Raw genomic sequence first — 115343 nt, 5'->3', positions numbered from 1 at the left:
GATGGGGGTGCCCTCGAAGCGGTCGAGGAACCCGTCGGGGTAGCCGGCCTGGGAGACGAGGTGGAGGCGCTTGTCGCGGACGGCGTAGATGGCGAGCTCCTGGCCGCCGAAGGCCGGGAGGATCTGCTCGGAGACGGCCCGGCAGACGTCGGCGACGCTGGCCGCCTCGGTGAGGGCGCTGGCGAGCTGGAGCAGGTGGTAGGTGTCGCCGAGGCCGGGACGGACGCCGCGCGGTGGTGCCGGGGGCGCGCCGGCCGTGCCGGGCGGGGCCTCGGCGGCAACGACCCGGCCGGTGACGCCGTGCGCGTCCGGGTAGAGGGAGAAGGCCAGCCAGCCGCCCGGCGGGCGGGTGGCGAGGAATGCGGTGGGCTGCTGGGAGAGCATCGCGGCCCGGTAGCGGTTCTCGTAGAAGGGGTCGGCGAGCCAGGGCATGGCTTCCCAGGGGAGGCGGCCGATCAGTTCCTCGCGCACCGCGCCGAGCAGTGGTTCGACGCCGCGGTTGGCGTAGGTGATGCGGCCGTCGGGGTCGAGCGAGAAGACGCCCTCGCGCAGCCGCTCGACGGCCGCCGCGGCGGCGCTGAGGGTGCGGGTGTCCAGGACGGCGCCGACGAGGTGGGTGCCGTACTCGTCGATGGCCTTCGGCACGCGCGCCCACAGCTCCACGGGGTACGGGCGGCCGTCGCGGCCGAGCACGCGCACCCGGGCGGCCAGCACCTCGCCGTGTTCGAGGGCGAGCTTGGCGGCGGCCCGGAACTCGGGCAGGTCGCCGGGGGCGATCCGGGCGGTGAGCGAGGTGACGCGGCCGTCGAACTCGCCGGGCGCGAAGCCGAAGATCTCCCGGAACTGCTCGTCGGCGGCGAGCGCGCCGGTGACGGTGTTCCAGTCGAACAGGCCCACCCGGGTGGTCGGCACGGACGGCGCGGGCAGCTCCACCACCGGGCTGTCCCCGTTCGGCTCGACGGCCCGCCCGGCCGCCTCCAGCCCGGCGAGCCCGGCCGCCAGGCGCTCGGCGACCGACCGCAGCCGGTGCGGCGCGCCCGGCGGCACCCCGTCGTCGGAGGCCGCCCACAGCACGCTGAGCACGCCGAACCGGTCCTCGCCCGCCGTCACCGGCACGCACGCGGAGGCGAAGTCGTACGGCATGCCGACCGCGAGCTGCGGGAAGCGCCGCATGGTGTCCTCGCTGTCGGCGAGGGTGATCGTCCGCCCGGTGCGGAAGCTGACCGCCACCGGCAGCGGCCCGGCCGCCGCGACCCGCCGGAACGGGCTCATGATCGACAGCGGCACCCCGGCGATCGTGCACAGCACCAGCGACCGCCGGTCCCGCGAGCGCAGGTGCACCATCGCCCCGTACGCCCCCGTCCCGCCGAGCACCGCCCGGACGGCGTCCGCCAGCAGGGCGTCCCGTTCGTGCGCCGCCCCGGCGGCGGCATCGGGCTCGCGGGGACGGTGCGGCCCGTTCGGACCGCCGGGCTCACCCTGGCGCATGCTCTTTTGCTACGCCGGGCCCCGAACGCTGTCAAGGCGAGCCCCATCCGGACCACCGGCCCCGCGCGCCCCGCCCGTCACTGCCGGTGGCCACCGATCTGCGGGGGCCGTTGCCGTCCCGGGTCTCTCTGTTACGCCTCCGGGACACATATATACGAACCGGTTCTCCGGATCGGGGCGTCCTCTGGGCTGATCGGGCGCACGACCGGGTGGCGTCCGCGGAACATAGGGGTGGACCATGCGGGTTGGCAAGGGAGTGGCGGTCGCGGCGACGGTGCTGGCGCTGGGGCTCGGGGCGGCGGCGTGCAACGACGACGCGGCGTCGACGGCCGCGGCGCCGACAGCGGCGGCAACGGCCGCGGCGACGGGAGGTGCCACCACCCCGGCGCCGTCCAAGAGCACCCCCGCTCCCGCGTCCCCCGGCAAGGCCTCCACCCGCTGCCACACCGCCGACCTCAAGGCCGACGTCCAACTGCAGCCGAACTTCCCCGGGTCCGCGATGGTGCTCCTCACCAACAAGGGCTCCCGCACCTGCACGGTGAACGGCTACCTCGGCTACGGCGGCCTCGGCGCGGACAACAGCCCGATCGTGACCGGCAGTTCGCGCGTCGCCCACCCCGGGGCGCCGGTCGAGGCCGACCTCAAACCGGGCGCCACGGCCTTCTCCGGCCTCACGTGGGCGTCCTGCGACAAGGCCGACCCGAAGTGCAAGGTCCTGGCCGGCATCACCGTCACCCCTCCGGACGAGACCACCCAGCTCACCGCGAACGTCATCGGCACCGACGGCAAGCCGGTCACCCAACTGACCGTCTCCGCCGCCGGTTTCACGGTCGGCTCGCTCCAACCCTCCAACCAGGGCGTGGTCTTCGCCTCCTGATGCGAGGCGGACGGACCGGGCACACCTACCCGACGCACTGGCCGGAGGTGCACCCGCCCACCAGCTCAAGGGTGTACGTGATGACCGTCTGCCCCTCCGAACAGCTGCTGCCGTAGCAGTAGTCGAGCTGGTGCCGGCCTTCGCCCTCCTGGAGGGGATCGACGGTCCGGGTGCCCACGGCCACCCGGTCGTCGCCGGAGACGTAGTCGTAGTCCCACAGGTCCGCCTTGACGACGAACACCTTGCCGGTGGCACCGTTCGTCGGGAACAGCTTCTCGTCCCACATCTTCCACCGGTTCGCCGAGGCGATGTCGAGGGGACCGTTGGGCACCCAGACCGCGTCCGAACGGGACCGGCTCCACAGGTACTGGTCGTCGAAGACCACGTCCCCGTAGAGCTCGCCGCCGCCGGAGTCGCCGCCGTTGCGGACGTCGATGCCGTTGATCGTCATCCGCCAGACCTCGGTGCCGCAGCCGTCCGCGGCGGTGGCGGAGCCGGCGGGCGTCAGCGCCAGCCCCAGGGCCAGGGCGCCCGCCGCGAGGACGGAACGTGAAGTGGGCACGGGCACTCCTCGGGTTCAGCCGAACTGGAAGCGGACCGGGAGGTGGTCCGACTGGCCGGCGCTGCGCCGCGCGTCGGTGAAGACCGCGCGGAGGACCAGCCGGGTCAGGAGGGCGGCGGCGACCACCGCGTAGTCGATCACCGCGTTGCTCTGGGGACGGGTGACCTCGCTCGGCGCGACCTCGCTCGTCCGGGAACCGGCGGTGGCCCAGCCGTTCGGGATCCGGTTCCAGTCCCCGGCGGCGACCCACGGGTACGGCCCGGCCCCCGCGACGGCGCACTCGACGGCCTGCACGATGCGCGGGCCGTCCCAGCCGCCGCGTCCGCCGCCGCCCGTCTGCGGCTGGGCCGAGGCGTGCACGGTGAACACCCAGGCGTCGATGCCCTGGGGCAGGATGCCGAGCGCGGGCCGGACGGAGGCGTTCGCGGGGTCCTGGGCGACGAGGACGTCCCGGGCGCGGCGCGCCTCCGGCACGACCAGCGCCATGTTGACGCGACCGCCGTTGGGGTCGGTCTCCGTCCAGTAGATGAAGTAGTCGCGGCCCCGGCTGCTACTGCCGACGCGCCAGCGGAACTCCCGCACGGTGTACCCGTTCCGGTTCCACGTGCGCTCCGGCGTGGTCCCGGCGGCCGGGGGCCGGCCGGCCTCCTGGAGGGCGACGACGTCGGAGTTCTGGGCCAGCGGCGCCACGTCCTGGGTCCACTTGCACTCCCCGCCGGCCGTCGAGCCCTGCATGTTCCAGGTCTCCACCGTGAAGGGCGGCAGCGCCCTGGTGGAGCGGACGACGGACCGGGACGACGAGGCGGCGGGAAGCGGTTCGGTGCGCGCCTGCGCGAAGGCCGCCCCGGCCGGCCCTGCGGCGACCGTCACGCACACGCTCACGACGAGGGCCCAGCGACGGGCAAGGGGGAACGCCATCGACTCCGCGGCCCTCTCCGGGAGCCGACGCTCCCACGGGGTCGACCGTAGAACGGACGGCGGGAGCGGACACCCGGGGAGGGCCACAGGTGTGACACCGGGCCGCGGCCTCGGAGCGGGCCGGACGGTGAGCCCCAGTCCCTGGGCGGGCCGGACGGTGAGCCTCAGTCACCTGCGTGACCGACGGCCGCCGAGCGGAGGGCGTTCAGTCGCCGCCCCGGCGGAGGAGGCCGCTACCGCTCGATCTCCCGCTTGAGGATCTTGCCGGTCGGCCCCTTCGGCAGGGCCTCGACGATCCGCACCTCGCGCGGGTACTTGTAGGGCGCGACGCGCTCCTTGACGAAGGCGCGCAGCTCGTCCGGTTCGGCGGCGGACCCCGGCTTGAGGGCGACCACGGCGGCGACCTCCTCGCCGAGGACCGGGTGCGGGACGCCGATCACGGCCGCCTCGGCGACGGCCGGGTGCTCGTAGAGGACCTCCTCGACCTCCCGCGGGTAGACGTTGAAGCCGGCGCGGATGATCAGGTCCTTCATGCGGTCCACGATCCGGAAGTGGCCGTCGGGGTCCCTGACGCCCACGTCGCCGGTGCGCAGCCAGCCGTCCGGGATCGCGGCGGCGGTGGCCTCGGGGTTCCGCCAGTACCCCTTCATCAGGTTGTGCCCGCGGATGGCGACCTCCCCCGGTTGCCCGTCGGGCAGCTCACGGCCGTGCTCGTCGACGATCCGCAGCTCGACGCCCTCGATCGGAGTGCCGACGGTGCCGGGCCTGCGGGGCCGGTCGGGGTGGTTGAAGCAGGCGACGGGGGAGGTCTCGGACAGCCCGTAGCCCTCCAGGACGGTGCAGGCGAAGGTCTCCTCGAACGCGCGCAGGACCTCGACCGGCAGGGCCGCGCCGCCCGAGATGCAGACCCGCAGCGACTCGGCACGCGTGCGGTCGTCGGCGGCCGCGCCGGAGGCGGCGGCGAGCAGTGCGCTGTACATGGTGGGCACGCCGAGGAACGCGGTGACGCCGTCCCGCTCGATGATCTCCAGTGCCCTTGCGGCGTCGAAGCGCGGCAGCAGGGTCGTGCAGGCGCCGGCGGCGACGGCGCAGTCCAGTCCGACCACCTGGCCGAAGGCGTGGAACAGCGGCAGACCGCCGAAGACCACGTCGCGTTCGGTCAGTTGGAGGATGGTGCCGCAGGTGACCTCGACGTTGCGGGCGATTCCGTGGTGCGTGAGCTCGGCGCCCTTGGGCCGGCCGGTGGTCCCGGAGGTGTAGAGGATCACGGCGGTGTCGGACGGCTCGCGCTCGACCAACTCCAGCTCCGAGTCTTCGAGTCGACCGCCGCCGGGGAGCCCGTCCGCGCCGACCGTCAGGGCCGTCACCCCGGCCGCCCGCGCGCCGATCAGCGCTTGGTCGGCGCCGTCCCGCCAGGCCAGCAGCAGGACGGCATCCGCGTCGGCGAGGTGGTACTCGACCTCGCGCGCCCGCAGCAGCGGGTTGAGCGGCACGACGACCGCGCCGGCCCACAGGATCCCGAAGTACAGCACGGCGAAGACCGGGACGTTGGGCACCAGCAGGCCGACCCGGTCCCCGGGCCGCACGCCGGCGCGGCGCAGGAGGGCGGCCGTCCGGGCCGCGGCGTCCGCGAGTCCGCCGTAGTCGAGGACGGCGTCGTCGAGCCGCACGGCCGGGCGGCGGGGGAAGCGGGCGGCCGAATCGGCGAGGATCGCGGCGAGGTTGGCCCCGGGACGGCTCACGTGCGGCTCCTTCGAAGCCCTCGGCAGGCGGCCGCGCCGCTGTCCGAGGCGCGCTTCGAGCTACCGTGGCCGCCCCGCCACCCGTTGTCAACAGATCGTCCCGGCCCCGTCACCCACGGGAACGACGGACGCCCGGACCGCGCGAGCGGTCCGGGCGCCGGTGGCCGACGGGGCCGGCCGAGTGCCGATCAGTCGATCAGTCGGTCAGGAGCGGCATCAACGCGGCTTCTTGAAGCCGAGCGTCGTCGCGTCCTTCTTGGTGTAGATGGTGCCGTCCGTGTCCTTGCCGAAGTCGCCGACCTGGGCGGCCATGGGCGGGGTGTAACGCCGGGGCAGCTGCTGGTTCTTGGTCACGGTGCTCTCCAATGCGTCGAGAACGAGGCCTGGAACGGCCTCGCTCCATTGGGCCGCCGCCGCGCCATGGTGTCCACACGGATGATCCGTCTCCGGCCATTGCGAGTCGACCACGAATCGATCCCGGGTTCGAAAAGGTGAACTGTAAACAAAATCCCGGCCGATCCACTCGGCTTGAGTCCTGTGCATGACAGGCAGTCGATATGACCGGAGGGGCCCGAGTGAAGCGTGATACTCCCCTTTTCTTCACATCATCACGCCGGAACCACCCCAGGATCGTTGTCATGGAAATGGCGCAAACGAAGGGGAGGCCGACTCGGCCCGGTTGTGCGGCAATTCCGACTGGTGCACCGTTCTCAGGCGAAGCACCGGCGGGGCGTGTTTCCGCCGCGATACCTGGGGGTGAGGCAGGTGCAGTCGCTCAACGACCACCTCGTGGTCTTTCCGGATTCCCCGGGCGGTGCCTGGGCGTACCGTCAGATCGGCGGCGAAGCACCTCGACTGGTGGCCCACGCCTCCGGCCGACCGTGGCTCGCCGGCTCCTGGGCCCCGGAGGACCTGGTGGTGGCCACCGCGGGCCCCGTCAGCGTGGCCGTGTTCGGGCCGAGCCCGGTCACACCCGACCGGCTCCAGGCGCTGCTCCCGTCCGTGCGCGACCTGCCGGACCTCGACGCGCTGGCCCGCGCCCTGCCCGGCAACACCCACGTGGTGGCCTCCGTCCACGGGCGCGTGCGGTTCCAGGGCACCGTCACCGGCACCCGCAGCGTGTTCACCGCCGGCCTCGACGGCGTGCCGGTCGCCTGCGACCGGGCCGACGTGCTGGCCGAACTCACCGGCGCGGAACCGGACGAGGACCTGCTCGCGACGACCGTGACGTACGGCATGCTCTTCTCCCCGCTGAGCGAGCGCAGTTGGTGGCGCGGCGTGGAGCAGGTGGCCCCGGACTGCTGCCTCGTCATCCCCGGCGAGGGCCCGGCCCAGCCGGTGCGCTGGTGGCAGCCGCCGGAGCCGGACCTCCCGCTCGCCCGGGGCGCCACCGTGGTGCGCGACAAGCTGCGCGAAGCCGTGGCCCTGCGGCTGCCCGGCCGGGGCAGGCTCTCCGCCGATCTGTCGGGCGGCATGGACTCCACCTCCCTGTGCTTCCTCGCCGCCGAGCACGCGCCCGAACTCCTCACCTTCTGCTGGACCGGCGGCAGCGCGATCAACGACGACCCCCTGTACGCCGGCCGGGCCGCAGAGCTGCTCACACGCGCCGAGCACCTGACCGTCCCGGACACCGACGCCCCGCCGGTGTTCTCCCCTCCCTACTGGGCGACCGACACGGAGGCCCCGCGGGCCACCAGCCGGGGGATGAACGCGATCCGCTACGGCATCCGGCACCTGGTCGACCACGGCGCCACCCGGCACCTGGCCGGCCACGGCGCGGACGAGCTGTTCACCGGAGGCGCCGCCTACCTGCACACGCTCGCCCGCCGGCACCCGGTGACGGCCTGGCGTCAGCTGCGCGCCCACCAGGCCCTGAACCGCTGGCCGTTGCTGCCCAGCCTCGCCGGGCTGGTGCGCGGCGGAGACCTCGGCGGGTGGTGGCGGCAGAGCGCCGACGACCTCGCCCGCACCTCGCCGCTCCCCCGGACCCCGTCCCTCGGCTGGGGCGAGCGGATCCCGGCCACCCCGTGGGCGACCGGCGACGCGGTGCGGGCCACCCAGGCCGTCTTCCGCCGCGTGGCGGACCAGGCCTCCCCGCTCGCGCAGGACCGGGGCCAGCACGAAGCCCTCACCGCCCTGCGCAGCGCCGGTCCCGTGCTCCGGCTGATCCACCGCGAATACGCCGCCGAAGGGCTCGCGCTGGAACTGCCCTACCTGGACGACCGGGTGGTCGAGGCCGTGCTGTCGATCGTCCCCCACGAGCGCTACAGCCCCTGGCGGTTCAAGCCGGTGCTGGCCACCGCGATGCAGGGGCTCGTGCCCGACCTGATCCTCGACCGGACGACCAAGGGCGACTGCGAGGAGCCCGTCGACCGCGCCCTGCAGGACCACGTCCCCGACCTGCTCGACCTGTTCGCGGACTCGCGCCTGGCGCGCCGCGGCCTGGTCGACGTCGACCGGCTGCGCACCACGCTCGTCACGCCGCCACGCACCGCCGACGTCTGGTCCGCCCAACTGGAGGCGACGATCGGCGCCGAACTGTGGCTGCGGGAGATCGAGTCCCGCCCCGCCGTCAAGCCGGCCCTCGCCGGCCTCCGTGCCACCGAACGTGAGGAAACCCCGTGACCAGTCCGCCCTGCGCACTCCAGCCCCGCACCCGGCTGCCCCTGCACCGGCGGCTGCTCCCGCTCGCCGCCGTCGCCGTCGCCCGCCCGCTGGCCGGACTGCAGCCCCGGTACCTGCGCCCGGTCCTCACGGCGCTGAGCACCGGCGCCCGTCCCGGCACCGCCGCCCAGGCGTCCGCGGCCCGCGCCGCGGTCGTCGCCGTCAGCCTGCGCTGCGCCGTCCACAACTGCCTGCAACGGTCGATCGCCACGGCCGTGCTCTGCCGGTTCGGCGGCGCCTGGCCCACCTGGCAGGCCGGCGTGCGCACCACGCCGTTCGCCGCCCACGCCTGGGTCGAGGCGGAGGGCCGGGTCATCGACGAGCCCTACCCCGACGGCTACTTCCGGCCGCTGGTCACCGTCGCCCCCAAACAGCGGTCGCAGCCCTCCCAGCCTTCGCCGCCCTCGCAGCCTTCGCCGCCCTCGCCGCCCGCACGCACTGCGTGACCACCCCGCGCACCCCCGTCCGGAGGGACCCATGACGCTCCGCCTGACCACCCACACCGTGTCCACCGACACGCACGACGGCGCCGTGCTGCTGAACGAGCGCACCGGGCACTACTGGCAGCTCAACCAGACCGGCGCGTACGCCCTGCAACGCCTGCTGAACGGCCACACCGTGGACCAGGTCGCCGACGAGTTCGTGGCCCACTTCGGCATCGCACCGGCCGAGGCGCGGCAGGACCTCACCGCGATGACCGAACGGCTCCGCTCCTCCGGGCTGGTGGAGGCCGCCTGACCCCCTCGGGCCGCCACCTCGAATGGAGCCGCACACACGATGCTTCGCCAGCTGTGGACCCTGACCCGGGGCCAGCGCCGCGCCCTCGGCGCCGCCCTGCTCCTCACCCTGACCGCCGCCGCCGTGGGCGTCGGGCAGCCCCTGGCGGCCAAGGGCGTGGTCGACGCGCTCACCGCGCACCGGCCGCTCCTGCTGCCCGTCACCGTCCTCGTCGTGCTGCTGCTCGCCCAGGCACTCATCGGCGCCGTCGCGACCTTCCTCCTGGAACGCACCGGCGAGCGGTTCGTCCTCGGCATGCGGACGGGAATGGTCTCGCACCTGCTGCGGGTCCGCATGGCGGCCTTCGACCGCCTGCGCGTCGGCGACCTCATGGCGCGCGCCTCGACCGACGTGGTCGTCCTGCGCGAGGCGCTGACGCACGTCTCCGTGCAGATCGCCACCAACCTGTGCGTCGCGCTGGGCAGCGTCGCGGCGATGTTCGTGCTGGACCCGGTGCTGATGCTGCTCATCCTCGGCGTGCTGCTCGCGTGCGGCCTGGTGATCAACCGGCTGTCGGCGGAGATCGGCCGCTCCTCGACGCAGGTGCAGACCGCCGTCGGCGCGATCTCGGCCGGGCTGGAGCGGGCCCTGTCCGCCCTGCGGACCGTCCGGGCCAACCGCGCCGAACGACGGGAGATCGACCGCCTCGGCACCCTCGCCCACGAGGCCTACCACGCGGCGGTGCGCGGCGCCCGGCTCACGGCCGTCATCGCCCCCACCGCCCAACTGGCCATCAACGCCGCCTTCGTCCTGGTCCTGCTGCTCGGTGCGGCCCGCGTCGACCAGGGGGCCCTCTCGCTCGGCGCCCTCGTGGCCATGCTGCTGTACGCGACCCAGCTCACCGGGCCCGTCACGGAACTGATGGAGGGCGTGGCCTCGGTGCACCGCGCCAAGGGCTCCGCCGAACGCGTCCAGGAGGTCTACGAACTCCCCACCGAGGACGCCACCGGATCGCGCTCCGTCTCCCAACAGCCGACCACCGCACCGTCGTTGGAGATCAGCGACCTGCGCTTCGGCTACGACCCCGACGCACCCGTCCTCCGGGGGCTCTCCCTCACCGTCCCCCGGAACGCGCTCGTCGCCCTCGTCGGTCCGTCCGGAGCCGGCAAGTCCACCACCTTCGCGCTGATCAACCGCTTCTACGATCCGTGGAGCGGCGACATCCGCCTCGACGGCCACCCGGCGGACGAACTCGGCCTCCACGAGTGGCGCTCACGGATCGGCTGGGTCGAACAGGACTGCCCGGTCCTGCACGGCACCCTGCGCGACAACCTCCGCTACGCCGCCCCGGACGCCACCGACCACAGGCTGTGGGAGGTCCTCGACCTCGTCAACCTCGCCGCCAAGGTGCGCGCCCTGCCCGCCGGACTCGACACCGAGGCCGGCGAACACGGCGCCCGCCTCTCCAGCGGCGAACGCCAGCGCATCGCCATCGCCCGAGCCGTCCTGGCCCGCCCGGCCCTCCTCCTCCTGGACGAGCCCACCGCCCACCTCGACCCCGCCAACGAGGCCGCCCTGACCGTCAACCTGCACGACCTCCGCAAGGAGTGCGCCCTCCTCGTCATCGCCCACCGCATGTCCACGATCGAGTCGGCCGACACCGTCGTCATGCTCTCCAACGGCACCACCACCGCCACCGGCCCCTACCCCGACCTCCTCCGCACCCACCCCGGCTTCCAACGCCTCTGCGGCCTCTGACCCCCGCGGATCACAGCGCAGATCACAGCGAGGACAGGTCGATCTCCACCGGGTACGGCGCCGTCGCCTTGACCAGGCCGGTGAAGACCTCACCCGCCCGGTAGCACCGGCTCGCCGGGTCGAGGACGTACGTGTGGACGATCGGGACGACGCCCACGGCCTGCTCGATCCGCCAGTAGAACGGGATGCCGGCCGTGGCGTACTGGTCCAGCTTGACCACCCGGTCGGTGGTCTCCGAGCCCGGCGACACGACCTCGGCGAGCAGCAGCACGTCCGCCGGTCTGGTCGGCGACTCGTCGATCGTCTCCGCTCGGTAGACCACGACGTCCGGACGGCGGTTGTTGAGCGGCACGTCCTGGAGGCGGACGTCGAAGTCCGTGTCGGCGTTCCACTCGCTCCCCCCGGCCGCGTCCAGCGCGTTCGCCAGCAGCCGGGCCAGGCGGTTGTGCCGCCTGGAGGCGACGGGGCGAACGAGGACCGTGCCGTCGACGATCTCGATGCCCGCGCACTTGGCCGCGCACCAGGAGTCGTACTGCTCGCTGGTGACCCGCGGGCCCGCTTCCCTCATGCGCCACAGCCTAGGCTTCCGGCCCTCGGAACCGGACGGTTCGAGGGCTGTTCGATATCCTCCCGGTGATCGGCAGCGCGATGGCTGCCCCAGGGGGAATGGGTGGCCAGGATGCGGTCGTCGTCGTCCGAGCGCGAGGTTCCGGGGGCGGCGTGGCAGTGGGACGGGGAGGACGGCGGCGACGCGGGCGGGGCGCTCGGGGACGTCGTCGGCGGGGGCGGCGACGGGCCGCGGATGAGCCGGCGCGGGCTGCTGGTCGGGGCCGGGGTGCTGGCCGCCGGCGGGGCCGTGTGGGCGTTCGGCCGCTCCCGGGAGGAGCGGCCGGCCCCGCGACCGGCACCGCCGGCCCCCGTCGCCGTCTCGGGGCCGACGCCGGTGTGGACGTACCGCGGGCCCGAGGCCATGACGCCCGAGCGGCTCACCACCCGGCCGAACCGGCCGCTGTACGTCACCAGCGCCGGCCTCCAACTGCTCGACCCGGCGACCGGCTCGCCGACCCGGCTGCTGCGCCTCGCGCCCCCGGAGCGGCAGTTCGGCGACGATGCGACCGCCGCCCGCGTGGTGATCAGCGGCGACCGCGTGTTCACCACCTCCCAGGGCCACATCGACGGCCGCCACCTCGCCGACCCCGCCGCCGACCTCACCGTCGCCTTGCCGGAGGCCGTCACCGACGACGTCGTCCTCGCCGGCTGCGACGGCACCGCCCTCTACGGGACGGCCTACGCCCTGCCCACCCGGAACGACAAGGTCCCGGCGCAGAAGGCGTTCGCGGTGCGCATCACGGACAGCACGCTGCTGTGGTCCTCCCCCGCCGACCTCGGCGAGCGGCTGCTCGCCCCCTCGACCGGCCCTACCGGCCCCACCGGCACCATCGCCTCCGTCCGCACCCGCGAGGGCCGCACCGAGCTGGTCGTCCGGGATGCCGCGACCGGCCGGCAGCGCTGGACGGCTCCCGGCAACGAGAACCTCCGCTGGTGCGCGATCGGACAGCGCGCCGTCCACGTCCCCGACGGCACCGGCGGCCTGCGTGCCCTCGACCTCGCCACCGGCGCCGAACTCTGGACGCTGCCGCCCGCCCGGGGCGAGAACTGGCGGGCGATGCCCCCGCTGACCGCGGGCGCCGCGGTCTTCCTCCCGCGCGACAACGGCGTGGTCACCGCGCACACCGAGGCCGGCCCGGACGCGCTCTGGTCGCTCCGGCTGCCGTTCCTGCTGGATGCCCGCAGTCATCCGATGCTGGTCAACGACGTCCTCTACGTCCCCGGCCCGGCCGGCGGCGGCGTGTGCGCGGTCGACGCCGCGACGGGCCGCCTGCTCTGGACCTTCCGGGACTCCGGCCCCGGCAAGGACGTCTGGTCACTCGCCGCCGACGGCAACTGCCTGTACGCGGGCCACGACGACGTCCTGCACGCCCTCCCGCTGGCCACGGTCTAGGAGGCCCCGGTGCGGGTGCGCCCGATCTCCCCCGACCTGCTCGCCGAGCACCTCGCCGAGCGGATCACCGCGCTGCCCGGCGCCGGGCAGCGGTGGCTGCGGGTCGCCGTCGACGGCGCGCCCGCCGCCCGCCCCGGGCGCCTCGCCGACGCCCTGGTCGAGCCGCTGCGGCTGCGCGGCCGCCCCGCCCTGCGGGTGGCGGCGGACGGCTTCCTGCGCCCGGCGTCGATCCGCCTGGAGTACGGCAAGCGGGACGCCGACGCCTTCCACGACCTCTGGCTCGACGACGGCGCGCTGGCGCGCGAGGTGCTCGACCCGCTGGAGCCGGGCGGCACCGGCCGCGTCCTGCCGTCCCTGTGGGATCCGGTGACGGACCGCGCCACCCGTGCCCCGTACAGCCAACTGCCGCCCGGCGGCGTGCTGTTGCTCGACGGCGCGCTGCTGCTCGGCCGCTGGCTGCCGCTGGAGCTGACCGTCCACCTCGCCCTCACCCCGGCCGCGCTCGCCCGCCGCACGCCCGAGGACGAACGGTGGACGCTGCCCGCCTTCGCCCGCTACGAGGCGGAGACCGTCCCGTCCGAGGCCGCCGACGTCGTCGTCCGCGTCGACGACCCGCGCCACCCGGCCCTGGTCGAACGCGACTGAGCCCCCGGCGGGACCTCAGTGCCACCCGGCCCTGGTCGAACGCGACTGATCCCCCCCGGGGTGGCCTCAGCGCCGCCCCGCCGTGCGCGGCCCGGCGCTGCGGACCTCCGGCGCGGGCCCGCGCTGGCAGTACGGGCACCAGTACGCCACCCGGTCCTGCGGCGGAGTGCCCTGGCGGGCGGTCAGGACGAGGGTGCCGCAGCGGGGGCAGGGGCGGCCCGCCCGGCCGTAGACCCAGTGCTGGTGGCCGCGCCGGGTGTCGCCGGTGGTGACGTGGCCGGGGCGCAGCTTGTTGGCGTCGAGGAGTTCGCGGGCCCGCCCGACGAGCCGGCCGGGGTCGCGCAGTTCGCCGACCGGGGTCCAGGGGGTGACGCCGGCGAGGTAGCTGAGCTCGTTGGCGTAGACGTTGCCGATGCCGGCGAGGTTGCGCTGGTCGAGGAGGGCCTCGGCGAGCGGGCGGGCGGGGTGGGCGAGCAGGCGGCGGAGGGCCTCGACCGGGTCCCAGTCGGCGCCGAGGAGGTCGGGGCCGAGGTGGCCGACGGCGCGTTCCTCGTCGGCGGTGCGCAGCAGTTCGACGACGGGCAGCCGGTAGCCGACGGCGGTGCCGCGTTCGGTGGCGAGGACGGCCCGGATCTGCCAGGCGGGGCCGCCGGCCCAGCGCTCGCCGGGGCGGTAGGTCTCCCAGCGGCCGTCCATGCGCAGGTGGGTGTGGAGGGTGAGGCCGCCTTCGAGGCGGGTGAGGAGGTGCTTGCCGCGCGGGGAGACCTCCAGGACCCAGCGGCCGGCGAGCGCGGCGGTGGCGTGGGCGGGGACGCGCAGGTCGGCGGCGGTGAGCTGCACGCCGGCGAGCGTGTCGCGCAGCCGGGCCGCCGCGCGGTAGACGGAGTCACCTTCTGGCATGACTCCATCCTGCCCCGCGCGGCGGCCCGGTGCGGCACTCGCGTCACTCGCCGGGGACGGCCACCTGTCCCTCGCGGACGACGACGATCGGGCAGGGCGCGTGCTCGGTGAGGTGGCGGCTGACGGAGCCGAGCAGCACGCCCGAGAAGCCGCCGAGGCCGCGGCTGCCGACGACGAGGAGCGCGGCGCCGTGGGCCGCCTGGAGCAGTGCGCCGGCGGCGTTGCCCGGCATGACGCTCTGGTTGACCGGGACGCCGGGGGCGTCCCCGGCCACCTTGGCGACGGATTCGGCGAGGGTCCGCCCGGCGAGGTCCTCGGGGTTGAACCCGTCGGGCGCTCCCGCGCCGCCCCAGCCGTAGAACGCGGGGTACTCCCAGGCGGTGATCGCGTGGACGCTGCCGCCGACGGCCCGCGCGTAGTCGAGGGCCCACTGCAGGGCCTGCTCGGAGGCGGGCGATCCGTCCACGCCGACGACGGTCCGGGGCATGGTGGTCATGGCACTGCTCCTTTCGGGTGAGTCGATCCGTTGTTCATCTCCGGTACGCGGTCCACGAGTTGGCCATCCGCTGGACCTGGCCCGGGGTGAACTGGGTCATGCAGGAGTCGTAGCTGTAGTCCATGAAGTTGTGGATCGGGTCGAGGACCGTCGTGGAGCAGGTGTGCCGCCCCTCGGGGCAGCCGTAGCCGGGGCTGCGCTCGGGCGGGGTGTCGTCGACGTAGTCGCCGGGGGGCAGGCAGCCGCCCTGGAAGGTGTGGAAGAGGCCGAGCCAGTGGCCGGTCTCGTGGGTGGCGGTGTTGCCCTCGTTGTAGTCGGTGGCGGAGCCGCCGGGCAGGGAGGCGTCGAGCACGACGACGCCGTCGTCGGCCGGGTCGGAGCGGTAGGCGTCGGGGAAGGTCGCCCAGCCGAGCAGGGACTGGCCGAGGTTGGCGGTGTAAAGGTTGAGGGTGCCGGCGCCGCCCTTGCGCAGCTGCTTCTTCATGTCGCGCTCGGCGCGGGAGCCGGGCGTCATGCCCGTGTACCAGCCGGCCTTGTCGGTGTAGTCGGTGCCGGCGAGCGCGAACTGGAAGCCGGTCGGGGTGTTGCCGTCGCCCTGGCCGCCGTAGGTGGCGTTGAGGTGGTCGATCTGGGCGGCGACGGTGGCGTCGGAGAGGCGGCCGGCGTCGCCGGAGTGGATCACGTGGACGTAGACCGGGATCGTCGTCGCGGTGTCGCCGAAGGCGTGCGCGTTGACGTGTCCGGAGAGGCGCGAGCGGAGGTCGTCGTCCATGGCCCGGGCCCGGGCGGGGGTGACGGAGTTCGGGTCCTGCCCGCTCTCGCCCGTGGCGGGTCGGCGGGCGGCGGCGTCCGTACCGTCGCACACGGCGGCGGGGGCGGCGGCGGCCACCGGGACGGCGTGCCGGGCGGGGGCCCCGAGCTGGCCGAGGCCGGCCGCCGCGACGAGCGCGGCGGCGCAGGGGAACAGGCGGAGGGCACGCGAGCGCACCCGGGAGGAACGGCGCATCTGCGCTCCTGGCGGGGTGGATTGACGGGGCGTCGGCTGCGACGGCCGGTGCGGCCGCGCGCGGACTCGCCGAGACTACGACGCCACGAAGTCGATCTCCCGCAGGGCGCGCGCGGCGGCCCGGTCGAGTACCACGGCCGACGCACACCCGGCCGGCGGCTCCCCCGAGCCGGCGAGGGCGCCGTACAGGCGGCGGGCGGCGGCCCGGTGCCGTGCGAAGGCGTAGCGGGAGACGGTCCGCCCGCGGAGCCGCTGGCCGTCGAGCGCGCTGTCGGCGTCGGCGTCGAGGAGCAGCAGGTGCACGCGTCGCCCCTGCCGTCCGGCGGCGGTGGTCAGCCAGGACCGCACCCAGGGCAGTGCGCCGCAGTCGTGCACCGCGAGCGGCCCGCCGTCGAGCACGGCCCGGCGCAGCCGCCGGTAGTGGGCGAGCCGGACGAGCGGGCGGTACGCGGCGTACGGGACGAAGGCGGGCAGGCGGGCCGCGTACTCCTCGCGGACCTGCTGGGAGTCGACCAGCGCGGCGCGGATGCTGTGCCGCATGAGGGTGCTCTTGCCGCTGCCCGGCAGGCCGGAGACGACCAGGAGGTCGCCCGCCGGGTAGTGCAGCGCCGCCGGGGCGGGGGCGCAGCGCAGGTCGTGCAGCCCGTGCGGGCGCAGCGTCCCGGGGGCGCGCCGAGGCGGCGGCACCGGGGGCGCCGCCGCCTCCACCGTTCGCGTCCTGGTCACCTGGCCTCCCCTTGCCGTTCCTCCCCCTGGAGCATCGCGTATGACCAAGACGGAGTAAAGAGGCGTGGTCAAGCCGGGTGCCGGGCGGACGGTCAGCCCAGCTGCGGGGCGACGGCGCCCGCGATGAGCTCCAGGTGGTCGAGGTCGTGCAGGTCGAGTATCTGGAGGTAGATCCGCTGCGTGCCGACGGCGGCGTACCGGCCGATCTTCTCCGCGACCTCCGCCGGGGTGCCGGCCAGGCCGTTCTCCTTCAGCTCGCCGACCTCCCGGCCGATGGCGGCGGCCCGCCGGGCCACCTCGGCGTCGTCGCGGCCGACGCAGGCGACCAGCGCCGCCGAGTACACGAGGTCGTCGGCCCCGCGGCCCGCCTGCTCGACGGCGGTGCGGACCCGGCCGAACTGCGCCGCGGTGTCCTCGACCGAGGCGAACGGCAGGTTGAACTCGTCCGCGAAGCGCGCGGCCAGCGCCGGGGTGCGCTTCGGGCCGTGGCCGCCGACCAGCACCGGGACGCGCTCCTGCGCGGGCTTGGGCAGCGCGGGCGAGTCGGTGAGCGTGTAGTACTCGCCGGCGAAGTCGAAGGTGTCGCCGGGCTTGGTGTTCCACAGCCCGGTGATGATCGCCAGCTGCTCCTCCAGCCGCCCGAACTTCTCCTTCGGGAACGGGATGCCGTAGGCGCGGTGCTCGGCCTCGTACCAGCCGGCGCCGAGGCCGAACTCGACCCGGCCGCCGCTCATCGCGTCGACCTGGGCGACCTGGATCGCGGTGACGCCGGGCAGCCGGAAGGTGGCGGCGGTCATCAGCGTGCCCAGGCGGATGGTGCGGGTGTCGCGGGCGAGGCCGGCCAGGGTGATCCAGGCGTCGGTGGGGCCGGGCAGGCCGTCCACCCCGCCCATCCTCAGGTAGTGGTCGGAGCGGAAGAAGGCGCTGAACGCGCCCAGGTCCTCGGCGGTGCGGGCGACCGTCAGCAGCGTCTCGTAGCTCGCGCCCTGCTGGGGCTCGGTGAAGATGCGAAGATCCATGCCGGCCATTCTGGTACGGACGGCCGGCCGGTCACGCGACAGAACCGGCCAATGCACAGGGTGTTCCCTTGGGCGCCCCAAGGTGGCCAAGGTCTCAGCACGGAACCGTCACGAGCCGCCGTGCCCGGCCGCCGGTTCCCCTACCGTGGACGGATGTTCGCCACCTCCGACGAGTCCTTCGGCCGCTCCCCCGACGAGCCGGCCGGCTGCCCGCTGCCGGGCATCGTCGCGGCCTTCACGCCGCGGCTGGCCGAGTTCGCGTTCGAGCCCGGCTTCGTCGCGTCGGTCGACCAGCACGCCGCCGAGCTGCGCGAGCTCCTGTACGCCCAGGGGCCGGAGCTGCTGCCCCGGCCCCTGGACCGCGAGGAACTGGCGGACTACGCGCTCGGCTTCCTCGACGCGCTCGCCGAGATCGGCTGGCGGGAGCCGGTCGGCTACGACTTCGCCGTCGGGCGGCTCACCGCGATCTGCTGGCTGGTGCGCGAGCAGGGGCTCCTGCCGGCCTGACGACGGCTCCTGCCGGCCTCACGACAGCTCCCGCCCGGCTACAGCTCCCGCCCGGGGTCGATGCCCGGGTCGATGCCGGGGCCGCGCGGCCCGGTCTCGGTGGCCGGGCGCACCGGCTGGTTGGCCAGCGCGTCCGAGCGGCCGGCCTGGTAGGCGCTGCCGCGCAGCTTGGCGCTCTCCCGCTCGGCGCCGTCCAGCCAGTGCTCCCAGCGCTGGCGCATCGGCATGATCAGGCCGCCGCCGACGCCCACCACCAGCACACCGGTGATCGTCGCGAGGGCCGCGATCAGCACCGGGCCGGTGATCGCGGTGGCAATACCGGCCTGGCCGAGCGCGGCGATCACGCCGAGCCCGACGATGAACGCCCAGGCGATCGTGGAGACCGTCCGGCCGTACGCGGCGCCGGAGAGCGCGTTGCCCACGATGTCGCGCACCGCGTTGGCGATGGCCATCGCGACGACGACGATCACGACCGCGACGATGCCCTTGGGCAGCCACGCGACGATGCTGTGGATCATCACGCTGATCGGGTTGGGGCCGAAGACCCCGAACGCGAGCTGCAGGGCCATCAGCAGGACCGCGTAGTAGACGATCTTGCAGACGATGCCCGTCATGTCGTAGCTGGAGCCGCTCAGGTAGCGGGCCATCCCGGCCCGCTCGGCGATCCGCTCGGACCCGAGCCGGCGCAGCACGCGGTCGAGCAGCTTGGCGATGGCCTTCGCCACGAACCAGCCGATGACCAGGATCGCCAGGAAGGCGATGAACTGCGGGATGACCTTCGCGATCTTGGACCAGGCCTGGGTGAACCCGGAACCGAAGTCCACGGAGAGGGCGAGCTGCTGAACCACGGAGTCCTCCACTCGGGGACGCGGCGCCACGAGCGGCGCGGAGCGGCCCCTTTTCGTTCCGGATCCCCCACCCTTCGTGGATAGCAGCGCCCGGCCCGGCCCGCGCGCCCCCGCCCGTGCGGCTTGATCCCCCCGGGTGAACCGGGCCCGCGCAGGACGCACCGGCGACCGGACGCGTGATCGCGCGTACAGTTGGCGGTCCACGGACGAAGGGCGCGGGGGCTGGGGAGGATACGCGAGTGAGCGGGACGATCAGGACGAGCGCTGGGGACGACACCACCGACCGGGCGACCTCCCCCAGCGGACCACGGCCCACCGGACCACAGCCCGACGGGCACCGGGCCCTGCACTGGCGCGTCCGGCCCCAGCGGCCCGGCGCCGCCGTCCTCGTGCTCCACGGCGGCGAGGAACGCAACCTCGCCCGGCCCGGCCGCCTCAACCTGCCGCTGCTGCGCATGCACGGCTTCCTCCGCGCGCTGCGCCGCGGCACCGCCGGGGCCGAGATCGCCATCGGCACCGTCCGCTACCGCCACCGCGGCTGGAACGACGAGCGCGCCGACGCCGCCCGGGACGCCCTCGCCGCCCTCGACGAGCTCCGCGAGGAGCTCGGCGGCGTACCGACCGTCCTGGTCGGGCACTCGATGGGCGGCCGGGCGGCGCTGCGCGCGGGCGGCCACCCGAACGTCACCGGGATCGTCGCGCTCGCCCCCTGGTGCCCGGCCGGGGAGCCCTGCGAGCACCTGGCCGGGCGCGACGTGCTGATGCTCCACGGGGACCGCGACACCGTCACCCCGCCCGCCGACACCCACGCCTTCGCCGCCCGCGGCCGCGCCGCCGGCGCCCGCGTCTGCGGCTACACCGTCACCGGCAGCGGCCACGCCATGCTCCAGCGCGTCCCCGACTGGCACCGCGCGGCCACCCACCTCGCCACCGCGATGCTCGGCCTGCGCGACCTGCCCGCCGAGACCGTCTCCGCGCTCGCCCTGCCGCCCGGCTCCCGCGAGGCGCTCACCCTCCCGCTGCCGCGCCAGCCCCGGCGCGCCTGAGAGGGCGCTCGGCGCTTCAGCGGCACTTCATCGGCACTTCAGCGGAACGGACGCACCGGATTCGCCGCGCCCACGGGGCCGTGCTGTGGTTGGCCACATGCGCACTTCACCACTCCGCCGCGCGGCCCTGACCGTCGCGACCGCCGTCCTCCTCATCACCGCCACCGCCGCCTCCGCCTCGGCCGCCCGCCGTGACGTCACCGCCGAACAGTGCCACGAGGCCGGCGGCCACGTGGAGGGCGTCGGCTACTGCACCGGCGCCGAGGGCGTGGACCAGTGGGGGGCGGACATCGACGGCCAGGGGATCAACTCCCAGCCGAACCTCTACGACCGGTAAAGCCCCCCACCCCACGGGGTCCCCCCGCACCGATCGCCGCTACGCTCTGTGCGCGCCGCGCCGCAGGGCCGGCGGAAACGATCACAGCACGGGGGGATCCACCAGATGCGCTACCTGGTCCGCGACCGCATGTTCGCCTTCCACGAGGAGGCCTGGATCGAGACCGAGCACCGGGAGAAGCTCTACCGCGTCAACCGGAAGTTCCTCCGGCTGCGGCGGACCTTCGCCCTGGTCGACACCCGCGGCGAGCACGTCGCGAGCATCGTCCGCAAGGCCTTCACGATCCACCACACCCTCCTCATCAAGCAGGACGGCGCGGTGACGGCCAAGATCAGCAAGAAGATGTTCGCCCTCTTCGGCGACCGCTTCAAGGTGCGCCTCGCCGACGGCAGGCGCCTGCGGATAGCGGGCAACCTGTGGGACCGCGAGTTCGACATCCAGCACGAGGGCACCACCCTCGCGCACATCTCCCGCCGCTGGTTCACGATCCGCGACGCCTACGCCGTCGACGTCCTCTACCCGCAGGACGCGCTCCTCCTGCTCATCCTCGCGGTGTGCGTGGACCACGTCCTCCAGGACGCCAAGGGCGATCAGCTCACCAACCTCTGACCGCCCCGGCGCCGGCCCTCTAGGAGCCCTTGGGGTTGGTGCGGATGACGTTGCCCTTGGGGTCGGTCTCCAGGTAGCCGCTGCCGTAGTCGTCGCCGAGGTAGACCAGGAGGGCCGGGGCCTGGTTCATGAGATCGGGCTCGACGACCACGTAACGCGACGTGGGCTGGGGGACGTTGATGCTGTCCTGGGCCTTCTTCAGGAGGCCGGGGAGCAGGTCCCAGTTGAACTGGCCGAGATCGAAGAGCTTGTCGGTGAAGATGATCTCGCCGCTCCCGGCGAGGGTCTGCTTGGCGAACTTGCCGTCGCGGTACACGACGCGGTCGTAGCCCTTGGGCTGGCCGGCGACGGGGACCCTGGCGATCGCGTACTCGGGGTAGATGTCCAAGTCCCAGACCTTGCCGTCCGGCGCGAACGGCTTCAGTGCCTCGACCACCTTCCGGGCGCCGTCGGGGGTGAGGAGGTCCACCTTCGCGGCGGGCGTCTCGGGGGCGACGGACGGCAGCGCGAGCCCGGAGGGCAGGGCGACGGCGGGCGTCGAGCCGGCGCCCCCGGAGACCGTCGTGCCGGCCGTGACCGTGGTCGAGGGCGCGGCGGAGCCGCCGTCCTTGTGCAGGTACCAGTTCAGGCCGCCGTAGCCGATCCCGAGGACGACGACGGCCGCCACGGCGAAGGGCGCGAGGCTGCGCCGCGTCGGAGCCGTGACCGGGGTGGGAGCCGTGACCGGGCCCGACGGGACGGCGTCCATCGGCGGCATCGGCGGCGGCCCGGGCCGCAGGTTCGTCGTCTGCACCGTCATCGGCGGGGGCGCCGGGAATTCGTGCTCGGCCGCCGCGAGCATGCGGTCGAACTGCTCGGCGTCCGGGCGCACCGCCGGGTCCTTGGCGAGCACGGCGGACAGCAGCGGCCCGAGCGGGCCGGCCCGGTGCGGGGGCGGGAGCGGCTCGTCCAGGACGGCGGCGAGGGTCGCGAGGGTGCTCGCGCGGCGCAGCGGGTGGTAGCCCTCCAGCGAGACGTACAGCATCATGCCGAGCGACCACAGGTCGGAGGAGGGGTTGCCCTCCTGGCCGCGGAGGCGTTCGGGTGCGATGTACTCGGGCGAGCCGATGAGCGCGCCGGTCGCGGTGAGGGCGGTGGCGTCCTGCATCGCGGCGATGCCGAAGTCGGCGAGCACCGGGGTGCCGTCGGGGCGCAGCAGGACGTTGCCGGGCTTGACGTCGCGGTGCTGGATGCCGACGGCGTGGGCGGCGCGCAGCGCGGACAGCACGCCGCGGCCGATCCGGGCGGCCTCGGCGACGCCGAGCGGGCCCTGGCCGAGCCGGTCGGCGAGGCTGCCGCCGGAGACGAGCTCCATGACGAGCCAGGGGTGCGGGTGTTCGGGGGTGTCGACGATGTGGTGGATGACCACGACGTTGGGGTGCTGGAGGCGCGCGAGCGACCGCGCCTCGCGCAGGACGCGCTCGCGCAGCTCGCGCGCGGCGGCCGGATCGGCGGCGGCCACGGCCGGGTCCGGCGGCCGGACCTCCTTGAGGACGACCTCGCGTTCCAGGGCGGTGTCGCGGGCGCGCCAGACCAGGCCCATGCCGCCACCGCCGAGCTGCTGGAGCAGTTCGAACCGGCCGTCGATGAGGCGTCTTTCCGCCCCCGGTGCATTCATGGGCGTCATCGTAGGGGGCGGCGGGGACACCTCGTGCACGAGGTGGGGACGACTCGTGGCATGACCGGCACAAGCCGGGGAAATGAGGTGGAGGACCATCAGGGACCGGTCCGTACCCTCACCATGTCGGGATCACCATGAGAAGACTCGCGATACGTCTGCTGTCGCTCGCAACGACCCTGTACGCACTGGCCGTTGGCCCTCCCCCGGCCGCTTCGGCCACCGCGGTGCGGGCGCCGGTGGCGCTCACCGGGGCCCAGCTGTCGGCCTCCTGGACGGGGCCGCTGAGCACCCGGGGGCGGTACGTCGTCGACGCCGGCGGGAACCGGTTCAAGCTGATGTCGGGAAACTGGTCCGGGGCACAGGGCACTTGGGAGGGCAGTGGGGACCCGAACGACCCTGCGGACAACCAGGCCGGGCAGGTCTCGCACGACATTCCGCTCGGCCTCGACCGGGCGCCCCTGGCGGACATCCTGGCGGGCTTCCACGGCCTCGGGCTGAACAGCGTGCGGCTGCCGTTCGCGGACGCGATGATCCACGACGGCACGGCCGTCCCGGACGCCGCCGTCGCGGCCAACCCGCAGCTGCGCGGGAGCACGCCCCTCCAGGTGTACGACGCCGTGGTGGCCGCCCTCACGGCGGACGGGTTCGCCGTCGTCCTGAACAACCACACGACCACGTACCGGTTCTGCTGCGGACTGGACGGCAACGAGCGCTGGAACAGCGGCCAGTCGACCCGGCAGTGGGAGGACGACTGGCTGTTCATGGCGAACCGCTACCGCGACAACAAGCGCGTCGTCGGCGCGGACCTGCGCAACGAGGTGCGGCGGGACACCTGGGACGACCCCAACTGGGGCATGGGCGACGCCCACGACGAGTACGCCGCCTTCGAGGAGGCCGGCAACCGGATCCTCCAGGCCGACCCGGACCTGCTGATCATCATGGAGGGCATCAACTGGCAGGGCATCCCGCTCGCGGGCCTGCCGCACAGCCGGCCGATGCTCACACCGGTCGCCACCCTCTCCAACACCCTCGTCGACTCCGGCAAGCTGGTCTACTCGGCGCACTTCTACGCCTACACCGGCCCGGCCAACACCGGCGCGGGCAGCGGTCCCGGCGCCACGAGCGACCCGCGCTACCAGGACTTCACGCCCGAGCAGCTCGCCGCGGCCGTGGACGACGAGGCACTCTTCGTCACCCGGACCGGGCAGCACTTCACCGCGCCGGTCTGGATCAGCGAGTTCGGCGCGGGCGGGCGCGGCTCGACCGACGCCAAGGAGCACGCCTGGTTCGACACCTTCACCGCGCTCCTCGCCGCCCGCGACGCCGACTTCGCCGTGTGGCCGCTCGTCGGCTGGCACAACAATGGTGTACCGCAGGACAGTTGGGCACTCCTGCACTACGACGCGGCCGGACGGCGGCTGGGCATCGAGGACCCGGGCGACTGGCGCGCCGACGACTGGAACCGGCTGGTCACCGCCCCCTCGTACACCGGGCAGGTGCCGGACGCGCCGCACTGGAACATGCTCGACCTCGACCACGCCGACCAGAACGTCTCCCGGCACATGCTCGCCCTGCCGGACTGGAGCAACGGCAACCGCAAGGGCGACTGCCCGGACGGACAGCGGCTGATCGGCCTCGGCCGCGGCTCGGGCCGCGGGCTCTGCACGGACGCCGGGCAGCCGGGCACCGGCGCTGGCGAGTGGGTGGGGGTGACCGACGAACGCTACGTCACGGGCGGCGACTGGGCCTCGGGCTACAACAAACTCCAGTGCCCGGACGGGGACTTCGCCGTCGGCTACAGCGTCCGCAACAACGCGATGGCGGCCCTGCTGTGCGCACCGGCCACCGGCCCGCTGCCGACCACCGGACGCGTCCTGTGGTTCGACCACGGCGACAACCGGCCGCCGGCGTCGACCGGTTCGGACTCCGCCGCCGGCGACTGGGCCCCGGGCTCCTACAAGGGCCAGTGCGCCGCCGGCGAGTACGTCGCGGGCGTCGCCATGACCTGGCGCCGGCTGGAGTACGGCGTGCCGGACGCGCTGCTCTGCCACCCGCTGGGCTGAGCCGCTCCCCGGGCCGCCCTCGTGCGGAGGGCGGCCCGACCTCCCTTTCGGGTCGCGGACTTGGTTGATCACCCAGTTCCGGGGCGTTCGCCCTGTGCCGGGCACCAGTAGTCCCTACGATCGGGCCGTTGCTTCAATCGGTCCGCCCTCGTGCCACCCGACCCTGGAGGAACCCTCATGGCTTCACGCCCGATCTTCCGCCGCACCAAGGACGTTGCCCCGACCCGCCGCCTCACCTCCGCCGGATCGGCGCTGGTCGTCGGCGCGCTGCTCGTCCTCGCGGCGCCGGGCACGGCCGCCGCCAACAGCGTCGCCGTCACCGTGAAGACGCCCGGCGCCACCAGCGGGCCCACCACGATCGACTCGTCCATCTCGACCAGCGCCCACTGCACCAGCGGCCTCGTCTCCAGCGGCGGGATCGACCAGACCAACGGGACCGGCGCCGGGTCGAACGGCAACCACGTCCTCGGCACCGAGCCCAGCTCCGACGGCAGCACCGAGTACACCGGCACCACCGGCGTCGTCGGCACCGACGTGACGTACTGGATCGCCAAGGGCGGCAGCGGCGGCCAGGTCAACGCCGGCTTCTCCACCACCCCGTACGCGCTGTGCCTGACCAGCACGCTCATCAACCACACCCAGGTGGTGATGAACAAGGCCAACACGCCCACCAGCGCGGCCACCGTCGGCCTGGTGACGGCGAGTTGCCCGTCCGGCACGGCCCTGCTGGGCGGCGGCGCGCTCGTCACCCCGAACAACACCGGCAACCTGAAGGCGATCGCGAGCTTCCCGACCTTCAACGACGCCGCCCACGACTACGGCCAGAAGGCCGCCGCCGACGGGGACACCAACCCCAACGCGTGGAGCGCCGTCGGCTGGGACAACAGCACCAACACCGGCAACGAGACGTACGCGTACGCCATCTGCAGCGGCAGCGGGATCAACGTCAGCGGCGTCACCGTCAAGGTCCGCTTCACCGAGGCGACCGGCCCCAACACCGGCGGCACCGGCCAGAACACCACCGCCACCTGCGGCAGCGGCGACGGCAACCTGATCTCCGGCGGCGCGGCCGTCAGCGGCGGCTCCGTCACCACCACCGACTTCACCGGCCCCGGCTCGGCCGGCGACCACCTCAACGGCAGCTACCCGAGCGACTCCAGCGGCAACCCGGTCTCCGACGGCACCACCACGGCCGCGTCCTGGACGGCGTTCACGCACACCGGCGGCACGGGCTCGACGACCACCCACTCCGACGTCTGGGCCCTGTGCGCCAACGACGGCGTCTGAACCCCCTGAAGCACCTGAACCACCTGAACCACCTGAACCACCGGAAGGCACTGACAATGAGACCCTCTCTTCTGGCCAAGGCGGCCGTCCCCGGCGCCCTGCTCGCCCTCGTCGCGCCGAACGTCGCGCACGCCGACTCCGCGAGCGTCACCGTGGCCAACCCCGGTGCCACCATCGGCCCGGCGACGCCCTTCACCGGCGTCTCGGCCCACGCCGACTGCGAGGACGGCCTCGTCTCCGGCGGCGGGATCACCCAGACCACCGGCGACGACCGGGCCGGCAACGGCAACCACGTGATGGGCATCGCGCCCGGCGCGGACGACCTGAGCGAGTTCACCGGCACGCCCGGGGTGGTCGGCCAGGACGTCACCCACTGGCTCGCCTTCGGCGGCAGCGGCAGCAACTACAGCCCGGCGTTCTCCAGCACGCCGTACGCGATGTGCCTGGACAGCAACCGGATCCGGCACACCCAGGTCGTCATGAACAAGGTCGCCGGGCCCTCGCTCTCGCAGGACTCCCGCCTCGTCACCGCCACCTGCCCGACCGGCACCCGCCTGATCGGCGGCGGCGCCCGCACCACCCCCGCGAGCGTCGGCAGCCTCAAGCCGATCGCGAGCTTCCCCACCTTCGCGGACGCCGCCCACGACTTCGGCAAGAAGGCGGCGGCCGACGGGGAGACCAACCCGGACTCGTGGACGGCCGTCGGCGGCATCGGCGGCGGACGCGACAGCGGCAACACCACGTTCGCGTACGCGATCTGCACCGGGGACCACGTCAAGGTCAAGAACCTGACGACGAAGGTCGGCTTCACCGAGGTGGCCGGCCCGACCGTGGCGGGCACCTCCGGCACGGCGACGGTCGGCTGTTCCGACGACGCCGACGAGCGCCACAGCCACTGGAGCCTCGTGAGCGGGGGCGCCGCGGCCAGCGGCGGCCACGTGACGACGACCGACTTCTCGAAGGCCGGCTCCGGCGGCACCCACCTCGTCGGCAGCTACCCGAGCGACGCCGACGCCACCCCGGCCGAGGACGGCACGGACGACCCCGACCACTGGTCGGCCACCGTCCACGTCGGGGGCTCCCCCTCGCCGAACACCTACACCGACGCCTGGGCCCTCTGCCTGAGCACCCACCCGGTTCACGGGGACTGAGGCTCCATCTGCGCATCGTCACCGCTCCGGCACTCGCCGGAGCGGTGACGGCGTTATACCCGCCCGATTCCGTGCGAAGAGCGCAGGCCCTGCGTGGTTCGTAGACATAGGAAGAACATGGCGCGGCCCGCAGCCATGCAAACCAAGCAGCGCGAACTGTCGCCTCGGGTGCCTGCAGTGCCACGGCCCTACAGTTCAGAACTCCCTTCGATGTTGGGCGGGCGGCGACGGAATACTGCTGGACCTGTCGATGACAGTTAGCTCTTGAGGATGAGCCGGAGCCACGGCTGCCCACCCTGCTGCAAACAGGAGGATCATTCCGGCGATGCCGGTGACTACAGTACCGATCTCGTAGTATCGGAACGGCCTCTGCGGTGCGTCATTCTCTGGATCTTCGACCTGACCCCGATCGCATTTGCGAATAAACCACTCCACGGAGAGTCGGGCACTACCCATGAGGACAGCCGCCACGATCACTGCGGCAACAAACGCCGCTCGAAGCCACTGCGTGCTCTCCGCGAACGAGTCCCGGGCCACTTCGCCGAAGAGAATCAGGCCCGCGAGAGCACCTCCAAAAAAGATGATTAGCTCGACCAGCCTCTTGCACTCTTGCAGGCCCTTCGCACCAGATCTTCTCTCTACCGTGTCACCGCCCGCCGAATCTTGCTTCGACCCTGCCCGCACAACATCCGCCGTGGCCACAGGCTCGGCGAGCAATCGGCGATCCGCCTCACAGGCGTCGGCCGGCACCCGCGGATCCTGCAGATCATCGTCCTCTTGCACCTGCCCGGCGGAGTCTTGACCGAGCACCGGCGGCTCCGCCGCCCGATCCTGCGGTTGGGCGATGCTCTCGTCCGCTGCTGCCGCTGAAGCCACACCTCGCAACTGCGGCCTTCGTACTCCCGGGCGAGGTCGATGGAGATGCACACGCACCCGAAGTTGAGGCAACCGATGTACTGGCCTTCGTGGATTCACGGGACGGCCACTCAGTAGTGCCAGGCACTATTAAGGAATTCCTTGAAGAAAGTCAGGCTATCTGCAACTTCCTCCCGCTCCAAGGAAGCTCCCTTGTGAAAGATGAACCGACACGCAGTGGCCACAACGACGTTGGCGATGAAGAGATCCACTGCCCGATCCGGGGGTGGCCCCTGCGGAAAGTCATCGCGAACCAGGCCCGCCGCCACCTCGACCACCGACACGATCCTCTCGGACGGTGCGGAGAGACCGTACTCATCAAGAAGGGAGAGCCCGCGACGGTAACCGCTGGCCACAGCCGGCCACTCAGCGAAGATATCGGATCCACTGAATCCATTCGGCATCTTCCACCCTCTCAGCCGCGCCAATCCACGCCCATTCAAGGGGGATAGTAATCTCAATCCCCCCTCTCGCGTAATACGACACACTCGTCAATATAATTCTGACAATATGCCATCCGCGAGCGCCTATCTGCCGACAACTGCAAGTCAGCTCCGAAGAAAGCAATCTGAGCCATCGCTGCGCCAGCCCACCCCGCCCCTCGGCTCCGCGGTCGCCACCCAAGCAGGCCCTCGACGAGGCCTGCAGCTCCGACGCCGCTTCGGTCCTGCCGCAGCGGCGCTGATGTCGTGTCCGGCCTTCTGCGCGCGGGAAGTCGACGTGGCCGACTTCCCGTGTCAGCAGACCGGGACGGGGGTGCCTCTCAGGAGGAGGGCCAGCCGGCGCCGCGCTCCCGGGTGTCCCAGGCGTCGTGGACACGGGAGGCCTCGTCGGGCGTCATCATGGTGCTGAGCTGGTGGCAAGGGAACCACTACAAGGCACGAGTGTTCGCCGGCGGGCGGTGTGGCCGAGCGTCCGGTTCATCCGCGGCCCACCTCGGGTTGGGCGTCAGGGCGCACTCGATCCGAGCGTTCTGCCTGACGCTGGTGGAGGACACGGCGGTCGCCATCGCGATGCCGCTGCGGGACGAGAAAATGCCCCTGCCGGTGCGCGCCGAGTGGGGCGGCCGACAGGGAGAGCACCCCTGGCCCATGAACGACCGTCGGCGGCGCCGGCGACCAAGTCCAAGCTCATTCTTGTTCACCAAAGCTCAAATATCTTATGCAATAAGCCCGTTGACATGATGTTCTGATCAGGGGAACATCACCTGCAGTCCGGTGGTGACATCGTCCGGGGAAGGTGCTCGAGGAGATGGTTTCAACGGAAGGCGACAGCGCCAGCATCGCGGAGCGGTGCCGCAAGGAGGGCGGGCTGATCGAGGTCACCCTCGGAGACCTTCGCGAGGAGCTTGGATACAAGAAGCTGGGGAAGTGGGTCCTTGTCGAGGTGGCAGAGGCCCTCACCAAGGCCAAGCTAGGGCACTTCCCGCCCGACATGCTTGATCCCCAGCTCAACATCGAGCCCCGACAGTGGCAGACGGTGTGGATCTACGACCGGGATGGCAGTCCGCGTGCACAGGTGATCGACGCCGTCCTCCATCCGGACCGACATGACGTCCGAGCAGCCTTGGACGGACTCGCCGGCGGGCACAACGAGGTGTTGACCCCAGAACAGAAGCTCGCGCGAATCCGAGATCTCGTGCGGGAGTAGCAGCACCTACACGGACGCCTGGGCCCTCTGCCTGAACACCCGCTCAGGGCACGGGGACTGATCCCTTTGTGGTCGTGCGCAGGAAGTCGGTTCGGCCGACTTCCTGCGCACAAGCCTGTCCTGCGTCAGGACGGGTAGACGATCGAACCCAGCGGCGGGCAGGGGATGAGCATCGTGCCGATGCCGGGGCGTTCGACGAACGCCCGCGCCTCGGCGGCCTGTTGGCGGCGGGTGTCCAGATCGTCGGCGTACCAGGCGTCGCTCCTGGCACGGGTGTAGTCCCACGAGCCGTCGATGAGGCCGAGGCTGACGTTGCCGGCGCTGCGCTGGAAGTCCGCCTTCACGGCGGCCTGCCGGAGTGCGGTCTGCGTGGCGGCGAGGTCGAGGCGGGTGATCAGCACGCCGGGGGTGTTCGGCTCGCGGGTCGGCATGGGGGCCTGCGGGAGCAGCGACACCCCGGTGTCGAGGCGGCCGATGTTGTCGACGGTCGCTTGCCGGGCCTCCCCCGCCGCGATCTGTATCTCCCGGTGCAGCCAGAGGAACTCGTCGAGGTCGGCCGGGGTGACGCGCATCCGCTCGTACAGGGCCCTGAACCGGGGATCGTGGTGCAGCGGGCGCACGAGCGGCATGTGGAACGCCACGCAGTCGTTGAACCCGTTCGCCACGGCGGCATCGAAGTGGAAGAGGCCCCGGTCCACCTGCCCCTGCGCGATGGCCAGACCACCGAGACCCGAGTGCCCCGACGCGACGAGCCACCTGCCGTCGGGGCCGAGCGCCGTGGCGCGCGCGACGACGTCGTGGAGGCCCGCCGTGACGTCGACGCCCCGTGGGGCGAGGCCGTGGGTCATGACCGCCACCGTCAGATCGTGCACGCGGGCGGTCAGTGAGGTGACGGTGTCGGCCATGGATCTCCTCGGTGGTCTTGAGGTGGGGTGGCAGGTGCTCAGGCTTGGGCGAGCCGGCCCTCTTCAAGACCGTCGAGGACGAATCCGTTGTCGAAGCGCACCCGGTAGGTGGTCCGAGCGCCGGATCCGCCGTCGAACGCTCCCACCCGGGCGACCTTCTGGCGGAGGTCATCGACCAGGCTCGCCACGAAGCCGTCGAGCCGGGCGCCGCGCATGTGCCGATCGAAGCTCGCGAGGTGGTCCTGGCCGACGCCGCCGGCCGCCGTGGTCGAGCTCATGACGGTACCCGCCAGGCCCTCGGCGAGGAACAGCGGGCCGGGGGCTCCGATCCCGGTAGCCGCGTCACCTGCGGTGACCTGCGTATCCCCGGTCAGCCTGACCCTCGTGCCGGTCTCGTACGGCATGGGTGTACCCCCATCGTTCGATCTTGGGCTGGATCGCCGCCAGCGTAACCGAGTTACCTTGGGGAGAAACGGTGTTCGGCAAGACTCGGGAGCTTCACGGCGGGGTTTGGCCGAACCCTCCCCGGGCAGCAGGGAGGGAGGGGGAACCATGTATCACAAGGAACAGGACCCGCCGCCCAGTTGCGGGGTCATCATTCTCGTCGGCCTGGCTCTGATGGTCGGCTTCTTCCTTTCGGCCGCCTCCTGTGACGCCGGTGGCAGCCCTGTCAGGTGCACTGGCGGCGCCTACGAGGCCGAGTGCCACTAGGCAAGGCCGCGGGGCCATCAGAGCAAATTCTCGTCACTCTGACGAAAACCGGGGTAGGCTCGCCACCGACGAACCGACCTCGGCCTTCGCGCCGACGACCTCTCTGGCGGTAAGGGACGTGGACGTCCGAGTGATCACGGACCGCGACAGCGTGCACCCCGGCGACGACCGGGCCTGGATGGAACCGGCCGAGCACCTGAACTCCCCGCCTGCCGTGGCGACGAAGTCCGAACGTCCCGCACTTCTTGACGAGCTCGCCACCCTGGTCACAGCCCGAATCTCTCGCAGGTGAACCGCCATCAACTCCTGGCCGCACTGCGCGACGCCGGGGTGAGTGACAGCTCGTACGGGATCACAGTGAGTGACCTGCCGAGGTCCAAGTACATCCAGGAGAGCATCCCGGTCCTCGTCGAGCAGACCGACGGCCGGTGGACGATCGAGGCCTGGGAACGCGGCCGACACTGGACCGAGGCGAGCTTCGACACCGAGGCGGCCGCCTGCGCGTATCTGTACGCCTATCTCGTGTAGCGGGGTCGTCACGGCTGTGCTCCCGGCTGGGGCTCGGTTGCTCGAGAGCGTGACTCGCGAAGTTCAGGACGACAGCCGCGCCCTTCATGAGAAGTCGGCGGGTCCGACCTTCCGCGCACGCAGTTCGGGGGGAGTGCAGGGAGACGAGCCCTGCGTCTCCGGCGCCGCTTGGGCAGGGCCGAGGCGGCGCCGATGTTGTGCCCATCCCTCTATCCACAGGAAGTCGGCGTGGTCGACTTCCTGCGTCAACGGATCGGGACGGGGATGCCTCGGAGGAGGAGGGGCCGGCCGGCGCCGTGTTCCCAGGCGTCCCAGGCGTCGTGGACGCGGCGGGCCTGGTCGGGCGGCATCACGGTGTCGAGCAGGTAGCAGGGCACCCAGTGCAGGGCGCGGATGTTCGCCGGCGGGCGGTGCAGAGTCACGGCCTTGGCCTGGCGTGGAGTCACGATGCCGCCCGCGTAGACGAAGTTGATGCCCTCGGGGTAGTTGTGCCGGGAGACGTAGTCGACGGTCAGGATCGTCCGCAGCGGCAGGACGAGGCCGGTCTCGGACTCCAGGTGGCGGCGGGCGGCGAGGTGGGGCAGCTCGTCGGCCTCGGCGCTGCCGCCGGGGAGGGTGTAGCCGTCGCGGTAGACCGGGTCGACGAGGAGGACGCAGAGTTCGCCTCCCAGGTCGGGGTCCTCGCGGAGGACGAGCGCCTGCTGGCCCAGGCGGCGGGCGGGCGGCTTGCGCATGAGGTGGTCGTTCAACTCTGCTCCTGGAGGGTTGACTTGGTTGGGTGCAGTTCCCCGAAGGTGTTCCACAGCGGCAAATCCACCGGCGGCGAGGGAACTCACGTGGAGTCCGGCGAGGAGGAGATCGCCCGGATTCACGCCGGCTCGTCGTTGAGGAGCCGGCGGCGGGAGAGGGCGCCCGAACCGGGCGCGATCTGCCGGGGATTGAGGACGCTGACCTGATCGGCCCGCGTGGTCCATTCGATGCCGCCGCCGATGGGCCGGAGGTACATGACGCCCGCGCACTGCTCCATGAAGACGCCCTCGCGGGGCCGGCCGTCATCGAGGTGACCGCGATCGATCACCACCTCGTGGAGGAGGGGGACTTCGGACAGCACGGATCTCTGGTCTTCGAACATGGGGGTCTCCGCAGTCGCACAGCGCCATCGGCTCATCACCTGGTGTAGCCATGATGGCGTGATTACCCCTACCATCGGAAGGGTTTCAGATCTCTAGTTGACTCGACTTTAAAGGTGAACGATCTTGGCCCGTAGACAAATTGATCCAACGTCATCTCCCCTCGCCGCACTTGCGGTTCAGATCACCAGGTCGCGTGAGGCAAAGGGGCTGACACAGATCGAGCTCGGCAGGCGAGTCGGGTACTCCAACGTCTACATCTCGAATGTCGAGGGCGCCAAACAGGCCCCATCTTTAAAGTTCGTAACTCTCTGTGAGGCCGAGCTTGGGACCGACGGTTCACTTGAGCTCCTGTGGTGGAGCTGGAAGAACGGATCGTTGATCCCGGGTTTTCCGGAGTACGCGGCCAAGGAGCGAGAGGCCTTGGCTATCAGGCTCTTCGAGGTGGACATGGTGCCGGGCATACTGCAACACCCGGACTACAGCGCCGCCTACGAGTCAGCTCCGGTTCGACGCGGAGAAGCAACGCAGGAACAGGCAGACGAGCGACTACAGCTCCTGTCCGTACGTCAACGACTCCTGGACCGCTCGACCGTCCACGTGGCCCTCGACGAGGCGGCCATTCGACGTCCGATCGGCGGGCCGGCCGCCATGGCGCGCCAACTGAGGCACTTGGAGCACCTGGCAACACAGCCCAACATCGTTGTGCAGGTCGCTCCTTACGCACTCGGCGAGGAGCGCCCGTTCTCGCATTCAGTGACGCTGCTCACCCTGCCGAACCGCACGATGGTGGGGTACACCGAGACGCTGCAACGAGGTTTCCTGGAACAGGACTCCGGGGTCGTATCCAGATGGGCAGGACAGTACGATCGGCTGCAGGTGAACGCCCTCAATCAGCCAGACAGCCTGGCCATGATCAGGGAGGCTCGGAAGGACTATGAACGGGATGCAAGACGACCTGACCGGCGCAGCATGGCGGAAGAGCACCTATAGCAACGGACAGGGCGGCTGCATCGAGGTGGATGACTCGCACCCTGGCAGGGTGCGGGACTCCAAGGACCCTCAGGGGCCGACCCTCGTGTTCCCGACCTCGGCCTGGCGATCGTTCGTCTCCGCCGTCCGAGCTGGCGAGTTCGGCGAGATCTGAACCTCCGAGGCGGTGGAAGCGCTGCCCACGACGGCATCGCTTGTGACCATCAGCACGGCACGAAGGGGCTGTTCAACATGAAGGTTGGCCTGACCGGCGCTTCCTGGATCAAGTCCTCGTACTCCAACAACGGCGGTGACTGTGTTGAGGTCACCTCCGACTTCCCCGGTCTACTGCCCGTCCGCGACTCCAAGGACCCCCAGGGGCCGGCCCTGATCTTCCGCACCGAGGCCTGGCGGTCGTTCGTCTCCGCCATCCGGACCGGCGAGTTCGGCGAGATTTGAAGCGCTGGACGAACTCTGCACGACTCAGGCCGCCCGCTCTACCCGAGCGGGCGGCCTACTGCGCGAGAGGGGGCGCTGGTGGTCTCCGCACTGCTGACAACCCCGGCCCTGCCCACCGCACCGGCCACGCGCATGCCGCAGCGCACGATGTGGAGCAAGGGCTACGATCCCTTCAAGTCGGACCTTGCCCGGGCCGGCTCGCTCAAGCTGATCAGGCTGGTGCGGAGGAGTTTTGAAAGCCATGCAGCACATTGACCTTTCCAGCGCCCAGTGGCGCAAGAGCACCTTCAGCGGCCAGGGCGGTGACTGCATAGAGGTCGCACCCAACATTCCCGGTCTACTGCCCGTCCGAGACTCCAAGGACGTTCAGGGGCCGACCCTAATCTTCCCCGCCGAGGCCTGGCGATCGTTCCTCGCCGCCGTCCGGGCCGGCGAGTTCGGTGAGATCTGAAGCCTCGGAGGAGATCCGCAAGGCACGAGAGGAACTAAGCAACCATGACTCCCTATCCTCACGAGCTGTCTCGTGCTAGCTGGTACAAGTCGACTTATAGCGACAACGGGGGCACCTGCGTCGAGGTCGCCTCCGACTTCCCCGGCCTCCTGCCCGTCCGCGACTCCAAGGACCCTCAGGGGCCGACCCTGATCTTCCCCGCCGAGGCCTGGCGGTCGTTCGTCTCCGCCGTCCGAGCTGGCGAGTTCGGCGAGATCTGAAACCTCGTAGGAGATCCGCAAGTTCACGGCGCGAGAGGAACATTATGACCCCTCAGGTGCACCCGACCGGCGCCTCATGGCGGAAGAGCACCTACAGCAACGGCGGCGGCGGCTGCGTCGAAGTCGACGACGCGCACCCGGGCAGGGTCCGTGACTCCAAGGACCCCGATGGCCCCGCGCTCGTCTTCCGCATCGAGGCCTGGCGGTCGTTCGTCTCCGCCGTCCAGGCTGGTGAATTCGGCGAGGTCTGAACCTCCCCCGGCCGCCCGCTCTACCCGAGCGGGCGGCCTATTGCGTCCCCGGCCACTGCGGCGAGTTCGTCGAGCAGTGCGGCGACGGCGGCGTCGGTGAACCGGTAACCGTCCACAGTCTCGGTGAGGTGGCCCGAGGCGATGCGGGAGTTCCACCACTCTTCGAGGCGGGCGGGGCCGTATCCGCCGGTGCGGAAGCCGTACGGCTCGTGTGCCGGGCCGCAGCCGGTGATCATGAGCTCGTACGTCGGCAGTGTGCCGGACCCCTCGGCCTGCGGAGGCGTCTTGAGGTACCCCTCGAAGGAGTCGACCCGGTTGAAGCTGGTGAACAGCCAGAACAGGTAGTCGTACATCAGCATGGAGCGCGCATCGGCGTGCAGGGCGAAGAACCCCTTGTCGTGCACGACGGCCGCCGCGAGCGCCCGCATTCGCCGGTCCGCGTCGGGCAGCACGTCCGCAACCTCGCCGAAAGCACGCAGCAGGACCGGGGAGAAGCTGCCGTCGCGCACCATGGCGAGCTCGGCGAGCCGGTCCTGCTCCGAGGTGTCGTAGACGGACTCGTCGACCAGGCCCGTGACGAACGCCTCGAAGTTCTCCGCGACCAGGGTGATCGCGAAGTCGTTCTCCTGGTCGACGTGCACCACGGTCGGCTCGCCGTCCGGACCGCACGCGCGGTAGTCGAGGGCGAGCATGTCGTGGCCTGCCGAGGGCGTGTCGGCGAAGTAGACACCGATGTCGGGGTACTCCCACATGTCGATCCAGAACAGGCTGCCGAACTCGCCGCCCAGCGACTGCGGCCGGGCATGCCCGATGCCCCGGATGCCGGTGATCTCGATGTAGTCGTCGGCCCAGGACGTCGGCTCGGCCATGGGGAAGCAGGTCCGGGCCGGAATGCCACCGTTGTGCGCGGTCATCAGCGCGACGTAGGAGTCGGGTAGACGGTATCCGCCGAGCTCGTCCTCCAACGCCTCGATCAGTTCTCGCGAGGGCGGCGTCTCCTCCACGTAGTCCTTCAGCGCGTACGCCGAGTCGTCCCAGAACCCGGCGACGTCGAAGCCCTCGAAGTTTCCCACTGCACCCTCCCGCGCCAACTCGTCCGGCGATTGTACGTTCGGCCCCGGGCGCGGACCGCGGTCGCCCAATCCCCTATCACCATCGCGTGATACACCTGTATCATCGAAGTCCTCGGCCAAGGTGCCGAGCTTCTCTTCCGAGCCATGCATCCAACCCATGCCTCCGACCCGGAAGGTCCTCCGAACATGCCAAGAATCTCCGCGCTCCTCATAGGCGCGTTCCTCACCGCACTCGCCCTGCCCGCTACACCGGCCGTGGCCTCAACGCCTGTTGCCGTCACTGACGCGGGAACCGTCCAGGGCACCGCCCACGACGGGTACCGCACCTTCCAGGGCATCCCGTACGCCGCCCCGCCCACCGGCGATCTCCGCTGGCGCGACCCGCAGCCCATAACGCCCTGGTCCGGCGCGCGTGACGCCACCGCACCCGGCAACCGCTGCCCCCAGGGCACGACCGGCGACGAGGACTGCCTCTACCTCAACGTCACTGCCCCGCAAGGCGCCAAGCACCGCCCGGTCGTCGTCTGGCTCCACGGCGGCAGCTTCACCGGTGGCGCCGGCAGCGACTACGACCCCCACCGCATGGCCGTCGACGGCGACGTCGTCGTCGTGACGGTCAACTATCGGCTCGGCATCTACGGCTACTTCGGCTACCCCGGACTCGCCGGCTCCGGCGACTTCGGGCTCGCCGACCAACAGGCCGCCCTGCGCTGGGTGCGCCGCAACGCGGCGGCGTTCGGCGGCGATCCCATGAACGTCACGCTGGCCGGGCAGTCGGCGGGCGGGATGAGCGTGTGCTCCCAGCTCACCTCGCCCTCCGCCGCCGGCCTGTTCGACAAGGCGATCATCCAGAGCGGGTCCTGCCTCATCGACTACCCGAAGGCGCTCTTCTGGCCGACCATGCCCGCCGGCTCGCCCTGGACGAGCCGGGCCGCCGTCGAGTCAGCGGGCAGTGCGCTCGGCACCGCCCTCGGCTGCACCGACGTCGACTGCCTACGCCACAAGCCCGCCGCCCAACTGGTCGACCACCTCGGGCAATTCACCAAGCCCGCGTACGACACCCCGCTGCTCCCCACCGAACCCGCCCAAGCGCTGCGGGAGGGCCGGTTCCAGCGCGTCCCGGTCCTCCAGGGCGGCACGCGCGACGAGCACCGCGGGTTCGCGGCCGTCCTCAACCTCGGGGACCCGATCACCGAACAGGGCTACCACGACCTCCTCACGCAGAGCTTCGGCGACCAGGCCGACGCCGTCGCCGAACGCTACCCGGCGAGCGACTACCCCTCCCCCGCCGTCGCCTGGGCCGCCGTCGCCACCGACCGGATATGGTCCTGCCCCACGCTGGCGGGCGACCGCCTACTCGCGCGCCACACCCCCGTGTACGCCTACGAGTTCGCCGACCGCACAGCCCCCGTGTCGGCCGGCCTCCCGCCCGGCTTCCCCTACGGCGCCTACCACGCCTCGGAGTTGCCGTACCTGTTCGACGTCGCCGGCCTGCCGACCACGCTCGACGCCGACCAGCAGCAGCTCGCCTACCGCATGATCCGCGACTGGACGCGCTTCGCCACCACCGGACACCCGTGGCAGCGGTTCGACGACAGCGAGGCGCACGACTTCACCACGGACGACGGACCTCGGACCGTCGACCTGGACGACGAGCACAACTGCGACCTCTGGACGTGAAGTTGCCTGAGGGGTGCCGGAGAGCCGGCACCCCTCGGGTCGGTTCAGACAAGCGACGCGTGCGACGGCACGACCACGCCGTACAGGTCGGCGATCGTCGCGAGCGCGCCGTCGTGGATCTGCCCGGCGGGAAATTCCACCCCGCCCGACGGCAGGGCCCGCGTCGCGCACGCGTCGGCGACGACGGTCGGCCGGTTGCCGCGCAGGAAGGCGCCGGCCGTCGTGAAGGCCACGCACATGTGGGTCATGAAGCCGGCCACGACGACGTCCTCGTGCCCGGCCGCGTCCAGCCGCTCGCCGAGGTCGGTGCCGACGAACGCGTCCGGGACCTGCTTGACCACGACGGCCTCGCCCTCGGCCGGGGCCACCGCCGGGTGGATCAGCCCGATCTCGGCCCGGACGTCGTACGGGGTGCCCTCGCCGCCGTCGTTGACGATGTGGATCACCGTGGCCCCGGCCTCCCGGGCCCGGGCGAGGAGCGCGGCGGCGGCGTCCAGGGCGGCCTGCCAGCCGTCGAGCTCCATCACGCCACGGGTGTAGGTGTTCTGGTAGTCGACCATGATCAGCGTCGCGGCGGCGAGCGAGGCGGGCGTCTCGTCGAGGCCGTTGAGCGCGCGAAGGGTGGTCGTGGACATGGGTGTACCGCCTCGGGTCGATTCAAAGGGAATGTCGGTCACTGCGGTGACCTGCGAGAACAACGCTAGGCGCGCTCACCGCACGTCGGCAATGCCGTCTAACATGCAGAAACCGACATCGCCGACTGCGACACCACCGCCTGCAACATCACCGACTGCGACACCACCGAAGCTGGGAGACGCCATGGCCCCCGCCGAACGACTCATCGTCATCGTCCTGTTCGAGGGCGTCGACCTGCTCGACGTCACCGGGCCGCCCGAGGTGTTCTCGCTCGTGCGGCGCGAGACGGACGACGCCACCGGCTACCGCGTCGTCCTCGCCGCCGAGACGGCCGCCCCGGTCACCACCGCCGCCGGGGTGCGCGTCCTGCCCGACGTCACCTTCGACGAGGCGGCCGGGCGCGCGATCGACACCCTCCTCGTGCCCGGCGCGGTCGAGGTCGACGGTGAGCGCCGGGTCAGCGCCGTCACCGATCCCGCCGTCGTCGCCCGGGTGAAGGAGCTCGCCGCGCACGCCCGGCGGGTCGCCTCCGTCTGCGTGGGCGCGCACATCCTGGCCGCGGCCGGGCTGTTGGACGGCCGGCGGGCCACCACGCACTGGTCCACCGCCGGCCAACTCGCCGCCGAGTACCCGGAGATCGAGGTCGACGCGGACCCGATCTTCATCCGCGAGGGCGAGGTCTGGACCGGCGCCGGCATCAGCGCCTGCCTGGACCTGTCGCTCGCGCTCGTCGCCGACGACTTCGGCGAGGAGCTGGCGCTGCGCGTCGCGCGGCAGCTCGTGATGTACCTCAAGCGCCCGAGCGGGCAGAGCCAGTTCAGCGTCCCGCTCGAACCGGTCTCGACGACCCGGCGGACCGAGGACCTGCGCCACCACATCACCGCGAACCTCACCGCGCCGCTCACCGTGGCCGACCTCGCCGCCCACGCGCACGTCGGGGAGCGGCAGTTGACCCGGATCTTCAAGACCGAGCTCGGCACGACCCCAAGCGCCTACGTCGAGTCGGCCCGCGTCGAGCGGGCCCGCAACCGGCTGGAGACCACCGACGAGACGCTCGAACGCATCGCGTCCACCTGCGGGTTCGGCACCACGGACACGCTGGTGCGGGCGTTCCGGCGCCAGCTGGACACGACACCGACGGAGTACCGCCGCCGTTTCCGGACCGTCCGGGGGTGAACCGGTCGACCCTGTCGACCCTGGACCCACCCGGCGGTCGGGATCACCGAGCGGACTTGTGCCGGTGATGTCCCACCGCCATGATCGTGCCCTGCATTCGGGCTGCGAGGCCATGGCGCCGCGGGGCCGAGGGCCGTGTACGGGGGAGACAGAGGCGCATGCAGGCGTTGACCGCAGGAAATCCGTCGGCGATCGGGCCCTACCGGCTCCTCGGGCGGCTGGGCGCGGGCGGGATGGGCCAGGTCTACCTCGGGCGCAGCCCGGGCGGGCGGACCGTGGCGGTGAAGCGGATCCGGGCCGAACTCGCCGCGGACGGCGAGTTCCTGGGACGGTTCCGGCGCGAGGTGGCGGCGGCCGCGTAACGCCCGAACGCCCGCGGTCCATGTGGCCGCGGGCGTCCGGGTGTTACGGGATGTGACGGTGCGTCAGCTGCGGGAGCCGCGGCGACGGGCGATCACCAGCGCGCCGCCGCCGACGGCGAGCAGCGCGGCGCCGCCGGCGCCGTAGGCGATCATCTGGCCGCTGTTGCCACCCGTGCTGGCCAGGACCGGCGCGGGCTTGGTCGAGACCGGCTTGGCGCTCGGCTTGCCGACCGGGCCGGTGGTGTCGGCCGGACCGGACGGGGCCGGCGCGGCCGGGGAGGCCGACGGGGTGCCGGTGGTGGCCGGCGCCGACGGCTTGGTGCTGGTGGAGGCCGAGGGCGAGGCGCTGGTCGACGGCGTCGTCGTCGCCGTGGGCGTCCCGGTCGGGTGCTGGGTGGGGGTGCCCGTGGGCGAGGCCGAGGTGGTCGGCGTGCCGGTCGGGGTCCGAGTCGGCGTGCCCGTGGCGGTCGGGGTGCCGGTCGGGGTCGGGGTCGGCGTGCAGGCCTTGCCGCCGTTCCAGGCCGTGATCAGGTCGTTCGGGAAGACCCCGTTGGGGTACTTCGGCAGCGGGTTGGCGACGCCGTCGAACTTCTGGTCGTTGTTGTACAGGTCGATCTGGCCGAAGCACTTCGGCAGGTGCTTGCTGACGTCCAGGGTCGCCTGGCTGTGGCCCTTGTTGAGCGTGGTGGTCGCCCAGCCGAGGAAGGTCTGCTTGCCCGAGGTCTCCCAGGTCGGGCCCTCGGTGTCGTACGAGGCCAGCGAGACCTCGTAGTCGCAGCCCTCGGTGATGTCGCCGACCAGGCGGACCTGGATGACGCCGTGCGGCTGGTCCATCCGGCCGTCTTCGGTCCAGGACTTGCCGCCGTCCACCGAGTACTTCACGTTGACGTCGCCACAGGCGTACTCGCCCTGGGCGTGCGCGGTGCCGGCGGTCATCAGCGGGGCGCCGATGGCTATGCCGAGGGCGGCAAGGGCCGGAAGGCTCCGGCGCAGGGGTTGGTGCACGAGGAAGCTCCCTAGTGGTGTGGTGCACGGTGCGGGTGGGGCCTCACCGCTCCCCCGGTGGCGGTCTTCACGGACCGTCACCGGAACTGAACAGACGTGAGGCCGTGACCGTACCGGATCGCCGGGGAGCACCCGCAGGCAGGGTCCGGACCGGGGTGCGGGCCCCGGTCCGGGCGTCAGGAGGCCTGTGCCCGGTACTCCGGGTCGTGGGCGAGCTCGGCGAGGAGGGCGTCCAGCTTGGCCCGGTCGACCGAGGGCATCACGAAGACGTGCACGTAGCTGCGGCGGGTGGACTCGTCACCGGGGACCATCACGACGTCCTGCGAGGACAGCGACCACTTCGCCACCAGGTCGGCGCTGGGCTGACGGAAGCGCACGGTGACGGCGCCGGGGGTGCGGGCCGTCCAGAGGTCGACGCCCAGGGCCGCGTCCAGGGCGCGCAGGCGGCGCTCCAGGTAGCCGGCGAGCTCCTGGGCGCGGCGGATGCGGTCCACCTGGTCCTGGTAGGAGTGGCGGGAGAGGTGGTCCCAGAGGATCAGCGGCGAGAAGCCGTTGCGGGAGCCGGCGAAGGTGGTGTCCGGCGCGCCTATGTAGTCGGGCTGGGACGGCGGGCAGATCTGGTACTTGACCTTCGTCATGTAGATGCCGCAGGGCCAGGGCGCGCCGGGCCACTTGTGGCCGCTCATGGCGATCGAGGAGACCATGTCGACGTCGCCGTGCTCCGCGGTCGGCAGGGTGAGGCCGAAGTCGAACTCGGGCAGCTCGACCTCGGGCGTCCAGCCGTACTGCTGGTCGGTCGCGGCGAGCCGCATGAAGGGCGCGTAGCCGGCGCCGAGGGCGCCGTCCACGTGGATCCAGAAGCCGCGGCGCACGTCGACCAGGGGCTCGCCGGTGGCCGGGTCGGTGCCGTAGACCACCTCGCGCCGCACCAGGCCGTGGCGCTCGAAGATCGGCAGCAGGCGCTCGCACACCGCGCGGACGTCGTCGTGCGCGCCCTTGAAGGTGCTGCCGAGGTTCAGGTTGACGAAGACCGGGTGGCCCTTCGCGGCGAAGAACTCGACCAGGACGGCGAGCGCGTCGACGTCGATCTCGCCGGTGCCGTCCCACGGGAGGCCGGACGGGCCGGGCCGGGAGGGCACCTCGGTGGGCCACGCGCGGCGCCCGGTGACCGGGTCGACCAGCGGGCACTCGTCCGCGTACTTCTCCAGGCCGACGGCGTGGAACGTCTCGACGCCGAGGACGCACACCGCCTTGGCGAAGGAGTAGTGGGTGTCCTCGGAGTAGAACGCCACCGGGCGGTGGGCGTTGGGGTTGCGGCGGTCGGGCGCGGCGCTGACGTAGCGCAGCGCGTCGAACGGGGCCGTCGGCGGCTGGATCAGCGCCTTGCCGCTGAGGTAGTCGCGGGCGTTCCAGAGCGCGTACATGTTGCCCTCGGTCGAGCCCATGGACAGCATGTAGCCCCAGTACGACTCGGGGTCGGCGGGGTCGTGCGGACGCTTCGCGTTCCACAGCCGCGCGTAGTAGTCGAGCACGGCGCGCTCGACGACCTTGGTGTTGGGCTTGTAGCCGCCGCTCTGGAACGGGTCGCCGAGGTTGTTGATGTTGTTCGGCATGAACCGGGCCAGGTCCAGCGCGGTGCCCTGCATGTCCTGGGTGGCCTGGTAGCCGACCAGGTGCTTGCGCTTGCGCGACAGGTACTCGTCGACCGTGTCCAGCGCGTGCTGGCGCTGCGTCTCGTCCAGACCGCCCGCGGGGAGCACGAACTCGGCGACGTCCAGCTCCGGGCCGGGGTCGACGGCGGTGCCGGCGATTCCAGTGGTGCCGGCGCTGAACGTGGCGGTCGGGCTCATGCGGGGGCGCTCCGGGAGGTCGAGAACGTAGGGGGCTGCGGGCCCAAGGATGGAACTTCCCGGCGCCTTTGAGAAGCTCCTCCGCAGGAAATTCGGTCGGAACTAGATCATGTTTGCGATTCTTCGGGAACGGCTGCGATCCTGGCGGGCATGCCGAACAATCCGCAGGCCGCCCGGACCGCCCGAACCCCGGTGGACGACGTGGACCGGGCGATCATCCGGGCCCTGGCCGACAACGCCCGCATCCCGAACAACGCCCTGGCCGAGGCCGTGGGCATCGCCCCCTCCACCTGCCTGGCCCGGGTCCGGGCGCTGCAGGAGCGCGGCATCATCCGCGCCTTCCGCGCCGAGGTCGACCCGGCGGCCATCGGGCTGCCGCTCCAGGCGATGATCTCGGTGCGCCTGCGCGCCCACACCCGCGAGCAGAACGAGAGCTTCCGCAACACCGCGCCCGACCTGCCCGGCGTCCTGGCCGTGTTCCACATGGCCGGTTCCGACGACTACCTCCTGCACGTCGGCGTGGCCGGCCCGGAGTCGCTGCGCGACTTCGTCGTCGACCACCTGACCACGCACCCAGCGGTGGCCCAGACCCGCACCAACCTGATCTTCGAGCAGATACCCGGCCGCCGGTACCTCGCTCCCCCGCCCTGACCTGGGCCGGAGCCGGCCCTATTGTCAGTGGGTACCGCTAGCGTTCCCCTCGGTGATCACCGGACGGGCCGGTGGGGGTTGCGGAAGGCGTAGGAGGGGCTGTGCGGCGCTGGGAGTTCGTGGCGGACGGATCCGCGAAGTTCTGGGAGGCGGCGGTCGAGGGCGCCTCGGTGCGCGTGCGCTACGGCCGGATCGGCGCGGAGGGGCGCGCGCAGGTCAAGGAGCTGGGCTCGGCCGAGGCGGCGCTGGCGCAGTTCGGGAAGCTGGTCGCGGAGAAGGAGCGCAAGGGGTACGCGGAGGTGGGCACCCGGCCGGTCCCGGCCGATGCTGCCCTGCCCGCCTCGCTGCCCGACGAGGACGCCTTCGTCATGCCCGCCGCGTGGAAGGAACTGGTCGAGCCGCGCCGCGGGAGGACGGCCCGCGCCGTGACCACGCCGTCGCCGGAGTCCCTGGCCACGGCGGAGCAGCACCTCGCGACCGACCGGGAGTGGATCGAGCAGGCCCTGGCGTCCCCGCACTCCGACCCGGAGCTGGTCCGCGCCGCCCGCGCCTTCCTCGCCGGGAAGGCCGACGCGCTCGGCGCCGTCGCGGTCGCGAGTCTGCGCCCTGGTTCGATGCAGACCCGGGTGGACGCGGTGCTGTTCACCGACGCGTGGGTGGTCCGGCACGGGCTCGTGTTCGCCGCACGCGCAGTCGTGGAAGCCTTCGGTGTCGAGGCGACGTGGGGCCACGGCCACCACTACCGGACGCAGCCGCGCCTGCGGTCCCTGGGGCCGAAGGACGCCTTCCCGTTGCACCTGACGGTGGGGCCGGCGGACCGGGTGCGGGCACTGCTCTCCGTCGCGGACGAGGCGACGTACGACGGCGTCGTCGCCACCCTCGCGACGCTCCGCACCACGCCGCTTCGCCGTGCCGTCGCCACCTATCTCGCTCCCGGCACCCCCGGCTGGGCCGACGAGTGCGTCGCGGACGAGCCCGACTACGGCGACGACGCGCGGCAGCTGCGGCCGATGCTGCTCCGCTCGCTCGACGACCCCGGGCAGGTCGAGCGCCTCGGCCCCTACTCCAAGCACATGTGGCCCAGTTGGTCGGTCGCGCTCGTCGCCACGCTCGCCGACGCCGTCGGTACGGCGTGCGTGCCGCTCCTCGGCGAGGCGCTCGGCATCGTCTACGGCGGCGACGCGGTGCGGGCCATGGCGGCGGCCGTGGCACGGTTCCCGACCGACGACGCCTTCCGTCTCCTGCTCGCCCGCATCGACGACAAGCACGTCCGGCCCGCGCTCCAGGACGCCATGCAGCGCTACCCGGTCCGCGCCACGCGGCTGCTCGCCGAGGCCGTGCTCAAGGCGGGCGGCGCAGCGCCGGCGGCACGGCGGCTCCTCACCACCCACGCGCTCCTGCACCTGGCCGACCTGCCCGCGATTCTGGCACAACTCGACGACGCTTCCGCCGAGTTGGTCGGCTCGCTGGACGGCGTCCGGGGCCGTGTACCCGACGCGCCCGCCGAGGCGCTGCCGTCGGTGCTGGTCTCGCCGCCGTGGACGCGCAAGCCGACGCCGCCCCGCAAGGCGCGCGTGCTCAAGGGCCTGGAGCCGGACGACGTGACGGTGGAGGCCTGGCTCCCGGGGGAGCGGGAGAGCTGGGCCGCCGGGGCGGCGGACTACAGCCGGTGGGAGTACCCGGAGTCGACGGACTGGGCGGCCGAGGCGGCGCGGGTCCTGGTGGGAAGTGGCGGCAGCCACTGGTACGCGGTCCGGCTGCTGATGATGGGGCCCGCGGAGGAGCTCGCCTCCTGGGTCCGCACCTGGCGGCCCGACGCCCACTACGACGGGCACGAGCCGCTGCTTCCCCTCGTCGCCCGGTACGGTCCGGCCGCGCTGCCGACGGCCGTGTCGCTCGCGCGCACCAGGCCGGCGAGCTACGCACCGCTGCTCGCGCCGTTCCTCTCGCCCGACACGGCGCGGATCATGGCCGACTGCCTGGTCCGGCTCAAGTCCATGCGGTCGGAGGCCCGTTCGTGGTTCGAGCGGCACGGCGTGGCCGCCGCGCTGCTGCTCGTCCCCGACGCGGTGGGCCCGGCCGGGCGAGCCCGCAAGGCCGCCGAGGAGGCGCTGCGCGCGGTCGCGACCGCCGAGAGCCCGGAGGTCCTCCTCGCGGCCGTGGCCGACCGGTACGGCACGGAGGCTGCGGGGATCGCAGCCGACGCGCTCGACACGGACCCTGCCGCGACGGGCGTGCCGGCCAAGCTGCCGGTCCTGCCCGCGTGGGCGCGGCCCGCGCTGCTCCCGCAGGTACTGCTGGCCGACGGTCGGGCCCTGCCGGAGGAGGCCGTCGGGCATGTGCTGACGATCCTCGCGCTGTCCGGACCCGGCGCGCCCCACCCCGCGCTCGCCACCGTCGTCGAGGCCTGCCGTGCGGACTCGCTGACCGCCTTCGCGTGGGCGCTGTTCCAGGAGTGGCACCTGGCCGGGATGCCCGCCCCGGAAACGTGGACGCTGCACGCGCTCGGCTTCCTCGGGGACGACGAGACCGTCCGCCGGCTCACCCCGCTCCTGTGCGCCTGGCCCGGGCAGGACGCGCACCACCGCGCCGTCGAGGGCCTGTCCGTCCTGGCGGCCATCGGCAGCGACGTCGCCCTCCTGCACCTGCACACCATCGCCCAGCGGGTGAGGTTCAAGGCGCTCAAGCAACGCGCCCAGGAGAAGATCGCCGAGGTCGCCGAGAGCTTGGGCCTCACCGGAGAGCAGCTCTCCGACCGCCTCGTGCCGGACCTCGGGCTCGACCCGGACGGCACGACGGTCGTCGACTACGGCCCGCGCCGCTTCACCCTCGGGTTCGACGAGGAACTGCGCCCGTACGTGCTGGACGGCGACGGCAAACGGCTCAAGGACCTGCCCGCCCCGGGCGTCCGGGACGACCAGGAGCTGGCCCCGGCCGAGCGCAAGCGCTTCGTCGCACTGAAGAAGGAGGTCCGGGCGATCGCCTCGGACCAGATACGCCGACTGGAGGCGGCCATGGTGGCAGGGCGCACCTGGACGGCCGGCGAGTTCCGGGAGCTCTTCGTCCAGCACCCGCTGGTACAGCACCTCGTGCGGCGGCTCGTCTGGCTCGCGGAGAGCGCGGACGGCACGACCACCGCCTTCCGCGTCACCGGGGAGCGCAGCTTCACGGACGTCGAGGACTCCGTATTCGTCCTCCCCGAGGACGCGACGGTCCGCCTCCCGCACCCGCTGCTCCTCGGCGAGGCGGCCGTGGCGGCGTGGGTGGAGCGCTCCGCCGCTCACGGGATCGCCCAGCCGTTCCCGCAACTCGCGCGCCCGGTGCGGGCGGTGACTCCGGAGGAGGCCGCCGTCAGCCACCTGCACCGGTTCGAGGGTCAAACGGTGCCGACGGGCCGCCTGCTCGGACTCACCAAACGCGGCTGGGAGCGCGGCCAACCGCAGGACGCGGGCATCGAGCGCTGGTTCTCCAAGAAGCTCGGCGAGGGCCTCCACCTCGTCATCGCGCTCAACGAGGGGATCTGGGTCGGGGTCGTCGACGAGTTCCCCGACCAGACCTTCGAGACGGTCTGGCTGGACCGCACGCCGCGCGACCACTGGAGCAGGACCGAGTACCCGGCGACCTTCGGCGAGCTCGACCCCGTCGTGGCCTCCGAGCTCCTCGCCGACCTGGAGGCGGTGACGGCGCCGTAGCCTCCGTGCGGGCATAGGCCCACGGGTGTAAACCCGTGGGCCTAATCCCGCACGGGTGATCAATCCGTGGGCCGATGCCCTACCGGGAGGGCACGTGACAGCGTTCCTCCCGTGCCCACGGACCTTCCGTCGCGGCATGACTGACGATCCGTGACCTTGGGGAGGGCTCGTGACCACCACTCCGACCGCCGCACCGCCCACCGGCCGCACGGGCCTGTCGCGCCGCCGCATGCTGGGCGCCGCGCTGGCCGCCGGGGCCGCCGTGCCGCTCGCCGCCGTCGCCGGCCCCGCGTGGGCGGCGCCGGCCCCGACGGCCCCGACGACCCCGACGGCCGGAGCCCCGGGGCGGCTGACGCTGCCCGAGCCCACCGGGCCGCACCCGGTGGGCCAGGTGCGGCTGCACCTCGTCGACCGGTCGCGTCCGGACGCCATCGCCGGGCCGGGGAAGTTCCGCGAGCTGATGGCCACCGTCTGGTACCCGGCGCGGGACGTCGAGCGGTACCCGGTGGCGCCCTGGATGCCGGCCGGCGCGCTCAAGGCGTTCCTCTCCGACGTCGGGGTCGCCCTCGATCCCGCGCTGGCGCCGCTCACTTCGGGCCACACGGGCGCCCCGGTGCGGCGATCGGGCCGGCGGCTGCCCGTCGTCGTGTACGCGCACGGCGCGCACAGCCACCAGGGCGACCACACGATCATGGTCCAGGAACTCGCGAGCCACGGGTACGCGGTCATCACGGTCGCCCACGCCTACGACTCGTTCACGGAATTCCCCGACGGCCGGATCGCCGTCCCCATGGGCGGCCCGAACACGCCCACGGCTCCGGGCGACTTCGCCGCCGACCTGCGCTTCCTCCTCGACTGCGCCGAGCAGCTCGCCGCCGGGTGCAATCCGGACGTCGACGGGCAGGAGCTGCCGAAGGGGCTGCTCGGCTCCCTCGACCCGCAGCGCATGGGCGCGTTCGGCTGGTCGAAGGGCGGCACGGCCACCGCGTGCGCCACCCTCGCGGACCGGCGCATCCGGGCCGGGCTGAGCCTCGACGGCCCGATGCAGATGCGCCCGGCGTTGAGCGGCGATCTGGACCGGCCGTTCATGATGATGACCGCCGAGTTCACCCGGGCCACCGATCCCACCGCCGAGCAGTTCTGGGAGCACCTGCGCGGCTGGCGGCTCAACATCCAGGCCCAGGGCGCCCTCCACTCCTCCTACGGCGACAGCCAGGCGCTGTACCCGCAGGTGGCGCAGCTGCTCGGCTGGAGCCCGCAGCAGCTCCAGGACGTGATCGGCACCCTCGATCCGGACGAGGCCGTACGGATCCAGCAGGCGTACCCGCTCGCGTTCTTCGACGAGCACCTGCGCCACCGCGGCGGGCACCTGCTCGACGGGCCGTCGCGCGACTTCCCGGCGGTGACGTACCTGCCGTGAGGCGGTGGACGGCGGCGCCCCGGACGGGCGCCGCCGTCCTGCGTGTGGCCGTCCTGCGCATCGCCGTCCGGTGCATGGCCGAAAGCCGCGCCTTGATGGGGTCCTGACACTCGATAGGGTTAAATTAAGGTAATTTTACGGGGCCAACCGGGTGAATATCACCGGACCCTCGTGAAGGACTCGTACATGCACCGCCACCGTCCCACCCCTTCCCTCCGCCGGACCGCCGCCTCGGCGCTCGCGCTCACCGCCGCCCTCGGCGTCCTGACCGCGACCCCCGCCGTCGCCGAATCCGCCCCAGTCCCAGTCCCAGCCCCCGCGCCCGCACAGCCCGGCGCCACCCCGTACCTCGACGCCGTCGAGGCGACCCTGCGTCAGGTCTCGCCCGGCCTGGACGGATCCGTCTGGCAGCGCACCGCCGGCAACCGGCTCGACGCCCCGGCCGACGACCCGGGCGCCTGGCTGCTCCAGACCCCCGGCTGCTGGGGCGACCCGTCCTGCACCGACCGGCCCGGCACCCGCCGCCTGCTCGACAAGATGCGCGAGAACATCTCCCGCGCCACCCGCACCGTCGACATATCCACCCTCGCGCCCTTCCCGGACGGCGCCTTCCAGGACGCCATCGCGGCCGGCCTCAAAGCCTCCGTCGCCGCCGGGAACCGGCCGCACGTGCGGGTCCTGGCCGGCGCCGCACCACTGCTGAACATCGGCGCCCTCCCGTCGAAGTACCGGGACGACCTGGTGGCCAGGCTCGGTGACGCCGCGTCGGCCGTCACGCTCGAAGTCGCCTCGATGACCACGTCGAAGACGGCCTTCTCCTGGAACCACTCCAAGCTGCTGGTCGTCGACGGACGGACCGTCATCACCGGTGGCATCAACAACTGGAAGAAGGACTACCTCGACACCGGCCATCCGGTCTCGGACGTCGACCTCGCGCTGAACGGGCCGGCCGCCGCCTCCGCCGGCGCCTACCTGGACACCCTGTGGGACTGGACCTGCCGCAACACCGGCACGTTCTCCGCCGCGTGGTTCGCCTCCACCGGCGGCACCCCGTGCACCCCCGACCTGGAGCAGCGGCTCAACCCGGCCGCCGAGGACGCGCCCGCGACCGGCGGCGTCCCGGTGATCGCCGTCGGCGGCCTCGGCGTCGGCATCCGCGCCTCCGACCCGGCCTCGGCGTACCGGCCCGAGGACCTCCCGAACCCCGCCGACGTGAAGTGCGGCCCGGTCGGCCTGCACGACAACACCAACGGGGACCGCGACTACGAGACCGTCAACCCGGAGGAGAACGCCCTGCGGGCGCTCGTCGGCGCCGCCGGCAGCCACATCGAGATCTCCCAGCAGGACCTCAACGGCACCTGCCCGCCGATGCCCCACTACGACGCCCGCCTCTACGACCTGCTGGCCGCCAAGCTGGCCGACGGCGTCAAGGTGCGCATCGTCGTCAGCGACCCGGCCAACCGCGGCGCGGTCGGCAGCGGCGGCTACTCGCAGATCAAGTCGCTGAGCGAGATCAGCGACGTCCTCAAGGCCCGCCTGGCCGCCCGCCTCGGCGACCAGGGACAGGCCCGCACCGCCATGTGCCGCAACCTGCAGCTCGCGAGCTTCCGCGCCGCCCCGGCCGCGACCTGGGCCGACGGCCACCCGTACGCCCTGCACCACAAGCTGGTCTCGGTCGACGGCTCGGCGTTCTACATCGGCTCCAAGAACCTCTACCCGGCCTGGCTCCAGGACTTCGGGTACGTCGTCGAGGACCGCGCGGCCGCCGGGCAGCTGGACGCGCAGCTCCTGTCGCCGCAGTGGCAGTACTCGCAGGCCGCGGCGACGGTCGACTACGCGCGCGGGATCTGCAACGCCTGACACCGGGTCAAGGTGACAGCAGCCGGTGCCCCAGCCCCGTCCGGCTGTGGCGCACGGCCCGGCCGCTGCGGACGGTCGTCACCAGCCCGGCCCGGCGCAGCGCGCGGGCGTGCTCGGAGGCGGAGGCGAGGCTGATGCCGAGCTCCGCGGCGAGCTGGCTGGTGGTGGGCTCGCGGTCGGCCAGGCGCAGGACGGCCGCGCGGGTGCGGCCCAGCAGGGCGGCGATCGGGTCGTCCTGCGGGCCGCCGTCCGGCCCGCTCTCCGGGAGCAGCGGCAGCGGGGTGACGGCCGGGTAGACGAGCAGCGTGCCCAGTGGGTACGGGCCGGCCAGCGGGCCGCCGGTCCACTGCGCGGAGGGCATCAGCACGAGCCCGGTGCCGCCCGGCCGGACGTCCACCTCGCGCTCGACGGGGATCTCCAGGACGCTGCCGCGCCACCGGCTGCCCGGGTGGAGGCCGGCGAGCATCCCGCGCAGGCCGTGTTCGCGCTGGACGCGGGCGCGCCAGGCGAGGTCGGTGTCGAAGCCGGTGCGCAGGCGGGGCCAGACGGCGCCGACGAGGTCCGGGTAGGCGGCGCGCATGGCGCGTTCCAGGTACTGCCAGGCGTCCCGGTCCTGGTCGGCGAGGTGGCGCAGCAGGGTGGTGGCGGGCAGCCCGCCCTTGGTCGTGACGCGGGTCAGCTCGCGGTGCACGAGCGTGCCGGCCGAGCTGCGGACGGTCTCCAGGCCCTGGTCGAGGTCGTCGCTCGGCGGGTCGAGGAAGAGCGGACCGGCGCCGCTGGGCGGCACCAGCTGCCGCAGCGGGGCGACGGCGGCCCGGGCCCTGGGCGTGCTCAGCGAGCGGCGCCACCGGGCGAACCCCGGTCCGCCGTCGTGGCGTTGGAGCATCGCGACGGCGAGGCCGAGTTCCAGGAGCGGCGCCGGTCCGTCGGCGAAGCGGACGCCGAGCAGGTCCTCGGCGGTGAAGTGGATCCGCAGCACCGTGCCCCCTCCGCCTTCGTCGCGGCCTGGTCGGTTTCGGCCTCGGCCGAAAGCATCGCGGGCGACGCGTCCGCCGTTCGACGATAGCCACCGCGCCCCCCGCAGGGGAGGGGGCGCGCACCCCTCTCTCATCCGTGACACGCCAGGAGGCCCGTCATGTCCCTGCCCGCGTTGTCCCTGCCCGTCATGTTCCTGCGCCGGGCCGCCCGACCGTTGGCCGTCGCCGCGGCGCTGGCCGCCGCACTGCTCACCGTGGCCCCGACCGCTCAGGCCCGCACGGGCGGTGACGACGGCTGGCAGCCGTACACGAGCGGCGACGAGGACTTCCCGGCCGGCGCGCTCTGCCCGTTCCACCTGCACATCGGGGTGCTGGTGGAGGGCGAGGAGACCAAGGTCGCCGCCCGCTACCCCGACGGCTCGCCGGCCGAGGTGCTGTGGCGCGGCCCGCTGGTGCTGCGCTACACCAACGTGGACAGCGGGCGCAGCGTCGACCGCGACCAGAGCGGCAAGGCCACCGAGTACAAGCTGCCCGACCACAGCGTCCTGTGGCTGATCCCGAAGGACTCGCACATCTCCGCCCGCGTCCGCGCCGGGAACCCGTACCACGCCCCCGGCGACTTCCTGTTCAGCGGCGGTGTGACGCTGCTGGTCCACCCGGACGGGCAGCCGCAGGTGCTGGTGCAGCACCGGGTGGAGAACCTGTGCGAGACGCTCGCGTGAGCGGCAAGTGGCCTTTCACAGCAAGCGCTTGATGTCCCCGCGGGCCCGGTAGAAGCCGCCGCCTGCGGACTCGTGGACCTCCGCGACGAGGTAGCGCGCCCCGGCCACCCGGACGTCCTTCGGGAACTGCACGCGCCAGGTCGGGTCGTACCCGGCCGACACGACGCGCACCCGCAGCCGGGCGCCGTCCTGCACGCACTCCACCTCCACGCCGCCGAAGCCCGCGCCCGCCGCGACCGTCTCCAGCGCCCGGCCCGGCAGCACGCGCTCGACGTCGGCGCCGCGCACCTCGGCCGTCCGCGGCAGGGTGCCGGCCTCGGCGGCGCCGATGGCGGCCTCGCTCGCGTCCAGGCAGGCCAGCGAGCCGTCGGTGGTCACCAGGTAGAGCCGGCCGTCGCGGTACTGCATGCTGTAGGCCGATCCGCAGCCGGTGGCGAGCTTCCACAGCCGGGTGCCGTCGGCGGCGAAGCAGTACACCGAGGAGTGGTTGTCGCCGGCGAAGACGTACGCGCCGTCCGGCGAGGCCGCGCAGGAGAAGACGGCGGCGTCGCACCGGTAGGCCGCGACCTCGGCGCCGTCCGCCTTGCGCAGCCGGTGCACCCAGCCCCGGGAGGTGCCGGCGAACACGTCGTCGGCCACCTGCCAGCCGAACAGGACGGCGCCCTTGGTGTCGGCGTGCCACAGCTGGTCGCCGCCGCGGGAGGCGTAGCGGGCGACGCCGCGCGAGTGGCCGTGGTAGACGCCGTCGGCGTCGCAGCGCACCATCCAGCCGTCGCGGCCCTCGGCCTTGCGGCGCCACTGGAACTCGTCCTCGTGGTCGACCGTGGTCAGCCCGCCGCGCTCGTCGGCGACGCCGAGGACGCCGTCATGGATGTCCAGCCAGTAGATGTCGACGTCCTCGGCGATCTCGTAGGCCACGCGCGGCACCTTGCCGCCGAGGTCGTACACCTTGCCGTCGTCGCAGCCCGCGTAGATCCACCAGTCGTCCGCGACGATGCACTTGACGCCGTCCGGCAGGCCGAAGCGGCCCGTCACCTCGCCGTCGTGGGTGAGCGTGTAGACGTCGCCGGCCTCGTTGCCGACCCAGGCGTGCTCCTCGCCGACGAAGATGCCGAAGGCGGGCGAGCCCGAGCGGAAGCGCCACAGCAGCGGCGCCTGGCGGGCGGTGGAGCGGCTGCTGACGATCTGCCGCCGGGTGGTGGCGCGGCGCTGGCGCACGCCCTGCACGGCCGGGGCGTAGCCCTTGCGGACCTTCTCCCCCACCTTCTTGGCGGCGGCCGCGGCGGCCTTCTCCGGGCTCGGGTAGCTCGTCGCCTTCACCTGCCCGGCGTCGCCGATCCGCCCGTAGCGCACGGTCACGACGCAGTCGGCGACGCGCACCTCGTAGAACTTGTGCGCGGTGCCGGCGTCCTCCGACAGCTCCATGTACGTGACCTGCTCATCCACGGCGACGGGCACGGCGAACACCCCTTTCGGGCAACGGAGTTGGATTCCGTCGGCGGCCCGGACGCTGCGCCCGCCCGCCGACTCCCCGGAATCTAGGCGCTGCCACTGACAACGGGGCCTGACAGCGGGGCCTGACAACGGGTGGTGAGCCGGGGTCAGGCCCGCGGGGTGAGGCCGTCGAGGAGGGCGCGGACCGTCTCCGTCGCGAACTCCTCCGTCGTCGGCGGGAGCAGCACGCCGGGCGGGGCCTCGTCGGCGTAGAAGACCTCCAGGAACGCCCGGTGGAAGCACGCGCCGATGAGGAGCAGCGCCGCCGCGTGCGGGTCGAGCGCGGCCGGGACGCGGCCGAGGCGCTGTTCGGCGGCCAGGTACTCGGCGAGGTGGACGCCGACCTGGTGCGGGCCGGCGTCGCCGAGCTTGCCGCGGTGGGCGGCGAGCAGTTCGGGGCTGGCGAGCAGGGAGCCGGCCATCGGGAACGAGCGGCGGTAGAACGGGACGGCCACCCGGACCAGCGTCTCCAGGTGCTCACGGACGGTGCCCTGCCCTGCCTGGTCCGGCAGCTCGGCGACGGCGTCGGCGAGGCGGGGGGCGCGTTCGCGCAGGACCCGGACGAAGATCTCCTCCTTGTCCCGGAAGTGCTTGTACAGCGCCGCCTCCGAGCAGCCCGCCTCGCGCGCGATCTGCTTCGTCGTGGTGCGGGTGAGACCCACGGTGGCGAGCAGCCGGGCGGCGGCGTCGAGCACCCGGGCCCGGGTGAGCGCCCCTCCGGTCAGGGGCTCGGCGCCCTCGTGCGTGCTCTCCGGCGTTCCCTCGCGCGTCATGGGCCCCAGCGTACCTTGACAGGTGGGTGAGCACTCACCCACCATCGAAGGAGAACGTAAGTGAGCACTCACCCACCCACACTCGCCCATCCTCGCGCACCCACCCCTGGGAGGGGTCATGAAACTCACCGTCCTCGGCGCCACCGGAGGCATCGGGCGCCACCTCGTCCGCCTGGCCCTGGCCGACGGGCACCGCGTCACCGCCGCCGTCCGGGACCCGGCGCGCCTCCCCCTGCAGCACGAGCGGCTCACCGTCGTCACCGCGGACGCCCTCGACCCCGCCTCGCTGGAGCCGGTGGTCGAGGGCGCCGACGCCGTGCTCTCCGGCATCGGCCAGGCCGGCCGCACCGACCCACTGAAGCCCGCCTCCACGTCCGCGCGCGCGGCGGTCGCGGCCATGACGGCCACCGGGGTCCGCCGCCTGCTCGTGGTGAGCGCCGGCCCGCTCAACCGCGGCGGCACCGGCCAGCCCCTCCTCGCCTCCAAGGTCTTCACGCCACTGCTGTGGGCGGTGCTCCGCGACCTCTACACCGACCTGGAGACGATGGAGCGCCTGCTGCGCGACACCGACCTCGACTGGACGGCCGTCCGGCCGCCGCGGCTGACCGACGCCCCCGGGCGCGGTCGCACCCGGCGCGACGTCGAATCCGGCCCGGCCGCGACCAGCGTCGCCCGGGAGGACGTCGCCCGCGCGATGATCGACATGGTGGCCGCGCGGGAGACCTTCCGGCACGCCGTCGGGGTCGGCGGCTGACGGACCCGAACCCGCTTGTGACGTACCGCCGGGACGCGGTCGGGTGGTGCCCGTGCCCACCGCCGAACTCACGCTCCGCGGCAGGCTGGTGATCACCGGCGGCGGGACGGACGGCCGCGGGCCCGGGCTCGATGCCGCCGAATGCCGCCGAATGCCGCTGGATGCCGCCGGCCGGACCGCGGTGCCCGGCAGGCGTTCACCACCTGATGCCCGCCGCGACCGGCAGATGGTCGCTGCCGGTGTCCGGCAGGACCCGGGAGCTCGTCGCCGTCACGCCGCGGACCAGGATCTGGTCGATCCGCACCACCGGGAACGAGGCCGGGTAGCTGAAACCGAAGCCGTCCCCGGCGGTCTCCTGGGCCGAGCGCATCCGGGCGGTGAGGCCGGCGAACGCGCGGTCGTCCAGGCTGCCGTTCAGGTCCCCCAGCAGCAGCGTCCGCTCGCTCGCGTCGGCGGCGACGGCCCGGCCGATCGCCTGCACGCCGATGTCGCGCGAGGCCGTCCAGAAGCCCGACGAGGGGAGGACCCGGACGGACCCCAGGTGTGCCACGTACACGGTCAGCGGCCCGCGGTCCGTGGCCACCGTGGTGCGCAGCGCCCGGTTCTCGGCCGCTTTGCCGTCCACCGGCCGGGTGTCCGCCAGCGGCCCGTAGTCCATGACGTCGATCGGCTGGGCGTCGCCCAGCGGCAGCCTGCTCCAGAGGCCGACGGTGCCCCGGACCACGTGGTACGGGTACGCCGCCGCGAGCCCCTTCTCGTACGCGTCCGTGGACTGCGGGGTCAGCTCCACCAGGGCCAGCAGGTCGGCGCCGGAGGCGGCCAGGCGGCGTGCGGTGCCGCCCGGGTCGGGGTTGTCGGCGTCCACGTTCTGCTCGGCCACGGTGAGCTCGCCGCCCGGGCGGGACTTGTCGGCGAGCACTCCGCCGAAGAGGGTGAGCCACGCCGTGACCGGCAGCAGCAGCGCCACCACGGCGGCGGCCGATCGGCGCCACAGCGCCGCGACCAGCAGCAGCGGGACGAACAGGCCGAGCCACGGCAGGAGGTTCTCCACCAGGCTGCCGAGGTGCCAGACGCCGTTCGGGATCTGCGCGTGCAGCAGCATGACCAGGCCCAGCAGCAGCGCCAGCGCCGTGAGGACCGGGCCGCGCTTCCACGGCTCCGGCCGGGAGGCCGCGCGGAGCGCCCGGTGCAGCGCCGTGCGCCGTGCGGTCGGCGCCTCCGTTCGCGTGCGCTCACCGGCGGTCGTCGTCGCGTCCTGCTTGAGGTTCATTCCGCCAGTCAACGGGGGCCGGCGTTGCCGGGGCGTATGCGATTTCCGATACGCGGACGATATGTGCGGGCTCGTAGCATCGGGGGATGCGCGTGTTGATCGTCGAGGACGAGCTCTACCTGGCCGAGGCGATCAGGGACGGCCTGCGGCTGGAGGCGATCGCGGCCGACATCGCGGGTGACGGCGACACCGCGCTGGAGCTGCTCGGCGTCAACTCCTACGACATCGCCGTCCTCGACCGCGACGTCCCCGGGCCGTCCGGTGACGAGATCGCCAGGCGCATCGTCGCCTCCGGCAGCGGCGTGCCGATCCTGATGCTCACCGCGGCCGACCGGCTCGACGACAAGGCCTCCGGGTTCGAACTCGGCGCCGACGACTACCTCACCAAGCCCTTCGAACTCCGGGAACTCGCCCTCCGGCTCCGGGCCCTGGACCGCAGACGCGGCCACAACCGGCCCCCGGTGCTGGAGCTCGCCGGCCTGCGGGTGGACCCGTTCCGGCGCGAGGTCTACCGGGACGGCCGCTTCGTCGCGCTGACCAGGAAGCAGTTCGCCGTGCTCGAAGTCCTCGTCGCCGCGCAGGGCGGTGCGGTCAGCGCCGAGGAACTGCTGGAACGGGCCTGGGACGAGCACACCGACCCCTTCACGAACGCCGTGCGCATCACCGTCTCCGCCCTGCGCAAGCGCCTCGGCGAGCCCTGGATCATCGCCACCGTGCCGGGCGTCGGCTACCGCATCGACGCCACGCGCAGCACCGGAGCCGGCCGTGGTTAGGGCCCCCGGACCGAGCGTCCGCCTGAAACTGGCCCTCAGCTACGCCGGGTTCCTGATGGTCGCCGCCGTCCTGCTGCTCGCCGCGGTCTGGCTCTTCCTGCTGCGGTACGTCCCCGACCGGGCGTTCCTCATCCCCGGCTCCACCGACACCCCGACCAACAACGGGGTGTTCCCCGTCCGGTCGAACCTCCTGCACGTCTTCGCCCCGAGGGCGGCCCTGGTGCTGGCGTTCCTGCTGGTGTTCGGCCTGGTCGGCGGCTGGCTCCTGGCCGGCCGGGTGCTCGCCCCGCTGAACCGCGTCACCGAGGCCACCCGGCTGGCCGCGACCGGATCCCTCCGGCACCGGATCCGACTGCCGGGCCGCGCGGACGAGTTCCGGGAACTCGCCGACGCCTTCGACACCATGCTGGCCCGGCTCGAAGCCCACGTCGACGAACAGCGCAGGTTCGCCGCCAACGCCTCGCACGAGCTGCGCACCCCGCTGGCGACCACCAAGGCGCTCCTCGACGTCGCCCGCACCGACCCCGACCCGGACGTCGCCGGGATCGTCGACCGCCTCCACGCCGTCAACACCCGGGCGATCGAGCTCACCGAGGCGCTGCTCCTGCTCAGCCGGGCCGACCAGCGCTCCTTCACCCGGGAGCCCGTCGACCTGTCCCTCCTGGCGGAGGAGGCGACCGAGACGCTCCTGCCGCTCGCCGAACGGCACGGCATCACCCTGGAAACCTCCGGCGCCGTCGCCCCCACGACCGGATCGTCGGCACTGCTGCTGCAGCTGACCGTGAACCTCGTGCACAACGCGATCGTCCACAACCTGCCCGAGGGGGGAACGGTGCGCATCGACACTCGGACCCGCCCGGGCGTCGTGCTGCTCACCGTCGACAACACCGGCGAACAGCTCTCCCCGCACCTGGTCGCGACCCTCACCGAGCCGTTCCAGCGCGGCACCGGCCGCATTCGCACCGACCACGCGGGCGTCGGCCTCGGCCTGGCGATCGTCCACTCCATCACCCGCGCGCACGACGGAACGCTCACCCTCACCCCACGCCCCGGGGGCGGCCTGCACATCACGGTGGAACTGCCCGCGGCGGCCGCCTGACGGAAACGGCCGGTCGTCATCCAAAGGGATGACGCCGCTGATTCGCATGGATGATGGCTCGTCAGAACTTGCATCGGCAGGCGGATTCGGGGGGCCAGGTCCCGAATCTAGTCTCAACGGCATGAACCGATACCGCCGCGCAGCCGCCGTCGCCGCCCTCGTCCTCGCTCTTCCGCTCCCGCTGGCCGGGGCCGCCATGGCCTCGCCCGCGCAGCCCGTCGCCGCCTCCGCACCCGCCTCCGCGAGCGCCGCCTTCCACGGTGAACTCCCGCGCCCCACCGGGCCGTTCGCGGCCGGCGAGGAGGTGCTGCACCTGACCGACCCGGACCGCACCGATCCGTGGGTGCCCGCGGCCGGGCCGCGGCAGCTGACGGTGTCGATGTTCTACCCGGCCCGGCCCGGCACCGGGGAGGCCGCCCCGTACATGACCCCCGGCGAGGCGCAGAACTTCCTCGCGACGCGGGTGCCGCCGGGCACCGGTCTGCGGCCGCAGGACCTCGTCGACACCAAGACCTACGCGTACACCGGCGCGAAGGCCGCGGGCGGGAAGCACCCGCTGGTGGTGCTCTCCCCCGGCTTCGAGAACCCCCGCGCCACGCTGACCGGCCTGGCGGCCGACCTGGCGAGCCGCGGGTACGTCGTGGCCCTGGTCGGCCACACCTACGAGGACTCCGGCGAGACGCTCGCCGACGGCAGCACCCCGGGGTGCGCGCTGTGCGACAGCGGGGCACCCGACTCGCTCCCCGGCAGCCGGGCGAAGGACGTGTCGTTCGTCCTGGACCGGCTCACCGGGCACCACCCGGCCTGGCGCCTCGCGCACCTGATCGACCGCGACCGCATCGGCATGGCCGGGCACTCGATCGGCGGCGCGTCGACGCTGAACGCGATGGCCGGGGACGAGCGGATCCTCGCCGGGGTGAACATGGACGGATCCTTCTTCCCGCCGGTCCCGACCGACAAGCTCGACGGACGCGCGTTCCTCCTGCTCGGCAAGCAGAGCGACCACTCCGCCGGCAGCGGCGACCCGTCGTGGGGGCAGGCCTGGGCGGGCTGGGACGGCTACAAGCCCTGGCTGGCCGTCGCCGGCACCACGCACGCGAGCTTCACCGACGTCCCGGTCCTGGCCGCCGAGGCCGGCCTCCCGCTCCCTCCCGGCACGACCACCTCGCCCGAGCGCGGGATGCAGCTGACGCGGGAGTACGTCGGCGCCTTCTTCGACCAGACCCTGAAGGGCCTCCACGAGCCCCTGCTCGACGGCCCGTCGGCGGCGAACCCGGAGGTGTCCTTCCAGCACCCGTGACCGGCACCCCTGACCGGAGGCTGTCTCCGCCCCTCGGCGGAAACAGCCTCCGCTCCGCGTCCCGAGCGTTGCGATCAGGCCAGCGTCGGGCGGACCGCCAGGAAGCGGTCGACCGTGCGCTCCAGGTCCTCCGGCGTGGCGCAGTCCAGGATCGCCCAGCCGATCCGCTCCTGCGAGGAGTGCGGCGGCCCCACCACCGCGCCCGGTTCGGCGTTGACGCCGCCGCGCACCACGCCGGGCCAGGCCAGCCACTCGTGCTCGCCGGCCGACTTCAGCACGCCGGTCCGGTCGGCCGTCACGAAGCAGCTGCCCGCGTGGTGCGTGGCGACGTCGGAGGGCGGCTGGAACGTGCCGCCCCGGGCGAGGGTGAGCACGTCGGCGAACAGGTCGGTGCCGGCCACGATCGACGTCGCCTCCATGCAGTGGTCGCCGGGGGCCCGGACCGCGACCTCCATGATCACCAGGTCGGCGCCCCTGGTCCGGAACTCGACGAACATGATCCCGGTCCGCATCCGGATCGCGTCCGCCACCGCCTGGCCGAGCGCGTCGGCGGCGCGGCCGAGCTCCGGGTCGGTCCGCTGGTGCCCGGCGAAGTGCGCGAGCTCGACGAAGTCCGGTGCGTTGGTGGTGAGTTTGCGGGTCAGGCTGCCGAAGCAGACCCGGCCGTCGACCGCCAGCCCCTCCCAGTTGTACTCCTGGCCCTCGACGTAGTCCTCCACCAGCAGGGCGCCCTCGGTGTCCCGCCGGGCGACCGCGTCGGCCCACTCCGCCGGCGTCGCGACCCGCTCGACGCCCTCGCTGCCCGCCCGGTCGAGCGCCTTCACCACGACCGGCAGACGGCCGGCCGCCCACTCGGTGGCGGCCGACAGCCGCGGGGTCTTGAGGTGCTCGGGGTTGGCCAGACCGGCGGCCGCGAACCGGAAGCGCTGCTGGCTCTTGTCCCGGGAGATGGCCGCCGCGTCCAGGCCGGGACCGGGCAGGCGGTGCTGTTCCTGGGCCATCGCCGCGGCCAGCACGTGCACCTCGGAGGAGGCCACCACACCCTCCGGACGCACCCGGCGGACCAGTTCGGCGGTGGGCCGGATCCAGCCGTCGTCCCGTCCGGTCGCCGCCGGGTCGACCTCGGCGGTGGCGGTGATGCAGTCGTACCGCTCGCGCAGTTCGGCGGCCCGCGCGGCGGTCTCCACGAGGGCGATCTCCAGGCCGAGCCGCTCCGCCGCGCGCAGGTAGCCTTCGAGGATCGGGGCGGCCCCGACCAGGACGATGCTCATCGGACACCTTCGGTGAGTGAGGCCGCCAGGGCGCGGCGGTCGGTCTTGCCATTGGGGTTGAGCGGCAGCGCGTCGAGGTGGGTGAAGCCGCGCGGCACCATGTACGGGGGCAGGTCGCCGAGCAGCGAGCGCAGCGCCACCGGATCCTGCTCCCCGCCCGTGTAGCAGGCCTCCAGGCCCGGCTCGTCGTGGGCGTCGGGCAGCGCCAGCACCACCGCGTCGGTGACGCCCGGCAGTGCGCGCAGGGCCGCCTCCACCTCGCCGAGTTCGATGCGGTGCCCGCGGATCTTGACCTGCTGATCCAGCCGGCCGAGGTGGACCAGGCCGTGGCCGCTCACCGCGACCCGGTCCCCGGTCCGGTAGTAGAGCTCCGGGCCCACCGTCTCCTCCTGGTGGATCACCGCCCGGGTCCCGTCGAAGGAGACGAAGCGCCCGGGGTTGTCGGAGGGCCGGAGGTAGCCGGGAAATCGCTGCGACCCGCGAATGCACAACTCGCCCTCCTGCGCCGGGAGTCCGTCCTCGTCCAGGACCAGGAAGTCCAGGTGGGGGTAGGGCTCGCCGATGGGGACGGTGCCGTTCGCCGGGGACGGCCACTCCTCGGGCCGGGTGGGCAGCCGGTACTCGGTGCAGATCACGGTGGTCTCGGTCGGACCGTACAGGTTCTCCAGCAGGCTGCCGGGCGCGGCCCGGCGCCACAGGTCGATCTGCTGCACGGTCAGCCGCTCGCCGCAGAATCCGCTCCAGCGCAGGCTGGGCATGCTGTCCGGGGCCAGGTCGCGCAGCCGGTGCGCGTAGTTGATGATCGACGGCACCGAGAACCAGTGGGTGATCCGCTGCCGGGCGATGAAGCGGGCGGGGCGCACCAGTTCGCTGCGGGTCGGCACGACCAGGGTCGCGCCGGAGCCCCAGGCCGAGAACATGTCCCACACCGACGGGTCGAAGGTGAGGTCGAAGGTCTGCGACAGCCGGCAGCCGGGGCCCAGTTCGTACCGCGGGATGACGTGGTCCAGCAGCGCCGAGACGTTGCGCTGCAGCACCGGCACCCCCTTGGGCGTGCCGGTCGAGCCGGAGGTGAACAGGATGTAGGCGATGTCGTCCGGCCCGGCCGCCCCCACCGGCGCCTGGTCCGCGGGGTCCGCCGGCGCGTCGGCGAGCACCACCGGCACCGGCAGGCCCGGCGCCGGCGCCTCGCTCAGCACGACGTCCAGCCGGGCCAGTTCGGCGATGGCGGCGAGCCGGTCGGCGGAGAAGCCGGGGTTGAGCGGGACGGCGGTGGCGCCGAGCCGGTGGACCGCCAGGTAGCCGGCGTACGCGGCGACGCTGCGGTTGGCCAGCACGCCGACCCGGCGCGGCGCACGGCCGGCGCACCCGGCCACCAGCCGGACGGCCGCCAGCCGGGCCTGCTCGGCGAGTTCGGCGTAGCCGAGCCGACGGTCGCCGACCTCCAGCGCGCTGAGCTCGGGATGGCGCCGCGCGGTCGCGGTGAACCGCTCGTAGAGCGTGGGCTGGTCGGCCATGTCAGTCCTCCAGGGCGGTGACGTCGGCATGCGTGACATCGGCGTCCGGGACACCGGCGTCGGTGACGTAGGCGTTGTAGTAGACCGGGGTGCCGAGGAAGGAGGAGGTGAACACCCCGCCCACCTGCGAGCCGTGCAGCGCGAGGTGCACGTAGGAGAACAGCGGCACGACCGGCACGTGGTCGCGCATGAGCAGCTCGTCCAGGGCCGCCCACTCGCCGGCGGCCGGTTCGGCGGGCAGCCGGCCGATGCGCTCGATCTCGGCGTCGACCGCCGGATCGGCGAGGTAGCTGGTGTTGTCGTTGCCGCTCGGGCCGATGGTCCGCCCGTCGAAGGCGCCGAGCAGGGTGGAGGCTCCGGGCCAGTCGGCGGCCAGGCACATCATGTAGAGGTCGTACGGGTTGCCGCGGGTCTTCAGGGCGCCGTTGTGCGAGGGCCGGTCGATCTCCACCACTTCGGTGCGGAACCCGGCCCGGTCCAGGCTGTCCGCGAGCGCGCGGCTGCCGGCCAGGAAGTAGTCGCCGTCCCGGCTGAGCAGCCTCAGCTCGGGCGTCCGGCCCGCGAGCAGCTCCGCGGCGGCCGCGGGGTCGCCGTTCGGGCCGCCGGGGTTCGGGTCGGGGTAGTCGCGGTGGCCGATGGTGGCGGCGGGCAGGATGGTGTGCACCGGCTCGCCCTGGGTGTCGCCCACCATGACGGCGCGGACGCCGACGCGGTCCACCGCGCGGGCGACGGCCCGGCGCACGTCGGGGTCGGTGACCCGGGCGGTGTTGATCACCAGGTACCAGATCAGCGGGGTCGGGTCGCGGCGCAGCCGGTCTGCCAGGGACGGGTCGGCGAGCAGCTGCGCACCGACCGCCTGCGGGGCGTTGTTCTCGGCCACCGCCCGGGCGTCGTGGCCCCGTTCGTCCCTGACCCGCAGGTTCTGCTCGCCGCTCCCGACGCCGAGCTCGATCTCGATCCGGTCGGGGTGGTCGTGCCGGACGGGATCGGTGGCCGGGTCCCAGTGCGGGTTGCGCTCCAGGGTGATCCGCTTGTCGGGGACGTGTTCGGCGATCCGGTACGGGCCGCTGGCGACCGGGGCGAGGTCGTAGTCCGCGCCGGTGTCGGCGTCGCGCGGGACGGGCGCGGTGACCGCCTGGGAGGCGGCGAACGGCAGGTCGGGGTGCGGCTCGCGGAAGCGGAACACGAGGGTGTGGGAGTCCGGCGTCTCCAGGCCGGGCACGTCGGCGGGGCCGGCCGCGTACGGGCCCGGGTAGTCGCCGTTCTCGCCGAGCCAGGTGCGCAGGTAGGTCGGGCCGTCGGAGACCTCCGGCGCGAACGAGCGGGCGATCCCGTACGCGACGTCGGCGGCGGTGACCTCGCGGCCGTCCTCGAACCGGACGCCCCGTTTGAGGGTGAACTCCCAGGTGCGGCCGTCGCCGTCGACGTCGCGGCCGGGCGTCTCGGCGAGGTCGCCGACCAGCACCCGGCCGCCGGCGCCGTCCTCGCGGAACATGGTCAGGGTGCGGAAGAGCAGGTGTCCGACGGCCATCGACTGGAGGGTGTAGCTGCGCTGCGGGTCCAGGTGGTCGTAGGCGGCGTCGCGCAGGATGTGCAGGGTGCCGCCGCGGCGGGCGCCGGGCTGGGCGGGGGCCGGGCCCCGGGAGGCGGCCGGGTCGCGGGCGATGGCGTCGGAGGTCATGCGGGTATCTCCAGTGCGGGGGCGGTGGTGTGGAAGGCGCCGCCGGAGAACACCAGCGGCTGCGCGGCGGGCGGGCGGCCGATCGCCTGGACCGCGCCGACGACGATCGCGTGGTCGCCGGCCGGGTGGACGGCGTGGACCGTGCAGTCGAACCAGCCGGCGCCGTCGAGCAGCACCGGGCTGCCGGTGGCCGGCCCCGGCGCCCAGGCGTCGTCGGCGAAGGCGGCCGCGCCGAGCGGCCGCCGGGGGTCGGCGAAGCGGCGCGCGGTGGCCTGCTGCCCGACGCCGAGCACGGTGACCGCGAAGGCGCCGGTGGCGAGCAGGTGTTCGCGGATCCGGGCCTTGTGGCCGACGCAGACCAGGACGAGCAGCGGGTCGAGCGAGACGGTGGCGAAGGAGTTCGCGGTCATGCCGAACGGCCCGTCGGCCGACCGGGTGGCCACCACGGTCACGCCGGTGGCGAAGCGGCCCGCCACGCTGCGGAACGCGTCCGGGTCCGGCGCGGTCCGGTTCATCCGGCGCTCCGCTGCCGGAGCCGGTCCAGGTGTTCCAGGCCCGCGAGGACGGTCTCGTCCGGGATGCCGAAGTCGATCAGGCAGGCCAGTTCGTCGACGCCGGCGGCCCTGGCCCGCTCCACGACCGCGGACGCCTGCTCGACCGTGCCGAACAGGCCGCTGGAGTCGTAGTAGGTGTCGAAGGAGCGGCGGACCAGGAAGTCCACGTCCGACTCGCGGAGCTTGTCGACGTCGAAGCCCTGGAGCAGGCTGGTCGCGGAGCGGGCGATCAGCCGGAAGGAGCTCTTCAGGTACTGCGTGAACGGCTCGCGGACGGTCTCGCGGACCTGCTCCGGGTCCTCGCCGAGGAAGCTGTGCAGCATCAGCACGACGTGTCCGGGCCGGCCGTCGTGGCCGGGCCGGGCGGCCAGCGCCTCGCGGTAGACGGCGATCTTCTCGGCGAGCTGGTCGAAGTCCTGGCCCAGCAGGTGGGTCAGGACGCCCGCACCGGCCCGCCCGGCGGCCTCGAAGGTCTGCGGCCCGCCGGCGCTGGTGACCCAGACCGGCAGTTCGGGCTGGACCGGCCGCGGGAAGGCCCGCACCTCGGCCGGGTTCCCGGCGCCGTCCACCACCGGCAGCGGCTCGCCGCGCCACAGCGTCCGCAGGGCGTCGACGGTGTCCAGCACGGCCTGCTTGCGCTCCGGGTAACCCTCGGGCCGCAGCGCGAAGTCCACCGCGTTCCAGCCGGAGGCCAGGGAGATGCCGGCCCGGCCGTTCGACAGGTTGTCGACCACCGCCCATTCCTCGGCGATCCGCAGCGGGTGGTGCAGCGGGGCGACGACGCTGCCGGCCCGGACGCCGATCCGCTCGGTCACCGCGGCGACGGCGGCGCCGGTCACCGAGGGGTTCGGGTAGGGCGCGCCGAACGGGTGGAAGTGCCGCTCCGGGGTCCACACGGCCGCGAAGCCGTGGGTGTCGGCGAACCGGGCCCCGTCCAGCAGGAGGCGGTACCTCCCGCGGGACGGGTCGTCCGAGCCGTCGGCGAAGTAGAAGAGACTGAAGTCCATGGGGCTTCCTCGGGATTGTGCGAACGGCTAGCGGACGGCGAGCGGTCGGAGGTCCGTCCACACCTCGGCCACGTGCGCCAGGCACGCGGCCCGGTCGCCCCGGAAGCCGGTCTCGCGCCAGCCCGCCGGGACGGGGACGAGGACGGGCCAGACCGAGTACTGCTCCTGGTCGTTGACGACGACGGTGTGCACCGGCTGGTACTCCTGCACGGCAATGCCTTTCGGTTGGAACTCAGTGGGAACGGAGTTCGTCGGAGATCGGGTCGGGCAGGCGGTGTTTGATCCGCACCAGCGAGGAGGTGCCGAGCGGGATCAGAGCCAGGCAGAACCCGAGGGTGGTGATCAGGACGGTGGTGCGCAGGCCGAGGAGCGAGCCGAGCCCGCCGCCGACCAGCGCGCCCACCGGGGCGATGCCCATGGCCACGAACCGGTTGGTGGCCGCCACCCGGCCCTGCAGGGAGTCCGGCGTGATGGACTGGCGGATCGTCACCATGGTCACGTTGTTGGCCACGCCGAACGAGGCGAAGACGAAGTTGACGGCCATCAGCGCGCCGGTCTCCACCGGTCCGCTGCCGCGCACCAGGGCGATCAGCGGCATGACGAGGTTGGCCACGCACGCGGTGAGCAGCATGGTCCGGCCGTAGCCGAGCTTCTTCGGCAGTCGGCCGGCGAACACCGCGCCCACCAGGAAGCCGGGGCCGAGCGCCGCCATCACGAGGCCGATCTCGCCCGCGCTCAGCCCCAGGGTGTGCGGCATGTACTGGACGAAGACCACCTCGAAGGCGGTGAAGGACAGGTTGAAGGTGGAGGCCATCAGCGTCATGGTGCGCAGCGGCTCGTTGCGGAACACCAGGCGCAGCCCCTCCCGCACCTGGCGCAGGGTGCCGGCGGCCCCGCCGTCGCCGGTCGGCTCGGCGGGCTGCTCCCGGTGCCGGATCAGCCAGATGTTCAGGACCGACAGCAGGTAGGAGACGGACGCGGCGGCCACCGCGAGCGGTGCGCTCAGCCACTGCACCAGCACGCCGCCGATCGCCGGGCCTCCGATGGTCGCGGCCGACTGGCTGCTGCCCAGCGCCGAGTTGCCGGCCGCCAGGTCCTCGCGGTCGACCAGCCGGGGCAGGTAGGCCTGCGCGGCCACGTCGAACAGGACGGTGCAGCAGCCGGCCAGGAAGCCGAGCACGTACAGCCAGCCGATGCCGAGCCGGTGCATCGCGTACAGCACCGGGACCAGGCCGAGGATCAGGGCCCGGCCCAGGTCGGCGGCGGCCATCAGGTTGCGCCGGCGGACCCGGTCGACCAGCACGCCGGCGAACAGCGAGACCAGCAGGTAGGGCAGTCTGACCGTGGTGGACAGCAGGCCGACCTGCTGGGAGCTCGCGGCCAGCGCGAGCACGGCCGTCAGCGGCAGCGCGAACTCACTGATCTGGGCGGCGAACAGGGAGGCCGACTGGCCGATCCACAGTTTGGTGAAGTCGGCGTTGCGCCACAGGCTGGGGCGGGGTGCGGCCTCCTCCTCCCCGGAACCGGGTGCGGCCTCGGCGGCGGCGGTCGACATGGTGGGGCTCCTCAGGGTGCGGTGGTGGGTTCGGCGCCCCGGCCGGCCGGGACGGGCGCGGACCGGCCGTGCGGCCGGCCGGGGGGCGGGTCAGACGGAGACGTCCCCGGCGGGCTCGCCGGCGAGCGCGGCCTCGATGCGGGCGGCCAGCTTGGGCACGTTGGGCTGCTCCAGCATCGAGAAGTGGTTGCCGGGCGACACGTCGATCAGCAGCCGGCCGTCGACCCGGCGGGTCCAGCCGAAGTCCCAGCCGCTGAACATCTCGTGCTCGGCGCGGATCAGCAGCATGTCGCCGCGGAACGGCTCGCGCGGGGTGTCCCGGTAGCGGATGAGCGCGCGGGCGTGGCGCTGGTACAGCCGGACCAGCCGGCGCAGGTCCTCGACGCTGGCCGCGTCCTCGCGCTCGTCGGCGGTGCCCTTGGTCAGCTTGAGCACGAAGCGCAGCCGGGCCTCCGGGTCCAGCGCCTCCAGCTCGGCTTCGGTGGTGGGCAGTTTGTGGGCGAAGGCACCCATGATGGCGGCCGACTCGGAGACGGTGTAGCGCGGCGGCACCGGGTCGTCGATGCTGGCGCTGACCACCACGAGGGCGGCCACCTCCTGCCCGGCCCGCTGGAGCTGACGGGCCATCTCGTAGGAGACCATGCCGCCCATGCACCAGCCGCCGAGGTGGTACGGCCCCTCGGGCTGGACGGCCCGCAGGTGCTCCAGGTAGAGCGCGGCGATCTCCTCGACGGTGTCCGGGCGCGGCACGTCCGGACCGGCGTACTCCGGGGCCTGCACTCCGTGGAAGGGCTGCGCCTCGTCGAGCTCGTCGACCAGGTCCGCGTAGCTGAACACGGCGCCGCCCAGCGGGTGGACGAAGAACAGCGGCGGCCGGCCGCCGGTGGAGCGGAACGGCACCACCACGCCGCGGTCGGCGGCGAGTTCGCCGTCCACGATCCGGGCGAGCTTCTCCACGGTGCCGCCCTCGAAGAGCGCCGCGACCGGCACGTCGACGTCGGTGATGTCCGGCAGCCGCATCACCACGCGCAGCGCGGAGATCGAGTTGCCGCCCAGGTCGAGGAAGTTGTCGGTGACGCCGACCTTCTCGATCCCGAGCACGTCGGCCCAGATCGCGGCCAGCGCGCGCTCGGTGTCGGTGCGCGGTTCGACGAACTCCCCGGCGGTGGTCTCCTCGCGGCCCGGGGCGGGGAGCCGGTTGCGGTCCACCTTGCCGTTCGGGGTGAGCGGGAAGGCGTCGAGCACCACGAAGGCGCTCGGCACCATGTACTCGGGCAGCGCGGCGGCGACCGCGGCGCGCAGGTCGGCCGTGGCCGGGGCGGCGCCGTCCGCCGCGGTGAGGTAGGCCACGAGCCGCGGGTCGCCCGCGCGGTCCTCGCGGGCGGCCACCACGACCCGGCCGACGCCGGGCTGCCGGGCCAGCACCGTCTCGATCTCGCCCAGCTCGATCCGGAAGCCGCGCAGCTTGACCTGGTGGTCCGAGCGGCCGAGGAACTCCAGTTCGCCGGAGGGCAGTCGACGCACCACGTCGCCGGTGCGGTACATCCGGGCGCCGTCGCCCGCGAACGGGTCCGGCAGGAAGCGGTCGGCGGTCAGGTCCGGCCGGCCGAGGTAGCCGCGGGCCAGGCCGTCGCCGCCGAGGTGGAGGTCGCCCGGCACGCCGTCCGGGACGAGGCCGAGGTGCTCGTCCAGCACGTGCACCCGGGTGTTGGCGATCGGGCGGCCGAGTCCGACCGGCCGGTCCGGGGCCACCCGCTGCAGGCAGGACCAGATGGTGGTCTCGGTCGGGCCGTAGGCGTTCCAGACCACCGGGAAGCGGGCGGTCAGTTCACCGGCCAGGTCGGCGGGCAGGGCCTCGCCGCCGGAGATCACCCGCAGCCGCTCGTCCGGCCGCAGCCCGGCCTCGACCAGGAGGCGCCAGCTGGAGGGGGTGGCCTGCATCAGGGTCGGGCGGGTGCGCTCCAGGTGCTCGCGCAGCCGGGGCCCGTCCACCGCGATGTCCGGGGCGAGGACGAGCTCGGCGCCGGCCAGCAGCGGCAGGTACACCTCCAGGCCCGCGATGTCGAAGGAGAGGGAGGTGACCGCCAGCAGCCGGTCCTGCTCGGTGATCGCGAGGTCCCGCTCGAAGGACTGCAGCAGGTTGAGCAGCGCGCCGTGCGGGATCTGCACGCCCTTGGGCCGGCCGGTGGAGCCGGAGGTGTAGATGACGTACGCGAGGCGGTCCGCGGTGGCCAGCGGCGGCGGGCACTCGGCCGGGTAGCCGTCCCCGGCGGCGGCGTCCACGGCCACCACCCGGGCCCCGGCCGGGTCCAGCGCGTCCTCCAGCCCGGGGTCGCAGAGCAGCACGGCCGCACCGGCGTCGTCGAGCATGTACTCCAGGCGGTCCTGCGGGTAGTTCGGGTCCAGCGGCACGTACGCGCCGCCGGCCTTGAGCACGGCGAGCAGGCTGACGACGAGTTCGGCCGACCGGGCCTGGTGGACGCCGACCAGCACGTCCGGGCCGACGCCGAGTTCGCGCAGCCGCCAGGCGAGCCGGTTGGCGCGGGCCTCCAGCTCGGCGTAGGCCAGCTCGGCCCGGTCGGTGCGCAGCGCCACTGCGTCGGCGCGGCGGGCGGCGGTGGCGGACAGCAGCTCCGGCAGGGTGTGCACGGAGCGCTCGGCCGCGGTGTCGTTCAGGGCGCGGACCAGCCGGTCGGTCTGTTCCGGGCCGAGCAGCGCGGCGGACTGGGCCGGGGCGTCCGGGTCCGCCACCAGCGCGGCCAGCGCGGCCGCGTAGTAGCCGCCGATTTCGGCGATCCGGCGCCCGGAGAACTGCGCTTCGTCGAAGTTGATCCGCAGCCGGACCTCCTCGGTGACCGGGTCGGTGCCGAAGTTCGCGGTGAACGGGAAGTTCGTCTGCTCGAAGAACTCGCTCCCGGCGATCTCGATCCGGGTGAGGGCGAGGTCGTAGCCGCGGAAGTTGCGGTGGTCGACGACGGTCTCGAACAGCTCGGGCCGTTCCAGGTCCCGCAGCAGCTGGGCCATCGGGTAGCGGCGGTGCGCGAGCGACTCGCTCTCCTGGCGGTGGATCTGCCGGGCCAGGTCGAGCCAGCTCACGCCGGCCGTCTCGGCGACCAGCGGCAGGGTGTTGAGGAACAGGCCCACCACCTGGTCCCCGTCGGCGGTCTCGGGGCGGCCGTTGCTGACCCGGCCGGTCACCACCCGGGTCCGGCCGGACAGCAGCGCCAGCACGCGGGCGTGCGCGGCGAACATGACCGCCTTGACCGGCACCCTGGCCCGGGCCGCGACCGCGCGCAGCCCGTCCGCGAGCCCCTCCGGCAGCGGCACCTCGTGCACCCGGGCCGACCGGCCGGCGGCCAGGCCCGACTCGTCGAAGCGGGGCAGGCCGGTGAACTCGGTGCCGGCCAGGGTCCGCGTCCAGTGGTCGCGGGCGGCGGGGTCGGCCAGCGCCTCCTGTTCGAGCAGGACGAAGTCCCGGAAACGGGTGACCGGCGCGGCCGGGGCGGCACCGGCACCGGCACCGGCGAGCCTGGCGTCGTACCCGGTCAGCAGCTGCGAGGTGACCAGCGACAGGCTCCAGCCGTCCAGGATCGCGTGGTGGAAGCTCAGGTTGAGCCGGAAGTCCCGGTCGGCGAACAGCTGGACGTGCAGCCGCAGCAGCGGGGCGGCGGCCAGGTCGAAGGGCGTGGCCTTCTCCTGCGCGGTCCACTCCGCGACCCGGCGCCGCTGCTCCTCCTCGGCCAGGCCGCGCAGGTCCTCGACGGTGAGGGGGGTCGGCACGGCGGAGTGCACCAGCTGCATCGGCCGGCTGAAGTTCGCCAGGTCGATGGCGCTGCGCAGGACGTCGGAGCGCTCGATCACTCCGGCCAGCACCTCGCGCAGGGCGTCCTCGTCGAACGGGCCGGTCAGGCGGATCGCGGAGATGTCGTGGTAGGTGGGACTGTCCCGGTCCCGCATGCTGTGGTACAGCATTCCGGACTGGAGCCTGGTCAGCGGGTAGGCGTCGACGATCTCGCCGGGGTTCGGCATGTCGATCCTTTCGGTAGTTCGGTGAGTGGCCTGTCACTTGGCGCGCAGGCGGGCCAGGTCCTCCGGCGAGAGCAGCCCGAAGGCCGTCGCCCGGCGCTGCGGTCCGCCGGTCTCCGTGCGGGAGTCCAGCCAGCCGGCCACGGCCTCGACGGTCTGGTGGGTGAACAGCTCGGTCAGCGGGATGTCCAGGCCCTGTTCCCGGGCCTGTCCGACCACCCGCACGGCGTGCATCGAGTCGCCGCCGAGCTCGAAGAAGTTGTCCGTGACGCCGATCCGCGCCAGCCGCAGCACCCGCTGCCAGAGTTCGGCGAGCTGCCGCTCCACCGGGGTGCGGGGCGCGACGTACGCCTCCGGGGCCGCGCCGCGGTCCGGAGCGGGCAGGGCGCGGCGGTCCAGCTTGCCGTTCGGGCTGAGCGGCAGGGCGTCCAGCGGGACGAAGGCGCTCGGCAGCATGTGCTCGGGCAGCGTGCGGCCCAGTCCGGCCCGCAGGGCACTCCGGTCGGGTACCGGTCCGTCGCCCGGCGTGAGGTAGGCGACGATCCGCCGGTCGCCCGGCTCGTCCTCGCGGACGATGACCGCGACCTGGCCGACGCCCGGCTGCGCGGCCAGCGCCGCCTCGATCTCGCCGAGTTCGATGCGGAAGCCGCGCACCTTGACCTGGTGGTCGATCCGGCCCAGGTACTCGACGGTGCCGTCCGGCTGCCAGCGGGCCAGGTCGCCGGTGCGGTAGAGCCGGTCGCCGGGCGCGCCGTACGGGTCGGGGACGAAGCGGTCGGCGGTCAGGTCCGGCCGGCCGCCGTAGGCGCGGGCCAGCTGGACGCCGCCGAGGTACAGCTCGCCGGGCACCCCGAGCGGGGCCGGGGCCAGCCAGCGGTCGAGCACGTACACCCGGGTGTTGGCGATCGGCGCACCGATCGGCAGGCTCGGGCGGTCCCAGTCCGGCCGGCTGGACCAGCGGGTCACGTCGACCGAGGCCTCGGTGGGGCCGTACAGGTTCTCCAGCCTCGTCCCGGGCAGGGCCTGGTGGAAGCGCCGGGCCGTCCCGGCGGGCAGCGCCTCGCCGCTGCACGCCACCATCCGCAGCGACCCGCAGCGCTCGGCGGGCGCGGCGGACAGGAAGGTCTCCAGCATCGGCGGCACGAAGTGGCACACCGTCACCCGCTCGTCCTGGATCAGCCGCGCGAGGTGGTCCGGGTCGCGGTGGCCGCCGGGGCGGGCCAGCACCAGCCGGGCGCCGGTGAACAGCGGCCAGAACAGCTCCCACACGGAGACGTCGAAGCTGATCGGGGTCTTCTGGAGCACGGTGTCGTCCGGGCCGAGCCGGTAGGCGTCCTGCATCCACAGCAGCCGGTTGACGATGCCCCGGTGCGGCACCTGGACGCCCTTGGGGCGGCCGGTGGAGCCCGAGGTGTAGATGACGTACGCCAGGTGGTCGGGGCCGGCCGTCGGCTCGGGCGCGTGGTCGGGCAGGTCGGCGGCGGTGTCCGGGCCGACCGCGACGACGGTGCGGCCCGCGGCACCGATCGCGGGCGCGCCGGAGTCGGTCAGCAGCACCGGCGCCTGCGCGTCGGCGAGCATGAACTCCAGCCGGTCCGCCGGGTATCCGGGGTCCAGCGGCAGGTAGGCGCCGCCGGCCTTGTGCACCGCGAGCAGGGCGACCATGAGCTCGACCGAGCGCTCCATCAGCACGCCGACCACCACGTCCGGGCCGACGCCGTGTCCGCGCAGCAGGCGGGCCAGGCGGTTGGCCCGCCGGTGCAGTTCGGCGTAGCTCAGTTCCCGGCCCTCGCAGCGCACCGCGATCCGCCCGGCGGCCGGGCCGGTGCCCGGTCCGGCCTGCTCGGCGAGCAGCGAGGTGAGGGTCCGCTCCAGCGGCCAGTGGGCGTCGGTGGCGTTCCACTCGTGCAGCACCCGGTGGCGCTCGGCGGGCGGGAGCAGGTCGGCGGTGGCCGTGCACGCGGCGGGGTCGGCGGCCATGGCGGCCAGCGCCGCGGTGAAGCGGCCGGCCAGCCGCTCGACGGTGGCGGCGTCGAACAGGTCGGTGTCGTAGTCGAGCCAGCCGAGGATCTCGCCGCCGGTGTCCAGCATCCGCAGGTTCAGGTCGAACTGGGCGTTCGCCTCGGAGACCTCCACCAGCTCGCTGGTCACGCCCGGGGCCTCGAACGAGCCGAGCCGCACGTTCTGCAGCGCGAACAGCGCCTGCACGAGCGGGCTGCGGGCGAGGTCGCGCTCCGGTGCCAGCTCGCCGACCAGCCGGCCGAAGGGCACGCCCTGGTGGGCGAACGCCGCCAGGGCGTCCTCGGTGACCCGGCCCAGCAGTTCGCCGAAGGACGGCGCGCCGCGCAGGTCGAGCCGGACCGGGACGGTGTTCAGGAAGCAGCCGACCAGGTCCTCGAACTCGGCGCGCTCCCGGTTGGCGACCGGGGTGCCGACCAGCAGCCGTTCCTGCCCGCTGTGGCGGGACAGCACCACGGCGAAGGCGGTCAGCAGGGTCAGGTACAGGGTGCTGCCGGACTCCCGGGCGAGCCGGCGCAGCCGGTCGGCGGTGTCCGGGTCGACGGCCAGCCGGTGGCGCGCGCCGCGGTGCGCCTGGACGGCGGGCCGGGGGCGGTCGGTGGGCAGCTCCAGCACGGTCGGGACGTCCGCCAGGTGGTCCGTCCACCAGTCCAAGAGCTCCGTCAGCGGCTCTCCGGCCAGCTCGGCGCGCTGCCAGCGGGCCACGTCGGCGAACTGCAGCCCGTCGCCGAACCCGGCCTCCCGGCCCTCGCACGCGGCCCGGTAGGCCTGCGACAGGCCGTCGAGGAGGACGCCGAACGACCAGCCGTCGAAGGCGATGTGATGGATCGTCAGCACCAGCAGGTGCTCGTCCTCGGCGGTGTGCAGCACCAGGGCCCGCAGCAGCGGACCGGCGGCCAGGTCGAACGGGCGCTTGGTCTCCCGCATCGCCTCCGCGAGGGCCGCCCCGGGGGCGGGCTCCAGGTACCGGACGGTCACCGAGGCGTCGGCCACCGCCTGCTGGACGGGCTCCCCGTCGACGACGGCGACCCGCATCCGCAGCACCGCGTGCCGGCGCAGCACGGCGTCCACCGCCGACTGGAGCGCGGTCCGGTCCAGCGGGCCGCGCACCCGCAGCACCAGCGGCATGTTGTAGGCGGCGTCGCCGGGGCGCAGCTGGTCCTCCAGCCACAGCCGCTCCTGGGTCCACGACAGCGGCGCAGGCTCGGACTCCCCGCTCCTGGGGACCGGCCGCTCGGGCCCCGCCCCGGTGTGCCGCCCGACCAGCCGGGCCAGCCCGGCGACCGTCGGGTGGGCGAAGAGCTCGCGCAGCGACAGTCGCACGCCGAACCGCTGCCGCAGGCGCACCAGCACCCGGCTCAGGAGCAGCGAGTGCCCGCCGAGCGCGAAGAAGTCGTCCCGGCTGCCGATCCGCTCCCGGCCCAGGACCTCCCGCCACACTTCGGCGATCCGCTCCTCCCGTTCGCCCGCCGGGGCCACGTACGCGGCGACCGCCGCCTCCTCGCGGCCGAGGGCGCGCAGCGCCGCCCGGTCGGCCTTGCGGTTCGCGGTGAGCGGGAGCTCGTCGAGCACCACCCAGCCGGACGGCACCTTGTACTCGGGCAGCCGGGCGGCGAGCGCCGCGCGCAGCCGTCCCAGGTCGGGGCGGGTGCCGCCGGTCGCGAGGTAGGCGGTCAGCCGGTGGCCGCCGCGCTGCTCGGGCGTGGCCAGCACCACGGCCCCGCGCACGCCGTCCTGCCCGGCGAGGGCCGCCTCGATCTCGGCCGGCTCGACCCGGAAGCCGCGCACCTTGACCTGGTGGTCGGCCCGGCCGAGGTGGTCGACCAGCCCGTCCGGGCGCAGCCGGCCGAGGTCGCCGGTGCGGTAGACCGGGTCGGGCCGGTGCCCGCTCAGCGGGTTGTCGCCGTAGCCGTCCGTGGTCAGCGGGTCGGCGTAGCGCGCCAGGTGCGGGGTGCGCACGACCAGCTCGCCCACCTCGCCGAGGCCGGCCGGGCGGTCGCCGGCCAGCACCAGCAGCTGCACCTCGTCGATCCCGGGACCGAGCGGGATCCGGCCCTCCCCCTCCGGGGCGGCCTGTCCGGCCCGCCGGGCCACGTGGACCGACACGGCCTGCGGGGTCTCGGTCGCCCCGTACAGGTTGAGCAGGTCCGCGGCGGGGGCGAGGGCCGCCCACTCCCGGACGGTGCGCCGGGTCAGCGCGTCGCCGCCGAAGCCGACCAGCCGCAGCGCGGGCCAGCCCGGTCCGGCCGCGGCGGCCAGCGCATCGGCCAGTGCGGGGGTCAGGTGGGCGACGGTGATCCGCTCGCGGTGCAGCTCCTCGGCCAGGGCCGGGGCGTCCCGCAGGTCCGCCGCCGGGAACACGGCGGTCGCGCCGGCCCACAGCGGCGCCAGCACGTCGCGCAGGAACGGGTCGTGGCCGAGCCCGGAGAGCACCGAGAAGCGGTCGCCCGGGGTGATCGCGTACGCGTCGGCGTACCAGTGCAGGAAGTGGGCCAGCGGGCCGTGGCCGCCGACGATCCGGCGGGGGCGGCCGGTGGTACCGGAGGTGAAGGCGACGTAGGCGGGGTCGTCCGCGGTGGCGGCGCGGCGGGCGGCGGGCGGCGCGTCGGGGTCGTCCGCCACGGCGAGCACGGGAACGGCGCGGGCCTGGTCGGGCAGCTCGCCCGGGCCGGTGGCCAGCCAGGCCTTGGGCCGCAACTCCTCGGCCCGCAGGGCGAGTTCGGCTGCCGGGTAGTCGGCGTCCAGGACCGCGAAGGCGGCTCCGGCCCGCCAGACCGCGAGCAGCGCCACCGCGGTGGCCGGGTCGCGCGTGGCGTGCACGGCCACCACGTCGCCGGCGCCGACGCCGACTCCGTCCAGCCGCCCGGCCAGGCGCTCGACCCGGTCGGCCAGCTCCCGGTAGGTCAGCGCGCCGGAGGGTCCGGCCAGGGCCGTCCGCTCCGGGCTCCGTTCGGCGTGCCCGGCCAGCCGCTCCAGCAGCGGACCGGGGTGGGTCGCCGTCAGCTCGGCCGTCGCGTCGGGGGCGAGGGCCGCGGCCCGGCCGGTGGCGAGCGCGAGCTCCCCGGTGCGGCGGGCCGGGTCGGCCGTGGCCTGCCGCAGCACCAGCGCGATCTGCTCCAGCAGGTCGGCGATCCGCTCGGCCCGGTACAGCCCGGCGTCGTACACCGCCTCCAGGGCCAGCCGCCCGCCCTCGGTGGAAACGTACAGCGTCAGGTCGAACTTGTTGTCGATCTCCGGGAAGGGCAGCTGCTCGACCGCGCACCCGGCCAGGGCGAGCGGGGCGGCCGGCGGGAGGACGTTGAAGAACACCTGGATCAGTTGGGTGCGGCCGAGGTCCCGCTCGGGGGCCAGTTCGCCCACCAGCCGCTGGAACGGCACCCGCTGGTGGGCCAGGGCCTCCAGCGCACTGGCGCGGACCCGGCCGAGCAGGTCACCGAACGACGGGCCGCCGGACAGGTCCAGCCGCACCGGCAGGGTGGTCAGGTAGCAGCCCAGCGCGTTGTGGTCGCCGGCCCGGCGGGTGGAGACCGGGGAGCCGACCAGCAGCCGCTCCTGGCCGCTCTGGCGGGCCAGCACCACGCCGAAGGCCGACAGCACCGTCATGTAGAGGGTGGCGCCGTGGGCCCGGCCCAGCTCGCGCACCCCGTCGCTCAGCCCGGCGTCGAGCAGCAGCCGCGCCTGGGCCCCGCTGCGGCCGCGGACGGCGGGCCGCGGCAGGTCCGCGGGCAGCTCCAGCACCCTCGGCGTCTCCGCCAGGTACGCGCGCCACCACTCCAGCAGCCCGTCCACGGTCTCCGGGGTCAGCTGCTCGCGCTCGGCGCGGACGGCGTCGCCGAACCGGCGGCGCAACGGCGGCAGCGCCGGCGCCTCCCCCGCCCGCGCGGCGCCGTACGCCGCCGACAGCTCCTCGAAGAACGGCCCGAACGACCAGCCGTCGAAGACCAGGTGGTGGAAGGTCAGGACGAGCAGGTGCTCCTGCTCGCCGGTCCGCACCGCGAGCGCCCGCAGCAGCGGACCGGCGACCAGGTCGAACGGCCGCTCGGCCTCCCGCTGGGCGAGCCGCAGCCCGGCCGCGGCCGGATCGGGCAGCGCGCGCACGTCCTCGGTGGCGACCGGGACCGGCGCTTCGGGCAGCACCCGCTGGACGGGCGTGCCGTCCGGCTCGGCGAACACCGTCCGCAGCGCCGTGTGCCGGGCCACCACGGCGTCCACGGCGTGCTGCAGCGCGGCCACGTCGAGCGGGCCGGACACCCGCGAGATCACCGGCATGTGGTAGGCGGAGCCGCCGGGCCGCAGCTGCTCCTCGAACCAGATCCGCTCCTGGGTGAACGAGAGCGGCAGCGGTCCGGCGGCCTCGGCGGGAGCCGGAGGGAGGAAGGTGTCGGTCATGGGAGGTCCTTGGTGAGGTCCTTGGCGAGCAGCAGGGTCAGCTCGGATTCGAGGAGGTCGGTCAGCAGGCCGAGGACGGCGGGCGGCAGCAGGCCGGCCGGGGCCTGGAGGCTGCCGACGAGGTCGTCGCCGTCCTCCCACAGCTCGCAGACCAGTTCGCCCTGCGCGCCCAGCGGAGGGGCGGGTCGCGGCCGGAGGGTCGAACCCCCGAGCCGTACGGTCGGGTTGACCCGCTGGAACACCAGCATGGTCTGGAACAGCGGACTGCGGCCGCCGGGCGGGCGGGGCACCAGCGCGGCGATCTCGTCGGTGGGCAGCGCGGCGTGCGCGAACACCTCCAGCAGCCGTTCGCCGATCAGTTCGGTCAGTTCGGGCCCGGACGCGCCCGGCGTCCCGGCGATCCGAACCGGCAGACTGTTGGCCAGGAAGCCGATGGTGCGCTCGTGGGCGGCGGCGCGGTCGGCCACCACGACGCCGACGGCGAAGTCGAGCCGGCCGCTCCAGCCGGACAGCGCCCGCCACCAGGCGGCCAGCGGCACCGCCAGGGCCGGACGGCGCAGCCGGGCCGCCGCCGCGCGCAGCAGGGCGGCCGAACCGGGCGGCAGCACGACCGGGCGCTCGACCACCGGAGCGGTCCACAGCCCCTTCATGGTCACCGGCCGGGCCCCCGGCAGGTCCAGCGGTTCCAGGCCCGCCAGCTCGGCCCGCCAGAAGGCCCGGTGCCGCTCGGCGTCGCCGACCGGGCCGGTCGGCGCGGCCGGGGCGGGCCGCGGCCGGACGCCGGACCAGGCCGCCGCCAGGTCGGCGAGCAGCACCTGCTCCGAGTGCCCGTCGTAGACCGTGTGGTGCACCGCCAGCACCAGCGTGTGCCGCTCGGCGCCGTGCGACAGCAGACCCGCGGCGAGCAGCGGGCCGTTCACCAGGTCGTGCACCCGGGCCGCCAGTTCGGCGGTCAGGGCCGGCAGGGCGGAAGTCTCGTCGCCCGAGCGCCGCAGCAGCGGCGGCAGGGCGGGTTCGGCGGCCACCGCGCGGTGCGGGCGGCCGCGCAGCTGCGGGAAGGTGGTGCGCAGCGCCGGGTGGGCGGCGGCCACGGCGGCCAGCGCCCGTTCCAGCCGGTCGCCGTCGACCGGCCCGGTGATCTCGATCCGGCTCACCGCGACGTGCCCGGGTGCGCCCGGCGCCAGCCGTTCGGCGATCCAGAAACGGCGCTCCCCGGCGGAGAGTTCGGCCGGCCCGCCGTCGCCGGCCGGTCCGGTGGGCCCGACGGGTCCGGGTGGACGGCGGCGGGCTTCCCGCTCCAGGGCGTCCACCGTGCCGTGCCGGTAGACGTCGCCCGCCGAGAGCTCGGTGTCCAGCAGGCGGGACAGCCGGGCGGCGATCCTCAGCACCTGGAGCGAGTTGACGCCGTCGGCCAGGAGGTCGTCGTCCCCGGCGAGTGCGGGGTCGCCGAGGATCCGTCGCACCTCGCTCAGCGCGGGTGATCCGTCCGCCGCCGGTGCCGGTGCCGCCCCGGGCGGTTCTCCGACGAGCAGCCGCTCCAGGGCCCGCAGGTCGGCCTTGCCGGTCGGGCCCAGCGGCACCGACGCCAGTCGGACGAACCGGTCGGGCCGCAGGTGCGCCGCCAGCACGGCCGCGCTCGCGCCGCGCACCCGCTCGTCGGTGAGCGTCCGGCCCGGCTCGACGGTGTAGCCGCAGACGGTGCTCGTGACCGTCCCCTCCGCCGTCCGGACGGGGACCAGGAAGCACTCCTGCACCCCGGCCACCGCGGCGACCGCGCGCTCGACCTCGCCCGGCTCGATCCGGTACCCGCGCAGCTTGAACTGGCGGTCGGCGCGCCCGACGTAGGACAGCCGGCCGTCCGGTGCCATCCGCACCAGGTCCCCGGTCCGGTACACCCGCTCCGGTCCCCGGCCGGGGACGTCGAGGACGCCGAACCGACGGGCCTCCTCCTCCGGACGGTCGAGGTAGCCCAGCGCCAGCCCGTCGCCGCCGACCCACAGTTCACCGACCCGGCCGCGCGGCAGCGGCGCGCCGTCGTCCCCCACCACGGCCAGCAGGGTGTTGCGCACCGCACGGCCGACCGGAACGCCGCCCGGCTCGGCCAGTTCGGCCGCGGTGACGTCCTGGGCGGTGACGAAGACCATCGACTCCACCGGGCCGTACCCGTTGGTCAGCCGGGCCCGCGGGCAGGCGGCCAGGAACGCGGCCAGGTGCGGCGGCGACACGCGCTCGCCACCGGTCATCAGGTGCCGGACGCCGGCGAACGCCCCGGGCTCCTCGTCCAGGATCAGGTTGGCCAGCGAGCTGGTCAGCCAGAGCGTGTTGACGCCGTCCTCGCGCACCAGCCGGCGCAGCTCGGCCGGGGTGAGCAGGCCGTCCCGGGCCTCGACCGCGCAACCGCCGTTGAGCAGCGGCCCGAACGTCTCCAGCGCGCCCGCGTCCCAGTACGGAGCGGCCAGCAGCGGCATCACGGTGTCCGGGCCGAAGTCGGCGTAGCCGCCGTCGACGAAGGTGCGGATCATCGCGCGGTGCGGGATCACCACGCCCTTGGGGCGGCCGGTGGAACCCGAGGTGAAGAAGACGCACGCGGGGTCCTCCGCGCCGACCCGGGGCGCCGCGAAGTCCCGCCGTGTGCACCGCGGTTCGCCGTCCGACAGCTTCACGACCGGCAGCGCGAGGGTGCTTCCCTCCCCGGTGGCGTCGAGCACGAAGCGGGCACCCAGGTCCTCGGCCACGTCCGCGAGCCGTCCGGCGGGCCACCGGGGATCGACGGCGGCGAACGCCGCGCCCGCCAGCAGCACGCCGAGCGCCGCGACCGCGAAGGCCTCCCCCGGCCGGGCCGACACCGGCACGAACTCGCCGGGCCGCAGGCCGAGTTCGACCAGGCGGGAGGCGACCTCCCGGGCCCGGCCGACCAGGCCCCGGTAGGTGGTGGTCCGGCCGCCGGCCCGCAGCGCGGGGGCGTCCGGCGTCCGGTCCGCCCAGGCCAGCACCGCGTCGTGCGCGGTGCCGTGCGGCGGGACGGCCGCGGCCGGACCGAACGTCAGCGACGGTTCCACGACCGGTCAGCTCTCCGCGCGGGCGGCGCGGGCGGCGTTCACCGCGTCGGCCAGCGAGTCCGGCGTGGAGTCCAGCACGGCGAGGAAGTCCAGCTCGACGCCCCACTCCTCCTCGATCCGGGCGATCAGCGTCACGGCGTGGAAGGAGTCGCCGCCGTGGCCGATGAACGACCCGTCGCCCGGGACGTCGACCCCGAGCGCCTCCGCCACCATCGCCCGGACCGCAGCCGCGTCGACACGGTCGGCCGAAATGTTCGGCTGGGACATCTGAACCTGCCTCCAGAAAATTCCGATTACCACTTGTGGACATGACAGCAAGCCCTTTCCCGGGAATTGGGGAACGGTTATTGCTGCGAAATAGTGGAGTGATGTGAGTCAATTCCGCGCGGTGCCCCGGGAGAGGGGGGACGAAACCCGCGTAGAGCCCGCTGGACGGGGCCCGTCCGTATCCGTCGGATCAGGCCGCCCGGGCCTATCCCCAGCCGGTGTCGCCGTTGCCACCAGCCTGCGCTACAACGGAAGTCGACGGCTCCCGGCCCGACAGATGACCGGTCCCGGCGGCCGCCGCGAGGGTCGCGACGAGGGCTGCCGCGACCACCGCCGCGCCGGTCCGGAGGATTCCGCGGATTTTCTTGGAGAACTGCACGATGTGCCCCCGTGGGATGGATGCCTGCGCCGCCGGGGATCGCCCGTCGAACGCCGTTGACATCAGCATCGGGAATTCGGAGCTTGGCAGTCCAGTCACCGAGCCCGCATGATGATGCTTTACATCAAGCTGCACGTGGGAGAAAGAGTGGACAAGGTGTCAAAAACGGACATCGTGACCAGGTTCCAGGCGCTGCAGGCCGAGGAGATCCAGGTCTACGGGTGGGCGGTGGACCGGGGCGTGCTGCGGATCCCGGACGCGGCGGTGGGGCTCGGACTGCCCCAGGAACGCGTCGCCCGGGCGGTCGAGTCGCTGGCGGCCGTCCCCCTGGTCCGGCCGCTCGATCCGCTCGATCCCGCGGGGCCGCTCCGACCACCGGGCGGGCCGGCGGACGGACCCGAGGACGGATCGGAGGACAGACCGGACGGCAGACCGGCGGACAGACCGGCGATGGAGCGAGCCTGGAAGGCCGTCGACCCGCAGCAGGCCAGCGCGGAGGTGGCCGCGGCCGAGTCCCGCTTCCGCCGCGGGCTGTCCGGCGTCCTCTCCGTCTGGGACGTGGTGGACTCGGTGAACGCCATGTACGACGCGGGCGTCGACGACGTCGACCGGGGCGCTCCGCTGCAGCCCGTCGAGGCGCTCGGCGAGGTGATCGCGATGCTCGACGAGGCCGGCGCCACCTGCGAGTCCGAGGTGATGACCGCCCAGCCGGGCGGCGGTCGCCCGCCCGGAGAGCTGGAGCGCTCGATCGCCCGCGACCTCGCCATGATCGGGCGCGGCGTCCGCATGCGCACCCTCTACCAGCACCCCGCGCGCCACAACGCCCCCACCCAGGCCTACGTCGAACGGGTCACGGCGGCGGGCGCCCAGGTCCGCACCCTGCCCGAGCTCCTGGGGCGGATGATCGCCTTCGACCGCCGGGTGGCCTTCATCTCCCACCACCGGACCAGCGGCGGCGCGGTGGTCATCCGGGACCCCTCCACCGTCGGCTTCCTGTGCGACGCCTTCGACCGCAACTGGCAGATGGCGACCCCGTACCATCCGGCCCCGCTGGACGGCGGCCTGCGGGACGACCTCAAGGGCACCATCCTCGGCATGCTCAGCGAGGGCCTGCGGGACGAGACGATCGCCCGGCGGCTCGGCGTCTCGCTGCGCACCTGCCGCAAGTACATCGCGGACATCTTCGCGCAGTTGGGCGCCGAGAGCCGCTTCCAGGCGGGCTACCTCACCGGCGCCCAGCGCCGGCTCGGCACCGGGCCGGACGAGTCCCCCGGCGTCTTCTGAACCGGCTCGGCCGCGCTACCGCAGCGCCTCGCTCATCCCGGCTCATCCCGGCTCGTCCCGGTCGATCGGCTGTTCGGCTATTCGGCCCCGCAGGGGACCACGCGCGCCGTCCACCGCTCGCGCCGCGTTGCGGGGGCACGTCGCCCGGCTGATCACTCTCCTCACCGACGGCCTCCGGCCGGCCACCCGCGCCCCCGGCCACGTCCGGCTCGCTGCGCCGGACCGGTCGACGCCCGCCGGCCCGCACGGTTCCTCGACGAGGCCTGCCGTCCCCCGGGAGCGGGCGCTCCAACCGGCCGCCGGGCAGGGGCGGACGACCAAGCAGGTGGACCGGTCAGGACCGCCGTCAGGCCTGCTTCAGGCGCCCCAGGAGGTCGTGGTCCGTCCGCCCGTCGAGCCGGTCGCGGTGGTCGGGCGCGACGGGGCCGCGGGCCGGAGGAAGTCCGAGCCGGCCGTCGAGGTGGTCGTGCGGGCGCCCGTGCCCGGCGTGGTGGCGGCCGGTCCGCCCGCCGTGGTGGGCCGTGCGGCGCCCGCCGGGGCGGCCGTCGGGGCGGCGGTCGGGGCGGCGGTCGCGGTACGGCGCGCGGCGGGCAGGCCGGGCGTGGCGGCCGGAGTGCGGCCGCCCGGTTCGATCCGCTCGATCCGCAGCACGAGGTTGCGGTCCTGGCGGTCGCCGGCCCGGTCACGATTGCGGCTGTGCACCTGCTGCGTCTGCACGCCCCGGACGTCCTGCCAACGGCCCTGGACCGCACGGATGTTGGGGCCCCACTCGCCCTCGTGGCAGTGCTCCAGGTCCAGCTGCCAGCTCGCGGCGTCGACCACGTGGACGGCGCCGACCGCCGCCGGGACCAGGACCGGCGCGGCGCCCCGCACGGTCACCACCGCCCGCTGCTGCCACGGGCCCTCCACCGCCGTCACCGTGATCCGGCTCGGCCCCTGGTACCAGGCCATGGTCGTCCTCCCGCGTCCGTCCTCGCGCCGGTCGCCGACCGGCCTCAGCAGATACCACGGGCGGCGGGCCCTCCGGGGTTCGACCGGGCTCGACCGGGCTCCGCCGGATTCGACCGGCCAGGGGTCACTCGTCCACCGGCACCTGACGGACCCGGACGTCCCCGCAGACGACGAAACCCGCGGGCACACCACCGCTGAGCAGGTGGAGCCGCAGGTAGCGAGCCGACGCCGGGCCCGGCACGTCGACCAGCGCCTCGATCTCCGGGTCGGAATCCGCCTCCCGGATCTCCAGGTCCTGGTAGCCCGACCGCGTCCTCATGGCCAGGACACTGACGAACTCGACCTCCGTGGCCGTGTCCCTCCCCTGCTTCCAGAAGCTGCGGAACACCAGCGTCCGGTGCGAAACGCGGTACGACCAGACCTGCATGTCCTCGTGCAGGTCCAACGGCAGCGGACTCGTCGTCATGCCGGCTCTCCTCTCCCGGGCGCGGTACTGCGCCGCCGAGTTGCGCACTAGCCGGCGTACTGCCGCCGCAGGGCGTCGAGGCGCTTCGCCCCGCGCTCGGCCTCGTCCAGGTGACCGAGGTCCAGGGCCGCCGTGGCGCGGCCGTAGACGTAGAAGACGTCCTCGCGCTCCTCGGCGGACAGCGTCCGCAGCCGGCGCAGCACGTCGAAGTCGACGTCCAGGGAGAGTTGGACGGCCGCCAGGCGGTCGCGGGCCGTGACGGGCAACCGGGTGCGAAGCACGTCCTTGAGGTGGTCGCGGATGCGGCGATCCGCTTCCTCGGGCCGGCGGACGGCGGGCCGGTGCGGATGGTCCCCCAGCTCGTCGGCCCAGGTGGCGAGAACGCCGTGGATCGCCTGCAACGCCGCCACGTCCCCGGGGTCGGTGGCGAACACCTCCCCGGCCAGCCTGGCCGCCTCCCGGGCACGCCCCTCGACGTCGGTGCAGGCCGCCACGAATCCGGCGAGCGTCCCGCACCTCCACCGCAACTCGGCGGCCTGCCAGGCTTGTTCCATGTCCACGTCGGCACCCTATCGGGCGGCCGGCCGGGGTTGTCGACCGCTTTTGGGCGGCGGGCCGGCCGGGCCGTCGTCGACGAGCACGAAGGTCACCAAGGGCGCCGGCGCCCGCACCGCCGGCTCGCCGGTCCGGCCGTGCCATGTCGCGACCGGCCTGCTACCCCGGTATCCGGGCGCCCAGTGCCCGGATGAGCCAGTCGAAGGCCGGCGCCAGGCTTTCCGGGGCCGACCAGCCGTTGATCACGGCGAGCAGCTGAAGGTACCGCTCCCTGCGAGGGTCGTTCACGGTCTCCAGGCGGGTCGACAGCCGGCGCCGGAGGTCGACGTCGTCGGGGAGCCCCACGGCGTCCGCGTACTGGGCCATGACCGCCGCAACGACCCGATCGGCCTGGGGCGAGCCCGGGTCGATGCCGGCTGCCAGGGCCGGGCCGACCTGGTCGAGGACCGCTGCGGCAGGGTCACGGCGCGGGCACGTGGTGCCGACCTGGGCGTGATCGGCCACGTAGTGCTCGACCGTGCGCCGCGTGCCGGCGCGGAAGTCCGGGTCCTGGGACAGCTCGGCCAGCTCCACCCACGCCTCGACCTGCTCGGCCTCCGGGTTGTCGGGCAGCTCGGGCGTCATCGACCGCGCGATCCCCGCGAGTCCGGGGTTGGCGTCCAGCAGTCCGCTGAAGGCGGTGTCGAGGAAATCGCCGATCAGCCGTCGGCGTTCGTCCTCGGAGAGCTTGGCCAGCTTGTGCATGAGATCCATCTCCTCAGGGGTGGACCCGCGCCTGGCCACCGCCGTCAGCACCGCGCGCCGCAGGCGCAGCGTCCGGATCTGCACCGCCAGTGCTTCGGCGTGCGCCGCGGCGACCTCGGGTAGGGAGATCTCCCGGTCCACGACCTTCCGGATGGCAGGGAGGTCCAGTCCCAGGTCGCGCAGCGTCCGCACGAGGTCCAGACGTGCGACGGCGTCGATGCCGTAGAGGCGGTAGCCGGCCGGGCTACGGTCGGTCGGCGGCACGATCCCGCAGTCGGAGTAGAACCGGATGGCCTTGACCGTCAGACCGGTCCGCCGGGCCAGATCACCGATCGGGTAGAGCGTGTCGCCGTCCATGCCCTCACCCTCCCACCTCCCCCTACAGGAGACTCAAGCCCACCCGCCTGCCGGCGGCAGACCACCCGTCAGTCACAGGTCTTGGCGATTCCTCCTCCGCCAGTACGCCGGCACAACTGCACCGAGCAGCGCAACCGGCCGGCGATCCTCGACCCGCCGCCCGGCCTGCCCCCGGCCGAGGCGGCGGCCTTCGCCGACACGCTCGGCTCGCGCGACTCCGACGACGCCGCCTTCGCCACGCCGTACTACCCGTGGATCACGGTCCCGGGCGTCGACGCCGTCGAGCGCACCCGGGCCCCGACGCCCGCCACGTCCAAGGCCACCTGACGGCGCACCTGTCCGCCCCGCCGTTGCGCGGCTCGCGGCTCGCGGATCCCGGCCCGAGCAGGAAGTCGGACCGGCCGACTTCCTGCTCCGGTGGCCGGCCGGAGGCTCCTCGGCGGCCGGGCAGTAGGGCGCGTGATCGTGAACGCCGCCGGATTCGGCCGCCGGGCCCGTGACGGGTACCGGGACTGGATGCCGATTCCCCGTTCGTGGCGGGGGAGTTGGCAGAGCTGATCGCCGGGGCGGGGCGCCCGGAGGAAGCCGTGGAACTCCTGGACCCCGCCCGCTCCCGGCACCGCCACACCTTGGCGGGGCTACTCCTGGAGCTCGGACGGATCGACGGAGCGGTGGCCCTGTTCCGGCTGCGGTAACCGGCCGCTCCCGCCCGGCCGCGTGCCCGGACCCGGCGTCGCCGCCGGCGTCCGGCGTCCGCTCCCGGCATCGACGCCGAGGCCGACGCCGGGACGACGGGCCGGCCGTCGCCACCGGTTCCGGAACGACCGGAAGACCGCGACGACGGCAGCCGTGGCGAGGCCCGCGAGGAACTCGGGCAACGCGGCTCGCAGCAGGTCGCTCATCGGGCCGTCCTCGCGGCCGCGGCGGTGCGCTCGGCGTGCAGGGCGCCCCGGCGCCGGAGCTTTCGGCGCACCCGGTCGCCGTACGAGGGCGGCAGGCCCGCTTCGACGGCCGCCTGGAGCCAGCTCCCGCCGTCCCGCGCGAGCCGGACGGCGACGGCGGCCTCGTCGGCGGTCAGGCCGCGCAGGACCGCTCCGATCCGCTCGTCGTCGAACTCGTGCCGCAGGACCACGTCCTCGGCGCTGCGGTGGTCGGTGAGCGCGTCCTCCAGGGTCACGCCCGCGCCGATCGTGACGCTGGTCAGCCGGGTGGGGCCGTTCCTCGTCCCCCGGTTCCACAACGGCAGCCACCGTTTGCGTTCCTCCTTCGCGCAACGGTCGAGGAGCGCCACCAGCTCGGGATCGCTGCGGCAGTCCCCGAGGCCGTCCACCCAATCGCCCAGGAGCGCGTCGATCACTCCCTCTCGCCACTCCTCCGGCCGCGCCCTGCCGAGCACCCTGCGGGTGAAGTCGTCCACGCCTTCGAGGTCTCCCACGAGGGCGGCGAAGCGGGCGGCCAGGGCCGCGACGAGGGCCGCCCGGGCAGGCGGCGGTGGCGGGGAGCCGAGGTGCCTGATCGACCTGGCCAGACCGATCAGCAGGACGGCGACCGAAACGGGCGGCACCTCGGCGAGTGCGGTGTCCAGGCCGGCCGTCGTCATGGCGTCCGCCGCGTCGTCGAACCCGAAGATCCGAAGCATCTGCGCGGGCCGGTTCCTCGTGATGTACAGCAGCTTGATGGTCAGGTGCGGGTTCGCCCGGTCCGCGCCGGGCACGACCAGCACCGACTGGCAGCGCTCCCGCCGGCGCCGGGCGGCCCCGCGGTAGTTCACGTCGGTCAGGAACTGCCGGGGCAGCCCCGGGCCCGGCCGGAACTCGATGCACACACCGTCGATACACACGGCGATGACTCTCCTCTGCGACTCGTACGAGCAGGCTCTACTTCCGGGGACGGGAGCACGGCACAACGGCAAAGAATCCGGCAGACCGAGACGTGATCTGCGTCACGTCGGACGAATGGGCGCCCGCACCCGGCCGGGGCGGCACCGGTCCGCGGCACCGGTCCGCGGGTCCGGCCGGGCGCCGGCGACCGGCCGGTGGTGAACCGCCGGGCGGGCGCGGGCCGTATAGCTGGGCGGGGCACCGACCGGGTGGGTCCCGACGAACGATCAGGGGAGGCGTACGCCGATGGCCGAGGTGGAACCTCACCGGACATCCGTCCGGGCCGGGCGTACGCACCGGCCGACGGACGTGGTCCGCGCCGTCGCCGGAGCGCCCTTCCCGCAGACGGACGCCGGCCGGCGCGCCGCCGGAACGCCGATCACGTGCCAACGCCCGCCCCACTGGCGGACGGACGCCGGCCGGGTGGCGCGATGAGTGCGCCGCAGTCCGGGGCCTCGTCCGCACCGGCTCTGCGCCGCCGGTTCGGCCGTCGTGGGGCGCCGTCCGCTCCGCCGCCCGTACCGGCCGGGCGGCGGGGGCCGTCGCGGTCGATCCTGCGGCCGTTCGGGCCGCACTACGTCATCGCCCCGCGTGAGGTGGGCGACGACGAGCTGGCGGCGGCGATGGGCAGCCTGCGGCCGGTGCCGGACGCCCTCGTCGTCGTGGCGGCGGCGGCCGACGCCGCGCCGGTGCTGCGCGAGCAGATGGCCGAGCTCGGGCTGATCGCCCGGACCCGGGGCGCTGCCCGGCTGATCCTCGCCGCCTCCGGTCTCGCCGCGCTGGGCCCGGGTGGGCGGCGCCCCGCCGAGGTGGTCGCCGACAAGGCCGGACTGCCGGTCGTGGCCCCGGACGGTCTGGTGTCCATCCAGCCCGACGGCACCCTCAAGGTGACCGCGCCCGAGGGTGCCACCGAGCCCGCCGCGTGGTGGAGTTGCCCGCCGGGCGGCCGTCCGCGGCGGCTGCGGGAGACCGTCGAGGCGGCGACCGCCGTCGAACCCGGTCAGGCGCCGCCCGAGCCCGAGCCCGCGGCGTGGCCGGCGCCGGCCGGTCCGGCGTGGGGCGCCACCGGGCCGGCCGCGTGGCCGCCGCCCGCCGTCCCCGTCACCGCCCCCGTCCCCACCCGTACGGTCGCCGCGGCGCGCCCGACCACGCTGCCCGCCTCGGTCGTCGTCCAGCGCCTCGCCAACGGCTTCTGGCTCAGCCACGCGACGGCCCGCCCGGAGGCCGGGATGCCGTTCCTGGAGCAGCTCGCGACACCGCCCGGCACGACGCCGCTGCTCGTCGGCACGCCCACCCAACCCGTCCTGGCCCCCGAGGAGTTCGCCGACGCCGCGCTGTCCCTGCCGACCGGCTCCGACCAGCTCCTCGTGAGCGCGCCGTGGGCGGACCCGGGGGCGCTCGCCGCCCTGTCCGGCACGCTCGCCGAGCGGCTCGGCCGGCCCGTGCACGCCGCGGTCGGCCTCCCGGTCGCGGGCGACGGCGCGTTCACCACCCGGGTGCTCGACCACCGCGGCGCCACCACCTGGGAGCCGTACCTGATCCGGCTGACCTCCGGCAGCCGTCACGACACCGTCAGCACCGCCTGGCGCAACGGCGGCGCCGGGTGGGACACCGTCGGCCCCGGACTGTTCCGCGCCTTCCCGTTCTGGTGCCTGGAGGCCGTGCCGGCCGGGCTCTGGCTGCGCCCCGAGCCGCCGTACGCGTGGGCGCCGCGCTTCCTGCGCCCGGACCCGGCCCGCCCGCTGCTCGTGGTGGGAGAGCAGGCCCGGCTGATCCCGCACGATGTGTGGGAGCAACTGTCCGCCCTGCTGGACCAGTTGCCCGGTGACGGCGCACGGGGTTTCGGGCTGCTGCTGCACGGCCTGGTCGACACGGCGTCCGAGAGCAGCGCCCGGTTCTTCGCACGGATGCACGGCCTGGTGTGGCTCAACCCGCCCGCCCGCGCGCAGAACGGTCTCCCGGCTCCGGCTCCGGCCCTCCCCACGACGTACGCGGTGGGCGGCGGCCTCGGAACGCCGAGCGGGCCGAGCAGGCCGGGTACCCCGAGCGCGCCGAACGTTCCGGAACGCTTCGCCCTGCCGGCGCACCGGAACGAGGGGTTCGTGACGGGACGGGTCACACCCGCCGATCCGGAGCTCGCTCCCCCGGCCGCCCCGCCCGCCGGGCTCGCCACGAGCAGTGGCGCGGCGCCGGCGAGCCGGCCGGCCACCGCCGCGAGCCCGTTGACGGCGGAGGCGACGGCGAGCGCCACCGCTCCGGCCGGGCCTCCCGCCACCGAGCGCCCGGCCGAACGGCCCACCGAGCCCACCGAGCCCGCCGCAGCCCCGACGCCTGAGCCGCCCGTGGCCCCGGAGCCGGAGGAGCCCGAGGAGCCCGAGGAGCCGGAGGTGGCAGGGACGCCCGAGGTGGCAGGGACGCCCGAGGTGGCAGAGGCCGCAGAGGTGCCGGAGCAGCCCGAAGCACCCGCCCAGCCGATCGCCCTCACGGCCCGCTACTTCACCCCCACCGACGTCCCGCCACTCGCCCCCGTGAGCAGCGCCGCCGACCGGGACGCCTTCCGCTCGCTCCTCGGCGACCACTACCAGCGCGGCGCCGGCCGGGTCGAACCGGCCGTCACCCGCCTGCCGGGCCTGCGCTCGACCGGCCGGGACGACCTCAAGCCCGACCTGGTCGCCGTGCTGCTGCACCACGAGGGCGCCGACGTGCCCGCCGGCCCGGCCGCGCTGGTCGCCGGGGCCCGCAGCGGCGCGCCCGGCCCGCTCGCGCCCTACCTCGCCTGCCTGGCGTCGGGCCTGCGCCGCCTGCCGAGCCACCACGGCGCGGTGCTGCTCGGCGCCGACGTCCCGCCCGAGATCCTCGACGCCTACCCTCCCGGCCTGGTCCTCGTCGAGCCGGCGCCGGTCACCGGCGTCTCCTCACCCGCGGCCGACCTCGGCACACCGGTGGAGTTCGCCGTGTGGTCGACGACCGGGCGCCGGACGGCCGTGTTCGCCGCCGACGGCGAGGTGCCGCAGGTCGTCTTCTCCCCCGGCACCACCTTCACCGTCCTCGACACCGTCCCCGGCGACGGCACGACCCGCCCCGCCCGCGTCCTGCTGCGCGAGACCACCAGCACGCCCCCGGCCACCGCCGACGCCGCACGCGACCGCAGCGCCCGGGACCGCCTGCGGGCCTGGCTGGAGCGCCGCGACGGCACGGCCCCGGCCGACCGCCGCCCGGTCACCGGACCGGAACGCTTCCGCCTGACGCCCGGCGCCGACCTGCCCGCCCGCCCCGGGACCGGCCCGTGACCTGCCCGGCTCCGGCGGACGGCCCGGTCCTCGGCCGTCGAGCCCGGCGCTGACGAGCGCCTGGACGCAGGGCAGGTCATCGCCGGTCCCCGTCGGGTTCAGCGCGTAACAGCGGTGAGCACCCCGATGTCGCCCCTGGAACGTCCCTCGGGTGGGTGTCACCTGCCCACGGCGTAGCCCTGCATGCCGCGCGGGTTGGCGGCCGCCGACAGGACGCCGGTCTCGGGGTCGCGGGCGACGGCGCACAGGCGGCCCTCCGACCACGGGCCCCCGACGGTGACGTCGTGGCCGCGGCGGCGCAGGCCCTCGATGACGTCCGGGCCGAGGCGGGACTCGACGAAGAGGCTGCCGGGCCGGCCGGCGCGCGGGTAGAAGGAGCTCGGGAAGCTCTCGGTGTGCCAGTTCGGCTCGTCGATCGCGCCCTGGAGGTCGAGCCCGCCGCGGACCGGCGGGCGCAGGGCGAGGGCGAGGAGGAAGTGCAGGCTCCACTGGTCCTGCTGGTCGCCGCCCGGGGTACCGAAGGCGAGGACGGGCCGGTCGCCGCGCAGGGCGAGGGACGGCGAGAGGGTGGTGCGCGGACGGCGGCCGGGGGTGAGGGAGTTGGGCAGTCCGGGGGTGAGGGCGGCCATCTGGAGGCGGGTGCCGAGCGGGAAGCCGAGGCCCGGGACGACGGGGTTGGACTGGAGCCAGCCGCCGCTCGGGGTGGCGGAGACGAGGTTGCCCCAGCGGTCCACGACGTCCACGTGGCAGGTGTCGCCGCGGGTGCCGCCGTCCCTGGCGACGGTGGGCTCGCCGGAGCCGGGCGCCGCCTCGGCGGGGGCGTACTCGGCGAGCCCGGGCGCGCGGCCCTCGGGGCTGCCGGGCCGCAGGTCGTAGGACGCCCGGCCGCCGATCAGGGCACGGCGGTCGTCGTTGTACCCGGGCGACAGGAGCGCCTTGAGCGGCACCTCGGCGGCGTCGCCGAACGCGTCGCCGTACCAGGCCTCGCGGTCGGCCATGGCGAGCTTGGTGCCCTCCACGAGTGTGTGGACATAATCGGCCCCGTCCAGCGTCCCGAAGTCGTCCGGCAGCAGGGCGAGTTGCTGGAGGAACACCGGGCCCTGGCTCCACGGTCCCGGCTTGGCGACCGTCCACCCGTTCCAGGTGTGCGTGACCGGCTCCTCGTAGTGCGCTTCGAAGGCCGCGAGGTCGTCGCCGGTCAGGGTGCCCGTGTGGCGCTCTCCGGAGGTGTCCAGCGCGGGACGGGCCGCGAAGCCGGCCAGTGCCTCGGCGATGAAGCCCTCCCGCCAGACCCGGCGCGCCGCGTCGATCTGCGCCTCGCGCCCGCTCCCGGCGGCCTCGGCCTCGGCGACCAGCCGCCGCCAGGTCGCGGCGAGCGGCGGGTTGGTGAGCAGCGCGCCGGGGCGCGGCGCGTGCCCGCCGGGCAGGTAGAGCTCCGCCGAGCTCGTCCACTCCCGTTCGAAGAGCTCCCGGACGGTCTCGACGGTCGCCCCGATCCGCTCGACCGCCGGGTGCCCGTGCTCGGCGTACCCGATGGCGAACCGCAGGACCTCCGCCAGCCGCTTGGTGCCGTGGTCGCGCAGCAGGAGCAGCCAGGCGTCGAACGCCCCGGGCACGGCGGCCGCCAGCGGTCCCGTCCCCGGGACGAGGGACAGGCCGAGCGAGCGGTAGTGCCCGATGCTCGCCCCGGCGGGCGCGGGCCCCTGCCCGCACAGCACCCGCACCGGCCCGTCCGCGGGCGCGAGGATGATCGGCACCTCGCCCGCGGGCCCGTTCAGGTGCGGTTCGACGACGTGCAGCGTGAACGCGGCGGCCACGGCCGCGTCGAACGCGTTCCCGCCGTCCTCCAGCACCGCCTGGCCGGCCGCCGACGCCAGCCAGTGCGTCGACGAGACCATCCCGAACATCCCCTGCAAGGTCGGTCGAGTCGTGAACACCGGTACCCCTCCCATCCTGAAGCCCCCGCCGTCTCCGGCTGGCACCCATCGTGTCCACTGCCGACCGTCCTGTCACCACCGCCACTGCGCGGAGCCACGCGGCTCCGGAGGGTGAGGATCGTCACTGGTTCGCTCCATGGGCCCGCGGGGTGGGTAGGTGTACGTTCCAGCGACCACCGGGCGGGGATCCCGACTCCCCCTCGATCGCAGTTAATCCGGTCCGCAGCGCCTCCGGCGAAGAGAGGTACCAGACATGTCTGCACAGGTGCCGGTCCACCACGATCCACCCCAGCGCGTCGGTGTGGTCGCCGAGTCGAGCGTCGGGGAGACCCGCGTCGCGGCGACGCCACCGACGGTGCGGCAGTTGCTCGGGCTGGGCTACGAGGTCGTCGTCGAGTCGGGGGCCGGGACGGCCTCCGGCTTCACCGACGCGGCGTACGCCGAGGCCGGCGCGCGCATCGGCGACGCCTGGGCGGCCGAGGTCGTCCTGAAGGTCAACCCGCCGTCGGGCGACGAGATCGCCCGGTTGGGTGAGGACGCGACCCTCGTCGCCCTGCTCGCACCGGCGCAGCGCCCCGAACTGCTGAAGGCGCTGTCGGCACGCGGCGTCACCGCTCTGGCGCTGGACGCGGTCCCGCGGATCTCCCGGGCGCAGTCGATGGACGTGCTCAGCTCGATGGCCAACATCGCCGGGTACCGGGCGGTGATCGAGGCGGCCCACGTGTTCGGACGGTTCTTCACCGGGCAGGTCACCGCCGCGGGCAAGGTGCCGCCGGCCAAGGTCCTGGTGGCGGGCGCCGGTGTGGCCGGGCTGGCCGCGATCGGTGCGGCGTCCAGCCTCGGCGCGATCGTCCGGGCGACCGATCCGCGGCCCGAAGTCGCCGACCAGGTCCGGTCGTTGGGCGGCGAGTACCTGGCCGTTGAGGTGGCCCAGGAGGCGGGCTCGGACGGCTACGCCAGGGCGACGTCGGCCGAGTACGACCGGGCCGCCGCCGCGCTCTACCACGAGCAGGCGCGGGACGTGGACATCGTCGTCACGACCGCGCTGATCCCCGGCAGGCCCGCGCCCCGGCTGCTCGCGGCCGAGGACGTGGCGGCGATGCGGCCGGGCAGCGTCATCGTCGACATGGCCGCGGCGCAGGGCGGCAACGTCGAGGGCACCGTGCCCGGACGCGCCGTGGTCACCGACAACGGGGTCACCATCATCGGCTACACCGACCTGACGGCCCGGCTGCCCGCCCAGGCCTCGCAGCTGTTCGGCACCAACCTGGTGAACCTGCTGAAGCTGCTGACGCCGGGCCGGGACGGGCGGCTGGCCGTCGACTTCGACGACGTGGTGCAGCGGGCGGTGACGGTCGTCCGGGCGGGCGAGGTCACCTGGCCGCCGCCGCCCGTGGCCGTGTCGGCCGCCACCGCCGGCACGGCCACCACCACCGCCGCTGCCACCGGCCAAGCGGCTGCCGCGCCGATCGGCCCGAAGCCGTCCCGGCTCACCCCGCCGCTGCGCTTCGGGCTGATCGGCCTCGGGATGCTGGCGACCTTCCTCCTGATCGCCTTCGCGCCGGCCCAACTGGCCCGGAACTTCACGGTGTTCGCACTTGCCGTGGTCATCGGCTACTACGTCATCGGCAAGGTCCACCACGCCCTGCACACTCCGCTGATGTCGGTGACGAACGCGATCTCCGGGATCGTGGTGATCGGCGCCCTGCTCCAGATCGGGCACGAGAGCCGGCTCGTGACGGCGCTGTCCTTCGTGGCGGTCCTGCTGACGAGCGTGAACGTCTTCGGCGGCTTCGCCGTCACCCGCCGCATGCTGTCGATGTTCTCGATCTCCCCCACCTCCCCGTCGTCCCAGTCGTCCCCGTCGTCCCAGCCGTCCTCCGAAAGGCGTTGAGTCCGATGACTTCCACGACGGCCTCCCACGCCGCGGACCTGGTCGCCGCGCTGCTGTTCGTCCTCAGCCTGGCCGGGCTGTCCCAGCACCGGACCTCCCGGGCCGGCGTCGTCTACGGCATCGCCGGCATGGCCCTCGCCCTGGTCGCCACCGTCGTGCTGGCGGCGCGGGACGTCTCCGCCGGCGCGGTCGCGCTGATCGTCCTCGCGATGGTGCTCGGCGGGGCGGCGGGCCTGTGGCGGGCGCGGCGGGTCGAGATGACGCAGATGCCCGAGCTCATCGCCGTGCTGCACAGCTTCGTCGGCCTCGCCGCCGTCCTGGTCGGCTGGAACGGCTACCTGGAGGTCGAGTCCCACGGGTCCGCCCAGACCCGGGTGGCCGGGGACCTGCTGGGCATCCACCACGCCGAGGTCTTCATCGGCGTGTTCATCGGCGCGGTCACGTTCACCGGCTCGATCGTGGCCTTCCTGAAGCTGTCCGCCAGGATCGCCTCGCGCCCGCTGGTGCTGCCGGGCAAGAACGCGCTCAACGTGGGCGCGCTGGCCGCGTTCGCGGTGCTGACGGCCTGGTTCACGGCCAGCCCGGGCCTCGGCCTCATGATCGCGGTCACCGTCCTGGCGCTCGCCCTGGGCTGGCACCTGGTCGCCTCGATCGGCGGCGGCGACATGCCCGTCGTCGTCTCCATGCTGAACAGCTACTCGGGCTGGGCAGCGGCGGCGGCCGGGTTCCTGCTCGACAACGACCTGCTGATCGTCACCGGGGCCCTGGTCGGGTCCTCCGGCGCCTACCTGTCGTACATCATGTGCAAGGCCATGAACCGCTCGTTCATGTCGGTCATCGCGGGCGGGTTCGGCATCGAGGCTCCCTCGGGCTCCGCGCAGGAGCAGGGCGAGCACCGCGAGATCCGCGCGGATGAGGCCGCCGGGCTGCTCGCCGCGGCCCGGTCCGTGGTCATCACGCCCGGCTACGGCATGGCGGTGGCCCAGGCGCAGCACCCGGTGGCGGAGCTGACCCGGCGGCTGCGCGAGCGCGGGATCGGGGTGCGGTTCGGCGTGCACCCGGTGGCGGGCCGTCTGCCCGGGCACATGAACGTCCTGCTGGCCGAGGCGAAGGTGCCGTACGACATCGTCCTGGAGATGGACGAGATCAACGACGACCTCGCCGCGACCTCGGTCGTCCTCGTCATCGGCGCCAACGACACCGTCAACCCGGCCGCCACCGACGATCCGTCCAGCCCGATCGCCGGCATGCCCGTGCTGCGGGTGTGGGAGGCGGAGCAGGTGATCGTCTTCAAGCGGTCGATGGCCTCCGGCTACGCCGGCGTGCAGAACCCGCTGTTCTTCCGGGAGAACACCGGCATGCTGTTCGGCGACGCCCGGCAGAGCGTGGAGGCGATCCTCCGGGCCCTGCCCGAGGGCCGCGGCGGTCCGGCCGCCGCCGTCCGCCAGACGACGGCGGCGGGTTAGCGAACGGCGGGTCGACGGACGCGGCCGGTCGACGGACGCGACGGACGCGACGGACCGCCCGGGCACCGGGCCCGGACGGTCCGCCCACCGGCCCGCCCGCCCGCCGGCCCACCGCACGAACCGCCCGCTCAGCCCTTCGCCAGCAGCCGCCGGACGTTCTCGGCCTTCGGGGAGCCGAGTTCCTCGTAGAGGGCGAGGCTGCGGCGCCACGCCTCGGCGGCGGCCGCGGCCTGGCCGAGGTGCCGGCGGATGATGCCGAGCTGTTCCAGCGCGGACGCGGTGCCGTCGCGGTCGCCGATGTCCTCGCGGATCGCCACGGCCTGCCCGGCCAGGTCCAGGGCCCTCGCGAAGTCGCCGGTGTCCTGGAGGACTTGGGCGGTGACGTGCAGGGCGTGGCCCTCGCCGTAGCGGGAGCCGAGCGCCTGGAAGGCGGCCAGCGCGAGGCGGCAGTTGACGAGTGCGGGGTCGTACCGGCCGAGGACGCGGTAGGCGGGGATCAGGTTGAGGAGGCAGACGGCCTCGCCGTAGCGGTCGCCGGCGGTGCGGAAGGCGTCGGCGGCGCGGGTGAGGTGGCCGATGGCCGTCTCGTAGTCCTGGAGCTGGCGGTGGCTGACGCCCAGGTTGGCCTCGATCATGGCGGTGGCCTCCGGGTCGCCGTCGCCGAGGAGGCCGTCGGCGTGCCGGTAGCGGGTGATGGCCTCGCGGTAGTCGCCCTGGGCGTGGGCGAGGGTGCCGGCCTGGACGAGCATGAGGGCCTCGCCGGTGCGGTCCGCCGAGCGGCGGGCGTGGTCGAGGGCGAGCCCGGTGGCGTTGTTCCAGTCCCCCCAGTACTTGCGCAGGGTGAAGAACGGCCAGAGGCTGTGGGCGAGTTGCCAGCACAGCGGGTCGTCGTCCCGGCCGGCGGCGTGCCGCACGAGGTCGACGAGGTTGGCGCGTTCGGTCTCGTACCAGGCCATGGCCGCCTCGGCGCCGTCGAAGTCCGGCTGCGGCAGGCCGGGCGGGGGCGGCGCGGCGGGGGCGAGGCGGGCGTGCGGCACGAGGAGCATCCCGGCCCGACGGGAGGCGTGCAGGTACCAGAGCGCGAGGCGCCGTTCGGCGGCGAGGCGCCCGGCCGGGGCGTCCTCGGTGCGGGCGCGCTCCTGGGCGTAGAGCCGGATGAGGTCGTGGAAGCCGTAGCGGCCGGGCTCGGGCGCCTGGAGCAGGTGGTGGGCGGTCAGTTCGGCGAGGAGCCGTTCGCTGGGCGCCGGGTCGCGGTCCAGCAGCGCGGCGGCGGCCGGCACCCCGACCGACCGGCCGGGCACCAGGGCCAGCAGCCGGAACGCGGCGGCCTGGTCGGGGGCGAGGTGGGCGTAGCTGGCCTCGAAGCTGACCCGCACCGCGCGGTCGCCGACCCGGAGTTCGTCCAGCCGTCCGCGCGCGTCGGCGAGCCGCTCGGCCAGCATCCGCACCGTGCGGCCGGGTTCGGTGACGAGCCGGCTGCCCGTGATGCGCAGCGCGAGCGGCAGGCCGGCGCAGTGGGCGAGCAGTTCGGTGGTCGCGTCCGGTTCCGAGGACAGCACGGCGGGGTCGGCGATGCGGCCGAGCAGGTCCCTGGCCTCGGTGTCGGTGAACGCGGCGAGTTCGATCCGCTCCACGCAGTCGAGTTCGGGCAGCCGGCTGCGGCTGGTGAGCAGCACCGCGCAGCCGCTGCTGGCCGGGAGCACGGGCCGGATCTGGGCGCCGTCGAGCACGTCGTCGAGCACGATCAGCACGCGTCGGCCGGTCAGCAGGCTCCGGTAGAGGGCGGCGCGTTCGTCGAGTGCCGGGGGGACGTCGGTGGGGCTCACGCCGAGCGCCCGCAGGAGGCGCGCGGCGACCTCGGCGGCGGGTACGGGCGCCTGGTCGGCGCCGCGCAGGTTGGCGAACAGCTGGCCGTCGGGGTAGCGGTCCCGGTGCGCGTGTGCGGCGTGCACGGCGAGGCTGGTCTTGCCGATCCCGCCGGGGCCGGTGACCACGAGCACCGGGGTCCGCCCGGCGGTGCCGTCGCGGCCGAGCGCGTGCCGGACGGCTTCCAGTGCTGCCGTGCGGCTGGTGAAGTCCGGTAGGTCCGCCGGGAGTTGAGCGGGAGCCCGGACGGCTTCCGGGCGTGGCGCGCCGGTCTCGGCGTCGGCACCGGCGTTGGCACCGATGTTGGCGCCGGCGTCCGTCCGGGGCCCGGCCGGCTCCGCCCGGGCCGGCTCCGCCCGGGCCGCGGCGATCAGCTCGGCCCGGTCGCCGTCGGCCAGCCCCAGCGCGTCGGCGAGCGCGGCGACCGACTTCAGCCGGGGGTTGCGCCGGCCCGCCTCCAGCATGCCGATCGCGTGCGTGGAGACGCCCGACCGTTCGGCGAGGCCCTCCTGGGTCCACCCGAGGCGCAGCCGGTATTCGCGCACCATGTCCCCGAAACGCACGACAACCCCCATCGCCCCCGCCGAGATGCCGCCGCCAACTATGGCATGTTCCATGCCAGGGCGTGGCGCGGGGAACGCAGGCCGAACGCAGGGGTTGCGCCATGGACCGCCGACCCCGCCGGGCCAAGACTCGTGTCCGCCCGGATGCCGGTACCCGGCGGTACGCGAAGGATCCCAAGGACCCCTCGGGCCCGCAAGACCTGCGGCACCCGCCGTGCCCGTGGCGTCCGGGGCAGCACCGCACACCGAGGACCAGGAAGACCAGGAAGTCCAGGAGATCCAGGAAGACCAGGGGGAATCGTGAAACGCATCAAGTCCGCGCTGGCGGCGGGTGTCGCCGGCGTGGTCGGGCTCGCGGGCCTCGCGCTGGCCCAGCCGGCCGGCGCGGCGACGCCGGCCACGCAGCGGGTGCTCGCCGAACTCGGGCGCGTCCAGGGCCTGTTGCCCGCCACCGGGCACGCTTCGGCCAGGGCCGAGGCGGCGGCCGAGCAGTCACGGGCAGCCGGGCAGTCGCAGGCGCCCGCCCGGATCGCGCTGAAGGGCGCCAAGGCCGCGGCCTCGCAGGTCCGTTCGCGGGTGGCGGTGTCGCCCGACGCGCTGCCGGACACCGACAGCGCCGTCATCACCGACACCACCGCCGTCTCGCACGTCTTCGTGCTCCGCACCGCGCGCGCCGCGACCGACGTGAGCTTCACCGTCGACGGCTTCGACGGCCGGCTGGTCGCCGATCCGCTCGGCGGCGTCCTGCTGGTCGACCGGACGACCGGCCGGGCCGACAGCCGGATCAGCGCGCCGTGGGCGTACGACGCCAACGGCCGTGCACTGCCGACCAGTTACTCGGTCGACGATGGCACCGTCACCCAGCACGTCGACACCCGCGGCGCCGCGTTCCCGGTCGTGGCCGACCCGCACTACACCTGGGGCTGGATCACCGGCACGGTGTACTTCAACCGCAACGAGACCTCGCACATGGCCTCCGACGCGGGCTTCACCGCGGCCATGTTCGCGTTCGCCCCGCCGCCGTTCAACCTGATCGGCGCCATGGTCGCCGGGAACATCTCCCGGGTGGCGTGGAACGCCGACAGCGACCACAAGTGCGTGAAGGTCAAGTCCCTGGCGCCGGTCTTCCCGGCGTCCGAGTACTCCGGGGGGTACTGCCGGTGATCACCAGGACGAAAGCATCGAACTCCCTCGCACGGAGGGCACTCCGGGCAGCAGTGGTCGCCGTCTCGATGCTGCTGACGCTGGCCTTCGCCGGGATCGCGACCCCCGCGACGGCGGTCACCGGCGGCGGACCGGCCACGACGGGGCAGTACCCGTGGATGGTCCACTTCCAGGACACCAGCAAGTACCCGCTCTTCAGCTACAGCTGCGGCGGCGTCCTGATCGCGCCGGACAAGGTCCTGACGGCCGGGCACTGCGGCCGGGAGTACCAGAGCAAGATCGACCACTCCGCGGTCGTGCAGGGGCAGACGAACATCCTCCAGGGCGGCACCGCCTACCGCATCGCCCGGATCGACATCAGCCCCCAGTTCTACCCCGACCAGGAGACCGGTCCCTGGAAGACGTACGACATCCACCAGGGCGACGTCGCCGTGGTGACGCTGCAGAACTCGATGGTCGGCGTGCCGACGATCCCGTTCGCGCACATCCCGGCCGACGAGACCCTCAGCGGGCAGGGCCTGATCCTCGGCTGGTCACTGGAGAACGTCGACAGCCACGGCGACCCCCGGGAGCGGCTCCGCTCGTCGATGGTCCCGATCCTGCCGGACTCGGCCTGCACCCGCCCCTACGGCGGCATGTACCGGGTCGGCCAGATGATCTGCGCCGGCGACGCCAAGCACGACGCCTGCAACGGCGACAGCGGCGGTCCGCTGATCCGCAACGGCTGGGTCATCGGGATCATCTCCGGCGGCGGCAACAACGGCTGCGACCAGGCCGGCTACCCCGGCACCTACACCCGGGTCGCCGCGTTCTCCAACTGGATCCAGCAGATGAAGGAGGACCGCGACCACGCGCCCTTCTACGTCAACGGCAAGTGCATGGACGGGGACGTCGCCAACGGCGACCACGTCCCGGGGATGAAGGTCCAGCTCTGGGACTGCAACGGCTGGCGCAACCAGTTCTGGTACACGCTGAAGGACCACATCTTCAACGACCGCAACAACTACTGCATGAGCGCCGACATCAGCCACGGGAGCTACAACGGGATGCCGGTGCTCCTCCAGCCCTGCCACACCTGGACCGCCCCGAACGAGACCTGGATCATCGACGGCTACACGATCAAGAGCGCCTACAACAACAAGTGCCTCGACGCGGACATATCCGGCGGCTACCACAACGGGATGAAGGTCCAGCTGTGGGACTGCAACGGATGGACCAACCAGCAGTTCTGGTGACCCCTCACGGACGCCCGGCCCGCCGTCGCCCCTGCGCGACGGCGGGCCGGGCCGCGCTGACGGACCGTCAGGACGCGCGCTGCGCCCGGGCGAGCCGGTCGGCCTCGCTGCGGCGGGCCGGGGCGAGCACGTCCACCGGGGTGCCCGCACCCTCGCCGGGACGGGCGCCCCAGCCGCGCAGGCGGTCGGCGAGCTGCCGCACCCGGCGGTCCTCCGGGCCGGGGACGAGGTAGAACAGCGACTCGTCCACCTCGGCGTCGTCCCCACCCCAGCGCACGACGCCCTCGCACTCGGCGAGGATGTCCCGCAGCACCAGCTCCTGGTGGGCGAAGAGCCCGCCCTTCGCCGAGGCGCCGGGGCGGATGCGCACGGCGGTGCCGGAGGCGAGGTTCGACTCCGCGGCGCCCGCGCGCAGGCCGCCGATCGCCTGCCAGCCGAGCAGGTCGCCGCTCGGGAGCTCCTCCACCTCGTAGTGGAAGCGCCGGATCACGTGGACGAGGATCTCCTCCGCGTCACCGATCCGGATGTCGACGGTGAGGCCGGTGCCGGCCACCGGGCGGGTCCAGACCGTGGAGACGTGGTTCGCCTCCTTCTCGATCGTCCAGCCGTTGGCACTGGTCGGGAGCTTCTTCGCCGGGACGCCCGGCTCGGCCGTCCCCTTCGACGGCGCCGCCGAGGCGGTGCCGGGGAGCAGCGCGCCCAGGGCCGTGGCAGCGCCGACGACGGCGGCACCCTTGACCGCGGCCCGCCGCGTGAATCCGATCTGCACGTCTTCCATTTCCTTGTGTCCCCCTATGTCTTCCGTCTTCCGGGAACGCCGTCTGCTACAGAACGACGATCAGCACGAGCGTGGGCACGAGCAGCAGCAGCGCGCTCACCGGCCAGTACGCCCGGCCCGAGCCCGGGGCCGTCCGCCGCCGCACGGCCCGGTTGGCGAGCCACCACAGCAGCGTGAACACCCCCACCACCGGGACCAGGACCAGCAGCATCGGCAGGACGCCGTCGTTCTCGGTCGGCTCCCGCGTGGTCCAACCCAGGGCGGCGAGCGGCCAGTTGGCGGCGAAGTACCAGAGCAGCCAGACCGGCACAACGGCGGGCAGCCCCAGCAGCAGGTTCAGGGCGGCGGCGGCCGGCGAGTACGTGCGCATGTGCTCGTGCCCCGGGCTCACTTGCTGCGCGACAGCAGGTTGTAGTTCTCCAGCACGTTGTACAGCCCGATCAGCTCGCGGCCGTACTGCTGCGCCGCGTCGCCGAGGCCGTTGTAGCGGGCGAGCAGTGCCTGGGTGTCGGCCTGGCCGGTGGTCAGTCCGGGCCGGGCGATGCCGAGCTGGCGGGAGTTGTAGATCGTCAGGTAGGTGACCGAGCGGATGTTGTAGGCCGGGTCCTGGAGGTTGTCCCAGACCTCCCGCAGGTTGGCCTCGGTGAGCTTCGTCCCGTTGATCAGGCCCTCGCTCAGGCAGTGGTTGCGGGCCTCGATGGCGATCCGGGCGAAGATCTGGCCCCAGCCGGTGCTGCAGTCGTCCTTGAGGCCGTTGCGGACGGCGGCGTCGGCGGCCACGTCGAGCGCGTTGAGCTTGCGCAGCTCCCACAGCACGGGGGCCTGGATCAGCGCCTTGCGCAGCTTGAACTCGCGGGCGAGCGCGGTGAACAGCCAGTCGGCGCTGAGCACGAGGTCGAAGGCCTTGGTGGTGGAGACGCCGCCGAGGGTGGCCCAGTCCTTGTCCGTCCAGCCGTCGCCGCCGGTCTCCGGCACGCCGATCGAGGTGAGGTAGCCCTGCACGTCGCGCAGCATGGCGTCGCGGTAGGCGGTCTTGTCGAGGTCGGTGTCGAGCCCGGCGACGGTGCCGGCGCCGGGGTCGAAGTCGCCCTGGCCGGTGTCCCGGCCGGAGGCGATGTCGGTGTCGATCTCGATGGCCGACGCGCCGCTGCCCACCGTGACGGTGGCGATCTGGTCGAACGCCCAGTTGCTCGGCATCGGGTAGCCGAGGTTGCCGGAGAAGCCGCTGGACATGTCGGAGACGAAGCTGGTCCGGGCGAAGCCCGCGTCGGCCACCCGCTGGCACACGTTGCGCGGCCCGTAGACACCGACCTGGTAGGACGAGTTCTCGCTCACGGTGTGGTGCACGCCGCGGAAGTGCGGGATGACATACGTGCTGACCTCGCCGTCCATGGCGTCGTAGTCGACCGCGAAGTAGATCGTCGTGCCGGCCTTGAAACCGTGGAAGCGCGCCCACTCGATCGCGCGGAACGCGTCGCTGGTGCCCTGGTTGTAGCTGAAGTAGTCGGCCGACCGGCTCCACGTCTGGTAGATCGGGAAGCAGCGCAGCCCGTACTGCCTGATGGTGTCCAGCTCGCCGGGCTGGATCTGCTTCTCCGGCAGGCTGGTGGTCGACGGGTTGGACAGGTACCGGCCGACGTACTGGTAGCCGGCGTCCTTGAGGGCCTGCGCGCGGGCCGGGGTGATCTTGGTGACGCCGTCGCAAGCGCTGCCGCGCCGGCTCTGGTCGCCGTAGGAGACGAGCAGCGAGGCCCAGGTCTGGAAGTCTCCGACGCCGGTGACCGGCAGCTTGACGAAGGACTGGAACGCCTCGACCCCGCTCTTCACGGCGGCCGTGAAGTCGCCGAACGCGACGTCCCGCCGGTTGAGGACCATCGCCGCCGTGAACAGCATGGGCCAGGTGCCAGTGGCGCCGGCCGAGACGCTGTGGCTCTTGAGCCCCGCCTGGGTGCCGGGCCCGAACGCGCCGTTGGCGGTGCCGTCGGCCATGCCGATCTCGTACTGGATCGCGAGGAGCATCGACTTGGCGACGTCCCGCGAGTGGTGCCCGTCGCAGGGGATCACGAAGAAGTCCCTGCGGTTGACGTAACGGCCGTTCAGCCAGCGCTGGATGGCCCGGATGCCGTCCGTCCCGTCGCCGACGGTGACGTACGCGTCCATGGTGAGCAGGCCCTTGACGACCTTGGGTTCGAGCGAGCTGCCCGGGAACACCCCGTCGAGGCCCATGTGGAGCTTGAGCTTGGCGACCGCCGCCCTGACCCGGCCGTTGTACGTGCCGTCGATCTCGCCGCCGTCGTAGCCCTTGCAGTACAGGGCGGCCTGCAGGATCCGGCAGAAGTTCGCGGACGGGACGGTCGTCTCGTCCAGCTTCGGGTACTTGGCCTGCAGCGTCGACAGCGTGGTCGGGCCGAAGGAGTTCGAGAGGGAGGTGATCCCCATCTCGTACTGGAGCGCGCGGGTCAGCGCGTACATCACCGTCCAGCCGGTGCGGCCGTCCTCGTCAAGCTTCGAAATCCCAAGCGTGGCACCGTTGTTGTAGGTCGTGTTGACGAACCTCTGAGCCAGCCGGACCATCTCGTCAGCCATGGGCTGCGATCCCCCCGTTCGCGCCTCGCCACGGCTCCTCCGCCGCGGCACGGCCACGAACTTTACCAGGGCTTTTCCTGGTCTTGGCGATCGGATTGCAGGAACTGCTCGGCCCAGATGATCTTGCCCTCGGCGGTGTAGCGCACGCCCCAGCGGTCCGTGAGCCGGGCCACCAGGTACAGGCCGCGCCCGCCCTCGTCCTCGTCGGCCGCGTAGCGCAGGTGCGGGGAGGTGCTGCCGGTGTCGGAGACCTCGCAGATCAGCGCGCGGTCGTACAGCAGCCGCACCCGGATCGGCCCGGTCCCGTAGCGGATGGCGTTCGTCACCAGCTCGCTGAGCACCAGCTCGGTGACGAACCCGGCCTCGTCCAGGCCCCAGTCGCCGAGCCGCCGGACGGCCTCGGCGCGGACCTCCGCCACCGCCTCGAACTCGGCGCTGACCTCCCACCCGGCGATCCGCTCCGGCGCCAGCACCCGGGTGCGGGCGACGAGGAGCGCGATGTCGTCGCTCTGCCGCGCGGGCAGCAGGACGTCGAGCACGGCGGTGCAGACCTCCTGGGGCGAGCGGCCCGGACGGCCGAGGGTCTCGGTGAGGAGGTCCAGGCCGACCCCGACGTCGCGGGTGCGGTCCTCGATGAGGCCGTCGGTGTAGAGCACCAGGCTGCTGCCCTCGGCCAGCCGCAACTCCGCGGCCTCGAACGGCATTCCGCCCAGACCGAGCGGCGGACCGGCCGGCAGCACCGGCAGCTCCACGGTCCCGTCCGGGTGGACGAGCGCGGGCGGCGGGTGCCCGGCCCGGGCCAGGGCGCAGATCCCGGTCGTCGGGTCGTAGATGCAGTAGAGGCACGTCGCGCCGGTGATCGCGTGCTCCCCGTCGGAATCCGCCGTCTCCTGGTCGATGTGGGTGACCAGCTCGTCCAGGTGCCCGAGGAGTTCGTCCGGCGGGAGGTCGAGGGTGGAGAAGTTCTGGACGGCGGTGCGCAGCCGGCCCATGGTCGCGGCGGCGTGCAGGCCGTGGCCGACCACGTCGCCGACGACCAGCGCGACCCGGGCGCCCGGCAGCGGGATCACGTCGAACCAGTCCCCGCCGACCCCCGCCTGGGCCGGCAGGTAGCGGTGGGCGACGTCGACGGCGCTCTGCTCGGGCAGGGCCCGCGGCAGCAGGCTGTGCTGGAGCGTGACGGCCATCGTGTGCTCGCGCGTGAAACGGCGGGCGTTGTCGACCGACACGGCGGCCCGCGCGGTCAGCTCCTCGGCCAGCGACAGGTCGTCCTCCTCGAACGGACCCCGCTCCCGGCCGCGCCAGAAGCACGCGACGCCCATCAGCACGCCCCGCGCCGTCAGCGGCACCGCGATCAGCGAGCCCAGGCCGAACTCCAGCACCGCCTGGGTGCGTTCGGTGTCCTGCCGCCGCCACCCCGCGTCGGCCGCCAGCTCGGGCACCAGCGTGGAGCGCCCGCCGACGAAGCCCTCCGCCTGCGGGGTGCTCCCGGCCCACCGGACCAGCTCCCCCCGCGGGTACAGCGGCGAGTCGTCCCTGATCCCGTCGACCGAGACCCGCCGCAGCTCGACCGGCTCGCCGACGGCCGGCGTCCGCGGCTCCTCACCGCTCAGGACCGCCTCGGCGAGGTCGACGGTCGCGAAGTCGCAGAACTCCCGGACGGCCATCCCCGCGAGCTCGTCCGCGGTGCGCCGCACGTCCAGCGTCGTGCCGATGGCGACGCTCGCGTCGTAGAGCATCCGCAGCCGGCCGCGGGCGGTCTCGGCCCGCCCCGCGAGGGCGCGAAGCTCGGTGGAGTCGCGCAGCGTGGTGACGCTGCCGGCCGGGCCGTCCCCGCTGTCGGTGGGCCGGGTGTTGACGGCCAGCAGGCGCTCGCCGACGGGGAGCACCTCGTCGCTCACCTCGCGGCCGGACACCAGCAGTTCGGCGGTGCGCGCGGCGAGGCCGAGGTCCGTGACGGCGCGCCCCTCCGCGTCGGCGGGCAGGTCGAGCAGCCGCCGCGCCTCGTCGTTGGCGAGCAGGATCCGGCCGTCCCCGCTGACGATCACCACGCCCTCGCGCACCGCGTGCAGCACGGCGTCGTGGTGCTCGTACATCCGCGTCATCTCCTCCGGCCCCAGGCCGTGGGTCTGGCGCAGGAGCCGCCGCCCCACCAGCGCCGTCCCGCCCGTGGCGACGCCGAGCGCGACGGCGCCGGCCCCGAGGACGACCGGCAGCTGGCGGTCGATCGCGCTGCTGACGTTGGCGACCTTCATCCCGGAGGACACGATGCCGACGACGGCGCCGGCGGAGTCCTCGACCGGCACGACGACCTGGTACTCCTGGCCGAGCGGCCCGTGCACCTGCTCGACGGTGACCTTGCCCTCCAGCGAAGGACCGATTGTGCCGACGAACTTCTTGCCGATCAGCTGCGGCTCGGGGTGGGTGTAGCGGATGCCGTTGCGGTCGGTGACCACGATGAAGTCGACCATGGCCGCCTTGCGGGCCGCCTCGGTCAGCGGCTGGAGGACGGCGCTGGGATTCGGCCCCTCCATCGTCGCCACCAGGCCCGGACCGTGGGCGAAGCTCTCGGCGGCAGCGAGCGAGCGGTCACGGGCCGCGTCGAACCGGTCGCTGCGGGACTGCACCAGCAGCGCCACGACGGCCACCACCACGAGCAGCAGGACGATCAGCACCTGGAGGACGAACATCTGGCCGGCGACGCTGCGGATCCCCAGCACCGACCGCGGGCGCCGCGCCGGAGGTTCCCGCGGTACCGGATTCGGGTGTCGCCGCTCCCGGCGGCCACCCGGTCGGCCCGGGGGCAGCCGGGGCGTGGGGCCCTGGTCCGCGGCCATACCCCCATGATCCCGCCCCGGGCGCGGGCGGAAACGTCGGACGGGAACGTCGTGTGGGCCGGCGCACGGGCTCAGCGCGGAACGGACCGGACCAGCAGCAGCGCCACGTCGTCGGTGCGGTGCTCTCCGTGCCCGGCCCGGTCGATCAGTGCGTCGGCCAGCCGGTCGAGCGGCTCTGCGCCGCGCCGGGCCAGCGTCGCGACGAGGCCGGCCAGCGCCCGGTCGGGATCGGCCCCGGGGGTGTCGACCAGGCCGTCGGTGTACAGGACCAGCGTGGTGCCGACCGGCAGGGGGACGGAGATCTGCGGGTACTCGGCGGCCGGGTCGACGTTCAGCACCATCCCGACGTCCGGCTCCAGCACCTCCGCCCGGCCGTCCGGCCCGTACAGCAGCGGCGCCGGGTGCCCGGCGTCGGCCAGCCGGGCCTCGCGCCGGGCGAGGTCGACGCGCAGGTAGGCGCAGCTGGCCAGCAGCGCCGTGTCCAGGTCGGCCAGCAGGCGGTTGGTGCGGCACAGCACGGTGCCCGGGTCGGCGTCGGCGGACGCGAAGGCGCGCACGGCGGTGCGGACCTGGCCCATGAGCGCGGCGGCGTTGACGTTGTGGCCCTGGACGTCGCCGATGACGACGGCGACGTCGTCGGGCCCGACCCGCAGGAGGTCGTAGAAGTCGCCGCCGACGTCCATGCCCTCGGTGGCGGGCAGGTAGCGGGCGCGGACGTCCAGGCCCGGCACGGCGGGCAGCGCCCGGGGCAGCAGGCTCTCCTGGAGGCCGTGGGCCAGGCCGAGCTTGGTGTCGTACAGCCGGGCGCGGTCCAGCGCCTGGGCGATCAGCCCGCCGAGGGAGGTGAGGACGGCCCGCTCCTCCAGGTCGAAGCGGTGCGGCTCGGCGAAGGCCAGCACGCAGGTGCCGATCAGTCGGCGCGAGGTCACCAGCGGCAGGTAGGCCCACGCGGCCATCCCGTCCTGCGTCTCGTGCCGGCCCGGGTAGAGCCGCTCCAGCTCCGCGCGGCTCTCGAAGTAGGCCGGCACGGCGTGGGTGGAGGCCCGGACGCCGGGCGTCGGCTCGGTCAGCGGGGTGCCGTCGAACTGGTCGACCAGGCCGGGCGGGTAACCGCGGTGGCCCGCGATGCGCAGCCGGCCGCCCTCGGCCAGCAGCACCGCCACCGCCCGGCCGCCGAAGGCCGGCACGATCTGCTCGGCGACCATGGCCACGACGTCCTGCACGCTGATCGCCTCGGTCAGCGCGCTGGCCAGGTGGAGCAGGTGGTACAGCGCGCCGGGCCGGGCCTGCACCGCCCGGTCGGCCGCCGTGCCCGCGGGCCGCTCCCGGCGGGTGCCGGCGACGGCGGTGAGCGGGGCGACGGGGGCGACCGGGGCGATCCGGACGGTGAGGCCGGTCGGGTCCGGGAACAGCTCGAACGACAGCCGGCGGTCCGGCGGCCGGACGGCGACGAACGCCGCCGACTGCCCGCTGATCACCGCCGCCCGGCAGTGGTACTCGTACACCGGATCGCGCAGCCACGGCAGCACCGCCCACGGCCGCAGGCCCAGCAGCCGCTCGGCCGGCTCCCCGAGCAGCTCGGCGGCGGCCGGGGTGACGGCGGCCAGCCGGCCGTCCAGGTCCAGCGCGCAGAGGCCCTCCGGGAGCCGCGCCGCCATCGCCGCGACCGGCTCGACCGGACGCCGCTCCGCCACCGCCGGGCGCGGGCCCGGACGGACCGGCCGCCCGGCGTCGGCGGCGTCCGCCACTACCTGGGCCAGGCGTCCGGCGAGCGCGTCGAGCGCGCCGCGCTCCCAGGGCGACAGCTCGGGGGCGTGCGCGGCGGGCCACAGCACGAACAGGGCCCCGTACGTCGTCCCGCGCGCGACGAGCGGCGCGGCGGCCAGGCAGAACGCGTACGGCATCGCGACCGCGACCCTCGGGTACCGGCGCGCCAGCTCCTCCGCGCCGGCCACCCACACCGTCCGGCCGCCGCGCACCGCGTCGACCACCGGGATCGGCGCGGTCATGCCGATGTGCTGCCACGGCCTGGTGAACTGCCGCACGGCCCCCAGCGTCATGGCCAGTTCGAGCACCTGCCGGTCCTCCGACAGCAGGTAGACCCCGCCGAGGTGCGCGCCGAGCCGCTCCGGCGCCGACCGCAGGACCTGCCCGACGGCCTCCAGGCCCGGCTCCGCCGCCGTCCCCGCGTCCTCGGGGGACGCCTGCCGTGCCACGCCCATCACGATTACCCCATTCGGCCGACCGGCCCCCTCCCATAGTGGCCCGGCCGGGCGCCGTACGTCCCGTCGCCGCCGGGAACCACCGCGGACCCCGGCTACCGGATCCCGCCCGGCGCCGCCCGCGGCGCCGCCTCCCTGCCTCCCCGACGCCCCGGACGGCGTGACCACCACCGCCGACGACCCGACTGCCGATCCCCGGCCGGCACCGCCCTGCGCCGTCCCGCACGCCCCGACCGGCCCGGCCGCCCTTCTACCGGATCCCGCTCGCCATCCCCCGGCCGGTCGCCCTGGCCGCCCCGGGCCGTCTGCTGGTCTGCGGAGGGCAGCCCCAGCCGACTCGTCGACGCCCTGGTCCGGCGCGGCCGGCGCCGGCCGCGTCCCGCACGAGCAGGACGAGCGCGCCGTCCTGATCCACCTCACGGACGCCGGCCGCGCCCTGGCCGCCCAGCCGGGCGAGGCGGCCTCCCGCCTCACCGGCGAGATGGGCACCCGCCTGACGGCAGAGGACGTCGAGACCCTCACCGCCCCGCTGCCCACCCTCCTCGACGGCACGGACGCCGCCCGGGCCGTCCGCAGCCGCCTCCCGCGCCGGGGAGCCGGCCTCCGACCACGAGGAAGGGGGCGGCGGCATCTGCCACCACCCCCTGGTCACGCCCCGTCGGTCAGGCCCCGTCGGTCAGGCGCCGCCGCTCAAGCTCCGCCGGCGATCTGGCCGAGGCCGGTCCAGCCGTCCGGGCCGCTCGGGTCGCCGCCGTTGTTGGCGTAGGCGGTGACGTGGCCCGCCGGGTCGGTCCTGAGGTAGTCGGCGTGGGTGTCGCCGGTGAAGTCGACCAGCTGGACGCTGGTGTGATCGGTGGTCACGCCGGTGGCGGTCCGACCGATGTACTGCCAGCCGCCGTGGCCGTCACCGCCCCGGTTGAGCCACGTGGAGACGGAGCCGTCCGGGTTGATGACGTGGTAGTCGGCCTTGCCGTCCCCGTCGAAGTCGGCCAGCCGGACCCGGCTGCGGTCGGTCGTGACACCCGTGGCCACCTGGCCGAGGCCGTACCAGCCGCCGGAACCGACCGGGTCGCCGCCGCGGTTGAGGAAGACGGTGACCGAGCCGTCGGGCTTGATCAGCCAGTAGTCCGCCTTGCCGTCGCCGTCGAAGTCGGCGAAGCGCACCTGGTCCTGGTCGGTGGTCAGACCGGTGGCCACCTTGCCGATCGGCTGCCAGCCGCCGGAACCGGCCGCGTCGCCGCCGCGGTTGAGCCACACGTTGACCGAACCGTCGGGGTTGATCACCCAGTAGTCGGCCTTGCCGTCGCCGTCGAAGTCGGCCACCCGGACCCGGCTGCGGTCGGTCGTGACACCCGTGGCGACCCGGCCGAGGGACTGCCAGCCGCCGGAGCCGGCCGGGTCGCCGCCGTGGTTGAGCCACACGTTGACCGAACCGTCGTCCTCGATGGTGACGTAGTCGGGCTTGCCGTCGCCGTCGAAGTCGGCCCAGCGCACCCGGCCGCTGTCCCCGGCCTCGGTGCCGGCGCGCGGGACGGCGGGGCGCGGCGCCCAGCCGTCGGCGACGACGCGGTCGAGGGCGGTGTGGAAGACCTGGGCCATCTTGCGGTAGCCGTCGTCGTTGGGGTGCAGCTGGTCGGGCAGGTCGTGGGCGGCGTCGAGGTCGGCCGGGTCCACGTAGCGCACGTGCCGGCCGGCCCGCTGCCGGTCGGCCTCCAGGGCGGCGATCGTGCGGTTGAACTCGGCGGTCTGCTGTTCGAGCCCGGGCGTGGCGGTGAGCAGGCCCTGGATGACGACGGTCACCCGCGGCTTGTCGGTGTAGATGCGGTCGACGAGCTCGGACAGCGCGGTGGCGGCCGTGACCGGGTCGGTCTTGTCGAACTTGACGTCGTTGATCCCCAGGTGCAGCAGGACGACGTCCGGGTCGGCCGCGGTCAGCCACTGGTCGATTCCGGCGCGGATCTGCCGGATCTTGTAGCCGCTGTGGCCCTCGTTGTCCGGGTCCACCTGGGTGCCGGAGGAGTTCGAGCCCACCATGTCGATGGTGTAAGGGGACTGGTGCGCGGTCAGGTCCATCAGCGGCGCGCGGTAGCCGTCACCGCTGCGGCTGCCGGCCCCCCAGGTTATGGAGTCGCCGAGCGGCATGACCTTGATCAGTGGAGGTGAGGGCCGGGTGGCGGCCTGGGCGGTGGTCGGGGCCAGGCCGAGGCCGACGCCGGTCACGGCGAGGAGCGCCGCCAGTGCCCGGGGAACGCGAGGTTTCATGGCAGGGAGTACGGCCTTCGAAAGGGGCCGGCGCGCTGGCCGGCCGTGGGGTACGTGGTGCACGAGGTGGGCCGGCCGCTCCGCGCGCCGTGCGGCGGGGGGAGCGGCCGGCCGTGGGGCGACCGGGGTGACGGCCGGGCCGGGCCGGCCGTCACCCCCTGCCGGGGTCAGGCGCATCGCAGTCAGGCGCCTGGGATCCGGGCGGGACGGGGTCAGGCGCCGCTGGCGATCTTGCCGAGGTCCGCCCAGCCGTTCGGACCGGCCGGGTCGCCGCCCTTGTTGGCGAACCCGCGGGTGCTGCCGTCACCGGGGTTCCAGAGGTAGTCGGCCTTGCCGTCGCCCGTGAAGTCCGTGAAGTAGACGGAGTTCTGGTTCGTGGTCAGGCCGGTCGCGACGCGGCCGAGGGGCTGCCAGCCACCGCCCGTGTCGCCCCCGTGGTTGAGCCACACGTTGACCGAACCGTCGGGGTTGATCACCCAGTAGTCGGCCTTGCCGTCCCCGTCGAAGTCGGCCAGCCGGACCCGGCTGCGGTCGGTCGTGACACCCCCGGCAACCTGGCCGGCGGACTGCCAGCCACCGGAACCGACCGGGTCGCCGCCGCGGTTGAGGAAGACGGTGACCGAGCCGTCGGGCTTGATCAGCCAGTAGTCGGCCTTGCCGTCGCCGTCGAAGTCGGCGAAGCGCACCTGGTCCTGGTCGGTGGTCAGACCGGTGGCGACCCGGCCGAGGGGCAGCCAGCCGGCGCTACCGGCCGCGTCACCGCCGCGGTTGAGCCACACGTTGACCGAACCGTCGGGGTTGATCACCCAGTAGTCGGCCTTGCCGTCCCCGTCGAAGTCCGCGAGACGGACCCGGCTGCGGTCGGTGGTGACGCCCCCGGCGACCTTGCCGATCGACTGCCAGCCGCCGGCCCCGTCACCGCCGCGGTTGAGCCACACGTTGACCGAACCGTCGTCCTCGATGGTGACGTAGTCGGGCTTGCCGTCGCCGTCGAAGTCGGCCCAGCGCAGCCGACCGCTGCCCCCGACCTCGTTCGCGGTCGCCGAGCGGTGGTCGCGGGTGTCCGCGATCCACCCGGCGATGTCGTCGACCCGGGTCTCGGTGGCACCCTGGCGGGTCTCCGTCTCACCGAGGCAACCGCCCTGCCAGGCACGGCTGACGACGGCGGCGAGCTCGACGCCTCCGTTCCTGGCACGCACCACCGGGGCACCGGCGTCGCCCTTGCAGACGGTGTCGGCCGCGGTCTTGGCGGTGAGGTCCACGCTGGAGGAGGCCACGGCGCCGGTCGTCAGCGTCGCGCTGTGGGACTGGGCCGGCAGCCAGTCGGTCTTGGTGCGGCCGAAGCCGAGCACCTGCAGGTCCTCGCCGGCGGCCGGCGCGGCCGTCGCGACGGCCACCGGGGTGACGCCGTTGGCGGGCTCGACCAGACGGATCATCATGACGTCGCGGTCGCTCCGCGGCACGAGCGTGGAGACGTCGTACCCGTGACCGGCGATGGTGACCGTGGTCCGGGCCTTCGGGATGCCCGCCGGAACGGTGCTCGGGTCGTCCGGCTTGTCGGTGAAGCAGCCGGCCGCCGACAGCACCCACTGCGGGGCGATCAGCGTGGCGGTGCAGGAGCGCGAGCCCGGGTGGCCGGGCTGCCCGACCGTGACGGTGCCGATCGCCGGGTTGGACCCGGCCGCGGGCGTCGCGGCGGGGCCGTCGGTGGCGTTGAGCTCCAGCAGCGTGGTCGAGCCGCTGGTGCCGCCCTCGCCGACCGGGGTCCAGGCGTTCTTGTTGACGTCGACGCTGCTGACCGTGCCCGCGGTGTTCAGCGTGGCCTTGATCGTGTGGTCGTCGCCCTTGATGTTGTAGATCTGCGGGATCTCCAGCGACAGGTACCCCGTCGGCCCGGTGATCCTGAAACAGACCTGGCTCGGAGTGGCCGCCCGGCTGTACAGCTCCACCAGGCCCGGACCCGACGCGCAGTCGGCGAGCACGATGTGCCCGTCGCCCGCCTTGAGCGTGATGTTCCGGTCCGCCAGGACCTTCGCGGCGCCCGGGTAGGAGAAGTCCTCCGCCGCGGACGGCTTGGCCGGCTCCGCCGCCGTCGCCGCCGGCGAGGACGAGAACGTGGCCAGGGCGGGAACGGCCAGTGCCGCCGCCAGCGGCCTTATCAGTCTCCGGCTTATTCGCAAAACAACTCCCCGTAAATCGACATGCCCGGGGAATCGCCAACGCCCCCGAGCTGGCAAAGTTCAATCAAACTTTCCGAAAGCTACTGGGCGCATTTCGCGTACGTCAAACGGGCCGAATCCCGGCCGGTGGCGGGAACTGACGGACGGTCGGCCCGACCGTCCGTCAATCCGGTGTCAATCCGCCATCGGCAGGGCCATGAAACTGATATTTCGGGCAATCAGGGCGCGTGAAATCACCGCCGGGGAAAGTAGCCGTGAGCGGTATCACAGCCCTCTCCGCGGGTCACCGGCCCTCGGTCACCAGCCCTCCGACCCGTCAGGCGCCGGTGGCCAGGCGGCGCCCCTCCTCCAGGAACGCCATCACACCCATGACGCCCGCGAGTGCACCCAGCGGCCGGGCGGCACCGAACGGCGCGTTCCAGAAGCCGCCCTCCCGCGCGGTGTGCGGGCCGACGTACGCGTACGGCAACGGGAGGTAGGAGTCGCCGAGCGAGACGCCGTAGTTCACGTCGCCGACGGTCACGCCGATGTCGAAGTGCTCGGGCCAGATGACCGGTTCCGTCCCCGGGAACAGCCCGCGCAGCGCGGCGTCGCCGACCGCGAAGCCGTCCAGCAGCCGGTGGGCGGCGGCCGGGTCCACCTCGATCGAGTCGTCGGCCGCCCGGCCCGCCCCGTCCCCGTACAGCCCGGCGGGTGCGCCGGCCGACAGCCCGAGGGCCGCCCCGAGCGCGGCACACGTGGTCCATTCGAGGGACAGCACCTGCCCCGGCGCCACCAGCTCCGCCCCGACCACGCGCAGCTCCGCCCCGACGGACGTGGCGAAGCCGCCCGCACTCGCCTTCAGCCGGATCGTGCCGTCGGTGCGGTACTGCGGCCCGGCCAGGACCAGTTCGGCGACGGCGTGCAGGGAGCGGCGGGTGCGTACGAGGGTCTCGGTGTCGATCTCGGTGTCCATGGACGAATGATCTCCCAGGTGGGAGGCCTGCGCGTAATCCCCGCGCCCTCCGCGGTCACGGCGGGACGCCGATCGCGAACGACCGGGGACCGTACCCGCTCCCCGGGAAGGGGAGGGCGTACGGTCCCCGGCTCCGGTGCCGCAGGTCAGCGAGGGACCGTCAGTGGAACATCCGGTCGCCGCGGCGGGCACCGGAACGGCGGGCACCGGAGCACAAAAACAGAGAAGCCCCATCCGGTGACCGGATGGGGCTTCTCTTGAATGATTGTTCGGCGGCGTCCTACTCTCCCACAGGGTCCCCCCTGCAGTACCATCGGCGC

Annotated in this window: 96 protein-coding genes and 1 pseudogene (1 of these 97 running past the window's edge); 43 read left to right on the top strand and 54 right to left on the bottom strand. The window is 73.7% G+C overall.

The window, feature by feature from the left end; genetic code table 11:
- Window positions 1–1488 carry part of the coding region annotated (locus tag ACFXDE_RS19425; protein WP_380495813.1) for a SpoIIE family protein phosphatase on the bottom strand (this coding region is incomplete at its 3' end). The annotated region extends 858 nt beyond the left edge of the window, so 1488 of the 2346 annotated nt are shown.
- Between the two features lie 238 nt (window positions 1489–1726).
- On the opposite strand from ACFXDE_RS19425, the gene ACFXDE_RS19420 reads away from it, so the two are divergent.
- Entirely contained in the window at window positions 1727–2365 is a 639-nt protein-coding gene (locus ACFXDE_RS19420) for a DUF4232 domain-containing protein (protein WP_380495811.1), read from the top strand.
- A gap of 25 nt (window positions 2366–2390) precedes the next feature.
- On the opposite strand, the gene ACFXDE_RS19415 is transcribed toward ACFXDE_RS19420, so the two are convergent.
- The 4 genes from ACFXDE_RS19415 to ACFXDE_RS19400 all read right to left on the bottom strand — a co-directional run bounded on the left by ACFXDE_RS19415 (window position 2391) and on the right by ACFXDE_RS19400 (window position 5941).
- Window positions 2391–2927: a hypothetical protein gene (locus ACFXDE_RS19415; protein WP_380495809.1), complete on the bottom strand. Its 537-nt coding sequence runs from the start codon at window positions 2925–2927 to the stop codon at window positions 2391–2393.
- Between the two features lie 15 nt (window positions 2928–2942).
- Window positions 2943–3845: an endonuclease/exonuclease/phosphatase family protein gene (locus tag ACFXDE_RS19410; RefSeq protein WP_380442476.1), complete on the bottom strand. Its 903-nt coding sequence runs from the start codon at window positions 3843–3845 to the stop codon at window positions 2943–2945.
- A gap of 233 nt (window positions 3846–4078) precedes the next feature.
- Window positions 4079–5587 (bottom strand): long-chain fatty acid--CoA ligase, encoded by a 1509-nt coding sequence (locus ACFXDE_RS19405; RefSeq protein ID WP_380495807.1) that lies wholly within the window; start codon window positions 5585–5587, stop codon window positions 4079–4081.
- Window positions 5588–5803: 216 nt separating this feature from the next.
- Window positions 5804–5941: a hypothetical protein gene (locus tag ACFXDE_RS19400; RefSeq protein ID WP_380442481.1), complete on the bottom strand. Its 138-nt coding sequence runs from the start codon at window positions 5939–5941 to the stop codon at window positions 5804–5806.
- Between the two features lie 411 nt (window positions 5942–6352).
- On the opposite strand from ACFXDE_RS19400, the gene ACFXDE_RS19395 reads away from it, so the two are divergent.
- The 4 genes from ACFXDE_RS19395 to ACFXDE_RS19380 are packed head-to-tail and all read left to right on the top strand — an operon-like array spanning window position 6353 to window position 10726.
- The gene (locus ACFXDE_RS19395; protein ID WP_380495805.1) at window positions 6353–8212 is read left to right on the top strand and encodes an asparagine synthase-related protein; all 1860 of its coding nucleotides are present in this window, start codon (window positions 6353–6355) and stop codon (window positions 8210–8212) included.
- Entirely contained in the window at window positions 8209–8697 is a 489-nt protein-coding gene (locus ACFXDE_RS19390; RefSeq protein ID WP_380495803.1) for a lasso peptide biosynthesis B2 protein, read from the top strand. The genes ACFXDE_RS19395 and ACFXDE_RS19390 overlap by 4 nt, the downstream gene beginning before the upstream one ends.
- 31 nt (window positions 8698–8728) lie before the next feature.
- A complete protein-coding gene (locus tag ACFXDE_RS19385) occupies window positions 8729–8989 on the top strand; it encodes a lasso peptide biosynthesis PqqD family chaperone (protein ID WP_380442487.1) in 261 nt (86 codons plus the stop codon).
- 39 nt (window positions 8990–9028) lie between these two features.
- Entirely contained in the window at window positions 9029–10726 is a 1698-nt protein-coding gene (locus ACFXDE_RS19380; protein ID WP_380495801.1) for an ABC transporter ATP-binding protein, read from the top strand.
- Between the two features lie 22 nt (window positions 10727–10748).
- Here the strand turns inward: ACFXDE_RS19380 and ACFXDE_RS19375 are convergent, their stop codons facing one another.
- Window positions 10749–11294, bottom strand: a complete 546-nt coding sequence (locus ACFXDE_RS19375; RefSeq protein WP_380495799.1) for a Uma2 family endonuclease — start codon at window positions 11292–11294, stop codon at window positions 10749–10751.
- Between the two features lie 111 nt (window positions 11295–11405).
- On the opposite strand from ACFXDE_RS19375, the gene ACFXDE_RS19370 reads away from it, so the two are divergent.
- The gene (locus ACFXDE_RS19370; protein ID WP_380495817.1) at window positions 11406–12728 is read left to right on the top strand and encodes a PQQ-binding-like beta-propeller repeat protein; all 1323 of its coding nucleotides are present in this window, start codon (window positions 11406–11408) and stop codon (window positions 12726–12728) included.
- A gap of 9 nt (window positions 12729–12737) precedes the next feature.
- Window positions 12738–13373 (top strand): uridine kinase, encoded by a 636-nt coding sequence (locus ACFXDE_RS19365; protein WP_380495797.1) that lies wholly within the window; start codon window positions 12738–12740, stop codon window positions 13371–13373.
- Between the two features lie 66 nt (window positions 13374–13439).
- Here the strand turns inward: ACFXDE_RS19365 and ACFXDE_RS19360 are convergent, their stop codons facing one another.
- The 5 genes from ACFXDE_RS19360 to ACFXDE_RS19340 all read right to left on the bottom strand — a co-directional run bounded on the left by ACFXDE_RS19360 (window position 13440) and on the right by ACFXDE_RS19340 (window position 17520).
- Window positions 13440–14273, bottom strand: coding sequence for a DNA-formamidopyrimidine glycosylase family protein (locus ACFXDE_RS19360; RefSeq protein ID WP_380495795.1), 834 nt, complete (start codon window positions 14271–14273; stop codon window positions 13440–13442).
- Window positions 14274–14316: 43 nt separating this feature from the next.
- On the bottom strand, window positions 14317–14769 hold the full coding sequence (locus ACFXDE_RS19355; RefSeq protein WP_380495793.1) for a universal stress protein: 453 nt from the start codon (window positions 14767–14769) through the stop codon (window positions 14317–14319).
- Window positions 14770–14803: 34 nt separating this feature from the next.
- On the bottom strand, window positions 14804–15775 hold the full coding sequence (locus ACFXDE_RS19350) for a zinc metalloprotease (RefSeq protein ID WP_380495791.1): 972 nt from the start codon (window positions 15773–15775) through the stop codon (window positions 14804–14806).
- A 75-nt stretch (window positions 15776–15850) separates the two neighbouring features.
- Window positions 15851–16501 (bottom strand): AAA family ATPase, encoded by a 651-nt coding sequence (locus tag ACFXDE_RS19345; protein ID WP_380495789.1) that lies wholly within the window; start codon window positions 16499–16501, stop codon window positions 15851–15853.
- 92 nt (window positions 16502–16593) lie between these two features.
- The gene (locus ACFXDE_RS19340; RefSeq protein ID WP_380495787.1) at window positions 16594–17520 is read right to left on the bottom strand and encodes an LLM class F420-dependent oxidoreductase; all 927 of its coding nucleotides are present in this window, start codon (window positions 17518–17520) and stop codon (window positions 16594–16596) included.
- A 153-nt stretch (window positions 17521–17673) separates the two neighbouring features.
- Here ACFXDE_RS19340 and ACFXDE_RS19335 point away from each other — a divergent pair, with 153 nt between their 5' ends.
- On the top strand, window positions 17674–18027 hold the full coding sequence (locus ACFXDE_RS19335) for a DUF6401 family natural product biosynthesis protein (RefSeq protein WP_380442507.1): 354 nt from the start codon (window positions 17674–17676) through the stop codon (window positions 18025–18027).
- Window positions 18028–18065: 38 nt separating this feature from the next.
- Here ACFXDE_RS19335 and ACFXDE_RS19330 read toward each other — a convergent pair whose 3' ends face one another.
- Window positions 18066–18875, bottom strand: coding sequence for a hypothetical protein (locus ACFXDE_RS19330; protein WP_380495785.1), 810 nt, complete (start codon window positions 18873–18875; stop codon window positions 18066–18068).
- A 239-nt stretch (window positions 18876–19114) separates the two neighbouring features.
- Here ACFXDE_RS19330 and ACFXDE_RS19325 point away from each other — a divergent pair, with 239 nt between their 5' ends.
- The 3 genes from ACFXDE_RS19325 to ACFXDE_RS19315 all read left to right on the top strand — a co-directional run bounded on the left by ACFXDE_RS19325 (window position 19115) and on the right by ACFXDE_RS19315 (window position 20867).
- The gene (locus tag ACFXDE_RS19325) at window positions 19115–19921 is read left to right on the top strand and encodes an alpha/beta hydrolase (RefSeq protein ID WP_380495783.1); all 807 of its coding nucleotides are present in this window, start codon (window positions 19115–19117) and stop codon (window positions 19919–19921) included.
- A 97-nt stretch (window positions 19922–20018) separates the two neighbouring features.
- Window positions 20019–20258 (top strand): hypothetical protein, encoded by a 240-nt coding sequence (locus ACFXDE_RS19320; protein WP_380495781.1) that lies wholly within the window; start codon window positions 20019–20021, stop codon window positions 20256–20258.
- A gap of 105 nt (window positions 20259–20363) precedes the next feature.
- On the top strand, window positions 20364–20867 hold the full coding sequence (locus ACFXDE_RS19315; RefSeq protein ID WP_380442516.1) for an LURP-one-related/scramblase family protein: 504 nt from the start codon (window positions 20364–20366) through the stop codon (window positions 20865–20867).
- 19 nt (window positions 20868–20886) lie between these two features.
- Here ACFXDE_RS19315 and ACFXDE_RS19310 read toward each other — a convergent pair whose 3' ends face one another.
- The gene (locus ACFXDE_RS19310) at window positions 20887–22524 is read right to left on the bottom strand and encodes a protein kinase (protein WP_380495779.1); all 1638 of its coding nucleotides are present in this window, start codon (window positions 22522–22524) and stop codon (window positions 20887–20889) included.
- A gap of 137 nt (window positions 22525–22661) precedes the next feature.
- Here ACFXDE_RS19310 and ACFXDE_RS19305 point away from each other — a divergent pair, with 137 nt between their 5' ends.
- The 3 genes from ACFXDE_RS19305 to ACFXDE_RS19295 all read left to right on the top strand — a co-directional run bounded on the left by ACFXDE_RS19305 (window position 22662) and on the right by ACFXDE_RS19295 (window position 27028).
- Window positions 22662–24590, top strand: coding sequence for a cellulase family glycosylhydrolase (locus ACFXDE_RS19305; RefSeq protein ID WP_380495776.1), 1929 nt, complete (start codon window positions 22662–22664; stop codon window positions 24588–24590).
- Window positions 24591–24767: 177 nt separating this feature from the next.
- A complete protein-coding gene (locus tag ACFXDE_RS19300) occupies window positions 24768–25877 on the top strand; it encodes a hypothetical protein (protein ID WP_380495773.1) in 1110 nt (369 codons plus the stop codon).
- A gap of 56 nt (window positions 25878–25933) precedes the next feature.
- The gene (locus tag ACFXDE_RS19295; protein ID WP_380495771.1) at window positions 25934–27028 is read left to right on the top strand and encodes a hypothetical protein; all 1095 of its coding nucleotides are present in this window, start codon (window positions 25934–25936) and stop codon (window positions 27026–27028) included.
- A gap of 195 nt (window positions 27029–27223) precedes the next feature.
- Here ACFXDE_RS19295 and ACFXDE_RS19290 read toward each other — a convergent pair whose 3' ends face one another.
- Entirely contained in the window at window positions 27224–27778 is a 555-nt protein-coding gene (locus ACFXDE_RS19290) for a hypothetical protein (RefSeq protein WP_380495770.1), read from the bottom strand.
- A 236-nt stretch (window positions 27779–28014) separates the two neighbouring features.
- A complete protein-coding gene (locus ACFXDE_RS19285; protein ID WP_380495768.1) occupies window positions 28015–28347 on the bottom strand; it encodes a hypothetical protein in 333 nt (110 codons plus the stop codon).
- Window positions 28348–29182: 835 nt separating this feature from the next.
- Here ACFXDE_RS19285 and ACFXDE_RS19280 point away from each other — a divergent pair.
- Window positions 29183–29593, top strand: a complete 411-nt coding sequence (locus ACFXDE_RS19280; RefSeq protein WP_380495766.1) for a hypothetical protein — start codon at window positions 29183–29185, stop codon at window positions 29591–29593.
- A gap of 125 nt (window positions 29594–29718) precedes the next feature.
- On the opposite strand, the gene ACFXDE_RS19275 is transcribed toward ACFXDE_RS19280, so the two are convergent.
- Window positions 29719–30498 carry a hypothetical protein gene (locus ACFXDE_RS19275; protein WP_380495764.1) on the bottom strand — a complete coding sequence of 260 codons (780 nt, stop codon included), beginning with the start codon at window positions 30496–30498 and terminating at the stop codon, window positions 29719–29721.
- 38 nt (window positions 30499–30536) lie between these two features.
- Entirely contained in the window at window positions 30537–30902 is a 366-nt protein-coding gene (locus tag ACFXDE_RS19270; protein ID WP_380495762.1) for a hypothetical protein, read from the bottom strand.
- A gap of 595 nt (window positions 30903–31497) precedes the next feature.
- Here ACFXDE_RS19270 and ACFXDE_RS19265 point away from each other — a divergent pair.
- The gene (locus ACFXDE_RS19265) at window positions 31498–31737 is read left to right on the top strand and encodes a hypothetical protein (protein WP_380495760.1); all 240 of its coding nucleotides are present in this window, start codon (window positions 31498–31500) and stop codon (window positions 31735–31737) included.
- 245 nt (window positions 31738–31982) lie between these two features.
- On the opposite strand, the gene ACFXDE_RS19260 is transcribed toward ACFXDE_RS19265, so the two are convergent.
- Both ACFXDE_RS19260 and ACFXDE_RS19255 read right to left on the bottom strand, forming a co-directional pair.
- Complete coding sequence (locus ACFXDE_RS19260) at window positions 31983–32486, bottom strand: NUDIX domain-containing protein (RefSeq protein WP_380495758.1); 504 nt, start codon at window positions 32484–32486, stop codon at window positions 31983–31985.
- Between the two features lie 119 nt (window positions 32487–32605).
- The gene (locus ACFXDE_RS19255) at window positions 32606–32869 is read right to left on the bottom strand and encodes a hypothetical protein (protein WP_380495756.1); all 264 of its coding nucleotides are present in this window, start codon (window positions 32867–32869) and stop codon (window positions 32606–32608) included.
- A gap of 124 nt (window positions 32870–32993) precedes the next feature.
- Here ACFXDE_RS19255 and ACFXDE_RS19250 point away from each other — a divergent pair, with 124 nt between their 5' ends.
- From ACFXDE_RS19250 to ACFXDE_RS19220, 7 genes are all read left to right on the top strand, one after another.
- Entirely contained in the window at window positions 32994–33860 is an 867-nt protein-coding gene (locus ACFXDE_RS19250; protein WP_380495754.1) for a helix-turn-helix transcriptional regulator, read from the top strand.
- Complete coding sequence (locus tag ACFXDE_RS19245; RefSeq protein ID WP_380495752.1) at window positions 33805–34014, top strand: DUF397 domain-containing protein; 210 nt, start codon at window positions 33805–33807, stop codon at window positions 34012–34014. Before ACFXDE_RS19250 ends, ACFXDE_RS19245 begins: the two co-directional genes overlap by 56 nt.
- Before the next feature lie 77 nt (window positions 34015–34091).
- A complete protein-coding gene (locus ACFXDE_RS19240; RefSeq protein ID WP_380495750.1) occupies window positions 34092–34298 on the top strand; it encodes a DUF397 domain-containing protein in 207 nt (68 codons plus the stop codon).
- A 78-nt stretch (window positions 34299–34376) separates the two neighbouring features.
- A complete protein-coding gene (locus ACFXDE_RS19235; RefSeq protein WP_380495748.1) occupies window positions 34377–34553 on the top strand; it encodes a hypothetical protein in 177 nt (58 codons plus the stop codon).
- Window positions 34540–34749, top strand: a complete 210-nt coding sequence (locus ACFXDE_RS19230; protein ID WP_380495746.1) for a DUF397 domain-containing protein — start codon at window positions 34540–34542, stop codon at window positions 34747–34749. Before ACFXDE_RS19235 ends, ACFXDE_RS19230 begins: the two co-directional genes overlap by 14 nt.
- Before the next feature lie 44 nt (window positions 34750–34793).
- Complete coding sequence (locus ACFXDE_RS19225) at window positions 34794–35009, top strand: DUF397 domain-containing protein (protein ID WP_380495744.1); 216 nt, start codon at window positions 34794–34796, stop codon at window positions 35007–35009.
- A gap of 44 nt (window positions 35010–35053) precedes the next feature.
- Entirely contained in the window at window positions 35054–35260 is a 207-nt protein-coding gene (locus ACFXDE_RS19220; RefSeq protein ID WP_380495742.1) for a DUF397 domain-containing protein, read from the top strand.
- A 20-nt stretch (window positions 35261–35280) separates the two neighbouring features.
- On the opposite strand, the gene ACFXDE_RS19215 is transcribed toward ACFXDE_RS19220, so the two are convergent.
- Window positions 35281–36333 carry an SMI1/KNR4 family protein gene (locus tag ACFXDE_RS19215; RefSeq protein WP_380495740.1) on the bottom strand — a complete coding sequence of 351 codons (1053 nt, stop codon included), beginning with the start codon at window positions 36331–36333 and terminating at the stop codon, window positions 35281–35283.
- A gap of 186 nt (window positions 36334–36519) precedes the next feature.
- Here ACFXDE_RS19215 and ACFXDE_RS19210 point away from each other — a divergent pair, with 186 nt between their 5' ends.
- Window positions 36520–38013 (top strand): carboxylesterase/lipase family protein, encoded by a 1494-nt coding sequence (locus ACFXDE_RS19210; protein ID WP_380495737.1) that lies wholly within the window; start codon window positions 36520–36522, stop codon window positions 38011–38013.
- 44 nt (window positions 38014–38057) lie between these two features.
- Here ACFXDE_RS19210 and ACFXDE_RS19205 read toward each other — a convergent pair whose 3' ends face one another.
- A complete protein-coding gene (locus tag ACFXDE_RS19205) occupies window positions 38058–38648 on the bottom strand; it encodes an isochorismatase family protein (protein WP_380495734.1) in 591 nt (196 codons plus the stop codon).
- Window positions 38649–38832: 184 nt separating this feature from the next.
- Here ACFXDE_RS19205 and ACFXDE_RS19200 point away from each other — a divergent pair, with 184 nt between their 5' ends.
- Both ACFXDE_RS19200 and ACFXDE_RS19195 read left to right on the top strand, forming a co-directional pair.
- Window positions 38833–39825: a GlxA family transcriptional regulator gene (locus tag ACFXDE_RS19200; protein ID WP_380495732.1), complete on the top strand. Its 993-nt coding sequence runs from the start codon at window positions 38833–38835 to the stop codon at window positions 39823–39825.
- A 158-nt stretch (window positions 39826–39983) separates the two neighbouring features.
- Window positions 39984–40181: pseudogene (locus ACFXDE_RS19195) on the top strand (serine/threonine protein kinase); the annotation flags it as partial.
- A gap of 69 nt (window positions 40182–40250) precedes the next feature.
- Here ACFXDE_RS19195 and ACFXDE_RS19190 read toward each other — a convergent pair.
- Together ACFXDE_RS19190 and ACFXDE_RS19185 are read right to left on the bottom strand one after the other, a co-directional pair.
- Window positions 40251–41192: a hypothetical protein gene (locus tag ACFXDE_RS19190; RefSeq protein WP_380495730.1), complete on the bottom strand. Its 942-nt coding sequence runs from the start codon at window positions 41190–41192 to the stop codon at window positions 40251–40253.
- Window positions 41193–41368: 176 nt separating this feature from the next.
- A complete protein-coding gene (locus tag ACFXDE_RS19185) occupies window positions 41369–43042 on the bottom strand; it encodes a histidine decarboxylase (protein WP_380495728.1) in 1674 nt (557 codons plus the stop codon).
- A gap of 150 nt (window positions 43043–43192) precedes the next feature.
- Between ACFXDE_RS19185 and ACFXDE_RS19180 the strand changes: the two genes are divergently transcribed.
- From ACFXDE_RS19180 to ACFXDE_RS19165, 4 genes are all read left to right on the top strand, one after another.
- Entirely contained in the window at window positions 43193–43693 is a 501-nt protein-coding gene (locus ACFXDE_RS19180) for an Lrp/AsnC family transcriptional regulator (RefSeq protein WP_380441435.1), read from the top strand.
- Between the two features lie 101 nt (window positions 43694–43794).
- Window positions 43795–47385, top strand: coding sequence for a DUF4132 domain-containing protein (locus ACFXDE_RS19175; RefSeq protein ID WP_380495726.1), 3591 nt, complete (start codon window positions 43795–43797; stop codon window positions 47383–47385).
- A gap of 169 nt (window positions 47386–47554) precedes the next feature.
- Window positions 47555–48805, top strand: a complete 1251-nt coding sequence (locus ACFXDE_RS19170; RefSeq protein ID WP_380495724.1) for an alpha/beta hydrolase family protein — start codon at window positions 47555–47557, stop codon at window positions 48803–48805.
- 186 nt (window positions 48806–48991) lie between these two features.
- On the top strand, window positions 48992–50665 hold the full coding sequence (locus ACFXDE_RS19165) for a phospholipase (protein WP_380495722.1): 1674 nt from the start codon (window positions 48992–48994) through the stop codon (window positions 50663–50665).
- A 7-nt stretch (window positions 50666–50672) separates the two neighbouring features.
- Here the strand turns inward: ACFXDE_RS19165 and ACFXDE_RS19160 are convergent, their stop codons facing one another.
- The gene (locus ACFXDE_RS19160; protein ID WP_380495720.1) at window positions 50673–51644 is read right to left on the bottom strand and encodes an ArsR/SmtB family transcription factor; all 972 of its coding nucleotides are present in this window, start codon (window positions 51642–51644) and stop codon (window positions 50673–50675) included.
- A gap of 156 nt (window positions 51645–51800) precedes the next feature.
- Here ACFXDE_RS19160 and ACFXDE_RS19155 point away from each other — a divergent pair, with 156 nt between their 5' ends.
- Window positions 51801–52364, top strand: coding sequence for a hypothetical protein (locus ACFXDE_RS19155; protein ID WP_380495718.1), 564 nt, complete (start codon window positions 51801–51803; stop codon window positions 52362–52364).
- A gap of 15 nt (window positions 52365–52379) precedes the next feature.
- Here ACFXDE_RS19155 and ACFXDE_RS19150 read toward each other — a convergent pair whose 3' ends face one another.
- Window positions 52380–53822, bottom strand: coding sequence for a WGR domain-containing protein (locus ACFXDE_RS19150; protein WP_380495716.1), 1443 nt, complete (start codon window positions 53820–53822; stop codon window positions 52380–52382).
- A 143-nt stretch (window positions 53823–53965) separates the two neighbouring features.
- Window positions 53966–54631 (bottom strand): TetR/AcrR family transcriptional regulator, encoded by a 666-nt coding sequence (locus tag ACFXDE_RS19145; RefSeq protein WP_380441448.1) that lies wholly within the window; start codon window positions 54629–54631, stop codon window positions 53966–53968.
- 118 nt (window positions 54632–54749) lie between these two features.
- Between ACFXDE_RS19145 and ACFXDE_RS19140 the strand changes: the two genes are divergently transcribed.
- The gene (locus ACFXDE_RS19140) at window positions 54750–55385 is read left to right on the top strand and encodes an NAD(P)-dependent oxidoreductase (RefSeq protein ID WP_380495714.1); all 636 of its coding nucleotides are present in this window, start codon (window positions 54750–54752) and stop codon (window positions 55383–55385) included.
- Window positions 55386–55581: 196 nt separating this feature from the next.
- On the opposite strand, the gene ACFXDE_RS19135 is transcribed toward ACFXDE_RS19140, so the two are convergent.
- Entirely contained in the window at window positions 55582–56655 is a 1074-nt protein-coding gene (locus ACFXDE_RS19135; RefSeq protein ID WP_380495712.1) for an endonuclease/exonuclease/phosphatase family protein, read from the bottom strand.
- Window positions 56656–56741: 86 nt separating this feature from the next.
- On the opposite strand from ACFXDE_RS19135, the gene ACFXDE_RS19130 reads away from it, so the two are divergent.
- The 3 genes from ACFXDE_RS19130 to ACFXDE_RS19120 all read left to right on the top strand — a co-directional run bounded on the left by ACFXDE_RS19130 (window position 56742) and on the right by ACFXDE_RS19120 (window position 59827).
- Entirely contained in the window at window positions 56742–57428 is a 687-nt protein-coding gene (locus ACFXDE_RS19130; protein WP_380495710.1) for a response regulator transcription factor, read from the top strand.
- A complete protein-coding gene (locus ACFXDE_RS19125) occupies window positions 57421–58527 on the top strand; it encodes a sensor histidine kinase (RefSeq protein ID WP_380495707.1) in 1107 nt (368 codons plus the stop codon). The genes ACFXDE_RS19130 and ACFXDE_RS19125 overlap by 8 nt, the downstream gene beginning before the upstream one ends.
- A 121-nt stretch (window positions 58528–58648) precedes the next feature.
- Window positions 58649–59827: an alpha/beta hydrolase family protein gene (locus tag ACFXDE_RS19120; protein ID WP_380495704.1), complete on the top strand. Its 1179-nt coding sequence runs from the start codon at window positions 58649–58651 to the stop codon at window positions 59825–59827.
- 74 nt (window positions 59828–59901) lie between these two features.
- Here ACFXDE_RS19120 and ACFXDE_RS19115 read toward each other — a convergent pair whose 3' ends face one another.
- The 12 genes from ACFXDE_RS19115 to ACFXDE_RS19060 all read right to left on the bottom strand — a co-directional run bounded on the left by ACFXDE_RS19115 (window position 59902) and on the right by ACFXDE_RS19060 (window position 81686).
- Entirely contained in the window at window positions 59902–61098 is a 1197-nt protein-coding gene (locus ACFXDE_RS19115; protein WP_380495702.1) for an ATP-grasp domain-containing protein, read from the bottom strand.
- Window positions 61095–62615 (bottom strand): AMP-binding protein, encoded by a 1521-nt coding sequence (locus ACFXDE_RS19110; RefSeq protein ID WP_380495700.1) that lies wholly within the window; start codon window positions 62613–62615, stop codon window positions 61095–61097. Before ACFXDE_RS19110 ends, ACFXDE_RS19115 begins: the two co-directional genes overlap by 4 nt.
- A gap of 1 nt (window position 62616) precedes the next feature.
- Window positions 62617–64296: an ABC transporter substrate-binding protein gene (locus ACFXDE_RS19105; RefSeq protein WP_380495698.1), complete on the bottom strand. Its 1680-nt coding sequence runs from the start codon at window positions 64294–64296 to the stop codon at window positions 62617–62619.
- Complete coding sequence (locus tag ACFXDE_RS19100; protein WP_380495696.1) at window positions 64293–64811, bottom strand: flavin reductase family protein; 519 nt, start codon at window positions 64809–64811, stop codon at window positions 64293–64295. The genes ACFXDE_RS19105 and ACFXDE_RS19100 overlap by 4 nt, the downstream gene beginning before the upstream one ends.
- Window positions 64808–65857 carry an LLM class flavin-dependent oxidoreductase gene (locus ACFXDE_RS19095; protein ID WP_380495694.1) on the bottom strand — a complete coding sequence of 350 codons (1050 nt, stop codon included), beginning with the start codon at window positions 65855–65857 and terminating at the stop codon, window positions 64808–64810. Before ACFXDE_RS19095 ends, ACFXDE_RS19100 begins: the two co-directional genes overlap by 4 nt.
- 27 nt (window positions 65858–65884) lie before the next feature.
- Entirely contained in the window at window positions 65885–66067 is a 183-nt protein-coding gene (locus ACFXDE_RS19090; protein WP_380441470.1) for an MbtH family protein, read from the bottom strand.
- A gap of 22 nt (window positions 66068–66089) precedes the next feature.
- Complete coding sequence (locus ACFXDE_RS19085) at window positions 66090–67412, bottom strand: MFS transporter (protein WP_380441472.1); 1323 nt, start codon at window positions 67410–67412, stop codon at window positions 66090–66092.
- Window positions 67413–67502: 90 nt separating this feature from the next.
- On the bottom strand, window positions 67503–71441 hold the full coding sequence (locus tag ACFXDE_RS19080) for an amino acid adenylation domain-containing protein (protein ID WP_380495691.1): 3939 nt from the start codon (window positions 71439–71441) through the stop codon (window positions 67503–67505).
- Between the two features lie 33 nt (window positions 71442–71474).
- On the bottom strand, window positions 71475–77846 hold the full coding sequence (locus ACFXDE_RS19075) for an amino acid adenylation domain-containing protein (protein WP_380495689.1): 6372 nt from the start codon (window positions 77844–77846) through the stop codon (window positions 71475–71477).
- Window positions 77843–80905, bottom strand: coding sequence for an amino acid adenylation domain-containing protein (locus ACFXDE_RS19070; RefSeq protein WP_380495687.1), 3063 nt, complete (start codon window positions 80903–80905; stop codon window positions 77843–77845). Before ACFXDE_RS19070 ends, ACFXDE_RS19075 begins: the two co-directional genes overlap by 4 nt.
- 6 nt (window positions 80906–80911) lie before the next feature.
- Window positions 80912–81172 (bottom strand): acyl carrier protein, encoded by a 261-nt coding sequence (locus ACFXDE_RS19065; protein WP_380441480.1) that lies wholly within the window; start codon window positions 81170–81172, stop codon window positions 80912–80914.
- A gap of 205 nt (window positions 81173–81377) precedes the next feature.
- The gene (locus ACFXDE_RS19060) at window positions 81378–81686 is read right to left on the bottom strand and encodes a hypothetical protein (RefSeq protein ID WP_380495685.1); all 309 of its coding nucleotides are present in this window, start codon (window positions 81684–81686) and stop codon (window positions 81378–81380) included.
- A 39-nt stretch (window positions 81687–81725) separates the two neighbouring features.
- Here ACFXDE_RS19060 and ACFXDE_RS19055 point away from each other — a divergent pair, with 39 nt between their 5' ends.
- Window positions 81726–82835, top strand: coding sequence for a LuxR C-terminal-related transcriptional regulator (locus ACFXDE_RS19055; RefSeq protein ID WP_380495682.1), 1110 nt, complete (start codon window positions 81726–81728; stop codon window positions 82833–82835).
- A gap of 357 nt (window positions 82836–83192) precedes the next feature.
- Here the strand turns inward: ACFXDE_RS19055 and ACFXDE_RS19050 are convergent, their stop codons facing one another.
- From ACFXDE_RS19050 to ACFXDE_RS19035, 4 genes are all read right to left on the bottom strand, one after another.
- Window positions 83193–83786 (bottom strand): hypothetical protein, encoded by a 594-nt coding sequence (locus tag ACFXDE_RS19050; RefSeq protein WP_380495680.1) that lies wholly within the window; start codon window positions 83784–83786, stop codon window positions 83193–83195.
- Window positions 83787–83910: 124 nt separating this feature from the next.
- On the bottom strand, window positions 83911–84252 hold the full coding sequence (locus ACFXDE_RS19045) for a hypothetical protein (RefSeq protein ID WP_380495678.1): 342 nt from the start codon (window positions 84250–84252) through the stop codon (window positions 83911–83913).
- Between the two features lie 47 nt (window positions 84253–84299).
- Window positions 84300–84812, bottom strand: a complete 513-nt coding sequence (locus ACFXDE_RS19040; RefSeq protein ID WP_380495676.1) for a hypothetical protein — start codon at window positions 84810–84812, stop codon at window positions 84300–84302.
- A gap of 154 nt (window positions 84813–84966) precedes the next feature.
- On the bottom strand, window positions 84967–85908 hold the full coding sequence (locus ACFXDE_RS19035) for a MerR family transcriptional regulator (protein WP_380495674.1): 942 nt from the start codon (window positions 85906–85908) through the stop codon (window positions 84967–84969).
- An 81-nt stretch (window positions 85909–85989) separates the two neighbouring features.
- On the opposite strand from ACFXDE_RS19035, the gene ACFXDE_RS19030 reads away from it, so the two are divergent.
- Window positions 85990–86235 carry a hypothetical protein gene (locus tag ACFXDE_RS19030; protein ID WP_380495673.1) on the top strand — a complete coding sequence of 82 codons (246 nt, stop codon included), beginning with the start codon at window positions 85990–85992 and terminating at the stop codon, window positions 86233–86235.
- Window positions 86236–86441: 206 nt separating this feature from the next.
- On the top strand, window positions 86442–86603 hold the full coding sequence (locus tag ACFXDE_RS19025; protein ID WP_380495671.1) for a hypothetical protein: 162 nt from the start codon (window positions 86442–86444) through the stop codon (window positions 86601–86603).
- 203 nt (window positions 86604–86806) lie between these two features.
- Here the strand turns inward: ACFXDE_RS19025 and ACFXDE_RS19020 are convergent, their stop codons facing one another.
- Window positions 86807–87748, bottom strand: a complete 942-nt coding sequence (locus ACFXDE_RS19020) for a hypothetical protein (RefSeq protein ID WP_380495669.1) — start codon at window positions 87746–87748, stop codon at window positions 86807–86809.
- Between the two features lie 471 nt (window positions 87749–88219).
- On the opposite strand from ACFXDE_RS19020, the gene ACFXDE_RS19015 reads away from it, so the two are divergent.
- On the top strand, window positions 88220–91078 hold the full coding sequence (locus ACFXDE_RS19015) for a hypothetical protein (RefSeq protein WP_380495667.1): 2859 nt from the start codon (window positions 88220–88222) through the stop codon (window positions 91076–91078).
- Window positions 91079–91236: 158 nt separating this feature from the next.
- Here ACFXDE_RS19015 and ACFXDE_RS19010 read toward each other — a convergent pair whose 3' ends face one another.
- The gene (locus tag ACFXDE_RS19010; protein WP_380495665.1) at window positions 91237–93015 is read right to left on the bottom strand and encodes a gamma-glutamyltransferase family protein; all 1779 of its coding nucleotides are present in this window, start codon (window positions 93013–93015) and stop codon (window positions 91237–91239) included.
- Between the two features lie 253 nt (window positions 93016–93268).
- On the opposite strand from ACFXDE_RS19010, the gene ACFXDE_RS19005 reads away from it, so the two are divergent.
- On the top strand, window positions 93269–94909 hold the full coding sequence (locus ACFXDE_RS19005; RefSeq protein ID WP_380495663.1) for a Re/Si-specific NAD(P)(+) transhydrogenase subunit alpha: 1641 nt from the start codon (window positions 93269–93271) through the stop codon (window positions 94907–94909).
- A gap of 5 nt (window positions 94910–94914) precedes the next feature.
- Window positions 94915–96375 carry a Re/Si-specific NAD(P)(+) transhydrogenase subunit beta gene (pntB, locus tag ACFXDE_RS19000; RefSeq protein ID WP_380495661.1) on the top strand — a complete coding sequence of 487 codons (1461 nt, stop codon included), beginning with the start codon at window positions 94915–94917 and terminating at the stop codon, window positions 96373–96375.
- 128 nt (window positions 96376–96503) lie between these two features.
- Here pntB and ACFXDE_RS18995 read toward each other — a convergent pair whose 3' ends face one another.
- Window positions 96504–98804 (bottom strand): ATP-binding protein, encoded by a 2301-nt coding sequence (locus tag ACFXDE_RS18995; protein ID WP_380495659.1) that lies wholly within the window; start codon window positions 98802–98804, stop codon window positions 96504–96506.
- A 300-nt stretch (window positions 98805–99104) separates the two neighbouring features.
- On the opposite strand from ACFXDE_RS18995, the gene ACFXDE_RS18990 reads away from it, so the two are divergent.
- Complete coding sequence (locus ACFXDE_RS18990) at window positions 99105–99968, top strand: hypothetical protein (RefSeq protein ID WP_380495657.1); 864 nt, start codon at window positions 99105–99107, stop codon at window positions 99966–99968.
- A 68-nt stretch (window positions 99969–100036) separates the two neighbouring features.
- Window positions 100037–101203 (top strand): trypsin-like serine protease, encoded by a 1167-nt coding sequence (locus ACFXDE_RS18985; RefSeq protein ID WP_380441510.1) that lies wholly within the window; start codon window positions 100037–100039, stop codon window positions 101201–101203.
- 67 nt (window positions 101204–101270) lie between these two features.
- On the opposite strand, the gene ACFXDE_RS18980 is transcribed toward ACFXDE_RS18985, so the two are convergent.
- From ACFXDE_RS18980 to ACFXDE_RS18945, 8 genes are all read right to left on the bottom strand, one after another.
- Window positions 101271–101981 (bottom strand): hypothetical protein, encoded by a 711-nt coding sequence (locus ACFXDE_RS18980; RefSeq protein WP_380495655.1) that lies wholly within the window; start codon window positions 101979–101981, stop codon window positions 101271–101273.
- 46 nt (window positions 101982–102027) lie between these two features.
- A complete protein-coding gene (locus ACFXDE_RS18975) occupies window positions 102028–102351 on the bottom strand; it encodes a hypothetical protein (protein ID WP_380441514.1) in 324 nt (107 codons plus the stop codon).
- 17 nt (window positions 102352–102368) lie between these two features.
- A complete protein-coding gene (locus ACFXDE_RS18970) occupies window positions 102369–104567 on the bottom strand; it encodes a glycoside hydrolase domain-containing protein (protein ID WP_380495652.1) in 2199 nt (732 codons plus the stop codon).
- Between the two features lie 62 nt (window positions 104568–104629).
- On the bottom strand, window positions 104630–107257 hold the full coding sequence (locus tag ACFXDE_RS18965; protein ID WP_380495816.1) for a SpoIIE family protein phosphatase: 2628 nt from the start codon (window positions 107255–107257) through the stop codon (window positions 104630–104632).
- A 218-nt stretch (window positions 107258–107475) separates the two neighbouring features.
- Entirely contained in the window at window positions 107476–109626 is a 2151-nt protein-coding gene (locus ACFXDE_RS18960) for a SpoIIE family protein phosphatase (protein ID WP_380495650.1), read from the bottom strand.
- A 690-nt stretch (window positions 109627–110316) separates the two neighbouring features.
- The gene (locus tag ACFXDE_RS18955) at window positions 110317–111888 is read right to left on the bottom strand and encodes an FG-GAP-like repeat-containing protein (RefSeq protein WP_380495648.1); all 1572 of its coding nucleotides are present in this window, start codon (window positions 111886–111888) and stop codon (window positions 110317–110319) included.
- A gap of 212 nt (window positions 111889–112100) precedes the next feature.
- Entirely contained in the window at window positions 112101–114068 is a 1968-nt protein-coding gene (locus tag ACFXDE_RS18950; protein ID WP_380495646.1) for an FG-GAP-like repeat-containing protein, read from the bottom strand.
- A 316-nt stretch (window positions 114069–114384) separates the two neighbouring features.
- Window positions 114385–115023, bottom strand: coding sequence for a hypothetical protein (locus ACFXDE_RS18945; protein WP_380449140.1), 639 nt, complete (start codon window positions 115021–115023; stop codon window positions 114385–114387).
- Window positions 115024–115343: the final 320 nt, after the last annotated feature.

Source organism: Kitasatospora sp. NPDC059408 (genome assembly GCF_042751525.1).
In the GTDB taxonomy this organism is placed as follows: Bacteria; Actinomycetota; Actinomycetes; order Streptomycetales; family Streptomycetaceae; genus Kitasatospora.
Note: the sequence above shows the minus strand (reverse complement) of the source record. Positions and strands in the feature narration are given on the sequence as shown.

Excerpts from the sequence above, each read along its gene's own strand:
- ACFXDE_RS19285 (WP_380495768.1), bottom strand. The coding sequence starts at position 28,347 with ATGCCGAATGGATTCAGTGGATCCGATATCTTCGCTGAGTGGCCGGCT.
- ACFXDE_RS19165 (WP_380495722.1), top strand. The coding sequence starts at position 48,992 with ATGCACCGCCACCGTCCCACCCCTTCCCTCCGCCGGACCGCCGCCTCG.
- ACFXDE_RS19095 (WP_380495694.1), bottom strand. The coding sequence starts at position 65,857 with ATGGACTTCAGTCTCTTCTACTTCGCCGACGGCTCGGACGACCCGTCC.
- ACFXDE_RS19410 (WP_380442476.1), bottom strand. The coding sequence starts at position 3,845 with ATGGCGTTCCCCCTTGCCCGTCGCTGGGCCCTCGTCGTGAGCGTGTGC.
- ACFXDE_RS19320 (WP_380495781.1), top strand. The coding sequence starts at position 20,019 with ATGCGCACTTCACCACTCCGCCGCGCGGCCCTGACCGTCGCGACCGCC.
- ACFXDE_RS18965 (WP_380495816.1), bottom strand. The coding sequence starts at position 107,257 with ATGTTCGTCCTCCAGGTGCTGATCGTCCTGCTGCTCGTGGTGGTGGCC.
- pntB (WP_380495661.1), top strand. The coding sequence starts at position 94,915 with ATGACTTCCACGACGGCCTCCCACGCCGCGGACCTGGTCGCCGCGCTG.
- ACFXDE_RS19245 (WP_380495752.1), top strand. The coding sequence starts at position 33,805 with ATGAACGGGATGCAAGACGACCTGACCGGCGCAGCATGGCGGAAGAGC.
- ACFXDE_RS19145 (WP_380441448.1), bottom strand. The coding sequence starts at position 54,631 with ATGACGCGCGAGGGAACGCCGGAGAGCACGCACGAGGGCGCCGAGCCC.
- ACFXDE_RS18970 (WP_380495652.1), bottom strand. The coding sequence starts at position 104,567 with ATGGCTGACGAGATGGTCCGGCTGGCTCAGAGGTTCGTCAACACGACC.
- ACFXDE_RS19155 (WP_380495718.1), top strand. The coding sequence starts at position 51,801 with ATGTCCCTGCCCGCGTTGTCCCTGCCCGTCATGTTCCTGCGCCGGGCC.
- ACFXDE_RS19115 (WP_380495702.1), bottom strand. The coding sequence starts at position 61,098 with ATGAGCATCGTCCTGGTCGGGGCCGCCCCGATCCTCGAAGGCTACCTG.
- ACFXDE_RS19310 (WP_380495779.1), bottom strand. The coding sequence starts at position 22,524 with ATGAATGCACCGGGGGCGGAAAGACGCCTCATCGACGGCCGGTTCGAA.
- ACFXDE_RS19220 (WP_380495742.1), top strand. The coding sequence starts at position 35,054 with ATGACCCCTCAGGTGCACCCGACCGGCGCCTCATGGCGGAAGAGCACC.
- ACFXDE_RS19420 (WP_380495811.1), top strand. The coding sequence starts at position 1,727 with ATGCGGGTTGGCAAGGGAGTGGCGGTCGCGGCGACGGTGCTGGCGCTG.
- ACFXDE_RS18945 (WP_380449140.1), bottom strand. The coding sequence starts at position 115,023 with ATGGACACCGAGATCGACACCGAGACCCTCGTACGCACCCGCCGCTCC.
- ACFXDE_RS19270 (WP_380495762.1), bottom strand. The coding sequence starts at position 30,902 with ATGCCGTACGAGACCGGCACGAGGGTCAGGCTGACCGGGGATACGCAG.
- ACFXDE_RS19085 (WP_380441472.1), bottom strand. The coding sequence starts at position 67,412 with ATGTCGACCGCCGCCGCCGAGGCCGCACCCGGTTCCGGGGAGGAGGAG.
- ACFXDE_RS19185 (WP_380495728.1), bottom strand. The coding sequence starts at position 43,042 with ATGAGCCCGACCGCCACGTTCAGCGCCGGCACCACTGGAATCGCCGGC.
- ACFXDE_RS18985 (WP_380441510.1), top strand. The coding sequence starts at position 100,037 with ATGCTGCTGACGCTGGCCTTCGCCGGGATCGCGACCCCCGCGACGGCG.
- ACFXDE_RS19120 (WP_380495704.1), top strand. The coding sequence starts at position 58,649 with ATGAACCGATACCGCCGCGCAGCCGCCGTCGCCGCCCTCGTCCTCGCT.
- ACFXDE_RS19350 (WP_380495791.1), bottom strand. The coding sequence starts at position 15,775 with ATGCGCCGTTCCTCCCGGGTGCGCTCGCGTGCCCTCCGCCTGTTCCCC.
- ACFXDE_RS19305 (WP_380495776.1), top strand. The coding sequence starts at position 22,662 with ATGAGAAGACTCGCGATACGTCTGCTGTCGCTCGCAACGACCCTGTAC.
- ACFXDE_RS19105 (WP_380495698.1), bottom strand. The coding sequence starts at position 64,296 with ATGACCTCCGACGCCATCGCCCGCGACCCGGCCGCCTCCCGGGGCCCG.
- ACFXDE_RS19335 (WP_380442507.1), top strand. The coding sequence starts at position 17,674 with ATGTTCGCCACCTCCGACGAGTCCTTCGGCCGCTCCCCCGACGAGCCG.
- ACFXDE_RS19275 (WP_380495764.1), bottom strand. The coding sequence starts at position 30,498 with ATGGCCGACACCGTCACCTCACTGACCGCCCGCGTGCACGATCTGACG.
- ACFXDE_RS19180 (WP_380441435.1), top strand. The coding sequence starts at position 43,193 with ATGCCGAACAATCCGCAGGCCGCCCGGACCGCCCGAACCCCGGTGGAC.
- ACFXDE_RS18960 (WP_380495650.1), bottom strand. The coding sequence starts at position 109,626 with ATGGGCGTGGCACGGCAGGCGTCCCCCGAGGACGCGGGGACGGCGGCG.
- ACFXDE_RS19315 (WP_380442516.1), top strand. The coding sequence starts at position 20,364 with ATGCGCTACCTGGTCCGCGACCGCATGTTCGCCTTCCACGAGGAGGCC.
- ACFXDE_RS19140 (WP_380495714.1), top strand. The coding sequence starts at position 54,750 with ATGAAACTCACCGTCCTCGGCGCCACCGGAGGCATCGGGCGCCACCTC.
- ACFXDE_RS19360 (WP_380495795.1), bottom strand. The coding sequence starts at position 14,273 with ATGCCAGAAGGTGACTCCGTCTACCGCGCGGCGGCCCGGCTGCGCGAC.
- ACFXDE_RS19210 (WP_380495737.1), top strand. The coding sequence starts at position 36,520 with ATGCCAAGAATCTCCGCGCTCCTCATAGGCGCGTTCCTCACCGCACTC.
- ACFXDE_RS19255 (WP_380495756.1), bottom strand. The coding sequence starts at position 32,869 with ATGTTCGAAGACCAGAGATCCGTGCTGTCCGAAGTCCCCCTCCTCCAC.
- ACFXDE_RS19225 (WP_380495744.1), top strand. The coding sequence starts at position 34,794 with ATGACTCCCTATCCTCACGAGCTGTCTCGTGCTAGCTGGTACAAGTCG.
- ACFXDE_RS19100 (WP_380495696.1), bottom strand. The coding sequence starts at position 64,811 with ATGAACCGGACCGCGCCGGACCCGGACGCGTTCCGCAGCGTGGCGGGC.
- ACFXDE_RS19015 (WP_380495667.1), top strand. The coding sequence starts at position 88,220 with ATGAGTGCGCCGCAGTCCGGGGCCTCGTCCGCACCGGCTCTGCGCCGC.
- ACFXDE_RS19205 (WP_380495734.1), bottom strand. The coding sequence starts at position 38,648 with ATGTCCACGACCACCCTTCGCGCGCTCAACGGCCTCGACGAGACGCCC.
- ACFXDE_RS19385 (WP_380442487.1), top strand. The coding sequence starts at position 8,729 with ATGACGCTCCGCCTGACCACCCACACCGTGTCCACCGACACGCACGAC.
- ACFXDE_RS19035 (WP_380495674.1), bottom strand. The coding sequence starts at position 85,908 with ATGGACGGCGACACGCTCTACCCGATCGGTGATCTGGCCCGGCGGACC.
- ACFXDE_RS19375 (WP_380495799.1), bottom strand. The coding sequence starts at position 11,294 with ATGAGGGAAGCGGGCCCGCGGGTCACCAGCGAGCAGTACGACTCCTGG.
- ACFXDE_RS19370 (WP_380495817.1), top strand. The coding sequence starts at position 11,406 with ATGCGGTCGTCGTCGTCCGAGCGCGAGGTTCCGGGGGCGGCGTGGCAG.
- ACFXDE_RS19230 (WP_380495746.1), top strand. The coding sequence starts at position 34,540 with ATGCAGCACATTGACCTTTCCAGCGCCCAGTGGCGCAAGAGCACCTTC.
- ACFXDE_RS19300 (WP_380495773.1), top strand. The coding sequence starts at position 24,768 with ATGGCTTCACGCCCGATCTTCCGCCGCACCAAGGACGTTGCCCCGACC.
- ACFXDE_RS19240 (WP_380495750.1), top strand. The coding sequence starts at position 34,092 with ATGAAGGTTGGCCTGACCGGCGCTTCCTGGATCAAGTCCTCGTACTCC.
- ACFXDE_RS19135 (WP_380495712.1), bottom strand. The coding sequence starts at position 56,655 with ATGAACCTCAAGCAGGACGCGACGACGACCGCCGGTGAGCGCACGCGA.
- ACFXDE_RS19200 (WP_380495732.1), top strand. The coding sequence starts at position 38,833 with ATGGCCCCCGCCGAACGACTCATCGTCATCGTCCTGTTCGAGGGCGTC.
- ACFXDE_RS19080 (WP_380495691.1), bottom strand. The coding sequence starts at position 71,441 with ATGCCGAACCCCGGCGAGATCGTCGACGCCTACCCGCTGACCAGGCTC.
- ACFXDE_RS19380 (WP_380495801.1), top strand. The coding sequence starts at position 9,029 with ATGCTTCGCCAGCTGTGGACCCTGACCCGGGGCCAGCGCCGCGCCCTC.
- ACFXDE_RS19110 (WP_380495700.1), bottom strand. The coding sequence starts at position 62,615 with ATGGCCGACCAGCCCACGCTCTACGAGCGGTTCACCGCGACCGCGCGG.
- ACFXDE_RS19005 (WP_380495663.1), top strand. The coding sequence starts at position 93,269 with ATGTCTGCACAGGTGCCGGTCCACCACGATCCACCCCAGCGCGTCGGT.
- ACFXDE_RS19050 (WP_380495680.1), bottom strand. The coding sequence starts at position 83,786 with ATGGCCTGGTACCAGGGGCCGAGCCGGATCACGGTGACGGCGGTGGAG.
- ACFXDE_RS19295 (WP_380495771.1), top strand. The coding sequence starts at position 25,934 with ATGAGACCCTCTCTTCTGGCCAAGGCGGCCGTCCCCGGCGCCCTGCTC.
- ACFXDE_RS19355 (WP_380495793.1), bottom strand. The coding sequence starts at position 14,769 with ATGACCACCATGCCCCGGACCGTCGTCGGCGTGGACGGATCGCCCGCC.
- ACFXDE_RS19340 (WP_380495787.1), bottom strand. The coding sequence starts at position 17,520 with ATGGATCTTCGCATCTTCACCGAGCCCCAGCAGGGCGCGAGCTACGAG.
- ACFXDE_RS18980 (WP_380495655.1), bottom strand. The coding sequence starts at position 101,981 with ATGGAAGACGTGCAGATCGGATTCACGCGGCGGGCCGCGGTCAAGGGT.
- ACFXDE_RS19065 (WP_380441480.1), bottom strand. The coding sequence starts at position 81,172 with ATGTCCCAGCCGAACATTTCGGCCGACCGTGTCGACGCGGCTGCGGTC.
- ACFXDE_RS19075 (WP_380495689.1), bottom strand. The coding sequence starts at position 77,846 with ATGACCGACACCTTCCTCCCTCCGGCTCCCGCCGAGGCCGCCGGACCG.
- ACFXDE_RS18975 (WP_380441514.1), bottom strand. The coding sequence starts at position 102,351 with ATGCGCACGTACTCGCCGGCCGCCGCCGCCCTGAACCTGCTGCTGGGG.
- ACFXDE_RS19130 (WP_380495710.1), top strand. The coding sequence starts at position 56,742 with ATGCGCGTGTTGATCGTCGAGGACGAGCTCTACCTGGCCGAGGCGATC.
- ACFXDE_RS18955 (WP_380495648.1), bottom strand. The coding sequence starts at position 111,888 with ATGAAACCTCGCGTTCCCCGGGCACTGGCGGCGCTCCTCGCCGTGACC.
- ACFXDE_RS19045 (WP_380495678.1), bottom strand. The coding sequence starts at position 84,252 with ATGACGACGAGTCCGCTGCCGTTGGACCTGCACGAGGACATGCAGGTC.